At 62.4% G+C, this 96801-nt stretch carries 100 protein-coding genes, 2 tRNA genes and 1 pseudogene (1 of these 103 only partly in view); 61 read left to right on the forward strand and 42 right to left on the reverse strand.

All coding sequences use genetic code 11. The annotated features are described in order from the left end of the window. The 7 genes from JHD59_RS03140 to xerD form a co-directional block, all read left to right on the forward strand. Positions 1-2192, forward strand: partial view of a bifunctional acetate--CoA ligase family protein/GNAT family N-acetyltransferase gene (locus JHD59_RS03140; RefSeq protein ID WP_199153116.1) — the 3' portion only. The gene continues 484 nt to the left of window position 1, outside the view; the window shows 2192 of its 2676 coding nt (coding positions 485-2676); its start codon lies off the left edge, out of view; it ends in the stop codon at positions 2190-2192. A gap of 106 nt (positions 2193-2298) precedes the next feature. After that, positions 2299-2550 (forward strand): 30S ribosomal protein S16, encoded by a 252-nt coding sequence (gene rpsP, locus JHD59_RS03145; protein WP_011137222.1) that lies wholly within the window; start codon positions 2299-2301, stop codon positions 2548-2550. A 34-nt stretch (positions 2551-2584) separates the two neighbouring features. Next, positions 2585-3091, forward strand: coding sequence for a ribosome maturation factor RimM (gene rimM, locus JHD59_RS03150; RefSeq protein WP_199153117.1), 507 nt, complete (start codon positions 2585-2587; stop codon positions 3089-3091). Then, positions 3091-3858 (forward strand): tRNA (guanosine(37)-N1)-methyltransferase TrmD, encoded by a 768-nt coding sequence (gene trmD, locus JHD59_RS03155; protein WP_199153118.1) that lies wholly within the window; start codon positions 3091-3093, stop codon positions 3856-3858. Before rimM ends, trmD begins: the two co-directional genes overlap by 1 nt. A 3-nt stretch (positions 3859-3861) precedes the next feature. After that, positions 3862-4230: a 50S ribosomal protein L19 gene (gene rplS, locus JHD59_RS03160; protein ID WP_043624391.1), complete on the forward strand. Its 369-nt coding sequence runs from the start codon at positions 3862-3864 to the stop codon at positions 4228-4230. Positions 4231-4302: 72 nt separating this feature from the next. Then, positions 4303-4764 (forward strand): methylated-DNA--[protein]-cysteine S-methyltransferase, encoded by a 462-nt coding sequence (locus JHD59_RS03165; protein ID WP_199153119.1) that lies wholly within the window; start codon positions 4303-4305, stop codon positions 4762-4764. Next, the gene (xerD, locus tag JHD59_RS03170) at positions 4751-5638 is read left to right on the forward strand and encodes a site-specific tyrosine recombinase XerD (protein WP_199153120.1); all 888 of its coding nucleotides are present in this window, start codon (positions 4751-4753) and stop codon (positions 5636-5638) included. The genes JHD59_RS03165 and xerD overlap by 14 nt, the downstream gene beginning before the upstream one ends. 69 nt (positions 5639-5707) lie before the next feature. Here the strand turns inward: xerD and clpA are convergent, their stop codons facing one another. Both clpA and clpS read right to left on the reverse strand, forming a co-directional pair. Beyond that, the gene (gene clpA, locus JHD59_RS03175) at positions 5708-7990 is read right to left on the reverse strand and encodes an ATP-dependent Clp protease ATP-binding subunit ClpA (protein ID WP_103320879.1); all 2283 of its coding nucleotides are present in this window, start codon (positions 7988-7990) and stop codon (positions 5708-5710) included. Next, positions 7990-8298: an ATP-dependent Clp protease adapter ClpS gene (gene clpS, locus JHD59_RS03180; RefSeq protein ID WP_043624381.1), complete on the reverse strand. Its 309-nt coding sequence runs from the start codon at positions 8296-8298 to the stop codon at positions 7990-7992. The genes clpA and clpS overlap by 1 nt, the downstream gene beginning before the upstream one ends. Positions 8299-8523: 225 nt before the next feature. Here clpS and JHD59_RS03185 point away from each other — a divergent pair, with 225 nt between their 5' ends. After that, the gene (locus JHD59_RS03185; RefSeq protein WP_011137214.1) at positions 8524-8727 is read left to right on the forward strand and encodes a cold-shock protein; all 204 of its coding nucleotides are present in this window, start codon (positions 8524-8526) and stop codon (positions 8725-8727) included. A 75-nt stretch (positions 8728-8802) separates the two neighbouring features. On the opposite strand, the gene JHD59_RS03190 is transcribed toward JHD59_RS03185, so the two are convergent. Then, positions 8803-9345, reverse strand: a complete 543-nt coding sequence (locus JHD59_RS03190) for a GNAT family N-acetyltransferase (RefSeq protein ID WP_199153122.1) — start codon at positions 9343-9345, stop codon at positions 8803-8805. 93 nt (positions 9346-9438) lie between these two features. Between JHD59_RS03190 and JHD59_RS03195 the strand changes: the two genes are divergently transcribed. The 4 genes and pseudogenes from JHD59_RS03195 to JHD59_RS03210 form a co-directional block, all read left to right on the forward strand. Then, positions 9439-10332: a LysR family transcriptional regulator gene (locus JHD59_RS03195; protein ID WP_199153123.1), complete on the forward strand. Its 894-nt coding sequence runs from the start codon at positions 9439-9441 to the stop codon at positions 10330-10332. A gap of 98 nt (positions 10333-10430) precedes the next feature. After that, positions 10431-10520 (forward strand) — tRNA-Ser (locus JHD59_RS03200). Between the two features lie 454 nt (positions 10521-10974). After that, positions 10975-11178 (forward strand): cold-shock protein, encoded by a 204-nt coding sequence (locus JHD59_RS03205; protein ID WP_083338705.1) that lies wholly within the window; start codon positions 10975-10977, stop codon positions 11176-11178. 114 nt (positions 11179-11292) lie between these two features. Beyond that, positions 11293-11451, forward strand: a pseudogene (locus JHD59_RS03210) (IS256 family transposase); the annotation flags it as partial. Positions 11452-11559: 108 nt separating this feature from the next. On the opposite strand, the gene JHD59_RS03215 reads toward JHD59_RS03210, so the two are convergent. Next, positions 11560-12822, reverse strand: coding sequence for a glycerate kinase (locus JHD59_RS03215; RefSeq protein WP_199153124.1), 1263 nt, complete (start codon positions 12820-12822; stop codon positions 11560-11562). A 156-nt stretch (positions 12823-12978) separates the two neighbouring features. Here JHD59_RS03215 and mutS point away from each other — a divergent pair, with 156 nt between their 5' ends. Both mutS and JHD59_RS03225 read left to right on the forward strand, forming a co-directional pair. Continuing rightward, positions 12979-15519 (forward strand): DNA mismatch repair protein MutS, encoded by a 2541-nt coding sequence (gene mutS / locus JHD59_RS03220; RefSeq protein ID WP_199153125.1) that lies wholly within the window; start codon positions 12979-12981, stop codon positions 15517-15519. A gap of 65 nt (positions 15520-15584) precedes the next feature. Then, the gene (locus JHD59_RS03225) at positions 15585-16010 is read left to right on the forward strand and encodes a hypothetical protein (RefSeq protein WP_103320875.1); all 426 of its coding nucleotides are present in this window, start codon (positions 15585-15587) and stop codon (positions 16008-16010) included. A 168-nt stretch (positions 16011-16178) separates the two neighbouring features. On the opposite strand, the gene JHD59_RS03230 is transcribed toward JHD59_RS03225, so the two are convergent. Beyond that, positions 16179-16850: a pseudouridine synthase gene (locus JHD59_RS03230; protein ID WP_199153126.1), complete on the reverse strand. Its 672-nt coding sequence runs from the start codon at positions 16848-16850 to the stop codon at positions 16179-16181. Between the two features lie 346 nt (positions 16851-17196). On the opposite strand from JHD59_RS03230, the gene JHD59_RS03235 reads away from it, so the two are divergent. The 9 genes from JHD59_RS03235 to ugpQ all read left to right on the forward strand — a co-directional run bounded on the left by JHD59_RS03235 (position 17197) and on the right by ugpQ (position 27826). Then, positions 17197-19434 carry an NADP-dependent isocitrate dehydrogenase gene (locus JHD59_RS03235; RefSeq protein ID WP_199153127.1) on the forward strand — a complete coding sequence of 746 codons (2238 nt, stop codon included), beginning with the start codon at positions 17197-17199 and terminating at the stop codon, positions 19432-19434. A gap of 350 nt (positions 19435-19784) precedes the next feature. Continuing rightward, entirely contained in the window at positions 19785-20351 is a 567-nt protein-coding gene (locus JHD59_RS03240; protein WP_043624364.1) for a GbsR/MarR family transcriptional regulator, read from the forward strand. A gap of 3 nt (positions 20352-20354) precedes the next feature. Next, entirely contained in the window at positions 20355-21695 is a 1341-nt protein-coding gene (locus JHD59_RS03245; RefSeq protein ID WP_043624362.1) for a cytochrome ubiquinol oxidase subunit I, read from the forward strand. After that, the gene (locus tag JHD59_RS03250; protein ID WP_071109320.1) at positions 21692-22702 is read left to right on the forward strand and encodes a cytochrome d ubiquinol oxidase subunit II; all 1011 of its coding nucleotides are present in this window, start codon (positions 21692-21694) and stop codon (positions 22700-22702) included. Before JHD59_RS03245 ends, JHD59_RS03250 begins: the two co-directional genes overlap by 4 nt. Positions 22703-22888: 186 nt before the next feature. Beyond that, on the forward strand, positions 22889-24208 hold the full coding sequence (gene ugpB, locus JHD59_RS03255) for a sn-glycerol-3-phosphate ABC transporter substrate-binding protein UgpB (protein WP_199153128.1): 1320 nt from the start codon (positions 22889-22891) through the stop codon (positions 24206-24208). A 56-nt stretch (positions 24209-24264) separates the two neighbouring features. Next, on the forward strand, positions 24265-25146 hold the full coding sequence (ugpA, locus tag JHD59_RS03260) for a sn-glycerol-3-phosphate ABC transporter permease UgpA (protein ID WP_199153129.1): 882 nt from the start codon (positions 24265-24267) through the stop codon (positions 25144-25146). Further along, positions 25146-25985 (forward strand): sn-glycerol-3-phosphate ABC transporter permease UgpE, encoded by an 840-nt coding sequence (gene ugpE, locus JHD59_RS03265; protein WP_199153130.1) that lies wholly within the window; start codon positions 25146-25148, stop codon positions 25983-25985. The genes ugpA and ugpE overlap by 1 nt, the downstream gene beginning before the upstream one ends. A 13-nt stretch (positions 25986-25998) precedes the next feature. Next, complete coding sequence (locus tag JHD59_RS03270) at positions 25999-27111, forward strand: sn-glycerol-3-phosphate import ATP-binding protein UgpC (RefSeq protein WP_199153131.1); 1113 nt, start codon at positions 25999-26001, stop codon at positions 27109-27111. Next, a complete protein-coding gene (gene ugpQ / locus JHD59_RS03275; protein ID WP_199153132.1) occupies positions 27074-27826 on the forward strand; it encodes a glycerophosphodiester phosphodiesterase in 753 nt (250 codons plus the stop codon). The genes JHD59_RS03270 and ugpQ overlap by 38 nt, the downstream gene beginning before the upstream one ends. Positions 27827-27832: 6 nt before the next feature. Here ugpQ and JHD59_RS03280 read toward each other — a convergent pair whose 3' ends face one another. Continuing rightward, positions 27833-28561, reverse strand: a complete 729-nt coding sequence (locus tag JHD59_RS03280) for an ABC transporter substrate-binding protein (protein ID WP_199153133.1) — start codon at positions 28559-28561, stop codon at positions 27833-27835. A gap of 474 nt (positions 28562-29035) precedes the next feature. On the opposite strand from JHD59_RS03280, the gene JHD59_RS03285 reads away from it, so the two are divergent. Then, positions 29036-30451 carry a sodium:alanine symporter family protein gene (locus tag JHD59_RS03285; RefSeq protein WP_199153134.1) on the forward strand — a complete coding sequence of 472 codons (1416 nt, stop codon included), beginning with the start codon at positions 29036-29038 and terminating at the stop codon, positions 30449-30451. A gap of 33 nt (positions 30452-30484) precedes the next feature. On the opposite strand, the gene JHD59_RS03290 is transcribed toward JHD59_RS03285, so the two are convergent. Both JHD59_RS03290 and hemN read right to left on the reverse strand, forming a co-directional pair. Further along, on the reverse strand, positions 30485-32500 hold the full coding sequence (locus JHD59_RS03290) for a methyl-accepting chemotaxis protein (protein WP_199153135.1): 2016 nt from the start codon (positions 32498-32500) through the stop codon (positions 30485-30487). A 269-nt stretch (positions 32501-32769) separates the two neighbouring features. Further along, a complete protein-coding gene (gene hemN, locus JHD59_RS03295) occupies positions 32770-34176 on the reverse strand; it encodes an oxygen-independent coproporphyrinogen III oxidase (protein ID WP_199153136.1) in 1407 nt (468 codons plus the stop codon). Positions 34177-34282: 106 nt separating this feature from the next. On the opposite strand from hemN, the gene fnr reads away from it, so the two are divergent. Continuing rightward, a complete protein-coding gene (gene fnr, locus JHD59_RS03300; protein ID WP_103320862.1) occupies positions 34283-35029 on the forward strand; it encodes a fumarate/nitrate reduction transcriptional regulator Fnr in 747 nt (248 codons plus the stop codon). Positions 35030-35108: 79 nt separating this feature from the next. Here the strand turns inward: fnr and mnmA are convergent, their stop codons facing one another. The 3 genes from mnmA to JHD59_RS03315 are packed head-to-tail and all read right to left on the reverse strand — an operon-like array spanning position 35109 to position 37265. After that, a complete protein-coding gene (gene mnmA / locus JHD59_RS03305) occupies positions 35109-36185 on the reverse strand; it encodes a tRNA 2-thiouridine(34) synthase MnmA (RefSeq protein WP_199153137.1) in 1077 nt (358 codons plus the stop codon). Then, positions 36182-36778, reverse strand: a complete 597-nt coding sequence (locus JHD59_RS03310; protein WP_199153138.1) for a hypothetical protein — start codon at positions 36776-36778, stop codon at positions 36182-36184. The genes mnmA and JHD59_RS03310 overlap by 4 nt, the downstream gene beginning before the upstream one ends. Before the next feature lie 19 nt (positions 36779-36797). Then, entirely contained in the window at positions 36798-37265 is a 468-nt protein-coding gene (locus JHD59_RS03315) for an NUDIX hydrolase (RefSeq protein WP_199153139.1), read from the reverse strand. Positions 37266-37324: 59 nt separating this feature from the next. Between JHD59_RS03315 and JHD59_RS03320 the strand changes: the two genes are divergently transcribed. Together JHD59_RS03320 and bfr are read left to right on the forward strand one after the other, a co-directional pair. Further along, on the forward strand, positions 37325-37525 hold the full coding sequence (locus JHD59_RS03320; RefSeq protein ID WP_199153140.1) for a (2Fe-2S)-binding protein: 201 nt from the start codon (positions 37325-37327) through the stop codon (positions 37523-37525). A gap of 105 nt (positions 37526-37630) precedes the next feature. Further along, a complete protein-coding gene (bfr, locus tag JHD59_RS03325) occupies positions 37631-38107 on the forward strand; it encodes a bacterioferritin (protein WP_043624334.1) in 477 nt (158 codons plus the stop codon). A gap of 67 nt (positions 38108-38174) precedes the next feature. Here bfr and JHD59_RS03330 read toward each other — a convergent pair whose 3' ends face one another. Continuing rightward, the gene (locus JHD59_RS03330; protein WP_368671516.1) at positions 38175-39761 is read right to left on the reverse strand and encodes a YdgA family protein; all 1587 of its coding nucleotides are present in this window, start codon (positions 39759-39761) and stop codon (positions 38175-38177) included. 160 nt (positions 39762-39921) lie between these two features. Between JHD59_RS03330 and JHD59_RS03335 the strand changes: the two genes are divergently transcribed. From JHD59_RS03335 to JHD59_RS03355, 5 genes are all read left to right on the forward strand, one after another. Next, positions 39922-41103 (forward strand): fatty acid desaturase, encoded by a 1182-nt coding sequence (locus JHD59_RS03335; RefSeq protein ID WP_199153141.1) that lies wholly within the window; start codon positions 39922-39924, stop codon positions 41101-41103. A gap of 166 nt (positions 41104-41269) precedes the next feature. Then, complete coding sequence (locus JHD59_RS03340; RefSeq protein WP_103320855.1) at positions 41270-42106, forward strand: class I SAM-dependent methyltransferase; 837 nt, start codon at positions 41270-41272, stop codon at positions 42104-42106. Between the two features lie 108 nt (positions 42107-42214). Beyond that, positions 42215-43585: a cystathionine beta-synthase gene (locus JHD59_RS03345; RefSeq protein ID WP_199153142.1), complete on the forward strand. Its 1371-nt coding sequence runs from the start codon at positions 42215-42217 to the stop codon at positions 43583-43585. A gap of 70 nt (positions 43586-43655) precedes the next feature. Then, a complete protein-coding gene (locus tag JHD59_RS03350) occupies positions 43656-44798 on the forward strand; it encodes a PLP-dependent aspartate aminotransferase family protein (RefSeq protein ID WP_199153143.1) in 1143 nt (380 codons plus the stop codon). A gap of 52 nt (positions 44799-44850) precedes the next feature. Further along, positions 44851-45198, forward strand: coding sequence for a RidA family protein (locus JHD59_RS03355; RefSeq protein WP_103320852.1), 348 nt, complete (start codon positions 44851-44853; stop codon positions 45196-45198). 99 nt (positions 45199-45297) lie between these two features. Here JHD59_RS03355 and JHD59_RS03360 read toward each other — a convergent pair whose 3' ends face one another. Together JHD59_RS03360 and JHD59_RS03365 are read right to left on the reverse strand one after the other, a co-directional pair. Continuing rightward, a complete protein-coding gene (locus JHD59_RS03360; RefSeq protein WP_199153144.1) occupies positions 45298-46218 on the reverse strand; it encodes a DUF1853 family protein in 921 nt (306 codons plus the stop codon). Beyond that, positions 46208-46969, reverse strand: a complete 762-nt coding sequence (locus JHD59_RS03365) for an RNA methyltransferase (RefSeq protein ID WP_071109336.1) — start codon at positions 46967-46969, stop codon at positions 46208-46210. Before JHD59_RS03365 ends, JHD59_RS03360 begins: the two co-directional genes overlap by 11 nt. Before the next feature lie 145 nt (positions 46970-47114). On the opposite strand from JHD59_RS03365, the gene JHD59_RS03370 reads away from it, so the two are divergent. From JHD59_RS03370 to JHD59_RS03415, 10 genes are all read left to right on the forward strand, one after another. Then, positions 47115-47906, forward strand: a complete 792-nt coding sequence (locus tag JHD59_RS03370) for an inositol monophosphatase family protein (RefSeq protein WP_199153145.1) — start codon at positions 47115-47117, stop codon at positions 47904-47906. Positions 47907-48041: 135 nt separating this feature from the next. Next, entirely contained in the window at positions 48042-49520 is a 1479-nt protein-coding gene (locus JHD59_RS03375; RefSeq protein WP_233163871.1) for a multicopper oxidase family protein, read from the forward strand. Positions 49521-49575: 55 nt separating this feature from the next. Continuing rightward, complete coding sequence (locus JHD59_RS03380) at positions 49576-49902, forward strand: metal-sensitive transcriptional regulator (protein ID WP_103321006.1); 327 nt, start codon at positions 49576-49578, stop codon at positions 49900-49902. Between the two features lie 15 nt (positions 49903-49917). After that, positions 49918-50220 (forward strand): hypothetical protein, encoded by a 303-nt coding sequence (locus tag JHD59_RS03385; RefSeq protein ID WP_199153147.1) that lies wholly within the window; start codon positions 49918-49920, stop codon positions 50218-50220. A 156-nt stretch (positions 50221-50376) separates the two neighbouring features. Next, positions 50377-50751: a 30S ribosomal protein S6 gene (gene rpsF, locus JHD59_RS03390; RefSeq protein ID WP_071109338.1), complete on the forward strand. Its 375-nt coding sequence runs from the start codon at positions 50377-50379 to the stop codon at positions 50749-50751. Positions 50752-50769: 18 nt separating this feature from the next. Further along, positions 50770-51069: a primosomal replication protein N gene (gene priB, locus JHD59_RS03395; RefSeq protein ID WP_071109339.1), complete on the forward strand. Its 300-nt coding sequence runs from the start codon at positions 50770-50772 to the stop codon at positions 51067-51069. Between the two features lie 5 nt (positions 51070-51074). After that, complete coding sequence (gene rpsR / locus JHD59_RS03400; protein ID WP_011137185.1) at positions 51075-51302, forward strand: 30S ribosomal protein S18; 228 nt, start codon at positions 51075-51077, stop codon at positions 51300-51302. A gap of 22 nt (positions 51303-51324) precedes the next feature. Next, positions 51325-51774 (forward strand): 50S ribosomal protein L9, encoded by a 450-nt coding sequence (rplI, locus tag JHD59_RS03405; protein ID WP_043624291.1) that lies wholly within the window; start codon positions 51325-51327, stop codon positions 51772-51774. 126 nt (positions 51775-51900) lie between these two features. Beyond that, the gene (locus JHD59_RS03410; protein WP_199153148.1) at positions 51901-52809 is read left to right on the forward strand and encodes a GNAT family N-acetyltransferase; all 909 of its coding nucleotides are present in this window, start codon (positions 51901-51903) and stop codon (positions 52807-52809) included. A gap of 88 nt (positions 52810-52897) precedes the next feature. Then, on the forward strand, positions 52898-54208 hold the full coding sequence (locus JHD59_RS03415; RefSeq protein WP_199153149.1) for an anaerobic C4-dicarboxylate transporter family protein: 1311 nt from the start codon (positions 52898-52900) through the stop codon (positions 54206-54208). Position 54209: 1 nt separating this feature from the next. On the opposite strand, the gene JHD59_RS03420 is transcribed toward JHD59_RS03415, so the two are convergent. The 3 genes from JHD59_RS03420 to JHD59_RS03430 all read right to left on the reverse strand — a co-directional run bounded on the left by JHD59_RS03420 (position 54210) and on the right by JHD59_RS03430 (position 55862). Further along, a complete protein-coding gene (locus tag JHD59_RS03420; protein ID WP_103320845.1) occupies positions 54210-54539 on the reverse strand; it encodes a DUF2322 family protein in 330 nt (109 codons plus the stop codon). A 363-nt stretch (positions 54540-54902) separates the two neighbouring features. Beyond that, positions 54903-55454, reverse strand: a complete 552-nt coding sequence (locus JHD59_RS03425) for a hydrolase (protein WP_199153150.1) — start codon at positions 55452-55454, stop codon at positions 54903-54905. A gap of 78 nt (positions 55455-55532) precedes the next feature. Beyond that, entirely contained in the window at positions 55533-55862 is a 330-nt protein-coding gene (locus tag JHD59_RS03430; RefSeq protein ID WP_103320843.1) for a hypothetical protein, read from the reverse strand. Positions 55863-55957: 95 nt separating this feature from the next. Here JHD59_RS03430 and JHD59_RS03435 point away from each other — a divergent pair, with 95 nt between their 5' ends. The 5 genes from JHD59_RS03435 to JHD59_RS03455 all read left to right on the forward strand — a co-directional run bounded on the left by JHD59_RS03435 (position 55958) and on the right by JHD59_RS03455 (position 58848). Continuing rightward, positions 55958-56701 (forward strand): AraC family transcriptional regulator, encoded by a 744-nt coding sequence (locus tag JHD59_RS03435; RefSeq protein ID WP_199153151.1) that lies wholly within the window; start codon positions 55958-55960, stop codon positions 56699-56701. A gap of 93 nt (positions 56702-56794) precedes the next feature. Next, on the forward strand, positions 56795-57319 hold the full coding sequence (locus JHD59_RS03440; RefSeq protein ID WP_199153152.1) for a GNAT family N-acetyltransferase: 525 nt from the start codon (positions 56795-56797) through the stop codon (positions 57317-57319). After that, positions 57316-57822: a GNAT family N-acetyltransferase gene (locus JHD59_RS03445; protein ID WP_199153153.1), complete on the forward strand. Its 507-nt coding sequence runs from the start codon at positions 57316-57318 to the stop codon at positions 57820-57822. Before JHD59_RS03440 ends, JHD59_RS03445 begins: the two co-directional genes overlap by 4 nt. After that, positions 57819-58322: a GNAT family N-acetyltransferase gene (locus JHD59_RS03450; protein WP_199153154.1), complete on the forward strand. Its 504-nt coding sequence runs from the start codon at positions 57819-57821 to the stop codon at positions 58320-58322. The genes JHD59_RS03445 and JHD59_RS03450 overlap by 4 nt, the downstream gene beginning before the upstream one ends. Next, positions 58315-58848 carry a 2'-5' RNA ligase family protein gene (locus JHD59_RS03455; protein ID WP_199153155.1) on the forward strand — a complete coding sequence of 178 codons (534 nt, stop codon included), beginning with the start codon at positions 58315-58317 and terminating at the stop codon, positions 58846-58848. Before JHD59_RS03450 ends, JHD59_RS03455 begins: the two co-directional genes overlap by 8 nt. 67 nt (positions 58849-58915) lie before the next feature. Here JHD59_RS03455 and JHD59_RS03460 read toward each other — a convergent pair whose 3' ends face one another. After that, the gene (locus tag JHD59_RS03460; RefSeq protein WP_199153156.1) at positions 58916-59074 is read right to left on the reverse strand and encodes a hypothetical protein; all 159 of its coding nucleotides are present in this window, start codon (positions 59072-59074) and stop codon (positions 58916-58918) included. 175 nt (positions 59075-59249) lie between these two features. On the opposite strand from JHD59_RS03460, the gene JHD59_RS03465 reads away from it, so the two are divergent. After that, positions 59250-60149 carry a LysR family transcriptional regulator gene (locus JHD59_RS03465; RefSeq protein WP_199153157.1) on the forward strand — a complete coding sequence of 300 codons (900 nt, stop codon included), beginning with the start codon at positions 59250-59252 and terminating at the stop codon, positions 60147-60149. Positions 60150-60233: 84 nt separating this feature from the next. On the opposite strand, the gene JHD59_RS03470 is transcribed toward JHD59_RS03465, so the two are convergent. From JHD59_RS03470 to purM, 11 genes are all read right to left on the reverse strand, one after another. Continuing rightward, complete coding sequence (locus tag JHD59_RS03470; protein ID WP_199153158.1) at positions 60234-60410, reverse strand: hypothetical protein; 177 nt, start codon at positions 60408-60410, stop codon at positions 60234-60236. Between the two features lie 203 nt (positions 60411-60613). Next, on the reverse strand, positions 60614-61858 hold the full coding sequence (locus JHD59_RS03475; RefSeq protein WP_199153159.1) for a uracil-xanthine permease family protein: 1245 nt from the start codon (positions 61856-61858) through the stop codon (positions 60614-60616). A gap of 36 nt (positions 61859-61894) precedes the next feature. Next, positions 61895-62533: a hypothetical protein gene (locus JHD59_RS03480; protein ID WP_199153160.1), complete on the reverse strand. Its 639-nt coding sequence runs from the start codon at positions 62531-62533 to the stop codon at positions 61895-61897. A 76-nt stretch (positions 62534-62609) separates the two neighbouring features. After that, positions 62610-63242, reverse strand: coding sequence for a uracil phosphoribosyltransferase (gene upp / locus JHD59_RS03485; protein ID WP_103320837.1), 633 nt, complete (start codon positions 63240-63242; stop codon positions 62610-62612). A 118-nt stretch (positions 63243-63360) separates the two neighbouring features. Then, positions 63361-64146 (reverse strand): EAL domain-containing protein, encoded by a 786-nt coding sequence (locus JHD59_RS03490; RefSeq protein WP_199153161.1) that lies wholly within the window; start codon positions 64144-64146, stop codon positions 63361-63363. Between the two features lie 164 nt (positions 64147-64310). After that, positions 64311-64622, reverse strand: coding sequence for a Grx4 family monothiol glutaredoxin (gene grxD / locus JHD59_RS03495; RefSeq protein WP_103320835.1), 312 nt, complete (start codon positions 64620-64622; stop codon positions 64311-64313). A gap of 68 nt (positions 64623-64690) precedes the next feature. Continuing rightward, positions 64691-66019, reverse strand: coding sequence for a chloride channel protein (locus tag JHD59_RS03500; protein WP_199153162.1), 1329 nt, complete (start codon positions 66017-66019; stop codon positions 64691-64693). Between the two features lie 177 nt (positions 66020-66196). Next, positions 66197-67456 (reverse strand): SAM-dependent methyltransferase, encoded by a 1260-nt coding sequence (locus JHD59_RS03505; RefSeq protein WP_199153190.1) that lies wholly within the window; start codon positions 67454-67456, stop codon positions 66197-66199. Continuing rightward, positions 67452-68588, reverse strand: a complete 1137-nt coding sequence (locus JHD59_RS03510; protein WP_199153163.1) for a DUF3108 domain-containing protein — start codon at positions 68586-68588, stop codon at positions 67452-67454. The genes JHD59_RS03505 and JHD59_RS03510 overlap by 5 nt, the downstream gene beginning before the upstream one ends. Then, complete coding sequence (gene purN / locus JHD59_RS03515) at positions 68589-69230, reverse strand: phosphoribosylglycinamide formyltransferase (protein WP_199153164.1); 642 nt, start codon at positions 69228-69230, stop codon at positions 68589-68591. It abuts the gene before it with no gap. 96 nt (positions 69231-69326) lie between these two features. Next, positions 69327-70364, reverse strand: a complete 1038-nt coding sequence (gene purM, locus JHD59_RS03520; RefSeq protein WP_199153165.1) for a phosphoribosylformylglycinamidine cyclo-ligase — start codon at positions 70362-70364, stop codon at positions 69327-69329. Between the two features lie 238 nt (positions 70365-70602). Here purM and hda point away from each other — a divergent pair, with 238 nt between their 5' ends. The 6 genes from hda to JHD59_RS03550 all read left to right on the forward strand — a co-directional run bounded on the left by hda (position 70603) and on the right by JHD59_RS03550 (position 75318). Then, complete coding sequence (gene hda, locus JHD59_RS03525) at positions 70603-71277, forward strand: DnaA regulatory inactivator Hda (protein WP_199153166.1); 675 nt, start codon at positions 70603-70605, stop codon at positions 71275-71277. After that, on the forward strand, positions 71274-71963 hold the full coding sequence (locus JHD59_RS03530; protein ID WP_199153167.1) for an HAD family phosphatase: 690 nt from the start codon (positions 71274-71276) through the stop codon (positions 71961-71963). Before hda ends, JHD59_RS03530 begins: the two co-directional genes overlap by 4 nt. Positions 71964-72295: 332 nt before the next feature. After that, on the forward strand, positions 72296-73171 hold the full coding sequence (locus JHD59_RS03535; RefSeq protein ID WP_199153168.1) for an ATP-binding protein: 876 nt from the start codon (positions 72296-72298) through the stop codon (positions 73169-73171). Between the two features lie 16 nt (positions 73172-73187). After that, positions 73188-73886: a DUF6624 domain-containing protein gene (locus tag JHD59_RS03540; RefSeq protein ID WP_199153169.1), complete on the forward strand. Its 699-nt coding sequence runs from the start codon at positions 73188-73190 to the stop codon at positions 73884-73886. A gap of 68 nt (positions 73887-73954) precedes the next feature. Further along, positions 73955-74887 (forward strand): Nudix family hydrolase, encoded by a 933-nt coding sequence (locus JHD59_RS03545; RefSeq protein ID WP_199153170.1) that lies wholly within the window; start codon positions 73955-73957, stop codon positions 74885-74887. Next, a complete protein-coding gene (locus JHD59_RS03550; protein WP_199153171.1) occupies positions 74884-75318 on the forward strand; it encodes a hypothetical protein in 435 nt (144 codons plus the stop codon). Before JHD59_RS03545 ends, JHD59_RS03550 begins: the two co-directional genes overlap by 4 nt. A 122-nt stretch (positions 75319-75440) precedes the next feature. Here the strand turns inward: JHD59_RS03550 and JHD59_RS03555 are convergent, their stop codons facing one another. The 5 genes from JHD59_RS03555 to apbC all read right to left on the reverse strand — a co-directional run bounded on the left by JHD59_RS03555 (position 75441) and on the right by apbC (position 79800). Continuing rightward, on the reverse strand, positions 75441-76676 hold the full coding sequence (locus tag JHD59_RS03555; protein ID WP_199153172.1) for a dicarboxylate/amino acid:cation symporter: 1236 nt from the start codon (positions 76674-76676) through the stop codon (positions 75441-75443). 402 nt (positions 76677-77078) lie between these two features. Further along, the gene (locus tag JHD59_RS03560; protein ID WP_233163873.1) at positions 77079-77357 is read right to left on the reverse strand and encodes a barstar family protein; all 279 of its coding nucleotides are present in this window, start codon (positions 77355-77357) and stop codon (positions 77079-77081) included. Next, positions 77348-77791, reverse strand: coding sequence for a ribonuclease domain-containing protein (locus tag JHD59_RS03565; protein WP_199153173.1), 444 nt, complete (start codon positions 77789-77791; stop codon positions 77348-77350). The genes JHD59_RS03560 and JHD59_RS03565 overlap by 10 nt, the downstream gene beginning before the upstream one ends. Before the next feature lie 69 nt (positions 77792-77860). Then, entirely contained in the window at positions 77861-78640 is a 780-nt protein-coding gene (gene murI, locus JHD59_RS03570) for a glutamate racemase (protein WP_103320823.1), read from the reverse strand. An 8-nt stretch (positions 78641-78648) separates the two neighbouring features. Beyond that, positions 78649-79800: an iron-sulfur cluster carrier protein ApbC gene (gene apbC / locus JHD59_RS03575; RefSeq protein ID WP_199153174.1), complete on the reverse strand. Its 1152-nt coding sequence runs from the start codon at positions 79798-79800 to the stop codon at positions 78649-78651. A gap of 266 nt (positions 79801-80066) precedes the next feature. Here apbC and JHD59_RS03580 point away from each other — a divergent pair, with 266 nt between their 5' ends. From JHD59_RS03580 to JHD59_RS03600, 5 genes are all read left to right on the forward strand, one after another. After that, complete coding sequence (locus JHD59_RS03580; RefSeq protein ID WP_199153175.1) at positions 80067-81326, forward strand: MFS transporter; 1260 nt, start codon at positions 80067-80069, stop codon at positions 81324-81326. A gap of 142 nt (positions 81327-81468) precedes the next feature. Continuing rightward, positions 81469-83529, forward strand: coding sequence for a methionine--tRNA ligase (metG, locus tag JHD59_RS03585; RefSeq protein WP_103320820.1), 2061 nt, complete (start codon positions 81469-81471; stop codon positions 83527-83529). Between the two features lie 374 nt (positions 83530-83903). Continuing rightward, positions 83904-84089, forward strand: coding sequence for a hypothetical protein (locus JHD59_RS03590; protein WP_043624213.1), 186 nt, complete (start codon positions 83904-83906; stop codon positions 84087-84089). Between the two features lie 119 nt (positions 84090-84208). Further along, entirely contained in the window at positions 84209-84829 is a 621-nt protein-coding gene (locus tag JHD59_RS03595) for a VC0807 family protein (RefSeq protein ID WP_199153176.1), read from the forward strand. Positions 84830-85275: 446 nt separating this feature from the next. Beyond that, positions 85276-85352: transfer RNA gene (locus JHD59_RS03600), tRNA-Met, on the forward strand. A 51-nt stretch (positions 85353-85403) separates the two neighbouring features. On the opposite strand, the gene JHD59_RS03605 is transcribed toward JHD59_RS03600, so the two are convergent. The 3 genes from JHD59_RS03605 to yaaA all read right to left on the reverse strand — a co-directional run bounded on the left by JHD59_RS03605 (position 85404) and on the right by yaaA (position 88453). Next, positions 85404-86990 (reverse strand): PAS domain-containing methyl-accepting chemotaxis protein, encoded by a 1587-nt coding sequence (locus JHD59_RS03605; protein WP_199153177.1) that lies wholly within the window; start codon positions 86988-86990, stop codon positions 85404-85406. Positions 86991-87133: 143 nt separating this feature from the next. Then, positions 87134-87622: a GNAT family N-acetyltransferase gene (locus JHD59_RS03610; RefSeq protein ID WP_199153178.1), complete on the reverse strand. Its 489-nt coding sequence runs from the start codon at positions 87620-87622 to the stop codon at positions 87134-87136. 57 nt (positions 87623-87679) lie between these two features. Then, complete coding sequence (gene yaaA, locus JHD59_RS03615; RefSeq protein ID WP_199153179.1) at positions 87680-88453, reverse strand: peroxide stress protein YaaA; 774 nt, start codon at positions 88451-88453, stop codon at positions 87680-87682. Positions 88454-88567: 114 nt separating this feature from the next. Here yaaA and dtd point away from each other — a divergent pair, with 114 nt between their 5' ends. After that, positions 88568-89020: a D-aminoacyl-tRNA deacylase gene (dtd, locus tag JHD59_RS03620; protein WP_199153180.1), complete on the forward strand. Its 453-nt coding sequence runs from the start codon at positions 88568-88570 to the stop codon at positions 89018-89020. A 4-nt stretch (positions 89021-89024) separates the two neighbouring features. Further along, positions 89025-90080 (forward strand): FUSC family protein, encoded by a 1056-nt coding sequence (locus tag JHD59_RS03625; protein ID WP_103320814.1) that lies wholly within the window; start codon positions 89025-89027, stop codon positions 90078-90080. Between the two features lie 118 nt (positions 90081-90198). Here JHD59_RS03625 and JHD59_RS03630 read toward each other — a convergent pair whose 3' ends face one another. The 5 genes from JHD59_RS03630 to JHD59_RS03650 form a co-directional block, all read right to left on the reverse strand. Next, a complete protein-coding gene (locus JHD59_RS03630; RefSeq protein ID WP_368671518.1) occupies positions 90199-91977 on the reverse strand; it encodes a LysM peptidoglycan-binding domain-containing protein in 1779 nt (592 codons plus the stop codon). A 199-nt stretch (positions 91978-92176) separates the two neighbouring features. Next, positions 92177-92938, reverse strand: coding sequence for a hydroxyacylglutathione hydrolase (gene gloB / locus JHD59_RS03635; protein ID WP_199153182.1), 762 nt, complete (start codon positions 92936-92938; stop codon positions 92177-92179). Positions 92939-93053: 115 nt separating this feature from the next. Beyond that, positions 93054-93614, reverse strand: coding sequence for a recombinase family protein (locus JHD59_RS03640; RefSeq protein WP_199153183.1), 561 nt, complete (start codon positions 93612-93614; stop codon positions 93054-93056). A gap of 344 nt (positions 93615-93958) precedes the next feature. Continuing rightward, on the reverse strand, positions 93959-94882 hold the full coding sequence (locus JHD59_RS03645; RefSeq protein ID WP_199153184.1) for an antA/AntB antirepressor family protein: 924 nt from the start codon (positions 94880-94882) through the stop codon (positions 93959-93961). Between the two features lie 646 nt (positions 94883-95528). Further along, positions 95529-95975 (reverse strand): hypothetical protein, encoded by a 447-nt coding sequence (locus tag JHD59_RS03650; RefSeq protein WP_199153185.1) that lies wholly within the window; start codon positions 95973-95975, stop codon positions 95529-95531. Between the last annotated feature and the right edge of the window lie 826 nt (positions 95976-96801).

Consider the following 96801-nt stretch of genomic DNA (forward strand, 5'->3'; position numbering starts at 1 on the left):
AGTCATCCGCCCTGTGCGCGGCGATGCTGGACTGGGCGGACAGCAAGGAGATCGGTTTTTCCAGCGTGGTATCGCTGGGCGGGGCGCTGGATGTCGGATTCGGCGAAATCCTCGATTACCTAGTGGCCGACAACGCAACGCAGGGCATTCTGTTGCATGTTCACCACATCTACGATGCCCGCCGCTTCATGTCGGCGCTGCGCGCGGCCGCCCGCACCAAGCCGGTGGTGGTGATCAAGTCCGGCCGTTTCGAGAACGATGCCGACGGCCGCACCCACGCCAGCAATCTGGTGGCCAGCGGCGATGTGTTCGACGCCGCGCTGGCACGCGCCGGCGTGCTGCGCGTGTCGTCCATCGCCCAGCTGTTCACCGCCGCCAAGGTCTTGGCGGCCAATTACCGCGTCGGCGGCAAGCGGCTGGCCATCGTGACCAACGGTTTCGGGCCGGGCCTGCTGGCGGCCGACAGCGCTGTGGACTGCGGCGTGGAGCTGGCCAAGCTGAGCGAGGGCACCATGAAGCTGCTGGACAGCGTGCTGCCGCGCAATTGGTCGCACGGCAATCCGCTGGACATCATCGGCGACGCCAGCCCGATGCGCTTCCGCACCGCGGTGAAGGCCTGTGTCGATGATCCGGGCGTGGACGGCGTGATGGTGATCTTCACGCCGCAGGCCGGCACCGATCACCTGACCACCGCGCAACTGATGATAGGCCTGCAGCGCGAGACGACCAAACCCTTGTTCCTGTCGTGGCTGGGCGACGCCAAGGTGTCGGAAAGCCGAGAGCTGTTCTCCAAGGCCAAATGCGCGCACTTCAGCGCGCCGGAATACGGCATCGAGGTGTTCCGCCATCTGGCCGCCTATCAGCACAACCAGCAGCTGCTGCTGCAGACGCCGGGGCCGCTGGAGGGCCAGCGCGACGATCCCGACGTGGCGGCGGCGCGCAAGGTGATAGACGCGGCGCTGGCCGAAGGGCGGGAAATCCTGTCCGAGCGCGAGTCCAAGCAGGTGCTGGCGGCTTTCCACATCCCGGTCAATCCCACCACCTTGGCGCGCAAAGCCGACGAGGCGGTGCGCCAGGCCGAGGCGATAGGCTATCCGGTGGTGTTGAAGATCGATTCGCCGGACATCATCTATAAGAGCGATGTGGGCGGGGTGGAGCTGAACATCAGCAACGAGGCCACATTGCGCGCGGCCTTTGACGGCATCATCAGCCGCACCCGGCAGGCGCGGCCGGATGCGCGCATCGAAGGCGTATCGGTGCAGCCCATGCGCAAGCGTCGCTTTGCCCGCGAGGTGATGGTGGGGGTGGCGCACGACGCCGCCTTCGGCCCGGTGGTGGCATTCGGCGCCGGCGGCATCGCGGTGGAAGTCATGCACGACCTGGCGTTGGCGCTGCCGCCGCTGAACGATTATCTGGTGGACAGCATGATCAGCCAGACCCGCATCGGCCAGTTGTTGGGGCCGTTCAAGAACCTGCCGCCGGTGGATGTTGACGAGCTGCGCCATGTCTTGCTGCAAGTGTCGGAAATGGTGTGCGAGCTGCCGCAGATCCGCGAGCTGGACATCAATCCGCTGGTGGCGGACGAGAAGGGCGTGATCGCGCTGGATGCCCGCATTGTGGTGCAGCCGGCGGGCGCCGAACGCAAACGCTACGGCCACATGGCCATCATGCCTTACCCCACGCATATGGTGGTGTGCGCCAAGCTGCATGACGGCACGCCGGTGATGATTCGTCCGGTGCGGCCGGAAGACGCCGACATGCAGCAGGCTTTCGTCCGCAACCTGTCCGAGGAAAGCCGCTATAACCGCTACCTGTCCAGCATCAAGCAGCTGTCGCAGAGCATGCTGGTCCGCTTCACCCAGCTCGACTACGACCGCGAAATGGCGCTGGCGATGACGCGGGAAGGCGAGGCGGGGGAGGAGATGCTGGCGGTGGCCCGCTTCATCACCGACCCGGACAACGAGGCCTGCGAGTTCGCGCTGGAGGTGGCGGATGACTGGCAAGGGCGGGGCATAGGCAATCTATTGATGCAGGCCTTGTTCGACGCGGCGCGCGAGCAGGGGCTGAAGCTGATGCGCGGCGAAGTGCTGGCCGGCAACAAAGGCATGTTGAAACTGATGCATAAACTGGGGTTTAGCGTGGAGCCGCACCCTGAAGACAGGGCGCTGACACTGGTGTTGAAGCCGCTCTGAGCGGTCTATCCGACACAGTCTTGCATTAAGCGCTTGCAAGATAAGGGAAAACTGACCTAAAATCGTGGGCTTTTCTATATCCAGTTTTTTTCAAGGACAATCGACAATGGTAGTGATTCGTCTGGCACGCGGCGGCGCCAAGAACCGTCCGTTCTACAACATCGTGGTGACCGATTCCCGTAACCGTCGTGACGGTCGCTTCATCGAGCGCGTTGGCTTCTACAACCCGGTAGCCAACGAGAAGCAAGAACGCGTCCGCTTCACCATGGACCGTCTGAACTACTGGGTAGGCGTTGGCGCCCAGCTGTCCGACTCCGTTGCCAAGCTGCTGAAAGAGCAGAAGGTCGTAGCCGCTTAATCCGGCTATCCAACATCAAGACGGATTTGGGCGCATGCGCGACGAAGATCTCGTAGTAATGGGCTTTGTGCGCGGCGCCTTCGGTATTAAAGGCTGGGTGAAAATCCATGCCGATACCGAATACGCTGACAGCCTGTTTGATTACCCGACCTGGTGGTTGGGCAAAAACGGCAGCTGGAAGCCGTACGCATTCGAAAACGGCGCGGTTCAGCCCAAGGCCCTGGCGGCCAAGCTGGAAGGCGTCGACGAGCGCGACACAGCGGAAGCGTTGCGAGGCATGCAGATTGCCGTGCCGCGCAGCGAGCTCCCCGAAGCTGGCGAAGGCGAATACTACTGGAACGATTTGATCGGTCTGGCAGTCGTCAACCAGCAGGGCGAGGCGCTGGGCACGGTGGAGACGCTGCTGGAAACCGGCGCCAACGACGTATTGGTGGTGAAGGGTGAGCACGGCCAAAGGCTGATCCCCTTCGTGGATCAATATGTGCTGGAGGTGCTGCTGGCCGAAGGCCGCATCCTGGTGGACTGGGGTCTGGATTACTGATGCAGATCGACGCGGTAACGCTGTTCCCGGAGATGTTCGACTCGATCGCCCGCTTTGGCGTCAGCCAGCGGGCGCTTGACTTGGGCTTGTGGCAGTTCCATGCCTGGAACCCGCGCGATTTCACCCACGACAATTATCGTCGGGTGGATGACCGGCCGTATGGCGGCGGTCCCGGCATGGTGATGCAGATCGAACCGCTGGAGCAAGCCCTTGCCGCCGCGCGCGCGCGTCAGCGCGCAGCCGGCGCCGAGAGCAGCCATGTGGTGTATCTGTCGCCGCAGGGCGCGCGGCTCTCGCACGCCAAGGCGGTGGAGCTGTCGCAAAGGTCTGGCCTGATTCTGCTGTGCGGCCGCTACGAAGGCATAGACGAGCGGCTGATCGCCACGCAAGTCGACGAGGAGATTTCCATCGGCGACTACGTGCTATCGGGCGGCGAATTGCCGGCGATGGTACTGGCGGACGCTGTGGTGCGCTTGTTGCCGGGCGTGCTCAACGATGCGCAATCGGCGTACGAAGACTCATTTGTGGATGGTCTGCTAGACTGTCCGCACTATACCCGACCCGAAGAGTATCGAGGCATGCGGGTGCCGGATGTGCTGTTGTCCGGTAATCATGCCCTGATCGCCAAATGGCGGCTGAAGCAGTCGCTGGGACGCACGTGGCAACGTCGGCCCGAACTGCTGAAAGACCGTATTTTGACAAAACAGGAATCTCGGCTGCTGGCGGAGTACCAGCAGGAACAAGATGTCCAGAACAAATCGGAGTAAATCATGGATCTGATCCAAAAACTCGAGCAAGAAGAAATCGCACGCCTGGGCAAGACCCTGCCGGAATTCGCCCCGGGCGACACCGTAGTGGTTCAGGTGAAGGTAAAGGAAGGCAACCGCGAGCGTCTGCAGGCTTACGAAGGCGTGGTCATCGCCAAGCGTAACCGCGGTCTGAACAGCGCGTTCACCGTGCGCAAGATCTCCGCCGGCGAAGGCGTTGAGCGTACCTTCCAAACCTACTCCCCGCTGGTGGCTTCCGTTGAAGTGAAGCGTCGCGGTGACGTTCGTCGCGCCAAGCTGTACTACCTGCGCGGCCGCACCGGCAAGTCCGCTCGCATCAAGGAAAAGCTGCCGGCTCGCAAGCAGGGTTAATCCTGCCGGCGACCGCCGCTATCATCAAAGCGCAAGGCCTGGCCTTGCGCTTTTTTCGTTTCAGGGGATGAGATGGAATATGCCGTGATCGCCGCGCCGTTTGGCAGGCTGGGCGTGGCTTGCCGAGACGGGGAGCTGGTCGAACTGCGTTTCCTGCCGGCGGATGCGGCCTTGCAGACGCCGGCTGCGGGGAGTTTGGCGGCCGAAGTGGCGAGGCAGCTGGACGCCTATTACACCGATGCGCGCCACGCCTTCACTGTGCCTTACCGCTTGCACGGCACGCCCTATCAGTTGCGGGTATGGGAGCGGATTGCCGCCATTCCCTGCGGCGAGACCCGCCGTTACCTCGACCTCTCCCAAGCGCTGGCCTCGTCGCCGCGCGCCGTCGGCGGCGCTTGCGGCCGCAATCCCATCCCCATCATCGTGCCGTGCCACCGCGTGGTGGCCAGCGCGGGGCTTGGGGGCTTCAACCAATCCACCGGCGACGAAACGCTGGACATCAAGCGATGGCTGCTGCGGCATGAGCTCGGATAAGGACAGCATCGACGCCTTTCTCGACCAGCTATGGCTGGCCGACGGGTTATCCAACAACACCTTGGCGGCCTATCGCCGCGACCTGTCCAAGCTGGCCGCCCGGCTGGCCGAGCTGGGCGCGTCGCTGGAGCGGGCCGGGCGGGACGAACTGGAGCAGGCGATGCTGATCGGAGCGGGCAGCGAGAAGCCGGCCACCCGCGCCCGTCTGACTTCGGCCTTGCGCCGCTATTACCAATACCTGCTGCAAAGCGGCCAGCGACAAGATGATCCCAGCGCCAATCTGGCCTCGCCCAAGCAGGGCCAGCGCTTGCCCAAGTCCCTGTCCGAAGTCGATGTCGAGGCCTTGCTGGCCGCGCCGGATGTGGCGACGCCGCTGGGCCTGCGCGACCGCGCCATGCTGGAGGTGCTGTACGCCAGCGGCCTGCGGGTGTCCGAGCTGGTGGGCCTGACGCTGAACCAGCTGAATCTGCTGGACGGCGTGGTCAAAACCATGGGCAAGGGCAGCAAGGAACGGCTGGTGCCGTTGGGCGAGATCGCCCAGGACTGGCTGCTGCGTTACCTGAAAGAGGCGCGGCCGCTGCTGCTGGCCGGCCATCCCAGCGACGCGGTGTTCGTCACGCAGCGCAAGGCCGGGATGACGCGGCAGATGGCTTGGCATCTGATTTCGCAATACGCCGGCCGCCAGGGCCTGTCCAAGGTCAGCCCGCACGTGCTGCGGCACGCCTTCGCCACCCATCTGGTCAACCACGGCGCCGACCTGCGCGTGGTGCAGCTGCTGCTGGGGCACGCCGACATTTCCACCACCCAGATCTATACCCATGTGGCGCGGGAGCGGCTGAAGCAACTGCATGCGCGCCATCATCCGCGCGGTTGATGCCGGGGAGAGCGCGCCAAACAAAAACGCCCGCATGCGCGGGCGTTTGCTTGAGAGAACAGCCTAGGATCAGGCGGGTTCGGCCGTGGCCAAGGCATCCTGATCGAACTGCAGCTCCACCTTGCCGTCGATGACCGTCACCGTCACCTCGCCGCCGGCCACCAGGCGGCCGAACAGCAGCTCGTCCGCCAGCGCCTTGCGCAGGGTATCCTGAATCAGGCGGGCCATCGGCCGCGCGCCCATCAGCGGGTCGAAGCCGTTCTTCGCCAGGTATTGGCGCAGCTCGTCGGTGAAGTGGATATCGACATGCTTCTCCGACAGTTGCTGCTCCAGCTGCATCAGGAATTTGTCCACCACCTGCAGGATGATCTGCTCGTCCAGCATGCTGAACGGGATGATGGCATCCAGGCGGTTGCGGAACTCGGGGCTGAACATCTTCTTGATGTCGCCCATCTCGTCGCCCGCGGCCTTGGTCTGGGTGAAGCCCAGCGAAGGCTTGGACAGCGATTCCGCGCCCGCGTTGGTGGTCATGATCAGCACCACGTTGCGGAAGTCAGCCTTGCGGCCGTTGTTGTCGGTCAGCGTGCCGTGGTCCATCACCTGCAGCAGGACGTTGTAGATGTCCGGATGCGCCTTCTCGATCTCGTCCAGCAGCAGCACGGTGTACGGATGCTTGTTGATCGCTTCCGTCAGCTGGCCGCCCTGTTCGAAACCGACATAGCCCGGAGGCGCGCCGATCAGTCGGGACACCGCGTGGCGCTCCATGTACTCGGACATGTCGAAGCGGATCAGCTCGACGCCGAGGATGTAGGCCAGCTGGCGCGCCAGTTCGGTTTTACCGACGCCGGTGGGGCCGGAGAACAGGAACGATCCGATCGGCTTCTGCGGGTTGCCCAGGCCGGAACGCGTCATCTTGATCGCGCTGGCCAGCCCTTCGATGGCTTTCTCCTGGCCGAACACGACGTTCTTCAGGTCGCGCTCCAGATTCTTCAGCACGTTCTTGTCGTCGCTGGAGACGGTCTTCGGCGGAATGCGGGCGATCTTGGCGACGATCTCCTCGATTTCCGATTTGTTGATGACCTTCTTCTGCTTGGACTTCGGCAGAATCTTCTGCGCCGCGCCGGCTTCATCGATCACGTCGATCGCCTTGTCCGGCAGGTGGCGGTCGTTGATGTAGCGCGCCGACAGCTCCGCCGCGGTGGACAGGGCCGATTGCGTGTACTTGACGCCATGGTGGGCCTCGAAGCGGGATTTCAGCCCCTTCAGGATTTCCACCGTCTGCTGCACGGTAGGCTCGGTCACGTCGATCTTCTGGAAACGGCGCGACAGCGCGTTGTCCTTCTCGAAGATGCCGCGGTACTCGTTGTACGTGGTCGCGCCTATGCAACGCAGGCTGCCGTTGGACAGTGCCGGTTTCAGCAGGTTGGACGCGTCCAGCGTGCCGCCGGAGGCCGCGCCGGCGCCGATCAGCGTGTGGATCTCGTCGATGAACAGGATGGCGTTGGTGTCATCGGTCAGCTGCTTGATGACGGCCTTCAGCCGCTGTTCGAAATCGCCGCGGTACTTGGTGCCGGCCAGCAGGGCGCCCATGTCCAGCGCGTAAACGGTGGACTTGGACAAAATCTCCGGCACTTCGCCGTTGACGATGCGGCGCGCCAGGCCTTCGGCGATGGCGGTTTTGCCGACGCCGGCCTCGCCGACCAGCAGCGGATTGTTCTTGCGGCGGCGGCACAGGATCTGCACGGTCCGCTCCAGCTCCGGCTCGCGGCCGATCAAGGGATCGATCTTGCCGTCGCGCGCCATCTGGTTGAGGTTCTGGGTGTAGTTCTCCAGCGCCCCGCCCGGACCGGTGGCTTGTTCCTCGCTGTCCGCGTCGCTGTTGCTATTGTCGCGCGGCTCCTGCGGCTGCTGCTGCGACCGCTGCTTGGTGATGCCATGGGAGATGAAGTTGACGACATCCAGGCGCGAGATGCCCTGCTGGTGCAGGTAATACACCGCGTGCGAATCCTTTTCGCCAAAGATGGCGACCAGGATGTTGGCGCCGGACACTTCTTTCTTGCCCGACGACTGCACGTGCAGGATGGCGCGTTGAATCACCCGCTGGAAGCCGAGGGTGGGTTGCGTCTCGACCTCGGTTTCGCCGGGCACGGTGGGCGTGTGCTCGTCGATGAAGTCGGACAGTTGTTTTTTGAGTTGGTCGATATTCGCCCCGCAGGCTCGCAACACCTCTGCGGCCGACGGATTGTCGGTCATCGCGAGCAGCAGATGCTCCACGCTGATGAACTCGTGGCGCTTGCGCCGTGCGTCCATGAACGCCATGTGCAGGCTTACTTCAAGCTCCTGGGCAATCATCAGTTTTCCTCCATTACGCACTGAAGCGGATGCTGATGCGCTTTCGCATATTGCAACACCTGCTCGACCTTCGTTGCAGCCACGTCTTTGGTATAAACGCCACACACGCCGTGACCTTGCGTGTGGACTTGCAGCATGATTTGTGTGGCCTTCTCTCTGTTCATATGGAAGAACTGCTGGAGAACCTGCACCACGAAGTCCATCGGGGTAAAATCATCGTTCAATAACAACACCTTATACATCGGTGGAGGGTTTTCCCTAACCCGTGACGCCTCAAGCTGGGCATCGTCTTTGACCGAGGTGGACATGTCGACTTTCATGGAAACGGTGCCTTACTTCAATTTTGGTTCCCTCTGACTTTTTTTCAAGGGGGGCCGTAAGACCGCTATCACTTGACGTCGTCGCCTGGGTTGCGTAGAAATGCAGCTGGTGCTTGGCTTAACTGTTTGGCATTTTGCGATCCAGCAAGTTCTGTCACTCTATTAAGCTCTAAGTTGGTCGGCTTCACCAGCCTTTTTTTGCAAGGAAGTTAAATGGCATTTGGTACCGTAAAGTGGTTCAATGACGCAAAAGGCTTCGGCTTTATTACTCCGGATGAAGGCGGCGAAGATCTGTTCGCTCACTTCTCGGCCATCAACATGCAAGGCTTCAAGACTCTGAAAGAGGGTCAACGTGTAAGCTTTGAAGTGGTGTCCGGTCCGAAAGGTAAGCAAGCGTCTAATATCCAGAACGCCTAATTGGGTTCTGGGTCAGTCTCGCCGCGCGGCGAGCTGATAGTCGTATTCCAAAAAAGCCCGCCCCTGGCGGGTTTTTCATTTTCCGCATTCTCTGGCGTAGTCGTCTCGGCTCAGCATAAAGACCAGTGACGGCGGATTGCCGGGCACATCCGACAGTTGTCCAATCTGTCGAAAACCCTGCTTGGCCAACACGCGGATCGATTGCAGGTTGGCCGGCCGCACCATGCCGTAAATCGCCTCTCGCTCCCCCTCTCCGAAGGCAAACCCTATAGCCGCGCGGGCCGTTTCGCTGGCATAACCGCAGCCCCAGGCCGACGTGGCAAAACGGTAGCCCAGGTTCAGCCGCATTTCGCCGCCGTAGTCCTTATAGGATAGTCCACCAAAGCCGATCACATGGCCCGGCGCTTCTCTTTTTTCCACCGCCCACTGTCCGATCCCGTCCGCGGCCCAGCCGTCCAGCCAGCTGGCCATGCGTTGCCGGGCATAATCCAGGCTGGGGTAGGGGCCGTTGGGGTTGTAGAGATTGGTCGCCGGATCGCCGTAGATGTCGAACAAGGCCTGGGTGTCTTCTGCGGTCACGGCACGCAAAATCAGTCGCTCGGTTTCCTGGTAGCGCATGGAGTGGTCTCATTGAAAATGGAATGCCATTGTCGTGGCGGGTTGGATATTATGGAAGACGGTATCTAGTGATGTTTGATATGGGTTTTTGTTATGTCTATTGTCTTAAGCGATCTGCAATTGCTGCTGGACGCGGCGGAGCTAGGCAGCTTCAGCCAGGCCGCGGCAAAGCGCGGCTGGACGCAGCCGCAGGTCAGCCAGCGCATCGCACAGCTGGAGTCATCGCTGGGGGCCCGCCTGTTCAGCCGGCATCGCCGTGGCGCGGAACCGACAGCGGCTTGCCTGGCCTTTTTGCCTGCCGCCCGCACCGCGCTGGAGGCGTTGGCCGATGGGCGGGAGCAGTTAGGCGTGGGGCAGGGCTTGCCCAAATTGAAGCTGGCCTGCCTGCCTTCGCTGGCCGGAGTGATATTCGGCCCGCTATTGCGCAAACTGGCCGACGCGCCGTTGGAAATCCGTTGCGATACCGACCATTCGCCGCACATTCTGCAGCAGCTGTTGGCGGGAACGCTGGATGTCGGATTTGTGCTGCAACGGCCTGCGCTTTCCGGCATAGCGCAGGAAGCGCTGGGCGAGTCGCCGATTGTGGCCGTGGTCTGCGCCACGCATCCTTTGGCGGGCAAGCGTGGCCTCTCCTTGCGCGAGCTTGCCGCTCATCCCTTGGCGCCGCAGCGCTGGGGAGACGCGGCGGAGGACTTGGTCAGGCGCTTGCGGCCGCTGCGTCAGTCCGACAGTCCGATCCATCTGCTGCAGCCGGCGACGGCGGCGCGCGACCTGGCCTTGTGGCATGGCTACGTGGCGTTCGTGCCCAGGCTGGCGGTGCGGGAAGAGCTGGCGCAGGGGCTGCTCCACGAATTGGACCTGGCCGAACCGGAGCTGGGGCGCTGGCGCGTGGTGATGGCCTGGCGCGGCGGCAAGCGCCGGGATGTCGCCAAGGAGACGGCGCTGACTGCGGCGCGACAACTGGCGCAGGATTGGCGCGCCGCCTAGGCTAGCCAAGCAGGGGCGGGGTTTGCCCGCAATAAGCTGCAACCGGGTATTGACAGGAAAAGCGCTTCAAACCATAATGCGCACCTCGACTGACCGCCGGAGAGGTGGCAGAGTGGTCGAATGTACCTGACTCGAAATCAGGCGTACGTGCAAGCGTACCGAGGGTTCGAATCCCTCCCTCTCCGCCAGTAGAACGCATCAAAGCCCTGAGCAATCAGGGCTTTTTTGTTTTTATCCCTTCTTGTTGCATGCATATCCACTATGCCCCCAAGTTTTGCTACCCTACGGCAATTAAAAGGCATTTTCCATCGTCACGGCGTACAATAATTCGACTGATGATAGACATCACCAAAGCACTTTCCCAGTGCGCAAATAAGATAGAAACCTAGCCAGTTTCAATGAATTTTAAAATTATTCATGCAATTCGTCGTGGATGCGGTCAGCCTACATTTTTCAAGATGACAAATCTTGTTGACAATTGAAAAGTAACCTGTGCATTATATGAGATAGCAGGATCTTCAAGCGTCATATCTATCGACACCGCGTTGCCCACCCAGTTGGTCTTCATTGTTTCCTTATCTATTCCTTGATTATCATGCTTTTCGGCAATTTTATTGCCCTTACTGACACAAGGAGTAAATTATGGAAACTGGTATCGTTAAATTTTTCAACGACGCAAAAGGTTTTGGTTTTATCACCCCGGACAATGGCGGTGATGATCTGTTCGCTCATTTTTCTGAAATTCGCGCCGATGGATTCAAATCGCTGAATGAAGGCCAAAAAGTGAGCTTTACCAGAGCCATGGGCCAAAAGGGTCCGGCAGCATCCGGCATTCAGCCTCTCTAAATTATTGCTGCTATCAAAAAAGCCCCTAGCGGGCTTTTTTTTTTGGTTCATCCCCGATGACCGGGGAACGCGGCCTTGATCTTCAGAAAGAAGTAGCCGCTGTCTTCCTGCAGCAAGCTGACCAAGAGTCGCAGCTCATTTCCGAGCGACGAAGCTTTGTTGAAGTGGTTCTACCTAGCATTGAAAAATATCAGCCAGTAGTGGAGCATGTCGATCCGAGACCGGAAGGCGGCCCTAACTCGCTTTGCTATCCAGTTCGAGTCACGCTTACCTTACCTTACCTTACCTTACCTAAACCAAACCCCGGTTACACAAAAAATTCGGACACTCTCGGGCACCTTCACAAGCCGATATTGTTGTCCTTCGGGTTCAAGACTCGCGCTAGCCCAGCAAGATCGCTCTGAAATCATTGACATTGGTGTGCGTCGGCCCGGTGACTAGCAGATCGTTCAGCGCGGAGAAAAAACCATAGCTTTCATGATCCGCCAGGCAGTCTTCGGCCTTGAGGCCTAGCGCAAGGGCGCGTGCCAGCGTATCTGGCGTGATCAGCGCGCCGGCATTGTCCTCGCTGCCGTCTATGCCGTCGGTGTCCGCCGCCAAGGCATAGACGCCGGGCAGGCCGTTCAGCGCCACGGCGAGGGCGAGCAGGAACTCGCCGTTGCGGCCGCCGCGGCCCTGGCCTTTCAGAGTGACCGTGGTTTCTCCGCCGGACAGGATGAGGGCGGGCCGCGCCACCGGCAGGTCATGCGCCGCGATTTGACGGGCGATGCCGGCGTGGACTTTCGCCACCTCGCGCGCTTCGCCCTCTATGCTGTCGCCCAGCAACAACACGTCGTAACCGAGCCGCCTCGCCTCGGCCTCCGCCGCCCGCAGGGCGATTTGCGGCGCGGCGATCAGCCGGTACTCGGCATGGGCCAGCCTAGTGTCGCCCGGCTTGGGCGTCTCGTCGGGTTCCGCGTCCAACAGGGCTTGCGCCGCCGGCGGCAAGCTCAGGCCGTATTTGGCGACTACGGCGCGCGCGTCGGCATAAGTGCTGGGATCGGCCACTGTCGGTCCCGACGCGATCACGGCCGGATCGTCGCCCACCACATCGGAAATCGCCAAGGTCACCAGCCGCGCCGGCGCGCAGGCCAGCGCCAGCCGTCCGCCCTTGATGGCCGACAGGTGCTTGCGCACGGCGTTCATTTCGTCGATGCCCGCGCCGCAGGCCAGCAACTGCCGGTTGACCTGCTGTTTGTCTTTCAGGCTGATGCCCTCGGCCGGCAGCGACAGCAACGCCGAACCGCCGCCGGACAGCAGGCAGATCACCAGGTCGTCGGCGGTCAGCCCGCGCACCGCGTCCAGAACCCGCTGGGCGGCGATGCAAGCGGCCGCGTCAGGCACCGGATGGGACGCCTCCAGCACTGTGATCCGCGAAGTGGGCACCGCATGACCATAGCGTGTCACCACCACGCCGGACAACGGGCTCGGCCAGGCCTGTTCCAGCACGCGCGCCATCGCGGCGGCGGCCTTGCCGGCGCCGATCACCACCGTACGGCCCGTTGGCGGAGGCGGCAGATGATCCAGCAGCCGTTCCGGCTTGACGCTGGCGACGGCGACATCGAACAGGCGGCGCAAGACTTGCTGCGGCGATAGGCGGGACATGGCTTTTCTCCTTATGGTTGTCGGAACATTGTGCCGCAAGCCGCCCTGGCTGACACCCCCGCCGCCGCGCGCTAAAATGTCGCCAACTTCGACGCCCCGCCTTTCCGGGGCGTCGCGCATTTATCCAGACCGACCAAGAGCAGAGCCCGACACCCGATGAGCACGCCCCAGCACACCCCGATGATGCAGCAGTATCTAGCCCTGAAACGCGAGCACGCAGACAAGCTGCTGTTCTACCGCATGGGCGACTTCTACGAGCTGTTCTACGAGGATGCGGAAAAGGCGTCGCGGCTGTTGGACATCACGCTGACCGCGCGCGGCGCCAGCGCCGGCACGCCGATCAAGATGGCCGGCATTCCTTACCATGCCGCCGAGGGCTATCTGGCGCGGCTGGTGAAGATGGGCGAATCCGTGGCTATCGCCGAGCAGATCGGCGATCCCGCCCTGGCCAAAGGGCCAGTGGAACGCAAGGTGGTGCGCATCGTCACGCCGGGCACGCTGACCGACGCGGCGCTCTTGGACGACAAGCGCGACAACCTGGTGCTGGCGGTCAATATGGTCAAGGGCGTGCTGGGCCTGGCCTGGTTGTCGCTGGCCAGCGGCGAATTCAAGGTGATGCAGGCTAGCGTCGAGGACTTGGCCAGCGAGCTGGAACGCCTGAAACCGGCCGAGCTGGTGATTCCGGACGACACAGGCCTGGCGGCGTTCGAGCAGATCGCCATCCCCCGGAAGAAGCTGCCGCCGTGGCAGTTCGACATCGAATCGTCCAAGCTGGCGCTGACCCGCCATTTCGGCACCCGCGATCTGGCCGGCTTCGGCGCCGACACGTTGCCGGTGGCCGTCGGTGCCGCGGGGGCCTTGCTGGAATACGTGAAGTCCACTCAGGGCGTGAATCCGGCGCATATTTCCGCGCTGTCGGTAGAGGACGCCGGCGAGCTGATCCGCATGGACGCCGCCACCCGCCGCAATCTGGAATTGACTGAAACCATACGCGGCGAGGCGTCGCCGACGCTGGCATCCCTGCTCGACACCTGCGCCACCAGCATGGGCAGCCGACTGCTTGGCCATTGGCTGCATCATCCGATGCGCAATCACCAGAAGCTGGCGCGCCGCCACGGCGCGGTGCGCGCGCTGCTGGCGCGCCATCAGGACGTTCATGCCGAGCTGGACCAGGTATCGGACATCGAGCGCATCACCGCCCGCGTGGCGCTGCGCTCGGCGCGGCCGCGCGACTTGTCGGCATTGCGAGATTCGCTGAAGGCGCTGGCAGGCATCAAGGCGCTGGCCGCCAGCCTGGATGCGCCCTTGCTGCGCGAACTGGCCGCTGTGTTGCCGGACCACTCGCCAGTGGAAACCATGCTCTCCGCCGCCATCCTGCCGGAGCCGGCCACCTTTCTGCGCGACGGCGGCGTCATCAACAACGGTTTCAGCCCGGTGCTGGATGAGTTGCGGGCGATCCAGAACGACTGCGGCGACTTCCTGCTGCAGCTGGAAGCGCGCGAGAAGGAACGCACCGGCATCACCACGCTGAAAGTCGAATTCAACCGCGTGCACGGCTTCTATATCGAAGTATCCAAGGCGCAGTCGGACAAGGTGCCGGACGACTACCGCCGCCGCCAGACGCTGAAGAACGCCGAGCGCTACATCACGCCGGAGTTGAAGGAGTTCGAAGACAAGGCGCTGACCGCGCAAGACCGCTCGCTGGCGCTGGAAAAACAATTGTACGAGGCGCTGCTGGACGAGCTGGCGCCGCACATCGCCGAGTTGAAGCTGATCGCCCAGGCCGTGGCCGCGCTGGACGTGCTGGCTGCGTTCGCCCAGCGCGCCAGCATAGGCAATTACGCCGAGCCGCAGTTTGTCGCCGAACCGCGGCTGGAGATCGTCGCCGGCCGCCATCCGGTGGTGGAGGCGGAAGTCGAACGCTTCATCGCCAACGACACCAAGCTGTCGGCCGAGCGCAAGCTGTTGCTGATCACCGGCCCGAATATGGGCGGTAAGTCCACTTATATGCGGCAAAACGCGCTGATCACGCTGCTGGCCCATGTCGGCAGCTTCGTGCCGGCCGACTCAGCCATCATTGGCCCGATCGACCGCATCTTCACCCGCATCGGCGCGTCGGACGACTTGGCCGGCGGCCGCTCTACCTTCATGGTGGAAATGACCGAAACTGCCAACATCCTCAACAATGCCAGCGAGCACTCGCTGGTGCTGATGGACGAAGTGGGCCGCGGGACGTCCACCTTCGACGGCTTGGCCCTGGCCTGGGCCATCGCCCGCGCGCTGATCGAAAAGAACCGCGCCTATACGCTATTCGCCACCCACTATTTTGAGCTGACCACGCTGGCTGGGGAATACCCGGCCGTCGCCAACGTGCACCTGTCGGCGGTGGAGCACAAGGACCGCATCGTGTTCCTGCACCATGTGGAGGACGGCCCGGCCAGCCAGAGCTATGGCCTGGCGGTGGCGCAGCTGGCCGGCGTGCCGAGCAAGGTGATACGCGACGCGCGCCGCCACCTGGCGGAGCTGGAGAACCAGTCGGCGGCGCGGGTGCAGCCGGACCTGTTCGCCGCCCCTGCGCCTGCGGCGGAGCCCGAGCCGCATCCGGCGCTGGAGCGGCTGGCGGAGCTGGATCCGAATGAGTTCAGCCCCAGACAAGCGCTGGAAATATTGTTCGAACTGAAAAAACTGGCCTATTGACCAGCTACTGTCGGAATCTTTACCTATTATTACTAAATGGTAACGTCCAACAGAGGAGTAACATGATGTCGCTTGAGACCGCTTCCGCCGCACCCAGCATCAGCCAACTGCTTGGCAAGCTGGCTGACGACGGGTCCATCGCCCTCTCCGAAATCCGGGAAAAGGCGAATCACGAACTGTCCAGCTTCGCCGAGCTGGCGCAAAAGGAGCTGAACCAGTTCGACATCAGCATGCCGCCCGCCATCAGCCTGATCAGCGGCGATGGATTCCAGTTGAAGCTGGAAAACGCGCATCCGCATGAAGCCGAAATCCAAAACTGGTTGCAGGGCAATCTGATTCTGGCCCGTAAGTTCAAGGAAGTCGAGGTGCTGTTCGAGTTCGTGCGCGCCACGGAAAGCGCGGGCGAAGTCTTCCCGGAAAGCTCCCACTTCCACATCGGCCTGACCAGCGCTGGCCCGATCGCTTATTTCGAGGACAATCACAGCTATTAAGGCAGACCCTCCGTGACCCAAGATTGGCGCCGTCAAGCGCCTCCACCCCGCGGGGAAGCCAAGGCTTCCCCGCTTTGCTTTTCAGCGTCGCGCATTCAAACCGCGCAGCGAACTTTCATCAGGATAAGGCGGTGAGCGGGCGGGACTATGGTCGGGAGGGAGCTGGCGTTAGTCTTTCCGGTTGCGGGCAAAGCGGAAAGTAGGGCCCTTGCCGCCCTTGGCCGCCGGCGACTGCGAGCGGTCCGACGCTCGCGCTCCAGGCTTGCGGCCGGCAGCGCCTGACCGCGGCAAGTCTTGAAGGCTCACCTCCAGCTGGCGCATCTCGCCGGGCTGCAGGCCGTCCAGCCGCCACGGGCCGATCGCCACCCGCACCAAGCGCAGCGTGGGCAGGCCCGCCTTGGCCGTCATCCGCCGCACTTGGCGGTTCTTGCCCTCGCTGATGATGATTTCCAGCCAGCAGTCCGGCACCGTCTTGCGGAAACGCACCGGCGGATTGCGCGGCCACAGTTCCGGTGTCTCGATGCGGCGAACCTGGGCCGGCTGGGTGATGAAGTCGCCCAGATCGACGCCCTGGCGCAATTTTTCCAGCTGTTCTTCCTTGGGTTCGCCCTCCACCTGCACCCAATAGGTCTTGGGCAGCTTCCAGCGCGGGTCGGCGATGCGGTGCTGCAGCGTGCCATCGCCGGTCAGCAGCAGGAGGCCCTCGCTGTCGGTGTCCAGCCGGCCTGCTGGATAGACGCCGGGCAGCGGCACGCAGGACTTCAGCGTCGGATGCGTGGGATGGTCGGAAAACTGGCAGATCACGCCATACGGTTTGTTGAGCAGAATCAGCTGGGGCATGCGGAAAACACGGCGAAATAAAGTAGGCGAATGATAGCAAGGCCTGGTCGCCGCGTGAGCGATATCGTATGTCGCGGCTGGGGACAGGCGGCTAAGCTGGTGTTCGAACAAGCGTTTTATTCGCATCCGAACGTCATCTGGCCAATTATCAGGCATAAAAGTTTCAGTTGCGTCGCCAACCAAGACGATGAGAAGGGGTATAATTCGCTTTTGAAAATTGCCAAAGAGCGGCGTGACGCCCGCGTCCGCCCTGCCAAGATCTCCGGCCTTCCCCGGAATGCCGTCCGAGCCATGACCTCTTCGCGCAATCGTTCTGTCGTCACAAGATCAACATGGAGATAGAGTAATGCCAGCAGAACAATCGAAAATCATCTACACCCTGACTGACGAAGCGCCGGCGCTGGCCACCAGCGCCTTCCTGCCGGTGGTCCAGGCCTTTGCCGCTTCCGCCGGCATCCAGGTGGAAACCGCCGACATCTCCGTGGCCGCCCGCGTGCTGGCGGAGTTCCCCGAGCATCTGACCGACGAACAGAAAGTGCCGAACACCTTGGCCGAGCTGGGCAAGCTGACTCAGCACCCGGACACCAACATCATCAAGCTCCCCAATATCAGCGCCTCCGTGGCGCAGTTGATCGCCTGCGTCAAGGAGCTGCAGTCCAAGGGCTATAACATTCCCGACTACCCGGAAAACCCGACGACAGACGCAGAAAAGGCGATCCGCGACCGTTATGCCAAGTGCCTGGGCTCGGCCGTCAATCCAGTCCTGCGCGAAGGCAACTCCGACCGCCGCGCGCCGCTGGCGGTGAAGAACTACGCCAAGAAGCATCCGCATTCGATGGGCGAATGGAAGCAGTGGTCGCAGACTCACGTTTCCCACATGCACCACGGCGACTTCTACCACGGCGAGAAGTCGATGACGCTGGACAAGGCGCGCGACGTCAAGATGGAGCTGGTGACCAAGAGCGGCCAGTCCATCGTGCTGAAACCCAAGGTGGCGCTGCAGGCCGGCGAGATCATCGACTCGATGTTCATGAGCAAGAAGGCGCTGTGCGACTTCTACGAGCGCGAGATGGAAGACTGCCGCGAAGCCGGCATTCTGTTCTCCCTGCACGTGAAGGCCACCATGATGAAGGTGTCCCACCCCATCGTGTTCGGCCACTGCGTCAAGATTTACTACAAGGACGCGTTCGAGAAGCACGGCAAGTTGTTCGAGGAACTGGGCGTCAACGTCAACAACGGCATGGCTACCCTGTACGAGAAGATCGAGACCCTGCCGGCCTCCAAGCGCGAAGAAATCATCCGCGACCTGCACGCCTGCCAGGAGCACCGTCCGCGCCTGGCCATGGTGGACTCGGCCAAGGGCATCACCAACTTCCACTCGCCGAACGACATCATCGTCGACGCCTCGATGCCGGCGATGATCCGCGCCGGCGGCAAGATGTGGGGCGCCGACGGCAAGCCTTACGACTGCAAGGCCGTGATGCCGGAATCGACCTTCGCCCGCATCTATCAGGAGATGATCAACTTCTGCAAATGGCACGGCAACTTCGACCCGCGCACCATGGGCACCGTGCCCAACGTCGGCCTGATGGCGCAGAAGGCGGAAGAATACGGCTCGCACGACAAGACCTTTGAAATCCAGGAAGACGGCATCGCCAATATCGTCGATCTGGCCACCGGCGAAGTGCTGCTGTCGCAGAATGTCGAGCAGGGCGACATCTGGCGCATGTGCCAGGTCAAGGACGCGCCGATCCGCGACTGGGTCAAGCTGGCCGTCACCCGCGCCCGCAACTCCGGCATGCCGGCCGTGTTCTGGCTGGACCCGTACCGCCCGCATGAAAACGAGCTGATCAAGAAGGTGCAGACCTACCTGAAGGATTACGACACCACGGGCCTGGACATCCACATCATGTCGCAAGTGCGCGCGATGCGTTACACGCTGGAGCGCGTGGCGCGCGGCCTGGATACCATCTCGGTCACCGGCAACATCCTGCGCGACTACCTGACCGACCTGTTCCCCATCATGGAGCTGGGCACCTCGGCCAAGATGCTGTCCATCGTGCCGCTGATGGCCGGCGGCGGCATGTACGAAACCGGCGCCGGCGGCTCCGCGCCCAAGCACGTGCAGCAACTGCTGGAAGAGAACCACCTGCGCTGGGACAGCCTGGGCGAGTTCCTGGCGCTGGCGGTCAGCCTGGAAGAACTGGGCATCAAGACCGGCAATGAGAAAGCCAAGATCCTGGCCAAGACGCTGGACGCCGCCACCGGCAAGCTGCTGGACGAGAACAAGTCCCCGTCGCGCCGCACCGGCGAGCTGGACAACCGCGGCAGTCAGTTCTACCTGTCCATGTACTGGGCCCAGGCGCTGGCCGCGCAGTCCGACGACAAGGAACTGCAAGCCCGTTTCGCGCCCATCGCCAAGCAACTGGCCGACAGCGAGCAGAAGATCCTGGCCGAACTGAAGGCCGTGCAGGGCAAGCCTGCGGATATCGGCGGCTACTACCTGCCGGATGCCGCCAAGTGCGGCGCGGTGATGCGTCCAAGCGCCACCTTTAACGCGGCCATCGCCGCTGTGCTGGCCTAAGCGGGACGGACAAGCGGCTGATGCCGGGCGTGTAGCCTGGCCTCAGCCGTTTTATTGAACGCCAAGTCATCGCGGCCATCCAGGCCAAGCTCAACAGCCTCCGGGGTTTCCCGGAGGCTTTTTTCATGCCTTTGCCCGAATGTTCTGCCGGAGGAGGGCGTCGCGGCGAGAGGGCGATGACGGCTGGCGGCGGGGAGGCGGCAAGGCGCGTTTGGATTCGTCATGCCCGGTGAGTGCGGGAGGGCAGGGGCTTGGCCGATGGCAAAATCAGTCTGTGCCTTGACGCTATCCCACCAGACAACCTATGATCCATATCAAACTTTCAGAAATTACTGAAAATTGGAAAAATCATGAACCTCCCCCCTCTGGTGCAGTCCTTTGTGTTGCACTTTGGCGAGATGGGTAGCCGCTGGGGCATCAATCGCACCGTCGGCCAGATCTATGCCTTGCTGTACGTATCGGAAAAACCGCTTAACGCCGATGAGATCGGCGAGGCGATAGGCTGTTCCCGCTCCAATGTCAGCATGGGCTTGAAAGAGCTGCAGTCGTGGCGTTTGGTCAAGCTGCAGCACTTCCCCAGCGACCGCCGCGAGTATTTCTCCACGCCGGAAGACGTGTGGCAGATCTTCAAGACCCTGGCGGAGGAGCGCAAGAAGCGCGAGGTGGAGCCGACGCTGACCATGCTGCGCGGCGCCATCATGGACAGCCCGGCCAGCGAGGCGGAGCGGCACGCGCAGGAAAGAATGAAAGAGATGTACCAGCTGATCGAGCTGGTCACCACCTGGTTTTCCGATATCCAGCACATGGACGTGGAGACGCTGCAGCGATTGATGAAGCTGGGCTCCCAGGTGCAGAAAGTGCTGCAGTTCACGCAATCGCTGTCGCGGCTCGGCCACCGCGAAGAAGAAAAGGAGTAAGCCATGGAGCTCGATCCCGTCACGCTGGCGCGCATCCAGTTCGCCACCAATATCAGTTTTCACATCCTGTTTCCCACCATCAACATCGCGATGGCCTGGGTGTTGTTGTTCTTCAAGATGCGCTTCCGCCAGACCGGCGATCAGGGCTGGATGGACGCCTACGGCTTCTGGGTGAAGATCTTCGCGCTGTCCTTCGCGCTGGGCGTGGTGTCCGGCGTGACGATGAGTTTCCAGTTCGGCACCAACTGGCCGGGTTATATGCAGACGGTGGGCAATATCGCCGGCCCGCTGCTGGCCTATGAAATCCTGACGGCGTTTTTCCTGGAGGCGGGCTTCCTCGGCATCATGCTGTTCGGGCGCAGCAAGGTGTCCGAGGGCGTGCACACCTTGGCGACCTTCCTGGTGGCCTTCGGCAATACCGTGTCGGCGTTCTGGATTCTGGCGCTGAACTCCTGGATGCAGACGCCCACCGGCTTCGTGATGCGCGACGGCCGCGCCCATGTCGTCAGCTGGCTGGAAGTGATCTTCAACCCGACCTTGCCGTACCAGCTGACCCATATGCTGCTGGCTTCCGGCCTGACCGTGGCGTTCCTGATCGCCGGCCTGTCCGCCTACCGCTACCTGCGCGGCGAGCGCGGCCGCGGCGTCATGGTGGCCTTGAAGAGCGGCGTGTTCCTGGCGGCGTTGCTGATTCCCTTGCAAATGTTCGTGGGCGACATGTCCGGTTTGAACACGCTGAAGCACCAGCCGGCCAAGCTGGCGGCGATCGAAGGCATCTGGCACACCGAGAAGGATGTGCCGCTGCTCTTGTTTGCGCTGCCGAATGCCGAAACCCGCAGCAACGACTATGCGCTAGGCGTGCCGCAGCTGGGCAGTCTGATCCTGACCCACACCTGGGGCGGCGAGATCAAGGGCTTGAATGAGTTCGAGCATCATCCGCCGGTGGCCAAGGTGTTCTGGAGTTTCCGCGTGATGGTGGGCATGGGCATGCTGATGCTGCTGGTGTCCTGGCTGGCCGCCTGGCAGCTGAAGAAGCGGGGCGAGCTGCCGCAGGCATTGGCGCGGGTGTTGGTGGGCATGACGTTTGCCGGCTGGATCGCCACCCTGGCCGGATGGTTTGTCACCGAGATAGGGCGCCAGCCATGGCTGGTGACGGGCGTGCTGACCACCGCCCAGGCGGCCGGGCATGCGACGGCGCCGATGCTGTTCACGTCGCTGAGCACGTATCTGGCCTTGTACGCGCTGCTGCTGACCGCTTATATCTCGGTGCTTTTTTACCTGGCGCGCAAGGCCGGCGCGCATGAGCTGGCGCACGAACCGCAACTGAAGGAGAAACTGGCATGAGCGAGGCATTCTACCTGCCGGCGATCTTCGCCGGACTGATGGCGTTGGCGATGCTGGTGTACGTGATTCTGGACGGCTTCGACCTGGGCGTCGGCATTCTGTTGCCGCTGGCGACCGATGACGAGAAGGATGTGATGGTGGGCTCGATCGGCCCGTTCTGGGACGCCAACGAAACCTGGCTGGTGCTGGGGGCGGGCCTGTTGCTGGTGGCGTTTCCGGTAGCGCACGGCGTGGTGTTCGGCGCGCTGTATCTGCCGGTGCTGGCCATGCTGGTGGGGCTGATTCTGCGCGGCGTGGCCTTCGACTTCCGCGTCAAGGCGCAGGACCCGCACAAGCCGTGGTGGAACGCGGCCTTTGCCGGCGGCTCTCTGCTGGCCGCGCTGGCGCAGGGCGTGATGCTGGGCCGTTTCCTGACCGGCTTCGCCGAGGGCGCTACCGCCTGGCTGTTCGCGCTGGTGGTCGGCGCGGGGCTGGCGCTGGCCTACGCCTTGCTCGGCGCCTGCTGGCTGGTGATGAAGACGCACGGCAAGCTGCAGGCCAAGGCGATCGTCTGGGCGGAATACGCGCTGTACGGCGCCGGCTTGGCCGTGCTGGCGGTATCGGTGGTGACGCCGCTGGCCAATCCTGGCATCGCCGCCAAATGGTTCGCGCTGCCGCAGTTCCTGTTGCTGCTGCCTTTGCCGCTGGGCTCGCTGGCGCTGTTCATTCTGCTTTGGCTCAGCCTGCCCAGGCTGGCGCGGCGCCAAGCCGCCGGCAACGACAGCTTCTGCTGGCTGCCGTTTGCCGCCAGCGTCGGCATCGTGCTGTTGTCGTTCTGGGGCCTGGCTTATAGCGTGTTCCCGCAGATGGTGATCGGGCGGATGACAATCTGGCAAGCGGCGGCCGATCCGGAGGCGCTGTGGGTGATTCTGTGGGGTGCTGTGGTGGTGCTGCCATGCATCATCGGCTACACCGCTTTTGCTTACCGGGTGTTCTGGGGCAAGGCCGATAAGCTGAGTTACCAGTAAAAGCGCGCGGACGCGTTTGTAAAAGGGCACGCCTTGCGTGCCCTTTTTGCATGGATGGCATGAGCAAATTTGTAAATGGGCGCTTGTTGAAATTCTGATGACATATTAATGTAACGATATTGTCATTTTGTCCGGCCACAATCCGCCGCTTGACGACATGTCCGCCCACGACATCTGGAGATCACGATGAAGTTTGCTCTGTCCCGCCGCGCCGGCGCGCTGGCCCCCCTGCTGCTGACGCTGTCCCTTTCCGCCCAGGCCGCCACCGAAATCCAGTTCTGGCATTCCATGGATGGCGCGCTGGGCGACCGCGTCAACGCCATCGCCGCCCAGTTCAACGCCAGCCAAAAAGATTACAAGGTGGTGCCGGTGTACAAGGGGCAGTACGACGAATCGCTGGCCGCCGCCATCGCCGCTTATCGCAGCGGCAACGCGCCGGCCATCGTGCAGGTGTTCGAAGTGGGCACCGCCACCATGATCCAGGCCAAGAAAGCCATCAAGCCGGTTTACCAAGTGATGGCCGATGCCGGGGAAAAGCTGGACGAGAAAGCTTTCATTCCGGCCGTAGCAAGCTACTACTCCGACGCCAAGACCGGCCACCTGCTGTCCTTGCCGTTCAATAGCTCCACCCCGGTGCTGTACTACAACAAGGATGCGTTCAAGAAGGCTGGCCTGCCGGACGCGCCGCCCAAAACCTGGCCGGAGCTGGCCGCCGCCGCCGCCAAGTTGAAAGCCTCCGGCATGCGCTGCGGTTACAGCACCGGCTGGCAAGGCTGGGTGCAGCTGGAGAACTACAGCGCCTGGCACAATCTGCCGGTCGCCAGCCAGGACAATGGCTTTGGCGGCACCAACGCCGTGCTGCAGTTCAACGGCCCGACTCAGGTCAAGCACATCGAGATGCTGGCCAAGATGGCCAAGGATGGCAGCTTCAGCTATGCCGGCCGCAAGGACGAGGCCACGCTGAAGTTCTACAGTGGCGAGTGCGGCATCATGACAGGCAGTTCCGGCTCCCTGGCCAATATCCGCAAGAACGCCAAGTTCAATTTCGGCATGGGCATGATGCCTTATGACCCGGCGGTGAAGGGCGCGCCGCAGAACGCGCTGATCGGCGGCGCCAGCCTGTGGGTGATGGGCGGCAAGAGTCCTGCCGAATACAAGGGCGTGGCCAAATTCTTCAAGATGCTGACTTCGCCGACGGTGATGGCCAAATGGCACCAGGACACCGGCTATCTGCCGGTGGTGACCGCCGCCTATGAGCTGAGCCGCAAGGACGGCTACTACCAACAGAACCCCGGCGCCGACATCCCAACCCTGCAGATGCAGAACAAGCCGCCCAAGTCCTATACCCGCGGTCTGCGCCTGGGGTATATGCCGCAGATCCGCACCGTGGTGGATGAGGAGCTGGAGGAGGTGTGGACCGGCAAGAAGAGCGCCAAGGACGCGCTGGACAACGCGGTGCTGCGCGGCAATGAGCTATTGCGCCGCTTCGAGAAGACCGCCGGCTGATTTCACGTTCCATGAGCGGGTAGCCGGGCGGCTGTCCGCTTTGTCCTGGTGCCCGCATGCAAAACCGTACTTACTTCCCCAACCGCTGGCTGGGCTTGGCGCTCCTGGCACCGCAGCTGGCGATCACGCTGGTGTTTTTCCTGTGGCCGGCGTTGGAGGCGCTGTGGCAATCGGCGCATATGCAGGACCCGTTCGGGCTGGACAGCCAGTTCGTCGGCCTGGCCAATTTCAGCCAGCTGTTCCATGACCCGCTGTACCTCGGCACCATCCAGACCACGCTGCTGTTCAGCGCCTTGGTGACGCTGCTGGGCACCGGCAGCGCGCTGATCCTGGCGGTGATGGCCAATCAGATCGTCTGCGGCAAGCGCGTCTACCAGACGGTGTTGATCGCGCCTTACGCCATCGCGCCTTCCGTCGTGGCCGTGCTGTGGCTGTTCCTGTTCAATCCCAGCCTGGGGTGGATCAGCTATCTGCTGCGCGGCATGGGGTATGAGTGGAACCACGCGCTCAACGGCGGCCAGGCGCTGCTCTTGGTGGTGCTGGCTTCGGCCTGGAAGCAGATCAGCTACAACTTCCTGTTCTTCTACGCCGGCCTGCAGGCGATACCGGCGTCGCTGATAGAGGCCGCCGCGATAGACGGCGCCGGCCCCTTGCGCCGCTTCCGCGACCTGGTGTTCCCGCTGCTGTCGCCGACCAGCTTTTTCCTGCTGGTGGTCAACCTGGTGTACGCCTTCTTCGATACCTTCGCGGTGATCGACGCGGCCACCGGCGGCGGCCCGGGCAAGTCCACCGAGACCATGATCCTCAAGGTGTATCTGGAAGGCTTCAAGGGCCTGGACCTGGGCAGCTCGGCCGCGCAATCGGTGGTGCTGATGATCGTGGTCGGCATCCTGACGCTGATCCAGTTCCGTTACGTGGAAAGAAAGGTGCAGTACTGATGGTGGAAAACCGTAAAGGGCTGGACCTGTTCTGCCACGCGATGTTGATCGCAGGCGCGCTGGTCGTGGCCTTCCCCTTGTATCTGATGTTCGCCGCGGCCAGCCAGAGCGCCGATCAGGTGACGCGGGTGCCGCTGTCGCTGCTGCCCGGCGGCCAGCTGTGGACCAACCTCTCCACCGTGCTGTGGAGCGGCAGCGGCGGTCTGGCGGTGCCGCTGGCGCGCACGCTGTGGAACAGCCTGGTGATGGCGCTCTTGATCGCCATCGGCAAGATTTTCATCTCCTTCCTGTCGGCTTACGCCATCGTTTATTTCCGCTTTCCCTTCCGCAAGACCGGCTTCGCGCTGATCTTCGCCACGCTGATGCTGCCGGTGGAAGTGCGGATTTTCCCGACAGTGGAAGTGGTGACCCAGATGGGGCTGATCAACAGCTACACCGGCCTGACGCTGCCCTTGATCGCGTCCGCCACCGCCACCTTCCTGCTGCGCCAGTTCTTCATGACGCTGCCCAAGGAGCTGATGGAGGCGGCGCGGGTGGACGGCGCGGGGCCGATCCGCTTCCTGATCGACGTGGTGCTGCCCTTGTCGCGCACCAATATCGCGGCGCTGTTCGTCATCACCTTCATCTATGGCTGGAACCAGTACCTGTGGCCGCTCTTGGTCACGCATGATCCTGCCATGTCCACCGCGGTGATCGCGATCAAGGGCATGCTGGGCGAGGGCGCGGTGCAATGGCATCTGGTGATGGCGTCCGCGCTGTTGACGCTGCTGCCGCCGCTGGTCGTGGTGATTTTCATGCAGCGCTGGTTCGTCAAGGGCCTGGTAGACAACGAAAAATGAGAAGGCGCGCCATATGGCAAAACTGAGTCTGAAGAATATCGCCAAGCGCTATCCAGGCGCCGAGCGCAAGGTGCTGGAGGACATTTCGGTCGAGATCGGCGACGGCGAGTTCGTGGTCATCGTCGGTCCGTCCGGCTGCGGCAAGTCCACGCTGCTGCGCATGGTGGCAGGGCTGGAAAGCACCGAGGATGGCGAGATCCGCATCGGCGATCGCCTGGTCAACCCGCTGGAGCCCAAGGACCGCGACATCGCCATGGTGTTCCAGAACTACGCCCTGTATCCGCACATGACGGTGGCGCAGAACATGGGCTACGCGCTCAAGCTCAAGGGCATGGCCAAGACCGCCATCATGGAGCGGGTGCTGGCCGTGGCCAAGGTGCTGGAGCTGGAGGCGCTGCTCGAACGCAAGCCGCGCGAGCTGTCCGGTGGCCAGCGCCAGCGCGTGGCCATGGGCCGCGCCATCGTGCGCGAACCGGCGGTGTTCCTGTTCGACGAGCCGCTGTCCAATCTGGACGCCAAGCTGCGGGGCCAGATGCGGCTGGAGATCCAGCAACTGCACCGCCGTCTGTCCACCACCAGCCTGTATGTCACCCACGATCAGGTGGAGGCGATGACGCTGGCCGACCGCGTGATCGTGCTGAACAAGGGCCATATCGAGCAGATCGGCGCACCGGATGAGATCTACGACCGGCCGGCCTCCACTTTTGTCGCCAGCTTTATCGGCTCGCCGGGCATGAACCTGCTGGACGCCGAGGCCGACCCGCGCGGCGAGCGCCTGCTGCTGGGGGATGGCTCGGCATTGACCTTGCCGCAGGCCAGGAGTGAGCTGGCGGGACGCAAGTTGCGCGTCGGCATCCGGCCCGAACACCTGCGCCTGGGCGGCGAGCCGGGCTTGAGCTTTAGCCTACGGGTGGACAGCATCGAGATGCTGGGCGCCGATAATTACGTCTACGGCTTGATGGCCGGGCAAAACGCGGTGGCGCGGCTGGCCCACGGCCAGCGGCCTCAGCCGGGCAGCCGGCTGGAACTGACGGTGCGGCCGGAGGCGCTGCACCTGTTTGACGCCCAAACACAACGGAGAATCGAGTATGTCGCAGCACCTGAAGCAGTCCTGGCCGTATCCTGAGCTCGTCGCCCACCGCGGCGGCGGCACGCTGGCGCCGGAGAACACCCTGGCCGGCTTCCGCGAGGGCATCCGCTACGGCTACCGCGCGGCGGAGTGCGACGTGAAGCTGTCGGCCGACAACGTCTGCTTCCTGCTGCACGACGACATTGTGGACCGCACCAGCAACGGCCAGGGCGAGGCCAAGCTCAAAACCATGGCCGAACTGTCGATGCTGGACGCCGGCGGCTGGAAGGGCGCGGCGTTCGCCGGCGAGGCGCTGCCGACGCTGGCCAATGTGGCGGCTTACTGCCGCGCCCAGGACATGCTGCTGAACATCGAGATCAAGCCGTGTCCGGGCCGCTTCGAGGAAACCGGCCGCCTGGTGGCGCAAGAAGCCGCGCGGTTGTGGGCCGGCGCGGCGGTGCCGCCCTTGCTGTCTTCGTTCGAGATCGACGCCTTGCGCGCGGCCCAGGCGGCCGAACCGGCGCTGCCGCGCGCCTTTCTGTGCGAGGACATTCCCGCCAACTGGCGCGAGATTCTGCGGGAGTTGGACTGCGTGGCGCTGCACTGCGACCACCATGCGCTGACCGCCGAACTGGCGCGCGACATCAAGCAGGCCGGCTACCAGCTGCTGTGCTACACGGTGAACGATACGGCGGACGCCGAGCGGCTGCTGGCCTGGGGCGTGGACAGTTTGTGCACCGACCGGCTGGATCTGCTGCCGGCGCGCCGCTAGCGCCGTTCAGGGCGACCAGCGCTGCTGGATGGCTTGCAGCTGGCCGTTCTGCTGTAATTTCCTCAGCGCGGTCTCGAACTGCCGCGCGCGCGGGTCGCCCTTGGCGAAGGCCACATAGCGCGGCATTTCCACCAAGGGTTTGGACAGCACCCGCACCTGGTTTTCCGCCTGCAGCTGCTGGATGAAGTACAGCAGCTGCGTCTTGTCGCCGACGATCACATCCACCCGTCCCGCCAGCAGCATCGCCACCAGCTGGCGCGGCGTGGTGGCGTGCAGGTCGCGTTCGAGGTCCGCCTTGTCGAAGTCGGTTTCGTAGCTGTAACCGTGCACTTGGCCTATCAGGTAAGGCTTGAGATCGTCCAGGCTGCGCCAGTAGCGCAGGCGGTTCTGCGTCAGCGTGATGAACACGGTTTGTCCGGTGCGCAGCGGCCCCACCAGCTCATATTGGGCGCGGCGCTCAGCCGTGCCGGTGAAGACGAAGCCGGCGTCGGCTTCCTTCTGCGCCAGCTGCAGCTTCACTCTTTCCCAGGGCAACAGGCTGATGCGGAACGGCGTGCCGGTTTCCCGCATCACCGCGCTCACCAGCTCCACGTCCAGCCCCTGCGGGCTGCTGCCGTCCCGGCCCAGGTAGCTGTACGGTTCGAAGCTGGCGTCGGCGACCAATCGCCACGGCGGTTCGCCCGCCAGACAGGCGAGGCACCACAGCGCCAATACCCAGTTGCCTATCGCTTTCATGCTGCTTGCCGCTCCGATTGCCCGCCATGCGCGCATTTTCAGATTAGCATCTATCCACTTCAGGCTGAATAATTCATTTGCTTGAAAATGATTGGCAAAAAGTCCATCCGGGTCGGGCGCAGCCGACAGCTGTTGCAGGATGGCTTCACCTTGCCATCCGCATGCCGCGGCTGGGCCTTTCTAGGCTGGAATTATCTTATCGCGGCTTATATAGCGATTTCCCGCGGCAATGAATTCAGCGCATCTACGCTTGCGCAATTGTTTCATTGCCATTTGTTAAGGTCTTTTGCTAGATTCGGCCACTTTGCCGCCAGCGCTGCGGCAAGCCAATCGGCAGGGGCTGACGCCGAATCTGCTTTCTGTTCTCAAGGTGCTTATCCCGGCGCCAGATCGGGATTCATCCAACCTTCCATTCCCGCGGCGACGCATATTGCCGCTGCGGGAAGGTTTACGCTCAGAACGCCAAGGAGAACCATGGAGTTGTTTCATTCACTGATCAATGCCGTCAACGATGTGTTGTGGGGCAAGATACTGATCGCGCTGTTGATCGCGGTCGGCCTGTATTTCACATTGCGTTCCGGCCTGCTGCAGCTGCGCCTGTTCCGGCGCGGCTGGCAGGAAATGACCGGCGGCCGTGGCGGCCACCGCAGCAAGAACGATATTTCGCCGTTCCAGGCCTTCGCCACCGGGCTGGCCAGCCGCGTGGGCACCGGCAATATCGCCGGCGTGGCCATCGCCATCGCCGTCGGCGGGCCGGGCGCGGTGTTCTGGATGTGGCTGACCGCCTTGCTCGGCATGTCCAGCGCCTTCGTCGAATCGACGCTGGCGCAGCTGTTCAAGACCAATCACCATGACGAAACCTTCCGCGGCGGGCCGGCCTACTACATCCAGAGAGGCCTGGGCCAGCGCTGGCTGGGCGTGGTGTTCGCGCTCTGCCTGATCCTGGCCTTCGGCCTGGTGTTCAACGCGGTGCAGGCCAACTCCATCGTCGCCGCCACGGCCGGCGCCTGGGGCTGGCATCCGCTGTTCGTCGGCGTGGCGCTGACGGCGATGACCGCGCCTATCATCTTCGGCGGCATCCGCTCCGTGGCGCGGGTGGCCGAATGGCTGGTGCCGGTGATGGCGCTGATTTACCTGGCGATGGCCTTCTACGTGCTGGCCATCCATGCGGCGGAACTGCCCGGTCTGGTGGTGCTGATCGTCAAGAGCGCGCTGGGCCTGGAGCAGGCGGCCGGCGGCGCGGCCGGTTACGCGGTGAGCCAGGCGATGATGCTGGGCATCAAGCGCGGCTTGTTCTCCAATGAGGCGGGCATGGGCTCCGCGCCCAATGCCGCGGCCACGGCGGCGTCGCGCCACCCGGCCAGCCAGGGCGCGATCCAGATGTTCGGCGTGTTCATCGATACCATGGTGATCTGCACCGCCACCGCCGCCATCATTCTGCTGTCCGGCGTGCATGACCAGGGTTTGAGCGGCGTGGCGCTGACTCAAAAGGCCATCGAATCGCAATTCGGTCCGCTGGGCGTATCGTTCCTGGCGGTGGCGATGTTTTTGTTCGCCTTCACGTCCATTCTGGGGAATTACGCCTACGCCGAAGGCAATGTCGAGTTCATTCTCAACAGCAAGCGCGGTCTGCTGGCCTTTCGCTTGCTGGTGCTGGCGATGGTGCTGTTTGGCGCGCTGGCCAGCCTGCCGCTGGTGTGGGACATGGCCGATCTGGCGATGGGACTGATGGCGCTGATCAATCTGGCCGCCATCCTGCTGTTGTCGCGCTATTTCTTCATTGTGCTCGGCGATTACCAGCGCCAGCTGAAGGCCGGCGTGGTGGTGCCGGAATTCAAGGCGGACCGCTATCCCGAGTTGGCCGACAAGGTGGAGAAGGGCATCTGGTAAGCCAAAGCCCGCCGGCTTTTCGATTCGGCGCGGCTACACGGTGAAGCGGCCGGCCACGCCGAGCAGCCGCGCCGAAATCGTCTGCAGCTCGCCGGCGGTTTCGGCGCTGGCCTTGACCGCCATCGTGTTCTGCTCGGACATCTTTGAGACCTGCTCCACATTCTGCGCCAGCGTCTGGCTGGCGTGGCTCTGTTCGCGCAGCGAATCGGTGATCTGATGGATGCTGGCCAGCACGTCGGTGATGCGTTGGCGTATCTCATTCATGCTGTTGCCGGCCGCCCGCGCGCGCTGCTGGCCGTCCATGATGGCGCGCATGCCCACCTGCATGCTCTGCGTGCCGCGTTGCGCCGTGCTCTGGATCTGGCTGACGATGTTGCTGATTTCGGTGGTGGACAGCGCGGTGCGTTCCGCCAGCTTGCGCACCTCGTCCGCCACCACGGCAAAGCCGCGTCCCATTTCGCCGGCTCGCGCCGCCTCGATCGCCGCATTCAGCGCCAATAGATTGGTCTGCTCCGCCACGTCGCGGATCACATCGACGATGCCGGCGATGGATTCGGACTGTTTCCCCAGCTCGCCTATCGTGTCCGACACCGTGGACACGTCGCGCACGATGCCGTCCATGCTGCTGCTGGTGGCGGCGATCACCTTGTCTCCCTCGCCGGACTCGTGGACGGCGTCGGTGGAGAGCCGATCCGCTTGTTCCGATTGTTCCGCGCAAACCGACAGACTGGTGCTCAGCTGCTCTATCGCGGCGGCCATGCTGGCGGCGGCCTCGTTCTGCTGGCAGCTGCTGGAGGTGATGCTTTGCGCGCTCTGCGCCATCAGGGACGCCGCGCCGTTGACTTCGTTGGCGGTGGAGATCAATTGGGATACGGTTTCCCGCAGCTGATTGCGCATGCTGCGGATGGTGGCGAGCAAGCTGGATTCGTCGTTGTCGCGCAACTGGATGCGGGTATCCAGCCGGCCGGAGGCGATCTGCTCGACGACTTCCTGCACGTAGAAGGGCTCGCCGCCCAGTTGCAGCGTGATCGACAGATACAGTTGCTGGAACAGGAAGATGGCCAGCAGCATGGCGGCGAAGCTGATGCCGATATAGGTGTCGCGTTGCAGGGCGGTGCGGTCTATCCGGGCTTGCAATAGATCGTTCAACCTAGCCAGCCCGCTCGACATGTAGGCCGAGATGGCCTGGACGTTTTCGGCGGTATGGCCGGCGATCTTCAGCCCGCTGGCGCCGGTCTTGCCGGCGACGGCGTCGTCTATGCCCTGGCCCTGGTTTTTCAGGATGGCGGCCAGCTTGTCGCCCAAGGGCGCAAGATCGGCTTTCAATCCCGCGTTGTAGGCGAAGGCCTTGCCGACGTCGCTGACCAGGCCGTCGCTGGCTTCTCCGATCAGCGGGCGCAGTTCGACCAGCCTGTCTCGTTGTCCGGATTCCAGCGGATGATTGGCCTCTGCCAGCGCGGCGACGGCATGCGCTTCGCCCAGGTGGATCAGCAAGGTCGGCAGCTTGGAGGTTGAGGCATCCATCAGATAATAGGTATCGATGTCCGGGTCCAGCGTCAGGTTGGAATTGTCGCTGATGGCGCCGATCAGGTTGTTCAGCTTGTCGTTGAAGGCGGCGTAGGCGGCAATCTGCTGCGCAGGCGCAGCATTGCCGGCGGCCTGCAAAGCGTTCCAGCCGGCAAGCGTGTCTTTCCAGGCGCTGTCGCTGTTCAGCGTGCCGCCAATCTGATCGTTGACCGTTTTCAAGGCCTGCCATTTGGTCTGCAGTTGCCGAGTCGCATCGCTCAGGCCGCTGCGGGCCTGGCTGTCGCCCAGCGCCGCGCGCACCGCCAGCTCTTGCTGCAACTGCACGGCGGCAAGGCAGGCGGTCAGCGGCTGCATATAAACGACGCCGATTTTTTCCTTGTTGGTGAACTCGATGTTGTCCTGATTGGTTCGATACAGGGCGTAGACCAAGTAGAGCAGCGCGAAGGCGAACAACAGTCCGATGACGGCAAAACGCTTGGGATAGCTGAGGCGTTGCATCAGCCGGACGATGGGGGTGGTCATGGCGATACTCCTTCCGTATTGCCCGCGCAGGAACGCTGGAGGGCAAAACGTGGCGGAATGAAGTTCCCTATCCTTGAACTGTATAAGTGGAATTGCTTAATGCAAGTCTAAATGATAGTGATTTACAGACGGGCAGCTATCGCGTGGGAGACAGCATTGGATGGTGCAGGCCATGAAAGGACGGCGGCCGGCTGCGCGCGCCTTGCCGCTTGTGTTCCTGCAAGGCGCGCAGGCATGAAATCTCGCGCCGGAGGCGCGAGGGGGATCGATCAGATGGTTTTGGAATAACGGGCGTGAGTCTGCCGTTCGCGCAGATGCCGGTCAAAGATCATCGCGATATTGCGGATCAGGAAACGGCCCTTGGGCTCCACCATCAGGAAGTCGCCGTCGAAGGACAGCAGGCCCTGCTGCTGGAAAACCCGGATCTGCGGCATTTCTTCGGTGAAGTATTGGGCGAAATTGATGCCGTAGATTTCCTCGATGGCCTCCACCGACAGCGAGAAGCGGCACATCAGGCCCTGGATGATGGTGCGGCGCAGCACGTCGTCGTTGTCCAGCGTCAGGCCGCGCACCACCGGCAGCTTTTTCTGATCCAGCGCGGCGTAATAGCCTTCCAGCGTCTTGTCGTTCTGCGTGTAACAGGCGCCGATCTTGCCGATGGATGACACGCCGAAGCCCAGCATGTCGCAGTCGGCGTGGGTGGAATAGCCCTGGAAGTTGCGTTGTAGCCGGCCCTGGCGCAAGGCGACGGCCAGCTCGTCGTCCGGCTTGGCGAAATGATCCATGCCGATGAACACATAGCCGGCATTGGTCAGCATCTTCACCGCGTCCTGCAGGATGTCCAGCTTGACGCCGGCAGGCGGCAGGTCGGCCTCATGGATGCGGCGCTGCGGCATGAATACCGTCGGCAGGTGGGCGTAGTTGTACAAGGCCAACCGATCCGGATCGAGCGCCAGCGCGGTTTCCAGCGTGCGCAGCATCGATTCGCGCGTCTGCAGCGGCAGGCCGTAGATCAGGTCCAGGCTGACCGACTGGATGCCGGCCGCGCGCCCGGCCTCGATCACGGCGCGGGTTTCCTCTTCGCTCTGAACGCGGTTGACCGCCTTCTGCACGGCCGGCTCGAAGTCCTGCACGCCGACGCTGATGCGATTGAAGCCATATTCCGCCAGTTTTTGCATCGTTTCGCGCGAAACCTTGCGCGGATCGATCTCTATGGAATATTCTCCATCTGGCATGAATTCAAAATGGGTGGAGAGCATGCCCATCAATCGTTCAAGCTGGGCATCGGACAGGAAGGTGGGGGTGCCGCCGCCAAAGTGCAGCTGGATGACTTTTTCGCGGCAACCGAGCTGCTCGGCCACCAGGCGGATTTCCTTCTCCAGATAGTCCAGATAGATGTCGGCCTTGCTCTTGTCCTTGGTGATGATCTTGTTGCAAGCGCAGTAGAAACAGACCGTGTTGCAAAACGGTATGTGCACGTAAAGCGATAAGGGCTTGCGGTTGGCGCCGATGCGGCGCTGCTTCAAGCGAAGCAGATAGTCGCTTTCGGAAAAATTGGATGTAAAGCGATCCGCGGTCGGGTACGATGTGTACCGCGGCCCTGAGCCATCCAGTCGTTCGATCAGCTCGCGATCAAACTCAAAATGAGCGGGAGAATAGGGATGGGTGGTTTTCATGTCGTTTTCTGATGGAAAAACTTCTGGTGTACTGGTAAATTTGCGGAAAACCCGTGAACTCAGTATTGATAAGGGTCAACCTTTACCGGCTTGCAGCCCATACAGCATGTCAGAACACAATCACATACCCCTGCATAGTTTAAAAGTCTCTTGCTCCAGCTGTAGTTTGCGCGAGCTGTGTCTCCCGGTTGGCCTCAATCGCGAGGAGATGAGCCAGCTCGATACGGTGATTCGGCAGAGCCGCCGTCTGAAGCGAGGCGAGTACCTGTTCCATAGCGGCGAGTCTTTCAAGTCGCTGTTCGCCGTGCGCACCGGCTTCTTCAAAACCTGCGTCGCCAGCCAGGACGGCCGCGAACAAGTCACCGGTTTCCAGATGTCCGGCGAGCTGATGGGTCTGGACGGCATTTCCACCGGCAACCACAGCTGCGACGCCATCGCGCTGGAGGACAGCGAGGTGTGCGAGCTGCCGTTCAACCGCATGGAGACGCTGAGCCGCGACATCCCCAGCCTGCAGCACCATTTCTACCGGCTGATGAGCCGCGAAATCGTGCGCGACCAGAACGTCATGCTGCTGCTTGGCAATATGAAGGCCGAGGAGCGCATTGCCGCCTTCTTGCTGAACCTGTCGCAGCGCCTGTCCACCCGCGGCTTCGCCGCCAACGACTTCATCCTGCGCATGAGCCGCGAGGAGATCGGCAGCTTCCTCGGCCTGAAGCTGGAGACCGTCAGCCGCACGCTGTCCAAGTTCCAGCAGCAGGGCTGGATCGCCGTCGATCACAAGCATATCCAGCTGGTGAAAGTGGACGATCTGAAGAACCTGATCTCCGGCTGTTCCCACGCCAACGGCCACTGATTCCGGCTTGAAGGAAAAGCGAAAGGCAGGTCATTGACCTGCCTTTTTCATGTCCGCTGATGATGGCCGACGCCAGGGCTTACTGGATGATGCCGCCGCCCAGGCAGATGTCGCCGTGGTACAGCACAGCCGATTGGCCTGGGGTGACAGCCCATTGCTTCTCCTGGAAGCGCAGGCTGGCCTGGCCGTCGACAATGGAAGACAGCGAGCAGGCGGCATCGGCCATGCGATAGCGGTTCTTGGCGCTGTAGTCGCCTGGCGCCGGCGCGTCCGGCAGCGTCCAGCTCAGGTCGGCCATGGACAGCGTCGGCTTCAGCAGCAGCGGGTGGTCGTGGCCTTGCACCACAATCAGCTTGTTGCCCGGGATATCCTTGCCGGCGACGAACCACGGCTCGCCGTTGCCGTCCTTGCTGCCGCCGATCGTCAGGCCCTTGCGCTGGCCCAGCGTGTAGTACATCAGGCCGATGTGCTCGCCCACGACTTTGCCGTCCGGCGTCACCATCTGGCCGGGCGAAGTGGGCAGGTAGCGCTGCAGGAACTCGCGGAACGGCCGCTCGCCGATGAAGCAGATGCCGGTGGAGTCTTTCTTGGCGGCGGTGGGCAGGCCGGCTTGTTCCGCCAGCTGGCGCACTTCGGTCTTCTTGATGTCGCCCAGCGGGAAGATGGCCTTCGCCAACTGATGCTGCTGCAAGCGGTACAGGAAGTAGCTCTGGTCCTTGGTGTGGTCCACCGCCTTCATCAGGTAATGGACGCCGTCCTGTTCCATCTTGCGCGCGTAGTGGCCGGTGGCGATGCAGTCGGCGCCGAGTTCCATCGCGTAGTCGAGGAAGGCCTTGAACTTGATCTCGGCATTGCACAGCACGTCCGGATTCGGCGTGCGGCCGGCCGAGTATTCCTTCAGGAAGTACGAGAACACGCGGTCCTTGTATTCCTTGGCGAAATTGACGATTTCCATGTCGATGCCGACGATGTCGGCCACGCTCATCGCGTCCAGCGCGTCCTGCTTGATGGAGCAGTATTCGTCGTCGTTGTCGTCTTCCCAGTTTTGCATGAACACGCCGATCACTTCATGGCCCTGCTGCTTCAGCAGCCAGGCCGTTACCGACGAATCCACGCCGCCGGACATGCCGACGACGATGCGTTTCTTACCCGTCACGGGGTGCTTCCTTCCTTGCTGTTGCTTGCCTGTTTGACAGGCTCGGGTACGGCCGGCGGCTCGTAACCCGTCATCCAAACTGAAAGGGGAACCACCACGGGCGGTTCCCCGAAATCCTTGAACCAAGTGTCCACCGCCCAGTCCTGATTGGCGGCGGTATCGTGCAGCACGCCGGTGTAGTGCAAGTCCAGAATATGCGGCGCGCGCCATTCAGGTGGCGCCGCATGGTGGAATTTCAACCAGCCCTGGCTATCCAGGTAGCGCAGAAAGGTGGTGACATTGCTGCTGTGGTCCACGCAATCCATCCGGCCTTCGGCCGGGCCGTCATGGAAATTGCCGCCTTTGTCCTGCCAGATCGGCATATCGCGCGCGGCGATGAAGTACAAGGCCTGAACCGCGTCTGCTACCGCCTCGCGCTCGTTTTGCGCCGTATCGGCCTGGAATAGCCGCGCCGCCAGCCAATCACGCTCCTCTGCGGATAGTTCGAAGGAGGCGTGCCTGGAACATCGGTAATGATAACAGATGTTTAGCGCATCGGCGAAGGCCTGGGGCAGGGCGCAAAAGAGCAATAAGGCCAGCAGGGCTTTGATCATAGGCGGTATCCGGTGGGGCTCAGCGCAGGTCGCGTATCAGTTCCAGCGGATACAGTATGCCATTAAGATAGTCGTCGATGCATTGCATCACCACCGGGCTGCGCAGCCGCTGGGACTGGGCGGCGATCTCCTCGCGCGTCAGCCAGTGCACGGCGACGATGCCCTCATCCAGTGCGACGGCGCTTTCGGGCGCGGCGGCGTCGCCGGCGAAGGCGAAGCGCAGATAGGTGATGTCGCTGCCGGCGCGGTCCGCCAGGTAAATGCCGACCAAGCCGCGCGGGGTGAAATGCCAGCCGCTTTCCTCGCGCGTTTCGCGAATGACGGCCTGCGGCAGGGTTTCGCCGCGTTCCAGATGGCCGGCAGGCTGATTGAGCCGCAACCCGTCCGGCGTTTCCTCCTCAATCATCAGAAAACGGCCATCGCGCTCAATGATGGCGGCGACTGTGGCATTTGGCTTCCATACTCTATCGACGTTATTGACAATCATTCTTGTTTGTCTCTATGATGATGATAATTATTCTTGATTGTAAGCCAGAGGGGGCTTCCATGTACGTCTGCCTGTGCAACGCAGTGACCGACAGCCAGATCCGCCAAGCGGTGTATGGCGGCGCCACGCGCATGTGCGACCTGCGCCGCGAGCTCGGCATCGCTTCCGATTGCGGCAAGTGCGCCTGCATGGCCAATCAGATCCGCAAGGACGCCCAGATCGAACTGTCGTCCTGCTCGGTGGCCCGCAACGCCGCCTGACTTCTTCCCGCCGCCGGCATTTCTCGCCGGCCATGCCGCTATCGCGCCTTGAGATGAAGCCTTGCTGTGCCATAATGCCTGGATGATTTCCCAGGAGGATAGGACATGCAAGGCGACAAGAAGGTCATCAAATACCTGAACCAGATTCTCAAGAACGAACTCACCGCCATCAATCAATATTTTCTGCACGCCCGCATGTACAAGAACTGGGGCCTGAAGAAACTCAACGAGCACGAATACGAAGAATCCATCGACGAGATGAAGCACGCCGACAAGCTGATCGAGCGCGTGCTGTTTCTGGAAGGGCTGCCGAATCTGCAGGATCTGGGCAAGCTGCACATCGGCGAAAACCCGAAGGAAATGCTGGAGTGCGACCTGAAGCTGGAGATGGACGCGCTGCCGCTGCTGCGCGAAGCCATCGCCTACTGCGAGACTTCCCAGGATTACGTCAGCCGTGATCTGCTGGAGGACATCCTGGAGAGCGAGGAAGAGCATGTGGACTGGCTGGAGACCCAGCTCGGCCTGATCGAGAAGGTGGGCTTGCAGAACTACCTGCAAAGCCAGATGGAAGACGCGTCCTGACCGATTGCGCGTAGAGATGAAAAAAAGGGGCTGTCGAGAGACAGCCCCTTTTGCATGGATGGCGCCGTTAGTTTTTGACCTTGGTCTCGGCCGCCGGCGCCGAAGCGTCGGCAGGCTCATCCTGCCAGGGCAGCGGCACTTTCTTCTGATGGATGGTCAGGCCCTGCGCGTTGTAGTTCAGATCGGTGGAGATCTGCCCCTTGTCCTCAACCAGATAGCCGTCGTTCTTCCATTGCGACAATTGGCTGTCCAGCAGGCTGCGCGCCAGGTCTTCCACTTCCTTCATATTCGGCTGCTCTTCCGCCGTGTGGTCCACCGTGAACAGATTGCGGGCCTGGGTCAGCACCAGGTCTTCCAGGGTCTGGCGCGGCAGGCTCAGCTTGGCTTCCGCCTCGATGCGCTTGGCCAGCAGCGTGATGTCGTTCAGGTCCGCGGGGGTCAGCCCGTTGATGCCCAGGCTGCCTTGCAGCTTGGCTTCGCCGGTCGGCATCTTCAGGTAGAACTCGTTGATCAGCAGCTTGGGATTGTTTTCCAAGAGCGGCACCGCGTTCTTCTTGATGGTGTCGACGTATTGCTTGCGCAGCACCGCCGGGTCCACGCCTTCAAACGGAATCGCGCTGATCGCCTTGTCCAGCTTGACCAGCGTCGGGCCGTGCAGGTGGTTGGCCGACACGTCGAGGCGCATCGGGCCATAGCGATGGTCGCTGATGTTCAGCTCGGCAAAGTTGACCTTGCCGCGCGTATTGACGAAGTCGTCCTGCTCGCTGGTGACGATTTGGTAGCTGAAATTTTTCAACACCACCGACGACGGCTTGAATTCGCCGGACGGGTTGACGAACTCGCCGACGCGGACGCGCGTCATCAGGTAGATCAGCTCGTTGAGCTTGATGCTGTAGGGCACGCTCTCGTGCGAGGTCAGCTGCACATTGCCTATGGTCAGCTCGCTGGTGCCCAGCTTGACGCCGGTGCCGCCCAAGCGCATGTCGGAGGCGTAATGCACGCCGTCGAACGACACGCCGCCCTTGCTGGACGCTTCCAGCAGGAAGCCCGGCGACAGCGCCTCGGTCTTGTAGTCTTGGTAGTTATGCGAATAGTCGACCTTGAGGTCGAAGCCCTTCCACTTCATCTTAACGCCGGACAGCGCTTCTTCGTAGTCGAAGGCCGGCACGCTGACGTCAAGCAGGCCGCCGCCGCCAAAGCCGATGCGGTTGACGATGGTGATCGGCTCCTTGTCGCCGAAGAAGGTCTTCAGCGTCTTGCGGGTGGCGTCGCTCATCGCGAACTCGGTGCGCACCAGCGCGCGCCCCGGACGGAAGTCGAACGAACCCAAGCCTGGCAGCGGACCATGCTGGATATGGTTGGTGAACTTGATCGTGGCGTTCAGCAACGGCTTCATATTATCCGGCAGCATGTTTTCGTAAGGGCCGGACAGATGGCGGTTGAACACCAGTTCGGTGGTCTCGCTGGACGAGAACCAGCCGCGTTCGTAACTGTGCGATTTGACCTTGAACAGCGGCACACCGGCAAGCATCCGGTATTGCTCCTGCAAGGTGTCTTCGGCCTTGACGCCGGCCCAATAGCTGGAACCCGCGTACAGGACAAACAGGCCGCCGATGGCGGCGCCGGCAATGATCAGCTGACGTTTTGGCAACACTAGTATTTTTCTGAACTAGGGTGAAATGAGGCTCTATGGTACACCAACAGCGGTTTGGATGGTGTGTTCGGCGGCGAGGGCGGGAAAAACGCTCTGACAGCGGCGCCGGCTGTGCTATAGAATAGAGCTTTACATCTAAGTAATTGGATTGATTCAAGACATGAACTGGCTCAACGGTCTGATGGACCTTCCGTGGTGGGGCTATATCGTTGCCGCCCTGATCCTGACCCACATCACGATTGCCTCCGTCACCATTTTCCTGCATCGCCACCAGGCGCACCGCGCATTGGATCTGCATCCCATCGCCAGCCATTTTTTCCGTTTCTGGCTGTGGCTGACCACCGGCATGGTCACCAAGCAATGGGCCGCCATCCATCGCAAGCATCATGCCCGCTGCGAAACGCAGGAAGACCCGCATAGCCCGCAAGTGCTGGGCATCAAGAAAGTGCTGTGGGAAGGCGCCGAGCTGTACCGCGCCGCCTGCAAGGATCAGTCCATCATGGACAAGTTCGGCCACGGCACGCCGGACGACTGGCTGGAGCGCAACGTCTACAGCCGCCACAACGCCAAGGGCATCGTGCTGATGTTGATCATCGACCTGATCCTGTTCGGGCCGCTGGGGTTGACCATCTGGGCGGTGCAGATGGTGTGGATCCCGTTCTGGGCCGCCGGCGTCATCAATGGCCTGGGCCACTTCTGGGGCTATCGCAATTTCGAGAATGAAGACGCGTCCACCAACCTGGTGCCCTGGGGCATTTTGGTGGGCGGCGAAGAGCTGCATAACAACCACCACACCTTCGGCACCTCGGCCAAGCTGTCGTACAAGTGGTACGAGTTCGACATCGGCTGGATGTACATCCGCATCCTGGCGAGCCTGAAGCTGGCCACGGTGCGCAAGGTGGCGCCGCAACTGGCGCAGGATCCGTCGCGGCCGCAGCTGGATCTGGAGCATTTGCAGGCCATCATCGCCAACCGCTACGCCATCGCCTCCCGCTACGCGCGCGAGCTGAAGGCGGAATACCGCGCGGAGCTGGCCAAGCTGAGCCTGCCGGAGCTGCCGCAGGTCAACTTGAAGCGCAAGATGAAGGTATGGCTGAAGCAGGACGCGAAGGACATGCCGGAAGCCGAGCGCGCGCAACTGGCCAAGGTTCTGGAGCAAAGCCAGGTGTTGGCCACCATCTACACGATGCGACAGGAGCTGACGCGTCTGTGGGAGCGCTCCAGCATGAGCCGCGAGCAACTGCTGCAGGAGTTGCAGGACTGGTGCAGCCGCGCTGAGGCCTCCGGCATCGCCGCGCTGCAGCGCTTCTCGCAGAACCTGAGGCAGACCGCGCTGGCCTGATCCAGACGGTCGCCATGATCAAACCCGCATCGAGCCGATGCGGGTTTTTTCTTGCCTGCGCGCGGTTAGAGTTTTTCTCTATATTCAAATTTCTAATAAAATTTGTTTTCCAAATAGCTGTGAGAAATATAATGTGGGCCTGTTGCTTATCCGAGCGAGGTCATCGATGAGTGCATTGCAACTGGCGGAAGCGCCGCAGGATCAGCCGTACATCCATGGCTTTTCCGCCACTGAACAGGCGCGGCTGGTGCGCCAGGCCCGATTTTTCGAGGCCATGGTGTACCGCGACGTCGACTTTTCCGGCGGCGGCCGGCTGCTGGAGGTCGGTTGCGGCGTCGGCGCGCAAACTGAAATCCTGTTGCGCCGCTTTCCGGACCTGAACATAACCGGCATCGACTTCAGCCAACGCCAGCTGGCGGTGGCGCGGCAAAGGCTGCAGGGCAGCCCGTTCCAGGAGCGAGCCACGCTGCTGCACATGGACGCGGAGGACATGGATTTCGCGCCGGCCAGCTTCGACGGCGCCTTTCTGTGCTGGATTCTGGAACACGTGCATGCGCCGGAGCGGGTGCTGGCCGAAGCGCGGCGCGTGCTCAAGCCCGGCGCCCGCTTGTACGCGACCGAAGCGATGAACGCCACTTTCTTCATGGCGCCGTACTCGGCGCGGCTGCAGCAATACTGGCTGGCCTTCAATGACCATCAGCTGGCAGTCGGCGGCGATCCCTTCGTCGGCGCCAAGCTGGGCAATATGCTGCTGCGGCTGGGCTTCCGCGACGTGGAAACGCGGGTCAAGACCTGGCATCTGGACAGCCGCGAGCCGCACCGCCGCCAGTTGGTGCTGGACTATTGGACCGAGCTGCTGCTGTCGGCGGCGGATCAACTGATCGAATCTGGCCGAGTGGACGCGCAGCTGGTCGAGGAAATGACGCGCGAGCTGCGTCAACTGCGCAGCGATCCGGAGCTGGTGTTTTTCTACAGCTTCATGCAAGCCAGCGCGGTGGTGTAAAGCCTTGCTATACCTGGGTAGCAAGATGGCGAAGAAGTAGAAAATTTTTTGCTTTTTATATAACTAAAAATTACTAAAAGTAATTTTAAAATAGCCTGGAGTGTTGAGATGAAAGATATGTCGGTTTTGTCGCTGATCGGCAATACCCCGCTGGTGAAGGTAAGCCATCTGGACACCGGCCCCTGCGAGTTGTACCTGAAGCTGGAAAGCCAGAATCCGGGCGGCTCGATCAAGGACCGCATCGCGCTGACGATGATAGAGGCGGCCGAGCGCGACGGCCTGCTGCAGCCTGGCGGCGCCATCATCGAAGCCACCGCCGGCAACACCGGCTTGGGCCTGGCCCTGGTGGCGGCGCAGAAGGGTTATCCCTTGACGCTGGTGGTGCCGGACAAGATGAGCCGCGAGAAGATTCTGCACCTGCAGGCGTTGGGCGCCCGAGTGGTGCTGACCCGCTCCGACGTGGGCAAGGGCCATCCGGAGTATTACCAGGACCTGGCGGCGCGCATCGCAAGCGAAACCCCCGGCGCCTACTATATCGACCAATTCAACAATCCAGCCAACCCGCTGGCGCATGAGACCACTACCGGCCCGGAGATCTGGCGCCAGATGGACGGCAAGGTGGACGCGGTGGTGGTGGGCGTGGGCTCCAGCGGCACGCTGACCGGCCTGAGCCGCTTCTTCCGCGCCCGCTCTCCCGATACCGCCTTCGTGCTGGCCGATCCGGTGGGTTCGGTGCTGGCGGACTATGTCGAAACCGGCAGCTACGGCCAGGCCGGCAGCTGGTTGATCGAGGGCATAGGCGAAGACTTCATCCCGCCGCAGACCGACCTCTCCCAGGTGCGGCGCGCCTTCCGCATCAGCGATCAGGAAAGCTTCGATACCGCGCAGCAGCTGCTGCGCGCCGAGGGCATCCTGGCCGGCTCCTCGTCCGGCGCCTTGCTGGCGGCGGCCTTGCGCTATTGCCGCGAGCAGACGGTCCCCAAGCGGGTGGTGACGCTGGTGTGCGACAGCGGCAACAAGTACCTGTCCAAGATGTATAACCGCGACTGGCTGGTGGATCAGGGCATGCTGCGCCTGCCGCAGCTGGGCGGCCTGACCGATCTGATCGTCCGCCGCCATCAGGATGGCAGCACCGTATCATGCCATCCAGACGAGCCGCTGAACGTGGCTTACCAGCGCATGCGCCTGCACGATGTGTCGCAGATGCCGGTGCTGGAGGACGACCGCGTGGTCGGCGTGCTGGATGAGTGGGATTTGCTGCTGTCGGTGAACGGCGAGCCGGACAACTTCCGCCAGACCGTGCGCAGCGCGATGAGCGACCATGTGCAGACGCTGTCGCCGCATGCCTCGCTGCAGGATTTGCTGCAGGTGTTCAACGACGGCCATATCGCCTTGATCGTGGACAACGGCCGCTATCTGGGCCTGATCACCCAGGCCGATCTGCTGTCCTTCTGGCGGCGTCAGCCGCGCGCGGCCTGAGCGCCCCCCATGACACGGCCCGCCGACTGGGCCGGAACTATTGCCGTAAATAGCATCGAGAGGATCAACCATGACGGATTTCCACACCCTGGCCGTGACCGCCGGCGCCCATGAAGACGCATTCGGCGCGGTGATGCCGCCGATCTACGCCACGTCCACCTACCGCCAGAGCGCGCCGGGCGAGCATACCGGCTATGAATACTCGCGTTCGCAGAACCCGACGCGCGAGGCGCTGGAGCGCGCCGTGGCCGAGCTGGAAGGCGGCCTGCGCGGCTACGCTTTCGGCTCCGGCCTGGCCGCCATCTCCACCGTGCTGGAGCTGCTGCCGGCCGGCAGCCACCTGATCGCGGTCAACGATCTGTATGGCGGCACCTACCGCCTGTTCGAGAAAGTGCGCAAGCTCAGCGCCAATCTGGAGGTGACTTACGTCGCGTCCGCCGACAGCGCCGCGCTGCAGGCCGCCATCCGCCCGAATACCAAGATGATCTGGGTGGAAACGCCGTCCAATCCGCTGAACCAGCTGGTCGATTTGCAGGCAGTGGCCGCCATCGCCCGCAGTCACGGCCTGATCGGTGTGGTCGACAATACCTTCGCTTCGCCGGTCAACCAGCGGCCGCTGGATTTCGGCTTCGACATCGTGGTCCATTCCGCCACCAAATACCTGAACGGCCATTCCGACGTGGTGGCCGGCGTGGCGGTGGTCAGCCGCGACAAACCCGAGCTGGCCGAACAACTGGCCTTCCTGCACAACGCCGTCGGCGCCATTCTGGACGCCTTCCCCAGCTTCCTGGTGCTGCGCGGGCTGCGCACGCTGGCCTTGCGCGTGGAGCAGCACAACCGCAATGCGCTGGCCATCGCGCGCTGGCTGGAGGCGCAGCCGTGGGTGGAGCAGGTGCTGTACCCGGGGCTGGAGAGTCATCCGCAGCATGAGCTGGCGCGCGGGCAGATGCAGGGCTACGGCGGCATCGTGTCGTTCTATTTGAAGGGCGATGTGAAAGCCTTCCTGTCGCGGCTGAAACTGTTCACGCTGGCGGAGAGCCTGGGCGGGGTGGAAAGCCTGGTCTGCCTGCCGGCGGCGATGACGCACGCGTCGATTCCGGCCGAGCGCCGCGCAGCGCTGGGCATCCACGACAACCTGATCCGGCTGTCGGTGGGCGTGGAGGGCGAGGCGGCGCTGATCGCGGACCTGGCACAGGCCCAGCGGGACAGCTGAGCGCTTTGCCGCTAGAATCGACGGCGATAACCCACCGCATATGGAGAACGATATGAGCATCTACCGTCACAAGCAGGGCGCCCGCCTGGCCGAGGCCGTGGTCAGCAATGGCCTGATCTTCCTGGCTGGCCAAGTGCCGGAAAACACCGAGGCCGACGCCCGCGCCCAGACCGAGAACGTGCTGGCTCAGATCGACGCCCTGCTGGCGGAACTGGACTCCGACAAGACCAAGATCGTCGATGTCACCATTTTCCTGGCCAGCCTGGCCGATTACGAAGCGATGAACGCCGCCTGGGATGCCTGGGTGCCGGCCGGCCACGTGCCCGCCCGCGCCACGGTGGAGGCCAAGCTGGCCAATCCGGCCTGGAAGGTTGAGATCAAGCTGGTCGCCGCGCGCTGATCGCACCTGACTTGGACAAAGCCCGCCGCCGCAAGGCCGTGGGCTTTTTTGCGCGTGGGGGATGCAGATACGGGCATTGCGTGGAAAAACGGCGGCCTGTCATGGCGCGGACAAGGCGGCGATGCGTGCTTGCAATTCGGCCAGGCGGTCTGGATCGGGCCATGCGGCAGGCGTGACGAAGCCGCGCGCCACTTCGCGCCAGCTGCCATCCGCGGCCGCTTGCAGTTCCGCCACCAATTGCGGCGTAGGATGGGGCTGCAGCCGCGCGCGCAGGTCGCTTTCGTCGTGCGTGTCCGCCGCGTCCACTTTGGCCGGCGCCAGCCATGACAAGCGCGGCAGCCAGGCCCAGCGCGAGTCGGCATGGCGTCTCGGCCAAGGTAGCGCCAAGGGCGCGTGCCAGCCGCGCAACTGATCCGCGGCCAGCGGCGCCGATGGCCGCGGGTCCGCCGGGTAGAAGAACCAGCCAGTCAGGCGCGCGCCGACGCGGCAGCCGGCAAAGCCGTCCGGCAAGCGGGCGGCGGCGGCCGGGTGGCGGCTCAGTTCCAGTTGCGTTGCGAGCTTGTTCGATTTCAAACGCCAGGCGTCGAGCAGGCCGGGGCCGATCAGCCCATCCGGGCCCGCGCCCAGCTGCAGGTAGAACTTGCTGGTGGTTTCCAGATGCCAAGGCTCGCCATCCAGCCAAAGCAGGAAGTCGAACTCGCCCAGCGTGCGCCGTTCATTGTTGTGGACCGTCAGGTTTTCCGCGGCAAGGCGGATGTGCGGCGCGTGGCGGAACCAGAAGGAAAACAGTCTTTCGGCATAGTGGCCTAGCCGTTTGCTGGGGCGGGCCGCCAGCCAGGCCAGCAGCGGCGCCGGGTTTAGGTCCAGCGCGCGCAGCAGCGCCGCGCCGTCTGGTCCCAGCAAGCAGGATGGCGGCAGGTCGGCGCCGCAGCGCCACGGAGAAGGGGAGGTCAGCAGGAAGGCCAGGTCGCGCACCGCCGGGTGCGCGTAAGGCAGATCGAAGGCAGGCTCAGTCGCCATGGCCGGAGGCTTTGCCGGCGACGCGCTGCACTTGTTTGTAGAAGCCGCGCAGGATGTCGATTTCCTCGCGCAGCAGGCCGGCGCGATGGAACATGGTGCGCATCCGGCGCATCAGCCGTTCGCCGTTGCGGCGTTCGAAGTAGCCGATTTCGCCCATTGCCTGCTCCAGATGTCCGCACATGCCGTCCACCTCGCCCTGGGTGGCGGTTTCGCCGTCGGCGCGCAGGTATTCCACGTCCACGCCGGTGTGGCTGAACAGCTCGTAAGTCATCACCTGCACCGCCATCGCCAGGTTCAGCGAGAAATAGTCGGGGTTGCCGGGGATGGTGACCAGCCGGTTGCATTGCTCCACTTCCTCGATCGACAGGCCGAAGGTTTCGTTGCCGAACACCAGTGCCACCTGTTCGCCGTCGCGGGCGCGGGCGATCAGCTCCGGCGTGGTCTGGCGCGGCGTGGACAACGGGGTGGTCAGTTCGCGGCGGCGGCTGGTCAGCGCGCAGGCCACGGTGACGTCGGCCAGCGCTTCGGCCAGCGACGATACCACGGTGGCGCGCTCCAGCAGGTCGACCGCGCCGGAGGCCAGGGTGTTGGCCTCGTCGCTGGGAAATACCTTCGGCTCCACCAGGTAGAGCCGGCTCAAACCCATGGTTTTCATCGCGCGGGCGGCCGATCCGATATTGCCCGGATGGTTGGGCCTGGCCAGCACCACGCGGATGTTTTTCAGAAAATCAGGTACTTGGGGTTTATTCATTGGCGTTTTCACATTAAAATAGCGGGCAAATACCAAAAGCCCGCGCCCACGCGTCGGGTTTTTTTGTTCCTTAACCCAGATTGTTACCGGCGGGTGTCGCGTCATAGACGGGCATCCGCCCATTGTTCAAGTGTAGAGGCCGTCAATGCATCCGATGCTCAATGTCGCGGTTAAAGCCGCTCGTCGCGCAGGCAGTGTTATCCAGCGCGCGTCGCTTAATCTCGATACCATCCGCGTAGAGAAGAAAAAGCACAATGACTTTGTGACCGAGGTGGATCGCGCTGCCGAAGAAGCGATCATCCAAACCATTCTCGAAGCTTATCCGAAGCACGCGATTCTAGCAGAAGAGTCCGGCGCCAAAGGCGTGGGTTCTTCTGAATACGAATGGATCATCGACCCGATCGACGGCACCACCAACTTCCTGCACGGCCATCAGCAGTATTCGATCTCGATCGCGCTGGCGCACAAGGGCCAGATCCAGCAGGCCGTGGTCTACGACCCGAGCCGCAATGATCTGTTCACCGCCTCGCGCGGCGTCGGCGCCTTCCTCAACGACCGCCGCATCCGCGTGTCCAAGCGCTTCATGATGAACGAGTGCGTGATTTCCACCGGCTTCCCGGTGGCCGATCAGAGCTATCTCGACCAGTACCTGGGCATGCTGAAGGACGTGATAGCCAAAACCGCCGGCGTGCGCCGCGAAGGCGCTGCTTCGCTGGATCTGTGCAATGTGGCCTGCGGCCGCGTCGAGGGCTTCTTCGAGCTGAACCTGAAGCCATGGGACATCGCGGCCGGCAGCCTGATCGTGCAAGAGGCGGGCGGCATCGTCACCGACTTCACGGGCGAACAAGGTTGGCTGGAGTCCGGCGACATCGTGGCCGGCAGCCCGAAAGTCCTGGCCCAGTTGCTGCAGCTGCTGACCCCGCACGTCGCCAAGTAAGCAAACATCTTTCCCAAAACGGCAAGCTCAGGCTTGCCGTTTTTTTTATGCCTGCACGGTTGTGGCGCGGAACCGCTGGCATCGTTGGCGCTCTATGTGCAATATACCTATGTGGGGTATCAATGGGAGCGAATGATGCAACGACGTCGGTTGATGCAATGGGGCGCCGCGCTGGCGCTGTCGCCATGGATGATCCGCTCCGCGCGGGCCGATACGGCTCAGGCGGCGCATGGCGCGGAGTTGGCTGGGGCCAGCATGCCTGGAGCCCAGGCTCTGGGCATGCCGAGCGGCGGCGCGCTGCCGGAGGGGCTGCGTTTGCCGCTGGAGCGCAAGGACGGCGTCTGGCAGGGTTGTTTGACCGCGGCGCCGCTGAACCTGCCCCTGCTGCCGGGAGGGAAGCCAACGGCTTTCTGGGCCTATAACGACAGCGTGCCGGGGCCGGCTATCGAGTTGTTTGAAGGCGAGACGCTGGCGTTGCGCTTCGAAAACCGTCTGCCCCAGCCGACCACCGTGCATTGGCACGGCCTGCCGATTCCGGCCGACCAGGATGGCAATCCGCATGACGCGGTGCAACCGGGACAGGCGCGCGAATACCGTTTCACGCTGCCGCCAGGCAGTGCCGGCACGTATTGGTACCATCCGCATCCTCATGGACATACGGCGGAGCAGGTGTATCGCGGCCTGGCGGGTGTGTTCGTGGTGAAAAGCCGCAGTGATCCCTTGGCTCACCTGCCGGAGCGCTGGCTGGTGTTGTCCGATCTGAAGCTGGATGGCGATGGGCAGATCGCCGCCAATAGCGAAGCCGACCGGATGGATGGCCGCGAAGGGCAGTTCGTGCTGGTCAACGGCGTATGGCAGCCCAGAATGACGCTGGGCATGGGCGAGCGCCAGCGGTGGCGGGTGTGGAACGCCACCAGCGCGCGGGTGCTGAAGCTGGCGCTGCCGGCGCATGAAGTCTGGCTGGTCGGCATCGATGGCGGCCTGATCGAACGGCCGCGACGCATGGAATATGTATTGCTGCCGCCCGGCGCGCGGGTGGAGCTGGCGGTGACTGGCCGTTTCGCGCCGGGCAAACCATCCGGATTGCTGGCATTGCCGTACGCCCGCGGCAAGATGATGGGGCCGGAGCAGGACCAGGCCTTGCCGCTGCTGAGCATCGAGGCGGGCGCGGCCGTGGCCACCGCCGCGTTGCCGCGTCGCCTGGGCAGGGTGGCGGCTTTGCCCAAGCCTGCGGTCCGGCGGCGCGTGGCGTTCAGCGAGGATATGGCCAATCCGGCGGCCATGTTCCTGATCAATGGCCAGACCTTTGACATGGACCGCGTGGATTTCATCGGCAAGGTGGGCGAGGTGGAAGAATGGGAGATTGATAATCAGGCCGATATGGATCATCCCTTCCACCTGCATGGCACCCAGTTCCAGGTGACCGAGCGGCACGATGGCAAGGGCTGGAAGAAGGAGCCGTATCTGGCCTGGCGCGACGTCGTCAACGTGCCGCCGGAGCAGAAGGTGAGGCTGCGCTTCCGCCAGGAATTGCCTGGGCCGAGGATGTTTCACTGCCATATTCTGGAGCACGAAGACGCCGGCATGATGGGCGTGCTCGATGTGCGCGCCTGATGCCGGGCGGCATGAGAATCGGCGATAATGCCGCATTGACTGATCGGGACTGATGATGACCGACTCCACCCATACAAAAGATGATTGCTGCCACGAACACGCGCCTGCCGAACGCACGGTGGTGCAGCCGGGCAAGGCCGCCTTGTTGAAGCGGCTGGCTCGGATAGAGGGACAGGTGCGCGGCATCAGCGGCATGATCGAATCGGATCGCTACTGCGTGGACGTGCTGACCCAGGTGGCGGCGGTGAAGTCGGCGCTGGACGCGGTGGCGCTGCAGTTGCTGGAAAACCACATGAAGGGCTGCGTCTCCCGCGCCATGCAGCAGGGCGACGCCACCGGCATGGTGACCGAGCTGATCGACGTGGTGAAAAAAATCCGCTGAGGCGGGAGGAAACCAATGAAAACACTGTTATGGCTGGCCGTTCTGCTGGCCGGCGCCGCCCAAGCCGCGCCGATTCCGTTTGCGACTTATATCCGGCTGCACAATGGCATGCAGGAGGCCGAGCTGATTTCCAAGGCCGGCGCGCCGGATTACGCCAGCGACGGCCCGCAGACTAAAAGCTTGAGCGGCAATGGCACGGTGACGGTGGACAGCACGCGCGTCCTCACCTGGCTGGCTAACGACCAGTTGCCTTACACCACCACGGTCACCGTGAAAAACGGTGTGGTGACGGATATCAGCCGCAGCAAAAAGTTGTAAATCCGCATCGGCCACGGCGCCGGCCGAGCACGTATCCGCAAAATCTACCGACTGATGTTTGCCTAGCTGCGGCAAAGTGCGTAGAATGCTGCGGTTTACTACCTTGCCTTTTGCAACCGCATGGCAAAAGGCTACGAATAGCCAAAAGGAGTTCGCATGCGTCACTACGAAATCGTGTTCATCGTGCACCCGGACCAGTCCGAACAGGTTCCGGCCATGATCGAGCGCTACAAGGGCATGGTTCTGGCCGCTGAAGGCAAGATCCACCGTCTGGAAGACTGGGGCCGCCGTCAACTGGCTTACCCGATCCAAAAGCTGCACAAAGCTCACTACGTTCTGATGAACGTTGAGTGCCAGTCGGAAACCCTGGCCGAGATCGAGCACGCCTTCAAGTTCAACGACGCTGTTCTGCGTCACCTCAGCATCAAGCTGGATCGCGCCATCACCGACGCGTCCCCGATGATGAAGGACGAAAAGGCGAAGAACCTGCTGGACGCCCAGCCGGCCGCCGAGACTGAAGCTTCTGCCTAATAGGCAGAGGTAACGGTCTTGCAGAATCGTCTGCTACTGACCGTCACGGTTGAGCGCGAAGATGCGCTGAGATACACCCCCGCCGGCTTGCCGGTGCTGGAGATGTGGCTCAAGCATCAGTCCCGGCAAAGCGCCGGGGGCTTCGAGCGTGATGTGGCCTGCGATATACAGGCCGTATGGATAGGCGAAGACGCCCGGAAACATGCCGGGAAGCTGGCGGGGCAGGTGATGAATGTCACCGGATTCCTGGGCCAGCGCAGTCTGCGCAATCCGCGGTTGGTACTCAATATCGAATATGTTGAATTTGTAAAAGGTTAGTCAAAATGGCTCGTCAACTCTTCAAGCGCAAGAAGTTCTGCCGCTTCACGGCAGAAGGCATCAAGGAAATCGACTACAAGTCCGTTGATCTCCTGAAGGATTTCATCGCCGAAAACGGCAAAATCATCCCGGCTCGCATCACCGGCACCAAGGCCCGCTACCAGCGTCAGCTGACCACCGCTATCAAGCGTGCTCGCTTCCTGGCCTTCCTGCCGTACACCGACCAGCACTAAGACCGGGAAAGGAACTTAAGAGATGCAAATCATTCTGCTCGAAAAAGTTGCCAACCTGGGTCAACTGGGTGACGTGGTGAATGTGAAGAACGGCTTCGCCCGTAACTTCCTGATCCCGCAAGGCAAAGCCAAGCGCGCTACCGAATCGAACCTGAAAGAGTTCGAAGCTCGTCGCGCCGATCTGGAAGCCAAGCAAGCCGCCATCCTGGCCGACGCCAAGGTACGCGCCGAGAAGCTGAACGAAGCCGTGATCACCATCGCCCAGAAGGCGGGTGTGGACGGTCGTCTGTTCGGCTCCGTGACCAACGTTGACGTTGCTGAAGCGGTTACCGCTTTCGGCGTCGAAATCAAGCGTCACGAAGTTCGCCTGCCGAACGGCCCGTTCAAGGCCATCGGCGAATACGACATCGAGATCGCCCTGCACCACGACGTGGTTGCTCCGATCAAGGTGGTTGTGGTCGGCGAAGCTTAATTCCTGTTTCAGGAAGCTTAGCGAAAAGCCCGCTTCGGCGGGCTTTTTCACGCCCATGGAAAATTTGGTTGTGCAATGCAACCAAATGCCTTTATGGTTGCGTTATGCAACTATTAGGGGTGAGCCATGGATGAACGTGAACTGCGCGGCCTGTCGCGCGATATCGTCAGGGAGCTGGGCATGCTGGCCGGCCGTTGCGGCGACGTCGAGCTGAGTCCGGTGGAGGCGCATCTGTTGATCGAGCTGGAGGCCGGGCCGGCCAGCAATCAGCAGCTGGCGGACCGGCTGCGCGTGGACAAGTCCAATAGCAGCCGGCCGCTGCAGCGCTTGGCGGAGCGCGGCCTGATCGCCTGGCGCGATTGTCCGGCCGATGGCCGCAGCAAGCTGGCTGACTTGACCGGTGCCGGCCGCGACTGGCTGCGGCGGCTGCACGCGGCGATGGACGCAGACATGGCGCGGGTGCTGCTGCAGCTGGACGAGGCGGAGCGGGCAAGGCTGGAAGAGGGGCTGCGGCTGTACCGGCGCGCCCTGCAGCATGCCGGCAGGCAGCAGGGCTATGTCATCCGGCCGCTGGCGGCGGCGGACAATGGCGCGCTGGCGGCGCTGATTCGGCAGGTGTCGGCCGAATACGGGCTGGGCCAAGGGTGCGGCTTCATGGACCCGCAGCTGGACGCGCTGTTTTCCGTGTATAACCGCGTCGATTCGCGCTATCTGGTGATTGTCGGCCCGGATGGCCGGCTGCTGGGCGGCGGCGGCATCGCGCCGCTGGCCGGCGGAGAAAAAGGCGTGTGCGAACTGCAGAAAATGTACTTCGACGCCGCGCTGCGCGGGCGCGGCTTGGGCCGGCGCCTGCTGCGGCAGCTGTTGGCCAAGGCCAGGGCGCTGGGTTATCGCCAGTGCTATCTGGAAACTACGGCGGCGCTGGCCGAGGCTATTTGCCTGTATGAAGCCGAGGGCTTTGTCCGGCTGCCGGCGCATTGGGGCGCGACTGGCCATGATGCCGGTTGTGAGATCGCGATGGCGCGCGCCTTGTGAGCGGCATATAAGCCAGCCCTGATCCTGGACAAGCCGCCGTTCCGTTTATCTTGCGACAATCGGGTTCTGTGATAAGGGGAGCGGCATCATGGTTTACCTGCAACTTCTAGTCGTGCTTGGGTCGATTTTCCTTGGCGTGCGGATGGGCGGCATCGGCCTGGGGGTGACCGGCGGCGCCGGGCTGTTCATCCTGACTTTCGTCTTCGGCCTCAAGCCTGGGCACGCGCCGATAGACGTCATTCTGATCATCATCTCGGTCATCACCGCGTCGGCGGCGTTGCAGTCGGCCAAGGGGCTGGACTACATGGTGGAGGTGGCGGCGCGCTTCCTCAGGCGCAATCCGCGGCATATCGTGCTGCTGGCGCCGCTGGTGGGCTGGCTGTCCACCTTTCTCGCCGGCACCGGCTTTATCGCCTTGGCGCTGATGCCCATCGTGGTGGAAGTGGCGGAGAAGACTGGCATCCGCCCGGAACGGCCGCTGGCCGGGCTGACCGTGGCCTCGCAAAACGCCATCGTCGCCTGCCCGGTGTCGGCCGCCACCGTGGCGCTGGCCACGGTGCTGGCGCCGCATGGCGTTGCCCTGACCGACATCATCATGATCAGCATTCCGGCGACGCTGTTGGGTGCCTTGGCCGGCGGCCTGGTGATGCTGCGCTATGGTTGCGAGCTGGCCGATGATCCGGTGTACCGGCAACGGCTGGCAGCCGGCATGATCGCGCGGCCGCAAAGCGCCGATGCGGCCGACCTGCCGCGCGGCGCGGCCTGGTCGGTGTACGGCTTCCTGTTTACCGTCGCGCTGATCGTGTTGCTGGCGGCCATGCCGCAGCTGCGGCCGGCCTGGCCCGGCGCCAAGGGTATGGAGCCGGTGGCGATGGTGGATGTGATCCAGATGTGCATGCTGAGCTATTCCGCGCTGGCGGTGCTGCTGTGCAAGGCTGATTTGCAGGCCATGGTGTCCGGCAGCATGTTCCGTTCCGGCGCGGTGGCGGCGGTGACCATCCTGGGCGCGGCCTGGATGAGCGATACCTTCATCCAGGGCAATCTGCCGCTGTTCAAGCACAATATCGTCAGCATCATCGAAGCCGCCCCCTGGCTGTTCGCCTTCGCGGTGTTCACCATGGCGGTGATCCTGTTCAGCCAGGGCGCCACCACCAAGGTGATGATGCCGCTGGGCGTGTCGCTGGGCATCGCCGCGCCGGTGTTGATCGCTATCTATCCGGCAGTGGTGGGGGTGTATGTGCTGCCCAGTTATCCCAGCCTGATCGCGGCGGTGGAGATGGATTACACCGGCACCACGCGCATTGGCCGTTGGGTATTCAACCACAGCTTCATCGTGCCGGGGCTGGTCAGCACCACGGTGTCAATTGCCGCGGGTTTTGCGCTGATGGCGCTGCGTTGATTCAGTCTTCCGCTTTCAGCACCACGCGGGCGCGCAGGCCCGGCGCGCCGTGTTCGGCAATGGCCAGCAGGCGGTCGATATTGGGATGGCTGCCGGGCTGGCTGCGCGCGGCGGCGGTATGCTCGGCAAACAATTCCAGCCCTTCGCGCGCCGCCTTGCGGTCGATATGGCCATGGCGCTTCACCAGCGCATGGTAGACGCGCAGCGAGCCCGCGGTGCCCGGGCGGTTTTCCAGCCGGTGCAGCGCCTCGCCTTCAGGGCTGAGCAGCACGATGGCGTCGATGCCGTCGGTGGCGGGGAGGGTTTGCAGCAGATCCTGGAACGAAGTCATGGGCATTCTCCTTGTTATGTGTGCTTTGCTTTTCCTGTTTAGGATAAGGGCGAAAGATGACAGTTCCAGTGCAGACGTGTCAGTTATCTGACAGGAAATATTAATTTCTGTTTCATTTTGGTGCCATGTCATGAATCTTTGCACCATTCAGGTGCTTGCTGGCTGTGAGATGGCGTAATGCGCCCGTCAAAACCGCGATTTTGAGCATGCAAAAGCTGGCACGCTGTTTGCTAAGTATTGGGCAAGCTAGTGAGCAGGACCGCAAGGTCCGCGCGCCGGTCTGCAAAGGGGAGGATGAGAGCGGCAAAGCCGCCATTGGACGGGGTTGTCGAAGAGGTAAGCTTCGACAACCCCGATTCATTTTCAGGGCTGCTCGCCCACCAGATAGCGCTGGCTCATCTGCTTGAAATGCTCGCTGCCGGATTGTTCCAGCAGTTCGAACAGCACCATTTCCCGGCTGACGATCACTGCGCCGGCCGCGCGCATCCGGCCAACCGCCAGCTCGATGTCGGACGGTTTGCGGCTGGAGATGGCATCGGCCGCCACAAACACTTGCTTGCCGATAACCAGCAACTGCAGCACCGTCTGCAGCACGCAAACATGGGCCTCCATGCCGCATACGATGATCTGCTGCCTTTCCATCAGCGCCGGCGGCAGACACTCTGCCGCCACGCAGGAAAAGTGCAGCTTATCCACTACCTGAGCTTGCGGCGCGGCTTCGCGCAGCACCGCCAGCGTGCCGCCCAGGCCGCGCGGGTATTGCTCGGAAAACACGATGGGCAGGCCGTGGTCGCGCGCCACGGCAATCAGCCAGCGGCTGCGCGCCAATAATCCGTCCGCATCGTGCACCGCCGGCAGCAGCTTGTCCTGGATGTCCACCACCAGCAGGCCGGCGTTCTGTTTTTGCATCAGCATGATCCACTCCAGTCGATTTGAAGCTACAGCTTAACGCCAAATACCTCAGGAGTGGGCCGGGATGGCCTGCGAGTAGGCTTATGTATTGGCGGCCTGTTCGTTCAGCCAGTCGCGCGCCAGCTCTCCGACCAGGCGGCGCCCGGGATTGTCGCCGCGCATCCATTCCTCAGGCGGGAACAGATCGAACAGGCCCACCTTGAACAAGGTCGGCACCGCCAGCGCCAATTGTCGTTCCACTTCGCCGCGCTCGCCCTGGTTGTAGGCGGCAAGGTTGACCAGCATGGTTGCTACGGTGCCGGTTTGCACCAGGCTGCCGTCGCGCAGTTTCACTGCGGGCAGCGTTTCGCCATCGGCGACGATTTTGTGGTTGATCGAGGAAAGTTCTTCGGTGTGTGCGATGTGGTTCATGTCGAGCTCCTTGGGTGGAATGAGCCCTCAGTATCGCGCTGGCGCGAATGGCCTGCTTTAAATATAGTGCCAATATATATCCAAAAAGAGCCAATATGGAGCAAGCCATTCTGTCCGGATTGACCATGACCGAGTTGCGGCATGGCGTCGGCGATCACACCGAGCGCCATGCCCACGCCGCGGGACAGCTGACCTGGGTGCGCGAGGGCGCGCTGGAATTGGAGGCGGAAACGGAACGCATCCTGCTGGCTGCGGACTGCGTCGGCTGGCTTCCTCCAGGGATGCCGCATGGCGCGCATTACCATGGGGCCTTGCGTGGCTGGAGCCTGCAATTGGATGCGGCGTGGCTGCCATCTGCTCCATCCGGTTTGCGGGTATGGCAGGCGACGCCGTTGTTGCAAGGGCTTTTCCTGCGCTTGGGAGACTGGCCGCGGCTGGCTGGCGATGAGGCGGCCCGCCGCGTGCTTGGCGTGCTGGCTGACGAGCTGGCCTGGGCCGAGCCATACCCGGCGGCGTTGGCCTGGCCAAGCCATCCGGCGCTGCGCAAATTGGCGCAGGCTTTGCAGAGCGAGCCGGCGCTGGATTGGGATTTGCAGCGCTGGGCCGAGCATATCGGCATGTCGCGCCGCAGCCTGATCCGCCACTTTCGCGCCGAAACCGGCATGGGCGTGGCCGAGTGGCGCGAGCGGCTGCGCATGTTGCGGGCGCAGGCGCTGCTGGCGGAAGGGCGATCAGTCAGTTACTGCGCGATGGAACTGGGTTATGCCGGCAGCAGCGCCTTCATCGTCGCCTTTCGCCGCTGTTTCGGCCAGACGCCGGGTAGGTTCTTGTCCGCATAAAAATTATATTGCAATGCACAATAATTATTTGGCATGATGATCTGCCGGGCCTGGCGGCGATCCCGCCGGCGCCCATCAACTCAGGAGACCACCATGTCCCAAGCCCATTCCTATTCCATCCGCGCCAGCGAGCCTTCCGACGCGGCGGCCCTCCACCGCATCAAGACCCAGCCCGGCGTCTACCCTGGCACCTTGCAGCTGCCTTACCAGCCGCTATCCGCCACGGAAAAACAGCTATTGGAACAGCCTGCGCATGTCCATGCGCTGGTCGCTTGCAACGAGGCGGGCGACGTGGTGGGCTGGGGTGGCTTGGTCGGCAACGACAGGGCGCGCACCCATCACGCCGCGAGCCTGTTCATGCTGGTGGACCAGGACTGGCAGGGTAGGGGCGTGGGCTCGGCCCTCATGCGGGCGGTGGTCGATCTGGCCGACAACTGGCTGGGCCTGATCCGCATCGAGCTGAAAGTCGTGCACGACAACGCGCCCGCCATCGCGCTGTACGAAAAATTCGGCTTCGAGTACGAAGGGCGGCTCAAGCGCGAAACGCTGCGGGCCGGCAAACTTGAGGACGTGCTGGTGATGTCGCGGCTGCACTGGCCGAGGAGGGCGGAATCATGAATGGCATCACCATACGTCATGCTGAAGTTGAAGATGCCGAGGCCATCCATGGGATGATGAGCGATGTTCGCACCTTCGGCACCATGCTGGGTTTGCCCTATCCCTGTTTGCACACTCGGCGACAGCGCATGGCCAAGCGCGATGCGAGCCGCGTCGAATTGCTGGCGGTATCGCCGACGGGCGAATTGGCTGGCTCCGTCATGCTGTTGCCCCATGACAAGCCCAGGCTGGCCGGCGCGGCGGAGTTGGGCATAGGCGTGGCGGCAGACTGGCAGGGACAAGGCGTAGGCACGCTGCTGATGCAAGAGGCGATGGCGCTGGCGGACAACTGGCTGGGTTTGCGCCGCATCGAGCTGACGGTGTTCGCCGACAACGCCCGCGCGCAGGCATTGTACCGCCGCTTCGGTTTTGAGCGCGAAGCCAGGCTGCGCGCCTACGCGCTGCGTGACGGGGCATATCACGACGTGCTGGCGATGGCGCGGCTGAGGGAGGGCGGTTTATGAGCGACTATCGAATTCGCCATGCCGAGCTGAATGACGCGGCCGCCTTGCGCGAGCTGATGGCGGACGCGAGCGTGGTGCGCAACACGCTGCAGATGCCGCACCCCTCGCTGAGCCATTGGCAGAAGAACATTCAGCGCTTGCTGGGCGAGGGGCGTTATCAGTTGGTATGCGTGGATGCGGCCGGCAGGCTGTTGGGCCATGGCGGCTTGTGGCGCTTGGGGGGAGAGCGGCAAAGGCATGGCGCTGGCTTGGGCATTGCGGTGCGCCGGGAATGGCAAGGCAAGGGCGTAGGCAGCGCCCTGATGGCGGCGATGATGGATTTGGCGGACAACTGGCTGGGCCTGCAGCGCATCGAGCTGGGCGTGTATCCGGACAACGCCGCCGCCATCGCGCTGTATCGCAAATTCGGCTTCGAAACCGAGGCCAGGCTGCGCGCCCATTCGCTGCGCGAAGGCGAGTATTGGGACACGTTGCTGATGGCGAGAGTGAGCCATGCTTGAATCTCGGGCGATTTATCTGGTGCTGGATGTGCCAACGCCCTTGAAAGAGCAAGTGCAGGCCCTGCGTGATACGGTTTGTCCGCGCAGCGCGCGGCTGCCGGTGGAAATCACGCTGGCGGGTTCGTCCGGCCTGGGGCCTATGCCGGCCGATACGTCGCTGGAGAGCATTGCGCAAGTGGTGGACGCGCTATGCGCTTGGCACCGTCCCTTCGACTTGCGCCTGGGGCCTGTCCATCGCTTCGCGGGGACTGGCATATACTATCTGCCGCCCTGGGATAGGCAGCCTTTTGATCGTTTGCACCAGGCTTTGGCGGTATCTGGTCTGCCTTGGCGGACTTCCGCTTTTACCTACGAGCCGCACTGCACCGTGCGCAATGGCCCGCCTTTGGGCGAGGTGGAGCACGGCTTGTTGATGGGGGCGGAAGCGCCTGCATCAAGTGCAAGGGTTGAGAGCTTGTCGGTGTATCGCTTGGACCGAAATAGTTTGGCGTGCGAGTGCCTGTACCGGAGCACGCTGTCAGCTTAAGCGGGGTGAAACAATAAAAAGCCGCGCGTTCCTCATGGAGCGCGCGGCTTTTGTTGGCTTGGGGCGCTTACTTTTGCGCCGGAGCCTGGACTTGGCTGGTCTGCGCAGTTTGGCCGTTCATGCGGTCGCGCATGGCTTTCATATTGTCGTAGCCGTCGCTGCCGGCTACGGCGGCGCCGGACAGCAGGATCAGGGACAGGGCGGCGATGGCGGTTTGCTTCAGCATGGTGGTTTCCTTTTTGATGTGTGTCCAGCAAACGGTTATGCATCAAAATTACTGATGCTGATTCTGTGGTTTTGCTGGTTTGCTCTTGACGGAATTCATTCTATGGTCAAGTTGTCTGCGATAAAATCGGAAAGAATCGAAGCAGGTTGTCAAAATTATTGAATGAAGTGGGTAGATGAAACTGACATTGGAAGCGTTGCAGGTGCTGGATGCGATCGAACAGCACGGCAGTTTCGCCGCGGCTGCGGAGGCCTTGTTCAAGGTGCCGTCGGCCTTGACCTATACCGTGCAGAAGCTGGAGCAGGGCCTGGGCGTGGCCATCTACGACCGCAGCGGGCATCGCGCCAGGCTGACGCCGGCCGGCGAGCGGCTGCTGAAAGACGGCCGCCACCTGCTGGACGCGGCGCGGCAACTGGAGTTGCGCGTCAGCAAGCAGGCGCAGGGCTGGGAGGATACCTTGCGCATCGTGGTGGGCGATCTGGTCGATTTCTCGAACTTGCTGCCGGCCATCGCGGACTTCGACAAGTTGGAATCGGCTACCCGCTTGTATTTCATCCGCGAGAGCTTTGGCGGCATCTGGGACGCGCTGTACGACGACCGCGCCGATCTGGTGATAGGCGCGCCGAATCAGCCGCCGCCGGGCGATTACTTCACCCGCAATATTGGCGACTACGACTTTGTCCTGGTGGTGGCGAAGGATCATCCCCTGGCCCGGGCGCCGGAGCCGGTGCCGCCGCATGTGCTGCGACGCCACCGCGCGGTGGCCGTTGGCGACACCTCTCGTCGCTTGCCGGCCCGCACCGGCGGTTTGCTGGAAGGACAGCCGGTATTGACGGTGCATGGCAGCCAGGCCAAGCTGCAGGCCATTTTGGCCGGCCTCGGCAGCGGCCATTTGCCGCGCTCGCATGTGCAGGCTTATCTGGAAAGCGGCCAACTGGTGGAGAAGGCGGAGGAGGAGAGCGGCAGTTTCCCGCCGATGTGCTTCGCCTGGAAACTGGAACAACCGGGGCGCGCCTTGCAGTGGTTCATCCAGCGGCTGGAGCGGGCAGTGACGAAGGGCGAACTGCGCGTTTAGGGCTGCTGACGTTTGCTTTGGCGCTTGGCCGTGCCGAGTGGAAATTGACGCCCGCCATGGATGGGGCGGGCGTCCAGGCATGGCTCAGCTGTTGGAAGCCATGGAGTTGACTTGCGGGATCATTGGCGCCGGTTGGCCGTGCAACTGGGCGTTCATCCTGCCGCGCATCGCCCACATATTGGAGAGCCCTTCGCTACCGGCCATGGCGGAGCCGGAAAGAAGAAGCAGGGTGAGCGCGCTGATGAAGATGGTTTTCAACATGGCTTTTTCCTTATTGCTTGAGTGGAATCCGGCCGTGTCAAGCCGCTGTGGGCAGGTGATGCTTGGTTGGGCAGCAGTTTGGCTCCGGTCAACTGCGCCGCGGCCACTTTGTAGCTGCGGCGCTGATTGACAGTGTAGATCGCGTCATGTCGTTTGACATGAGGATAGTTGTAAATGATTTTTAAAATCATGCGCTTGGGGCGCTAGATGTCCTGCCCTTCGACTATCCCATCATGCGCAGCGGCTTGGCGCGGCAGAATCAGGTTCAGAATGATGGCCAGCAAGGAGCACAGGCCCACGCCGGCCAGGGCGAAGTCGCCCAGCTTCAGCGTCAGTCCGCCGATGCCGGCGGTCAGCACCACCGAGATGATCACCAGATTGCGCGGCTCCATCAGGTCCACCTTGGCTTCGATCAGCGTCTTCAGGCCGATGGAGGCGATGGTGCCGAACAGCAGCACCATGATGCCGCCCATCACCGGCATCGGGATGGACTGCAACAGCGCGTTGAACTTGCCGAAGAAGGCCATGCAGATGGCGAACACCGCCGCCCAGGTCATGGTCACCGGGTTGAAGTTGCGAGTGATCATCACCGCGCCGGTCACTTCGGCATAGGTGGTGACCGGCGGGCCGCCGATCAGGCCGGCCACGCATACGCCCAGGCCGTCGCCGGCCAGCGTGCGGTGCAGGCCCGGCGTCTTGGTGTAGTCCTTGCCAGTCACGCCGCCGATGGCCATCACGCCGCCGATGTGCTCGATGGCCGGGGCGATGGCCACCGGCAGCATGAAGGCGGCCGCCGCCCAGTTGACTTCCGGGCTGTGGAAGGTGGGCATGGCGAACCATGGCGCGGCGGCCAGCTTGGCGAAGTCCACCGCGCCCATGAAGCCCGCGGCGATGTAGCCGACGGTGACGCCGGCAAGGATCGGCACCAGCTTGAACATGCCGCGCGCGTAGATGGAGACGACGATGGTGGTGGCCAGCGAAATGGCCGCCAGCAGCAGCGAAGTCTCATACGGCAGCACCTGCTTGCCGCCAGCCTGGCCCATGGCCATGCCGGAAGCGGCGGTGGCGACCGACAGGCCGATGATCATGATCACCGGGCCGATCACCACCGGCGGCAGCAGCTTGTTCACCAGCGCCATGCCGCGCCAGCGCACGATGGCGGCGAACACGAAGTACATGAAGCCGGCGGCGAACAGGCCGAACATGGTCGCGCCTGGTCCCCAGGTGTGCATGGAGTAAATGATGGGGCCGATGAAGGCGAAAGAGGAGCCGAGGAAGATCGGCACCTGGCGCCCGGTGCAGGCCTGGAACAGCAGGGTGCCGATGCCGGCGCCGAGCAGGGCCATGGCCGGATTCAGGCCGGTGAGCAGCGGCACCAGCACCAGCGCGCCGAAGGCGACGAACAGGATCTGGGCGCCGGACACCGCCAGCTTCAATTGTTGAATCATCATTCTTCCTTGTTTTCGTTTTGTAATCTTGTCGATTTAAACCGCGCAGTACATCACGGCCTGCGCCAGGGTGTTGTCCACGTCGGCGGCCACCGCGCTGTGGCGGCGGAAGTCCAGCACCATGTCCTGCACCGCGCGGTAGCATTCAAAGTTGGGGCGGGACTGGTAATGCAGGTCCACGCCCAGCCGCGCCGCCACTTTCTTGATGGTGGTCGGCTTGATGCAGACGTGGCGCTGCGGATCGAAGCAGGCCAGGAAGCAGGTCACGATGGGCCATTTGGCGGCGTTGGCTTTCGGGTCGTTGCGCGCAAGGGATAGCGTATCGATGTAGGCGGCGAAACTGTCCGGGCCGAAGTCGTGCAGCACGTCGCGCAAGGCTTGGATGAAGGGCTGGTTCAGATCGCGAAAATCCATGTAGTTGCGGAAGGCGATCTTCTCGAAGGTGCTGACCGTGGTGGCCAGCGAGATGATCTGGCGGCAGGCCTGGGTGGTGTCGGCCAGCTTGCCGCAGGCCAGCGCGGCGTCCAGCTTGCCGCGGGTCAGCTCGCGCTGGCACAGCGCCTCGGCCTTGGCGTAGCTTTTGTGCTTGCGCGCCAGCGCCTGCCAATCCGGGTCCTGGAAACCGCCGGGAAAGCGGATGAGGAAGTCGGCGTCTATCGCGGCGTAGCGGTCCATGGTCTTCATCCTTGCGGGCTTGTAAAAAAGCCGCCGGCTGCATAGGCAACGGGCGGCTTGGTAAATGGCATGGCGATCAGGCTTGCTTGGTGCCGAAGATCTTGTCGCCGGCGTCGCCCAGGCCCGGAATGATGTAGCCGTGCTCGTTCAGATGGCTGTCGAGCGAGGCGGCGTAGATCTGCACGTCGGGATGCGCGTCGTTGACGGTCTTGACGCCTTCCGGCGCGGCCACCATCACCACGGCCTTGATGTGCTTGCAGCCATTGCGCTTCAGGAGATCGATGGTGGCGACCAGCGAACCGCCGGTGGCCAGCATCGGGTCGATGATCAGGGCGATGCGTTCGTCCAGGTTGCCGACGAATTTTTCAAAGTAAGACACCGGTTCCAGCGTTTCTTCATTGCGGGCCAGGCCCACCACGCTGATCTTGGCCGACGGCACCAGGTCCAGCACGCCGTCCAGCATGCCGATGCCGGCGCGCAGAATCGGCACCACGGTGACCTTCTTGCCCTTGATCTGCTTGACGTCGATCTTGCCGCACCAGCCGTCTATGGTGACGCTTTCCAGCTCGAAATCGCGGGTGGCTTCATAGGCGAGCAGCCGCGCCAGTTCCTGGGTCAGCTGGCGGAACTTCATGGTGCTGGTGTCGGCTTCGCGCAGCAGGCCCAGCTTGTGCTGAACCAGCGGATGATCAACGATGGTGATATTCAATTTCGGCTCCCTACCTTGGCAAAAAGCTGCTTGCCGCTAACGGCAAACAGCTTTCGGAATATATGACAGCGGCAGCCGCAGGGCTGCCGTGGGGGTATGGGTGCGTATTGTAGCGCGCTTAGCCGCTCGAAATCCACTCGGAAAATTCGGAAGGCGACATCGGCGGGGCAAACAGATAGCCCTGCGCCGCGTCGCAACCGAGTGCCGCCAGCGCCGCGCACTCGCTCTCGTTCTCCACGCCTATGGCGACCACGGCGGCGTCGCGGCGGCGGGCCTGGCTCAGGATGGAGGACAGCGCCGCGCGCGGTTGGTGATGGCTCGCCAGGTTTTGCGCGCAGCCGCGTGCCAGTTTCAGCACGCTGGCTGCGGGCGGCAGCCAGCCGTCGTCGGCGCTGAAATCATCGGCGGCCACGCCGAAGCCGGCCGCGCGCAGCGACGGCAGCATGAATTCCGCCGCAGCCTGGTGGCTGCGCAGCATGCGGCAGTTGAACTCCAGAATCAGGCAGGAGGCCGGCAAGTTCAGGATGCGCAGTTGTTGCAGCAGGCGCGATGGGAGATCCGGATCGAGCAGCGATTCCACGCCCAGATTGACCGAGACGGGCAGGTCGAATCCCTGGCGGCGCCAGTCCAGGCAGGAATACAGCGATTTTTCCAGCATCAGCTCCGTCAGCTGGCGCAGCATGCCGCGCGCTTCCAGCGCGGGGACGAAGCTGGCCGGCGGCAGGATGCCGAGCGCCGGGTGGCGCCAGCGGGCCAGCGCTTCTGCCGCCACGATACGGCGGCTGGGCAGTTCGACTATCGCTTGGAACCAGGGCAGTAGTTGATCGTTGGCCAGCGCGCGCCAGATGTCTTCTAGCGACGGGGTTTGCGCGGGCCGCCGCTCCAGGGCTGGCGTGCAATTCATGGTGGGGTGGTCGCGGTGGGCCGCGTTGTCATGTGTTGGTAAATATCGGGATATTCTAAGATAGCCGTCTTCTGACGGAAATGGCCATTCAGCCAGGGCAAAAAACTTGCCATAAATAGAAAAACCCGGCAGGCGCCGGGTTGTCTTCTGGATCGAAAAGCGAATTACAGGTCTTTCAGCAGTTCCTGCAGCTCGCCGTTCTGGTACATCTCGTACATGATGTCCGAACCGCCGATGAATTCGCCCTTGACGTACAGCTGCGGGATGGTCGGCCAGTTGGAGTAGTCCTTGATGCCCTGGCGGATGTCCGGGTCGCGCAGCACGTCCACGGTCAGGAAGTTGTCCACGCCACAGGCTTTCAGGATCTGCACCGCGCGCGAGGAGAAGCCGCACTGCGGAAACTGGGCGGAGCCCTTCATGAACAGGACCACCTGATTGTCGGTGACGGTCTGCTGGATATCTTGTTGAATCGACATGTTTTGCAATCCTTGCTTGGGGGCGGTCAGGGGCCGCCGGAAATACCCGATCTTTTCAATCAGTTATTCTACGTGCGGGCCGGTGGCTGGTCAATTTGCCCGGCCTTGGCATGCCACTGCGGCAGGAACAACCGCACCTGGCCTTCGTATAGCGCGCGCCGCGTCAGCAGCCGCGACACCGACGCCGCCAGCAGCGCGGTGGCCATCAACGGAATCAGCATGTCGGAGCTGTCGGTCATTTCCATCACGATGACGAAGCCGGTCATCGGCGCCCGCGTCATGCCGGCGAAGAAGCCCACCATGCCCAGCAGCACCACCATGGCCTGCGGCAAGAAGGGCAGCAGTTGGGACATATTCAGGCCGAAACCGGCGCCGACGGCCAGCGACGGCGCGAACATGCCGCCGGGCACCGCGCTGATATGGCTGATGAACATGGAGATCAGCTTCAGGATGCCATAGTCCTGCAGCCCGGCGCCGTGGCCTTCGATGATGTCGCGGGCGCGGAAGTAGCCGGTGCCGAAGGTGCTGCCGTGGCTGGCGATGCCGATGACGGCCAGCGCCAGGCCGCAGCCGGCGGCGAACAGGATGGGTTGCTTGGCGCGCCAGCCATGCAACGGCCCGGGCAGACGCTGCGACAGCGCCAGCAGCACGCGACAGGCCAGGCCGCCGATGATGCCGCCCAGCACGCCGCATAAGGGCACCGCCAGCCAGGCCTGCTTGCTCTCCATCGCCACATGAACGATGCCGAAATAACTGTAATTGCCGTTGATGGCGAAGGTGGTGAGACCGGCGACGATGACCGACAGCAGGATGGTGGAGCCGGCGCGCATGTCGAAAATGCGGCCCATCTCTTCGATGGCGAACATGATGCCGGCCAGCGGCGCGTTGAAGGCGGCCGCCACGCCGGCGGCGGCGCCGGCCAGGATGAAGCTGCGCGCGGCGCCTTCATGGCGCTGCGCCGCCTTGCGGTTCAAGGAGTATTTGATCGCTGCGCCCACCTGGACGATGGGGCCTTCGTAGCCGAATGTCGCGCCGGAGCTGATGCCCAGCAAGGTCAGCACCACTTTGCCGAAGGCCGCGCGCAGCGTGAAGCAGTATTCGCGCAATTTTTCCATGCCCGGCTCCAGCGCCGCGATGGACTGCGGGATGCCGCCGCCGGCCGAACCGGGAAAGAAGCGGTGCATGATCCAGATCGCCAGCGCCAGCCCGGCCGGGGTGATCAGCAGGCTCCAATACGGCGAGGCGTCGTAGGCTTTGAAGAACAGATCGTGGGACAGGTGGCTGCCGAGGGCGAACACATAGGCCACCAGGCCGATCAGGATGGCCGCGATCCACACCGGGACCTGGCGCCGCCATTGCGCGGCGGACAGGTAGAGATAGCGCAGACGACGCTGCATCTGCTGTCGTTTGGTGCGGCGTGGAAGATAATCCTGCATTGGATGGCGGCTCCAGGCATAAAACAAACCCGGCGGCTGCCGGGTTTTAATCATAAACCGCTAATATACTCCTAAGCGGTCGCGCTTGCGAGCTTGTTTTCTCGCGCCAAAGCCGAGCCAACTACCCGCATGGCGGCGTCAAGCCTGGGCCGGAACGCGCTGCAGCACGGCGGCGAAGAAGCCGTCGGTATTATGCAAATGCGGTTTCAGTTCCAGATAGTCGCCGCATTGCAGCGGGATTTTCTGTTCCGCCAGCACTTCATCCATCTTCACCAGGCTGAAGTCCGGATGCTCGGCCAGGAAGGCTTCGACGATGCGCTGGTTTTCCTGCGGCAGCAGGCTGCAGGTGGCGTAGACCAGACGGCCGCCTTCCTTCACCAGCCGCGAGGCGGAAGCGAGGATGGAGGTCTGCTTGGCGTTCAGTTCGGCCACGCTGTCCGGGCTTTGGCGGAATTTCAGGTCCGGATTGCGGCGCAGCGTGCCCAGGCCGGAGCAGGGCGCGTCCACCAGCACGCGGTCGGCCTTGCCGGCCAGCCGCTTCACCTTGGCGTCGTTTTCGTGCGCCAGCAGTTGCGGATGCACGTTGGACAGGCCGGAGCGGGCCTGGCGCGGCTTGAAGTTGGCAAGGCGCTTCTCTGATACATCAAACGCATACAGGCGGCCGCTGGATGACATCTGCGCGCCAAGAAGCAGCGTCTTGCCGCCGGCGCCGGCGCAGAAGTCCACCACCATTTCGCCGCGGCGCGCGCCGGTGATCAGGCCCAGGAGCTGGCTGCCTTCGTCCTGCACTTCAAATGCGCCGGATTTGAACAGCTCGTGCTTGGACAGCGCCGGCTTGTCCTTGAGGCGGATGCCGATGGGCGAGTATGGCGTGGCTTCGCAGTGGATGCCTTCGGCGTTGAGGCGGTCGAGCAGCTCTTCGCGCTTCATCTTCAGCGTGTTGACGCGCAGGTCCAGCGGGGCCATCGACATCAGGCCCTGGCCCAAGGCTTCCACGGCCGTCGGTTCCTGCTCGCCCAGGCGTTCGATCACCCATTGCGGCAGCTCGGCGCGGATTTCCAGGCTGTCTTCCAGCGCCTTGCCCTTGACCGTGCCCAGCCATTCGCGCTCGCCGGCGCTGGTGGCTTCGGACAACTCCTTGACGTTCAGTTTGTTGAACTTCATCAGGGCGACCAGCGCCAGCCGGCGCGGCGTGGCTTTTTCCGGTGCGATCAGTGCGCGCAGCTGGATCAGTCGGCGCAAGGCACCGAAAGCCGTTTCGGCGATCAGATGGCGGTCGGCGCTGCCGAGTTTGTTGTGCTCGCGGAAGTACGCGGACAGCACGGCGTCCGCCGGGCGGTCGAAGCGGGTCATCTGGCCGATGACGGTTTCCAGGTGTTTCAGTTGACTATGACTAATGTGCATTCTTGTTCCGTATCGTCGGTTGCGGCGGCAGTTCCCACTGCCGCTTGCCGTTCACTTCTATGCGGATCGCTTTAAGCTCGATCCGTTTGTCTTTGTCGGCGCGCAGGATGCGCACCGGCAGATTGGCGAAATCCGGCGCCAGCCAGAACTCGGTGACGTCGCCGTCACCCTCCGCCCTGAACACGATGACGCGCATCTTGCCGTCGCCAGTGTCGTAATCGAAGGCGCCGGCAGGCGCCATCGGATATTCGTAAACCTTTTTGGCCGTGGTGATCTGGATGGGCGCGCGGCCCAGATCGCCGCCCTTCAGCGCTAGCTGGAAGGCCAGGCTGAACGCGTCCTGCGCGCCGTTTTTCAGCGCCAGCTGCTTGCCCGCGCTGTCGCCGTAGTGCAGCAGCCCAGCGTCGTAGTCAAAGCGCGCGCTGTCTTTCAGCTGGCCGCCGCGGAAAGCCTGCAGGGTGTCCGGCCGCAGGCCGTGGCTGTCTATCTGTCCCTGTGAAAGATAGCGCAGCTTGGGGCCGATGAAAGGATTGACTGAGATGTCCAGCTGGTAGCGGCCATCTCCCTGCAGCCATTCCAGGTCGCCAAAGCCCACCATCGCCTGGCCCCAGAAGCCCTGGTAGCGAATCCGCGCCGCCACCGGGAATTTGCGCATCGCGGTATCGGGATGGATGAAGCCGGCGCTGGGCGAGGCGTCGGACTGTGCCACGCGCGCCGGCTCGCTCGCCGCCTGGTGGCGGGCGGGATGCTCGGCGGGCGGCAGTTCGGCAACCGGCTCCGAGCTGGCTTGCGCAACCAAGGTTTCCTGGGCCGGCGCGGAGGCATCCGCGGTTTCCTCGGCCGCTTGCGAGGCCTGGGTTTTCTTGCGCCGTTTCGGCGCGGGCTTCTCTGCCGGCTTGGGCGGCGTCTTGGCCGCCGCAGGACGCAGTTGGACGCCGGCATGGCTCGGTTTCAGCGGCGCCGGCGTGTCCAGCTGCATCGCCTGCATCTTGATGTCAATTTTTTCCAGCTTCGGCGTTTCTTCCGGCTGCAGGCTGAGCGCGGGCAGCAAGTCCGAGCCTAGCAGCATCAAATGCAGCAGCAGGGACAGAACCAGGGCGATCAGCAGCAGGCGGAAACGAGTCATTTAGACCTTGGCATTGGGTGCGGGCGATAACAGGCTGGCGGCGGCGCTCGGGCCGCTGGCCACCTTGCCGCCTTCGATGGCGATGTCGCCGGCGACGAAGCGGCGCACCGCTTCCGGGTACAGCTGGTGTTCCAGCTTCAGCACGCGGGCGGCCAGGCTGTCCGGGGTGTCGTCGTCCAGCACGTTGACGACGCCCTGCGACACGATTGGACCGTGGTCCAGCTCGGCAGTGACGAAGTGTACCGTGCATCCGGCCAGTTTGCAGCCCATTTCCAGCGCGCGCTCATGGGTGTGCAGGCCGGGAAAGGCCGGCAGCAGCGAGGGATGGATGTTCAGCATGCGGCCTTCGTAGCGGTGGGTGAAGCCTGCGGTCAGGATGCGCATGAAGCCGGCCAGCACCACCAGATCGGGCGCGTGGGCGTCGATGGCTTCGGCCAGCGCGGCGTCGAAGGCTTCGCGGCTGGGGTAGGCCTTGTGGTCCAGCGCCACGGCGGCGATGCCGCGTTCGGCGGCCCAGGCCAGGCCGGCCGCGTCGGGGCGGTTGGCGATCACCGCCGCCACGCGGGCGCCGGGAATGGCGGCGTTGACGATGGCCTGCATATTGGAGCCGCGGCCGGAAATCAGGATGACGATGTTTTTCATATGCCGTTGGGTATCGGTATTCGGTTGGGCATCCGCCAAATGACAAGCGCCGCCGGCGGGGCCAGCGGCGCGCAAAAGGCTGCTTGTGGCTAAGCCTTAGGCGATCTGGGTCTGGTGCTCGTCGCCGACGCGGGTGCGCACCTGGCCGATGCGGTACACGGTTTCGCCGGCCTCGCGCAGCAGCGCGGCGGCCTGTTCGGCGTGCTGCTGCGCCACCACCACCACCATGCCGATGCCGCAGTTGAAGGTGCGGTACATTTCCTGGATGTCCACATTGCCTTCGCGCTGCAGCCACTGGAACAGCTTGGGCAGCGGCCAGTTGGCGGCGTCGATCTGCGCCACAGTGTTTTCCGGCAGCACGCGCGGGGTGTTCTCGGTGATGCCGCCGCCGGTGATGTGGGCCATGCCCTTGACCGGCAGCGCTTCCATCAGCTTGAGCAGCGGCTTGACGTAGATGCGGGTCGGGGCGATCACGGCGTCGCGCAGCGTCTTGCCGTCTTCGAACGGCGCGTCGAGATCCGGCTGCGCGCGGTCGATGATCTTGCGCACCAGGCTGTAGCCGTTGGAGTGCGCGCCGTTGGAGGCCAGGCCCAGCACGACGTCGCCGGGCGCGATGTCGCGGCCGGAAATCACCTTGCTCTTTTCCACCACGCCGACGGCGAAGCCGGCCAGGTCGTATTCGCCGGCCGGGTACATGCCCGGCATTTCGGCGGTTTCGCCGCCGGTCAGCGCGCAGCCGGCTTGTTCGCAACCGGCGGCGATGCCTTTGATCACCTCGGTGGCCTGCGCCACGTCCAGCTTGCCGCAGGCGAAATAGTCCAGGAAGAACAGCGGTTCGGCGCCCTGCACCAGGATGTCGTTGACGCTCATCGCCACCAGGTCGATGCCCACGGTGTCATGGCGGTTCCAGTCGAAAGCCAGCTTGAGCTTGGTGCCGACGCCGTCGGTGCCGGAAACCAGCACCGGCTCTTTATACTTCTTGGAGATTTCCACCAGTGCGCCGAAACCGCCGATGCCGCCGAGTACCTCCGGGCGCATGGTGCGCTTGGCAAAAGGCTTGATGTTTTCGACCAGCGCGTCGCCTGCGTCGATGTCAACGCCGGCATCACGGTAACTGAGGGACGTGGTATTCAAGATAATCTCGCTTTCTGCAAACTTGAAATATTTTTACATCAAGCTTTCGCCGGTGCGAAAGCACTGTATTTTAACTGAAAATTGGCAAAAAGGCTGGCAAACAGACAGTAATGTGGACGGATTCGCCCGATTTGAATTTGTCATGAATTTTGCCGGATAAAATGGCGGTTCCACCGATGGGCCGTATCGTCGTAAAATCGTACTTATTGATGTCAGCACGCAACGCCGCACCGTAAACTTGGACCAGCTCGTACTCGATCTCACGCCTACGCCGCTGCCGGCCTTCGACAATTTCCTGGCCGAGCGCAACCGCGAGGCGATCACCGCCCTGACCGCCACCGAAGGCGAACGCTTCATCTATCTATGGGGCGAGCCCGGTTGCGGCAAAACGCATCTGTTGCAGGCCTGGATTGCCCACGCCGAGCGGCTGGGCCGCGCCGCCATCTACCTGGATGGCAAGGGCGACCATCTGCCGGATTTCGCGCGAGAGGCCAGCTTCATCGCCGTGGACCATGTGGAGGATCTAGCGCCGGACGACCAGATCATGCTGTTCTCCTTCTACAACTCCTTAAAGGAGGGCGGCGAGGGCCGCCTGCTGATGGCCGGGCGCAAGCCGCCGCTGGCGCTGTCGGTGCGCGACGATCTGCGCACCCGCCTCGGCTGGGGCCTGGTGCTGGAAGTGAAGGCCTTGTCCGACGACGACAAGCTGGCGGCCCTGCGCAGCCACGCCGCCAACCGGCAGCTGTCGATTCCGGACGACGTCTACCGTTATCTGCTTACCCATTGGCGGCGCGACTTGACCAGCCTGATCGCGATGATAGACATGCTGGACCGCTACTCGCTGGCGCTGCGGCGCCCGATCACCGTGCCGCTGGTGAAAAACGTTTTGCAAACCGCTACCCCGGAATCATGACCACTTCCACCGCCAAACGCAGGCTTGCCCTGTTCGACCTCGACCATACCCTGATCGCCGGAGACTCCGACTTCGAATGGCCGCGCTTCCTGATCAAGCGCGGCATTCTGGACGCCGCCGAGTACGACGAGCGCAACAGCTACTTCTATCGCCAATACCAGAACGGCACGCTGGACATGAACGAGTATCTTGCGTTCATCCTGGCGCCGCTGACCCGCTTTTCGCGGCCGCAGCTGGACGAGCTGCACGCCGACTATCTGGAAAACCACATCAAACCGCTGATCCCGAACAAGGCCCGCGAGCGCCTGGCCGCCCACCGCGCCGAGGGCGACCAGATCGTGATCATCACCGCCACCAACCGCTTCATCACCGGCCCGATCGCGCGCGAGTTGGGCGTGGAGCACCTGATCGCCATCGAGCTGGAAGAAGACGCGGCAGGCAACTTCACCGGCCGCCCGACCGGCGTGCTGAGCTTCAAGGAAGGCAAGATCACCCGCATCGAGCAGTGGCTGGCCGAGCGCGGTGAGGGCTGGGACAGCTATGGCGAAAGCTTCTTCTACAGCGACTCGCACAATGACCTGCCGCTGATGAAGCTGGTGGACCACCCGGTGGCGGTGGACGCCGACGACAAGCTGCGCGCCTATGCCGAGGAGCATGGCTGGCCGGTGATCTCGCTGCGCGATTGACTTTTCTGGCTGTTTGTAAAGCGTAGGGCGGGCAGGCCATAGGCCTTGCCCGCGCTTTTGCTTTGATGGCCAGGCGAGTGGCTATGGCGTCGCGCCGCCGCCATCATGGACGACGCGGGCAAGGCCCAAAGGCCTGCCCGCCCTGCGGGGTTGGTGAGGCGCAGGATGGGCAAGTCGTGATTTGCCCACGCGATGCGTAGGGCGGGCAGGCTGCAGGCCTTGCCCGCGCTTTTGCTTTGATGGCCAGGCGAGTGGCTATGGCGTCGTGCCGCCGCAATCATGGACGACGCGGGCAAGGCCCAAAGGCCTGCCCGCCCTACGGGGATGTCGAAATGGATGCTTTTCAGGATTTCTTGCGCCGCGCCGAGGCGGTGCTGGCCAGGCTAGAGCCGATGCTGCCGCCGCCGCGGCGCGAGCCGGACTGGAGCGCCTGGGCCTTCCGCTGGCACCGCCAGGGGCTGGCCGGCTGGCTGGAGGCGGTGCATGAGCCGCATACGGTGGCGGTGGACCAGTTGGCCAACGTCGACGCGCAGCGCGAGCAGCTGCTGGCCAATACTCGCCAGTTCGTCGCCGGTTTGCCGGCCAATAATGCGTTGTTGACCGGCGCGCGCGGCACCGGCAAGTCGTCGCTGGTGAAGTGCTTGTTGCCGCTGTTCGGCAAGCAGGGCTTGCGGCTGATCGAAATCGACCGCGAGCATCTGGCCGATCTGCCGCAGCTGGTGGAGCTGCTGGCTGGGCGGCCGGAACGCTTCATCCTGTATTGCGACGACCTGTCCTTCGAGCACGGCGATGCCGGCTACAAGGCCTTGAAGAGCGCGCTGGACGGCGGCCTGGCGCGGCGTTGCGACAATCTGCTGGTTTACGCCACTTCCAATCGCCGCCATCTGCTGCCGGAGGCGATGAGCGAAAACCGCGAGGGCTGGCTCAAGGATGGCGAGATCCATCCCGGCGAGGTGATAGAGGAGAAAGTCTCGTTGTCCGACCGCTTCGGCCTGTGGCTGTCTTTTTATCCGTTTGACCAGGATGCGTATCTGGCGGCGGTCAAGTCGTGGCTGGGGCATTTTGGCCTGAAATACGGCAACAAGGCCGAACGCGCGGCCTTGCAGTGGAGCCTGACGCGAGGCAGCCGCTCCGGCCGCGTGGCCTGGCAGTTCGCTTGCCATTGGGCGGGCAGTGAGGGGCTGGCGAAGCGCGCGGGAAAGAAATAGTCTGAAAAATAATTAAATGTCATTATTCGTGTTTTGGAGAGAGAGCATGAAAATGATGAAAGGACTTTTGCTGGTTGCGGCTGTATGCAGCCCGCTGGCGGCCTGGGGTGGATGCGATTGGCCGCGTATCAATGAAGACTTCCACCAGGTTATGGCGCGCGACCAAGCCGGGCGGAATGAGCTGGAACGACAGACAACCGAGGCGATGGCCGGGGGGCATCCCCTGGATGCTGCGCGCGCGGCGGCCATCTGGGAGCGGCAAAATCGCGACGATGCCGCCAATCGGCGCTGGCTGGATGAGTTGGTGGCCCGTTGCGGATGGCCCCAAACGCCGAATGTGGAGAAACCGGTGCTAGAGGTGGTCTGGCTTGTGTTGCAGCATGCGGATCAGGAGTCCATTGAATATCGGCTGAAATACTTGCCTTATCTGCAACAGTCGGTTGCGCGTGGCGATCTGCCTGCCAAGCGCCTGGCCATGTACGAGGACAGAGTGCAATTACAGCAGGGCAAGCCGCAGCGCTATGGCAGCCAGGCGATACAAGTCGACGGCGGCGTTTCCCTGCAAATGCCGGTCGAAGACCCTGAGCATCTGGACGAACGGCGCAAGGCTCTGGGCTTGCAGCCGATTTGCGAGTATCTGCAGCACTTTGTGCCCATGATGGGACCGGTGCGTTATCCGCCCTGCGTCACGTCACCGCAGCCGCAGAGGTCTTGACCCTTATGCTGGCCGCCAGTTCTTCAAGCTGCTAAGGTGGCGGCCTGCGCAATCAGGGCAAAAATCGCATGAGCAATAAGATAATCGACGTGGTGGCCGGCGCGCTGATGCGGCCGGACGGCAGTTTCATGCTGGGCAGCCGCCCGGAAGGCAAACCCTACGCCGGCTACTGGGAGTTTCCCGGCGGCAAGGTGGAACCGGGCGAGGGGCATTTCCAGGCGTTGCGGCGGGAATTCGCCGAGGAAATGGGCATCGATGTGACGTCCGCCACGCCATGGCTGACCAAGATCCACCATTACGAACACGCCTCGGTCTATCTGCGTTTCTTCCGCATTTGGCGCTGGATGGGCGAGCCGCAACCGCACGAGGGCCAGGCCTTCGCCTGGCAGACGCCGGGACAACTGACGGTGGCGCCGATGCTGCCTGCCAATGGGCCTATCCTGAAATCGCTGGAGCTGCCGGACGCTTACGCCATCACCTGCGCGCATGAGATGGGCGTGGAGGCGCAACTGGCCGCGCTGGCGGAAAAGCGCTGGGGCTTGGTGCAGGTGCGCGAGCCGCAGATGAGCCGCGATGAGCTGGCTGACTTCGTCGCCCGCGCCGCCGCTATTGTCCATGGTTATGACGGCCGGCTGGTGGTCAATGCCGATCCGGCTTGGTGCGCGGATTGGCCGGTGGACGGCGTGCATCTGAACGGCGCGCGCTTGCATGGCCTGCGCGCAAGGCCGGATTTCAGCTGGGTGGGGGCGTCGCTGCATAATCGCGACGATCTGGCCAAGGCCGGCGAGCTGGGCCTCGACTACGCTCTGCTGGGCCATGTGGCCGCCACCGCCAGCCATCCGGGCGAGACGCCGCTGGGTTGGGATGGCTTCGCCGCCTGTCTGGCCGGCGAAGTGCCGGTGCCGGTGTATGCCTTGGGCGGCCTGTCGCTGGGCGATCTGGATGCGGCGCGAAAACAGGGCGCGCATGGCGTGGCCTTGATGCGGGGGGCGTGGCGATGACGGCCAGGCAGCGCAAGCTGCTGATCCTGGGTGTGGCGCTGATTGCGTTCGGCGCCATCAAGGCCAGCCTGATTTTCTGGTATTTGAACCACAAGCCGGCGGCGCAGGCGGCGCAGCGTTTAACTTGCGATCCCTCGCGCGGCAGCTGCGCCTTGCCGGGCGGCGGCGGTTTGCGTTTCGACAGCGCGCCCGAACATGGCAAGCCGTTTGTGGTTAGGCTGCAGGGCACGGCGGCGGCCGCGCCGCCGACGGCGGACTTCACCATGCCGGACATGGACATGGGATTCAACCGTTATACCTTCGTCCGCGATGGCGCCGACTGGAAGGCGACGGTGACGCTGCCGATGTGCGTCAGCGGCAGCCGCGCCTGGCTGGTGGAAGTCCGCCACGGCAAGGATGCTTATCAACTGCCCTTCCAGGTGGTGCGTTAGGCTTCTGCCTATGCCGGCAAGCGCCGGCGCAATCCATCTTTCAGCCATAAAAAATGCCGTTCACTCCAGGAAGTGAACGGCATGGCTGCCTTGGCAGCGGCGTCGCTAAGCGCAAAGCGCGCTTAGTGGCGCTTCAACTCGCCTTCCCACTTGGCGACCACGGCGGTGGCGATGGAGTTGCCCACCACGTTGGTGGCGGAGCGGCCCATGTCTAGGAAGTGGTCGATGCCCAACAACAACAGGAGGCCGGCTTCCGGGATGTTGAACTGTGCCAGCGTGGCGGCGATCACCACCAGCGAGGCGCGCGGCACGCCGGCCATGCCCTTGGACGTCAGCATCAGGATCAGCAGCATGGAGATTTCCTGCGCCAGCGTCAGGTCGATGCCGTAAGCCTGTGCGATGAAGATGACCGCGAAGGTGCAGTACATCATGGAGCCGTCCAGGTTGAACGAGTAGCCCATCGGCAGCACGAAGCTGGCGATCTTGTTGGATACGCCGAAGCGTTCCAGCTGTTCCAGGGTCTTCGGGTAGGCGGCTTCGGAGCTGGCGGTGGTGAACGACAGCAGCAGCGGCTCCTTGATCATGCCCATCAGGTGCAAGAGGCGCGGGCCGACGATCAGCACGCCGACGGCGATCAACAGCGCCCACAGGATGCCGATGGACATGTAGAACTGGGCCATGAACTTGCCGTAGGTGCCGAGGATGGACAGGCCTTCCTTGGCCACGGTGGCGGCAATGGCGCCGAACACCGCCAGCGGGGCGAAGTTCATCACATAGCTGGTGACCTTCAGCATGACGTGGGCGACGACGTCGATGACGTCGATCAGCGCCTTGGCGCGATCGCCCAGCGCGGCCATCGCGCTGCCGAAGAAGACCGAGAAGATCACGATTTGCAGGATTTCGTTGTTGGCCATCGCCTCGAACACGCTCTTGGGAATGGCGTGGGTGACGAAGTCCTTCAGCGAAAGGGCGCCGGCCTTGATGCCGGAGTCGGCGTGCAGGTCAGGCAGCGGCAGATTCAGCGCCACGCCCGGCTTCAGGATGTTGACCATGATCAGGCCCAGGGTCAGCGAGACCAGCGAGGCGCCGATGAACCAGCCCATGGTTTTGCCGCCGATGCGGCCCACCGATTTGGCGTCGCCCATTTTGGCGATGCCGACCACCAGGGTGGAGATTACCAGCGGGGCGATGATCATCTTGATCAGCCGCAGGAAGATATCGGTGAGGATGGACATGCCGTCGACGAAGGATTTGATCGCGGCGGCGTCGTCACCAGCGTGTTGACGGAAGAGATAGCCCACCAGGATGCCCAGCAGCATCCCGACCAGGATCAAGGCCGTGAGTTTTTTTGACTTCATTGAGTTGTTCCTGCCTTTTGAGACGATTCAAAACGAGCGTAGCGTTTTCGTAACATGACATTCGTGTGGCGGGGTAGTTACGAATGCGCGCCGGAGGGTAGGCTTGCTGCGCCATATTCGGCCGGAGGCATTATTGTTTTTAGCCCGCGATTGCGGGATTGGCGCCTGTTTTGTCAGACAGGCGGGGCCGGCCGAAGGGAAGCGATTATAGTGCGTTAGTCGAAACTTGTCTTGGCAGGATTTCAGTAATTGCTTTTCACATTCGAATGTGCTTTGCGTTTTTTCATGCTTTCGGATTTTTATGGCTTTCCGAAAAATGATTTTTGGGTTTTTGGCGTCTTTTGCGCAATAAAAAGGGCAGCGCGAGCTGCCCGTGTAGTGTGTCGACAACATCGCCGACGCTCAGTGGTGGATGTCCAGCGTAATGTCCCCACGCTCTTCCGCCACGGTTTCCAGGATTTCCAGAATGGTGGCGTAGGTGTCGGCGCCTAAAGCCTTTTGCGCCTCGGCCGTATCGCGCCAAACCAGCTCGAACGGACCAGCCACGTCGTTGGCCAGGCTGTCATACAGGGCGTCCAGATTGCGGCCGAAATGGCCAGGCAGCTTCAGCTGCCGGCTGAGTTCGTCGAACAATTGATCCAGGCTGCGGATGTGATGCAGTTCGCACACGGTTAGCGGCATGGCGCCACCTCGATGAAGTTGTTGTAGTGATCGACGCTGACATAGCGCAGGCCTTGCTTGCTGAATACCAGCCGGTAGGCGCCGCGCTTGCCTCCTTTATAGTTCAGGTCGGCTTCCTGCCACTTGCCGGCCGGCAGCCGTTTTTCGTAATTGCCGAAGCGGTCGCCGCCGATGGACTTGCCCTTCAGCGCCGGCACGCTCCACAGGCTGCGGCCAGGCTTCCAGCCGGCGTCCTGCGCCTGGCGCTTGGTGACGAACTTGTCCGGCAGGCGGCCGTCGCGGTTCAGGCTGAGCAGAGCGTCGCTGAGCTCCGCCGTGTCGAGCTTGTTGCCGCTTTGGCGATTGGCCTGGGCGGCGACGTCGGTACAGGACGGCTGGGCCAGCGCCGGCAGGCTGAAGGCCGCCAGCAAGAGCAGTAGAGATGTGGTTTTCACGATTTTGTCCGGTGGCGAAGGGAAACGGCATGATTCTAGCCTGCTGCCTGTAGCTTGGGCAGAGCCCAGTCAGGCCAGCGGCACGGATTCCACCGGGAAGGGCTGGCCTATCAGTTGCGGCAGGCGCAAGGCCATTTCGCCGGCGTCTTCCGCCGTGGTGATGAAGCGGCAGTAGCCATCGGCCTGGCTGTCGAAGCCGTGCTGGCGGATCAATTCGCCGACGCGGCGGGCAATGGCCTCGGCTGGATCGTACAGCCTGATCGCATCGCCGGTGACTTCGCGGATCAGCGGCTCCAGGAAAGGATAGTGGGTGCAGCCCAAGGCGATGTGGTCGATGTTTTCGCCCATCAGCGGCTCCACCACGCGGCGAACCAGCGCGCGGGTGCGTTCGCCGGACAGCTCGCCGGCTTCGACTTGCTCCACCCAGCCGTGGCCGGCGCGGCGCAGCACGTCCACGTCGCCGGCATGCGCGTCCAGCAGCGTTTTGACGCGGTCGCTGGCCAGCGTGTATTCGGTGGCCAGCACGGCGATGCGGCCGGTGCGGCTCATCGCCGCCGCCGGTTTGATCGCCGGTTCGATGCCGACGATGGGCAGCGTGAATTCCTCGCGCATCGCGGTGATGGCGGCGGTGGTGGCGGTATTGCAGGCCACCACCAGGATGGTGGCGCCCTGGCTGATCAGGTAGCGGCCCACGGTCAGCGCGCGGTCTATGATTTCCTCGCGGCTGCGCGGGCCGTACGGGCAATAGGCCTGATCTGCCAGATAGGTGATCGGCCAGCCGGGCAGGGCGGCGCGCACCGCGCGCCATACCGACAGCCCGCCCAGGCCGGAGTCGTACATCGCAATCATGTTGCCGCTCAGTTGTTTTGGATGACGATCTTGGGGAACTTGCCGGAAAAGTCCTGGGCCTTTTCGCCCACCTTGACCGCCACGCGGCGGGCGATGGCGCGATACAGCTCGGCCGGCTTGCCGGCAGGGTCGGCCGCCACGCTGGGCTTGCCTTCGTCCACCGCCAGGCGGATGGCCAGGTCCAGCGGCAAGGAACCCAGCAGCTCCACGCCGAAGTCCTGCGCCATCTTGGCCGCGCCGCCTTCGCCGAAGATGTGCTCGGCGTGGCCGCAGTGGGAGCAGATGTGGATGGCCATGTTTTCCACCAGGCCCAGAATCGGCACGCCCACCTTCTGGAACATGGTGACGCCCTTGCGCGCGTCCAGCAGGGCGATGTCCTGCGGCGTGGTGACGATCAGCGCGCCGGTGACCGGCACTTTTTGCGACAGCGTCAGCTGGATGTCGCCGGTGCCCGGCGGCATGTCGATGACCAGATAGTCCAGATCGTCCCAGCGGGTGTCGTTGAGCAGCTGCTGCAGCGCCTGGCTGACCATCGGGCCGCGCCATACCATGGCTTGGTCCGGGTCAACCAGATAGCCGATGGACATGGTCTGCACGCCGTGATTGGACAGCGGGATCAGCTTGCCGTCCACCGCTTCCGGCTTTTGGCCTTGCAGGCCCATCATCAAGGGCTGCGACGGGCCGTAGATGTCGGCGTCCAGCAGGCCGACGCGCGCGCCCTCGGCGGACAGCGCCAAAGCCAGGTTGGCCGCGGTGGTGGATTTGCCGACGCCGCCCTTGCCGGAGGCGACGGCGATCACGTTTTTCACGCCCGGCAACAGCGGCACGCCGCGCTGGGCGGAGTGGCTGACAATCTGGCTGGAGACCTTGACTGTGACGGCGCGGCCCGCCGCCAGCGGTGCCAGAGCCTGTTCAAACTGCTGGCGGATCAGGTCGAACTGGCTCTTGGCCGGATAGCCCAGCACCACGTCCAGGCTGATTTCGGCGTCGCCGCATTGCAGGTTTTTGACATTCTTGGCCGCGATATAGCTCTTGCCGGTGTTGGCGTCGAGCAGCGGCTTCAGGGTATCCAGGATCTGAGTTTCGAGCTGTGCCATAATTTCGTTCTGCTTGGCCGCGTCGGCTTGGCCGCCGAATAGCCGGGTGAGTTTGGAGAACATGCTGGGTACGCGATGGATGTTTGCGCGTATTTTACGCCGGATTGCGGCGTCGTGCGCGGGGTATCGCGCCTGAGCGCCTCGTTTGTCAGAGGGCGAAACGGAAGGATGCCGCTCGGAAGCGGCTGATGTCTATCAGTTTTTTTTGATATAAACCGGCTGCTGGCGTAAAATGGCCGGTTTTCCCGGCGCGGTGCTAGCGCCCCCAAGGCTCGGCCCCGTCAGGCCGCGGGCCCTGTTCTTTGTCAAAGAAAGGCATTTCCCGCTTTATGCAGTCCAAACACGCCAAACTCACCTGGTCCAACCTGCTGTTCCCGCTGGCCCTGGTCCTGTTCGAATTCGCCGTCTACATCTGCAACGATATGGTGCAGCCGGCCATGCTCTCCGTCACCCGCGAATTTCTGGTGGACGCTTCCTGGGCGCCGGCCTCGATGACCGCCTTTCTGGCCGGCGGCGCGCTGCTGGCCTGGCTGACCGGCCCGCTATCCGACCGCATCGGCCGCCGTCCGGTGCTGCTGTTCGGCGTGGCTTACTTCACCGTGATGTGCCTGGCCACTTATCTGGTCAGCTCCATCGAAGCCTTCATCGCGCTGCGCCTGCTGCAGGGCATAGGCCTGTGCTTCATCAATGCCGTCGGCTATGCCTCGCTGCAGGAGTCGTTCGAGGAAACCGCCGCCGTGCGTGTGACGGCGCTGATGGCCAATGTGGCGCTGATCGCGCCGCTGGTCGGCCCGCTGGCCGGCGCGGCCCTGATCGAGCTGGCGCCGTGGCGCAGCGGCTTCCTGTTCATCGCGGCGTTGTCGCTGCTGGCTTTGCTTGGCCTATTTTTCCGCATGCCGGAAACCGTTCAGCCCAGCCATGAAAAGCTGCCGCTGTCCCGCATGGGCCGCGACTATATGAAAGTGTTCGGCCATCGCCGCTTTGTGCTTTCCGCGCTGTGCATTCCGTTGTTGGCGCTGCCGCTGATGGGCTGGATCGCGCTGTCGCCGGTGCTGCTGGTGCGCGATCTGGGCATGAGCACGGTGGAGTACGGCCTGATGCAGATCCCGGTGTTCGGCGGCCTGATCGCCGGCAACCTGGCTTTGGCCGTGATCGCCGACCGCTGGCCGCTGGGCCGCTCCGCGCTGGTGGGCATGTGGCCCATCGTTGGCGGTCTGGCGCTGATGGCTGCCGGCGTGGCGTTCTCGTCCGTGCCGCAATACTGGATGGTGGCCGGCATGAGCCTGATGGCCTTCGGCGAGGGCATGGCCTTCGGCGTGCTGTACCGCTTTGCGCTGATGTCGTGCGACGCGGCCGGCCGCGGCACGATTTCCGCCAGCATGAGCATGCTGTCGATGGCCGGCTACGCGGTGGGCATCGAGCTGTTCCGCCAGGTTTACCAGGCGACAGGCTTGGGCGGCTATACCGTGCTGGCGCTGTGCTTCTCGCTGCTTTATGTGATGCTGGGCCGCAAGATGGTCGGCATCGCCATGGCCGAGCGCGCCGCGCCGGCCGAGCCGCAGGGCGTGCTGGCCAGCCAAGGCGCCTGATCTTTATCATCGCCATGTTCACAAGCCCGGCCGCCCAGCGTTCCGGGCTTGTGCTTTTGATAGGGCGTAGTCGGCGTTGGCCGCCCGCCCGTTCTGTCTCTATAATCGATCGCTTGAAATTGCCAATCAGGGAATGATCCGAATGACCAAACGCAAGATTCTGGTGACCAGCGCGCTGCCTTACGCCAACGCGGGGCTGCACCTGGGCCACATGCTGGAGCAGATTCAGACCGACATCTGGGTGCGCTTCCAGAAGATGCGCGGACACGAATGCTACTATGTGTGCGCCGACGACACCCACGGCGCGCCCATCATGCTGGCCGCCGAGAAGCGCGGCATCACTCCCGAGCAGCTGGTGAACGAGGTGCGCGAGCTGCACCTTGCCGATTCGCAGGGCTTCCTGATCGGCCACGACAACTACTACAGCACCAACAGCCCGGAAAACAAGGCGCTGGCGGAGCAGGTCTACCTGGCGCTGAAGGCCGACGACAAGATCGCCTGCCGCACCATCGAACAGCTGTTCGATCCGGAAAAGCAGATGTTCCTGCCGGACCGTTTCGTCAAGGGCGAGTGCCCGAAATGTTCCGCCAAGGATCAATACGGCGACAACTGTGAAGTGTGCGGTGCCACCTATGCGCCGACCGAGCTGAAGAATCCGTACTCGGCAGTGTCCGGCGCCAAGCCGGTGCTGAAGACTTCCGAGCACTACTTCTTCCGTCTGGGCGAGTGCGCCGACTTCCTCAAGCAGTGGACCAGCGGCAGCAGCAAGCGCAGCGACGGCGTGGAGCAGCCGCATCTGCAGCCGGAATCGCTGAACAAGATGAACGAGTGGATAGGCGGCGGCCTGCAGGATTGGGACATCAGCCGCGACGCGCCGTACTTCGGCTTCGAGATTCCGGGCGCGCCGGGCAAGTATTTCTACGTCTGGCTGGACGCGCCCATCGGCTACATGGCCAGCTTCAAGAATCTGTGCGAGCGTCTGAACCTGAACTTCGACGAGTGGTTCGCCAAGGACAGCCAGACCGAGATGTATCACTTCATCGGCAAGGACATCCTGTACTTCCACGCGCTGTTCTGGCCGGCGATGCTGAACTACTCCGGCCTGCGCGCGCCGACCGGCGTGTTCGCCCACGGCTTCCTGACCGTGGACGGCCAGAAGATGTCCAAGTCGCGCGGCACCTTCATCCAGGCCAAGAGCTATCTGGACTGTGGCCTGAACCCGGAATGGATGCGCTACTACATCGCCGCCAAGCTGAACGGCCGCATCGAGGACATCGACCTCAACCTGAACGACTTCGTGGCGCGGGTGAACTCCGACCTGGTGGGCAAGTTCGTCAATATCGCCAGCCGCTCCGCCGGTTTCATCGCCAAGCGCTTTGATGGCCAGCTGGCCGCCAGCGTGGCGGACATGGACATCCTGGCCAAGCTGCAAGCCGCCGCCGACGAGCTGGCCGCCGCCTTCGAGGCGCGCGAATACGCCAAGGCGCTGCGCGACGTGATGGCGCTGGCCGATGTGGTCAACGGCTACGTGGACGCCAACAAGCCGTGGGAGCTGGCCAAGCAGGAAGGCCAGGACGCGCGCCTGCAGGAAGTCTGCACCGTGCTGATCAACGCCTTCCGCCTGCTGACCATCTACCTGAAGCCGGTGCTGCCCAAGCTGGCCGAAGGCGTGGAAGCCTTCCTCGACGTGGCGCCGCTATCCTGGAGCGACGCGCAAACCCTGCTGCTGGGCAAGAAGATCCAAGCCTACCAGCACCTGATGCAGCGCATCGACCCGGCGCTGATCGACAAACTGATAGAAGCGAACAAACAGAATATGCAAGCTACCCAAGATACCCCGGCAGCAGCCGCCCACGAACCGCTGGCCGAAACCATCAAGATCGACGACTTCGCCAAGCTGGACCTGCGCGTCGGCAAGGTGTTGGAATGCAATTTCGTCGAAGGCTCGGACAAGCTGCTGCAGTTCACCGTCGACCTGGGCTTTGAAAAGCGCAACATCTTCTCCGGCATCCGCAAGGCGTATCAGGAGCCGGAAAAGCTGGTGGGCCGCCACGTGATCGTGGTCGCCAATCTGGCAGAACGCAAAATGCGCTTCGGCGTGTCGCAAGGCATGATCGTCTGCGCTTCCGGCGTGGACGACAGCGAAGGCCTGTTCCTGCTGGACGTGGATGCCGGCGTGAAGCCTGGCATGCGCGTCGGCTGACCAATCTCAGCTAGCGCTTTTGATCTAGATCATGGTAAATAAGTAGCATTACCAGTTAAGTTAATCCAGCTTGGCTAACGCGGCCCCAGCGACCATATTGGTAGCTGGGGTTTTGCTTTCTGATAAGCAGCGCTCCCGCGCTGCTTGAGACTGTCCATGTCTGCCTCCCACTGCGCCTGAATCCAGGCGCGCGGCAATTCAAGGCATGCGGGATCAAGATGCGGAGGGCAGGGCCTTAACGGTGCTGTCATCGTGGCCTGCTACTGTCGGTCTGTGCCGGCAAGCTGTCGGTACGGGAACTTTCCTCAGCCGATAGTGACTAAAAAACCTAAATATGCGCTTGTTTTGTTTAAAAAAAGAATAAGGAAACCATAATGAAGATTTCGCAACTGAAACCCGGCTACAAGGTGTTCGAATACAAAGACAGCGGTGGCGTTGTCCACTACGAAGTGGTCAGCATCCGCCAGGTCGGCAAGATGTTCGAAGTGACGTTCCGGTCCGCGCTGGGCATGGCCAGCGCGATGTATCCCGCCAATGGGTTCATCCAGGCCGCAGCCTGATATCGTGTTCGGCCCCGCGTGGGCAAAAGGAAAACCAGCCCCGCTCTCGCGGGGCTTCGCTTTTGTTGACGCCGGCATGGAAAAACGGCAATTTGACGGTTTTAGCCTAAGGGGTTGCCATGGCGCGCCGAAGCCGATTGCTGCTGGAGTTGATCGTCAATTTCCTGCTGCCCTGGTTGTGTTATCGCTGGGGCAAGCCGCACTGGGGCGAAATGGGCGGCTTATTGCTGTCCGCCGTTCCGCCCTTGTTGTGGAGCGGCTGGGAGCTGTGGCGCGATCGTCGGGTCGATGCGCTGAGCATGATGGTCTTGCTGGGCATCGCATTGTCTCTGGCGGCCATGGCGCTGGGCGGGAGCGAGAAAATGCTGCTGCTGCGGGAGTCGCTGCTGTCCGGCTTGTTCGGCGTGGCTTTTCTGTTGTCGCTGCTATTGCCCAGGCCGCTGGTGTTTTACCTGGCGCGCGCTACGATTGAACGTCAGCATGAGGAGGGCCGGGCGCACTGCGAACGGTTGTGGCAACAGGCGCAGTTCCGGCGCGGCATGCGCGCGATGACGGTTTTGTGGGGATGCGGCCTGGTATTGGAGATGCTGCTGCGCAGCTGGCTGGCCTGGCATTGGCCGGTGGAGCGTTCGATTCTGGTGTTGCCGTGGATCAGTTATGCCGTGTATGGCGGCCTGATGGCGGTGACGTGGTTGCTGCGCCGCCGCATGGGGGATCGCCAAGCGGCATGGGCGGCATAGCGGGCAGGCTTGGCACTGCTTATCCAATACGGGTATACTGGCTGCCTTCTCTTAAGTGACTAGACAAAAAAAGAGGGCCGCATAAAGCGGCCCGAAGTTCCGTGATGAACACTTAGGAGAACAGGCATCGCCGTTCTGCCCACGCTGGCAGTCGCGAACAGATTGCAACACCCGTCAAAATGCACAAGGTCGTTTCGCACGCTCGGTCAAATGGCAGTTCAACCAAGAGGCAGAGCAGAGTCGCTTTCGCTACGCTGCCGACCACGATGTCAATGTAGCGCGCTTTTGTTGATGGCTTATGTGTTTGGGGTTGGCATCTGTTAAAGAGTATGAATGGGCCGTGGAGCGGTCGTTTAAAATTCTTTAGTTGAAAGTATTGACGCGCCGGATGGATTGGCTTATAGTTCACTCCTCTGCACGAAACACAGCGCAGAACAGATTTCAGACGCGGGGTGGAGCAGTCTGGTAGCTCGTCGGGCTCATAACCCGAAGGTCGTAGGTTCGAATCCTGCCCCCGCAACCAAAAACAAAAAACCGAAGCTTAGGCTTCGGTTTTTTGCATTTCTGCCGCGCTTCACGCGTCCTGGCCATCCAGCTGAAAATGCGCAGCCATGCGGCTGAGGCGCTGCGCCCGGCGATTGAAGTCGGACACGGTGCCATGCGCGTTGTCGATGTGGCGATGCGTGGCTTCCAGCTGTTGGACGATGTCCTGCATCTGTCCCGTCAACTGGTTGGCGGTAGCCGACTGCTGGCTATTGGTGGCGGCGATATCCTGCATCATGGCGCTGACGCGATGGACCGCTGCCAGAATGTCTTCCAGCCGGGCATGGGTTTCCTGCTGCGCCGTGCTGCCAGCGTGGGTCTCATTGCACACCCTGTGCATCGCTTCCACGCTGGCGTCGGATGCCTGGCGCACCCTCGCCACCAGTTGCTTGATTTCTCCTGTGCTGATGCTGGTGCGTTCCGCCAGTTTGCGCACCTCGTCCGCCACCACGGCGAAGCCGCGGCCCGTTTCGCCGGCGCGGGCGGCTTCGATGGCGGCATTCAATGCCAGCAGGTTGGTTTGCTCCGCGATCTCGTGAATGGCCTGCGCTACCTGGTTGATGCTGCCTATCGATCCGGTCAGCGACTGGATCGAGTCCTGCGCGCGGTTGACGGTGTCGACGGTGGCGGCGCTGAGTTCGCTGGCCAAGGCCATTTGGCCAGCGCTGTGGCTCAGCGTGGTGCTGGATGACTGGCTCAGCTTGGCAGTGTCGCCGGCATGGCTGGCCACTTGCTCGATGGAGCTGGACAGTTGTTCGATGGCCGCGCACATGCTGTCCACATTGCCTGCGCCGGCTGCCACGCGCTCAACCACGCCATGCAAGGTGCCATTCAGGTGCTTCGCATCCTGTTCCAAGTCGCGGGCCGTCATCTGCAGTTCGTCTATCACCACCTTCAAATGCACTTGCATGCAGGCCAGCGCGCTTTCCAGCCTGCCGCTTTCGCCACGCCCGTTGATGGACAAGGGCTGGTCGAGGCGGCCTTCCGCGATGTTTTCACATGCCTGCAGCAGTTGGCGCTGGCGCTGGCCGCGCCATAGCTCGAAACCCTGCCACAGCGCGACCATCAGCGCGCCCAGGCCGCCCGCCAGCCAGGCGGCGGCATTGCCGGCGAGCGCGGCCTGGCTGAGCAAGGCGAGGAATAAGGCGGCGGCGAAGAGGCGGCGCATCATGTTTTCTTCCACGCCATGACGTTGGCGCCGCGGCAGGCTGGCGCCTTGCAGCAATTGGGGGTAGAGGCGCTCCGCTTGGGCGACGGCCTCGCGCCGGGCCGGCGAGCGGACCGACATATAGCCGGTCAATTGTCCTTCCTCCCTGACCGGCACCACCAGCGCGTCCACCCAGTAGTGGTCGCCGTTTTTGCAGCGGTTCTTGACCAGGCCCCGCCAGGGCGATTGCCGCTGCAAGGTGCGCCAGAGGTCTTCAAACAGGATGGGCGGCATGTCAGGATGGCGGACGATGTTGTGGCTGCTGCCCAAGAGCTCTTCCCGGCTGAAACCGGAGATTTCGACAAAGGCGTCGTTGACGTGGGTGACGATGCCTTTGAGGTCGGTTTTGGAGACGATCAGCCCGCTTTCAAAACGCCGCTCCATTCCCGTGACCGGGAAATTCTTTTTCATTCAACGACTCCCGCCTATCGCTTGCAATCGGAACAATCGATTGTAGGGAGGGTGAAATTCGTTTGGCATGCGTTTAGTCAAAGTTAGGCATGCTGTAACCGATTTTCATCGCACGGAAGTGTGAACAAATGTAGCGTGGCGGATCAAAGGCTTGCTTCGGCGAAAGCGCGCAGCACTGCGCCGTCAATCCGGTAGTAAATTTTGTCCTCGACGATGCGTGCGCCGATGTGATGATAAAAGTCCACAGCGGCCTGGTTGCCCCGTTCTGCGGTCCAATCCAGCCGCAGGCAGCCGTGGTGGACGGCCGTCTGGGCCAGCGCGCGCAGCAGCGCCTTGCCGGCGCCGCTGCCACGGGCTTCCTCAAGCGTGAACAGGTCTTTCATATACAGCTGGCCGCTGTATTCCGGCGCCGGATAAAGCAGGGAGAAAGTGGCGAGGCCGATGGCTTGGCCATCTCGCTCCGCCAGCATGACCTGTACCCCGCAGTGAGGTTGGAACAGGTTGCGCGCCACATAGCGGAGCGCAGCTTCGCGATTGGCCCGCTTGGGGCCGAAATAGTGCAGGTCTATCCGGTAGAACAACTCGGCCAGCGCCGCAGTGTCGGCCGGATTGGCAAGGCGGGTGGCGATCATGCTTTTGTCTTTTCGAATAAAAGCATGATCATAATGATGATGTTTGGATTGGGCTAATCAGGCATGATCGCGGCGGAATACCCAGGTGAGTTCGCCTGAGGCCGCGGCATCAAAGGCATAGCCCTCGCTGTCGAAGCCGCGCAGCTGCTCCGGATTGGTCACGCCGCGTTCCGCCGCCCAGCGCGCCATCAGCCCGCGCGCGCGTTTGGCGTAGAAGCTGATGATCTTGTACTGGCCATTTTTCTTGTCCTGGAACACCGGCGTGATGATGGCGGCGTTCAAGGCCTTGGGTTTGACCGACTTGAAGTACTCGTCGGAGGCCAGGTTGACCAGGGTGCGCTGGCCCAGGGTTTCCAGCTGCTCGTTGAGCTTGCCGGTGACGATTTCGCCCCAGAACTCATACAGATTCTTGCCGCGGCTGTTGGCCAGCCGGGTGCCCATTTCCAGCCGATAAGCCTGCATCAGGTCCAGCGGACGCAATACGCCGTATAGGCCGGACAGGATGCGCAGATGGGCTTGCAGATAATCGATGGCGCGCTCGCTCAGCGAGGCGGCGTCCAACCCCTCGTAGACATCGCCCATGAAGGCGTAGACCGCCTGCTTGGCGTTGGCCGGTGTGAATGAGGGCTGCCAGTCGGCATAACGGCCGACATTCAAGGTGGCCAGCGTGTCGCTGATGTCCATCAGCTTGGCGATATCCAGCGGGCTTTTCTGCCGCAACACCCGGATCAGCTCGGCGCTGTGGTCGAGCAGATCCGGCTGGCTGTAGCGGTTCACGGCGGGGGGCGTTTGGTAGTCCAGCGTTTTGGCCGGAGAAATCACCATCAACATGCAGCTCATCCTTGGCGAGTGGGACGGCTATTGTACCGGAAGCCGGGCGGGTAGCGTCCGCCGCGGCGGATTTGGATAGAATGGAAGCGATCAATCAATCATGGAAAAGTTGGCATGCGGGTATTGGTGCAGAGAGTGAGCCGCGCCGCGGTGACGGTGGACGGCAGAACCACGGGCGAGATCGGCGGCGGTTTGCTGCTCCTGGTGGGGGTGGAGGAGGCCGATGGCGCCGCCGATATCGAGTGGCTGGTGCGCAAGATCAGCCAATTGCGCGTGTTCAACGACGAAGCGGGCGTGATGAACCGCAGCCTGCAGGATTGCGGCGGCGAGGCTTTGGCGGTTAGTCAGTTCACCTTGTATGCCAGCGTGAAAAAGGGTAATCGCCCATCGTATTCGCGCGCGGCGCGCGGCGAAATTTCACAGCCGATGTTCGAGCGCTTCGTCGCGGAGTTGTCGGCCGCGCTCGGCAAACCGGTGCCGACGGGCGTGTTCGGCGCGGACATGCAAGTCAGCCTGGTCAATGATGGCCCGGTGACGATCTGGCTGGACAGCCGCAATCCGGAGTAGCGCGATGAACCGATGGCAACATCCTTGGCGGGTGCTGGTGGTGCCGTACTACCTGAACCGTTACGCGCGCCAGGTGCATGTGCTGCGCGTGTTGCTGGCTTTCCTGCTGGGTTTGGCGCTGGTGGTATTCAGCGGCATTCCGCACGGCGGCTGGATGCTGGTGACGATATTGATCGTGCTGGGCGGCGTGCCGCATTGGGGTGGGGTGCGGCGCAAGGCGCTGGAGCGGATGGGTGGCTCCCTGCTGGGCGCGCTGGCAGGCCTGATCGCCATCCTGCTGCATGGCGTCTCGCCTTGGCTGTGTTATGGCTGGATGTTGCTGGTGATTGCCCTGAGCAGTTGGCATGCCCAAGGCAAAGGCGGCTATCTGGCGCTGCTGACCGGCATCACGCTGGTGATCGTCGGCGGTTTGGGTGACGAATCGATCAACGAGGCGCTATGGCGCAGCTGCAATGTGCTGATTGGTTCGCTGATCGGCATGGCTGCCGCCGCCACGCTGCCGCTGCGCGCGATAGACAGCTGGCGTTTCCTGCTGGCCGATAATCTGCGTGAGGCGGCCTTGCTGTACAACCGCATCGCGCGCCGTTTGCCGGTAGAGGGCGATGCGGCGCTGGATCAGTTCAACTCGCGCTTGATCCGCATGCGCGGCTTGTTGGCCGCGGTGACGCAGGAGGCGGCCTTGACGCATCGCCAGCTGGATCAAGTGCAGCGCTGTCAGCGCGGCATCTGGACGCTGCTGGACCGGATGGACGAGGTGGCCGCCACCACCCCGGCGCTGGCCGAGGATCGCTCGCCGCGACGGGCGATTGTCCGCACGCTGTTGCGCGCCGCGCATGCCTTGCGATTCAATCAGCCGCAGCTGCTGGCCGATCCGCTGCCAGAGGCGGACAATCCGGCGCGCATGCGCCAGCCCACGCATTGCCACTGGCTGGTGGCGGAGCTGTCGTTGACGGTGGAGGCGTTGCGATACCAGTTGCAGGAGATTCTGCCGCGGCTGATCGAGGCGCCGCCGCCTGCGCGCAGTTTGGTGCGGCGGCTGAGCGGATCGCGCCGGCGTTAAGAGCCGATCGCTGGTGTACTGTCTTTGCAGAGCGGCGCAGCGAGGCGCGGTTGGCGACGCTAAGTGTAAAAAGCAAATGGCCCGGAGTCTCCGGGCCATTTTTTTTGCACTGTCGCGGTTACAGGCCGACGATCTTGACCTTTTGCCCCGGCTGCAGATGGCTAGTCTGGCGGCTGCCGTTCAGGCGGTGGATGTCATAGTGGCTGACGCCGAAGCGGCGGGCGATGCTGTACAGGGTATCGCCGCGCTGGACCACGTATTCGGTGCTGTGCGCAGACGCTTGCGAGCGATTGTCGCTGACCTTGATCAGCGCCGGATCGGAACCTGCGCTGCTGGCATTGCTCGCCAGTTGGAAGTCCGTGGCGGCAGGGGTTTTCAGGCGCAATTGCTGGCCCACCTGCACCAGATTGCCATCCAGCTGGTTCAAGGCTTTCAGCTCGTCCACGCTCAGGTTGCTGCGGCGGGCGATGCTGTACAGCGTGTCGCCGCTGGCGACGGTGTAGCTGTCCAGGCTGCGGGTGGTCAGCGAGCGGGCCGGGGCGGCATCATCGTTTGTCGCGCTGGCGATCACGACTGTCTGGCGAGCAGCTTTGCTGGCGTCGATCTCGACAGCAGGGGCGACGGCCGGTTCAGCGGGCTGGGCAGCTTGTGCGATCAAGGTATTCTGTTGTGCCGGCGCCGCAGCGGCGACTTGGATAGGCGTGGCGGAAAGGTCATCTGCCTTGGCCAGCATCGTTTGGCCTGCCGATGTGTCCGGCAGCGGCGTATCCACCGACTCCAGCGACTGGCCGTCATTCAAGCGCGGGTTCATCGCCACTAAGACCGGCTGCCCGGCCTTCAGCGTGTTGCCGCCGATGCGGTTGGCCGCCAGCAGCTGGCTGGTGCTCATGCCGTGCTGGCTGGCGATGGCCGTCGGGCTTTCGTCGCCCTTGGGCAGATACACTTCCCAGGTCAGCAGGGGTTTGTCCCATTTATCCAGATTGGCCTGGAATTTGTCGACCTTGGTGGCCGGCAGCAGCATCTGGCGGCCGGCTTTGTACGCGAACACCGGCAGGTTGAAGGCCGGATTCAGTTCTTTGAACTCTGCCACGGAAATCCCCGCCAGCTTGGCGGCGATGTCGATGTTCATGTGCTTGCCGGTGGAAACGGCGACGAAGTAGGGCTTGTTGGGGAATTTATCCAGATGGACGCCGTACTTTTCCGGGTTGGCCAGAATATTGCGCACCGCCAGCAGCTTGGGCACGTAGTTGCGCGTCTCGTTCGGCATGCGGACGTTTTCGTAGGTCGGAGTCTGGCCCGTGGCCTGCACCCTGGCGATGGAGCGGGCCAGATTGCCTTCGCCCCAGTTGTAGGCAGCCAGCGCCATGTTCCAGTCGCCAAACTGGGCGTACAGGTTCTGCAGATAGTCCAGCGCGGCGCGGGTGGCGTCCATCACGTCACGGCGGCCGTCATACCACCAGGTTTGTTCCAGTCCGTAGTGGCGGCCCGTAGCCGGCATGAACTGCCACAGGCCGGCGGCGCCGACGCGTGAGCTGGCCGTGGGCACAAAGGCGCTTTCCACCATGGGCAGCAGCGCGATTTCGGTCGGCATGCCGCGGCGCTCCACCTCGTTCATGATGTGGAACAGGTATTTGCGGCTGCGATCCAGCGTGCGTTTGAAATACTCCGGGCGGCTGGCGTAGAAGCGTTCCTGGCGGCGTATCACGTCGGCGTTGACTTCATCCAGCTGGAAGCCTTCGCGCACGCGTTTCCATACGTCGTCGCCATTGCGCAGCAGGCTGGAGTTCATCAGCATCATGTCCAGGCCGGCCGCCTGCGCTTCGTCCACTGGCGAAGCCGGTGGCTGATCGACCGCGGCGGCCTTGGCCGGCGATGCGAACAGCAATGCGAGAGACACGCTAAGTGCCAATGGAGTGAAGCGTTTCATGCAGACGAGCCCGTAATTCAGATTTCGGCTGATGCTAAACATGCGCATGGGGGGTGTCAATTCAAAAAACCAAATAATTTCATGCGCTTTCATTGTTAATAGACTATCCGGTCCGTCTGTAAAGGAAGTCGTGGCCAGGCCTAGTGAAGTTACTTATTTCGCATGCGATTCATGGGCGAAAAACATCCTTCCAGGCGCGCAGCCGGGCGAAAGCGGCCGTCTCGTCGTCGCCGGCCTGCGCGCCTTGTGCCAGCAGGCTTTGGCGGATGCCTGCGGTGTTGCAGCGCAAAAAAGGGTTGCTGGCCGTTTCCAGCGCGATGGTGCTCGGCAGGGTCGGCTGCCCGCGATCGCGCAGCGCCTGATCGCGGCTCAGACGCATGGCCAGCACGGGATTGGCAGGGTCCGCAGCCAGCGCGAAGCGCAAATTCGACAAGGTATATTCGTGCGCTGGATAAACTTTGGTTTGCGGCGGCAGCTCGGCCAGTTTTTTCAGCGAAGACAGCATCTGCGCAGCCGTGCCTTCAAACAGCCTGCCGCAGCCAGCCGCGAACAGCGTGTCGCCGCAAAACAGCGCATCGTCAAACCGATATGCCAGGTGGTCCAGTGTGTGGCCGGGCACCGCCAACACACTGGCCTCCCCCATGCTCAGCGACACGGTGTCGCCTTCCATCAGCGGGATGTCGACGCCGGCGATGCCGGGTGGGCCATAGACAATCGCATCCGGCCATGCCTGCTTCAGCTCCGCCAGCCCGCCGCAATGATCGGCGTGGTGGTGGGTGACCAGGATGGCTTCGAGCTGCAGGCCGTGCGACTGCAGATGGCTGAGCAGCGGCGCGGCTTCGCCGGGGTCCACCGCGACGGCGCGCGCGCCTTGCTGCAAAAGCCAGATATAGTTATCTGAAAATGCTTTTATCGGTTTAATATCAATCACTTGTGGTTGCCTTTCGATTGCTTTGTGTCACTTCCGGTACTGCGGGAAGTACCTGTTGTAAGTCTAGCTTTGGTGCATTGCGGCGTGGTGCTACAGATCATAAGCTGCCTATTTATTAATCAGCAGCACAAGCCCGCTTCACGCTGGCCGTAGAGATTCCAAAGCGATCAGCAGTGGCCTTGATGCTGGCTCCGTTCTCCATGCGCCATGCTTTAACCTCAGCATCCTTGATGGTCTTGGTCCTGCCTAGCGCCTTCCCTTCAGCCTTGGCGCGTTCTATGCCTGCCATCTGTCTAGCCTTGATGTTGCCCCGTTCAAGCTCTGCAACAGCCGCCAGCATCGCTAGCATGGCCTTTCCGATGGGTGTAGACAGGTCGAAGCCTTCCCGCATGGATACCACGGTTACGCCTTTGGCTTGTAGGGCTTCCACCGTGGACAGAACATCAATGGTATCCCGTCCCAAGCGGTCTATAGCGGCCACGACAAGCGTATCGCCTTCCCGCACATAGTCGAAGCAAGCCTTGAACTCAGGTCGCTGCATGGCCTTTACAGCGCCAGAAACGCCATCATCGGAATAGAAGCGCTCGATCTTGTAGCGGTCCTCGATGGTCTTGCGCTGGGCTGCTGTGTCTTGTTCATCCGTGCTGACGCGAAGGTAAGCGATGGTCTGGCTCATGGTTGCTGCTCCAAATGGCTCATAAACTATGGCTCACATTCTAGCTATGGCTCAAAATGAAATCAACAGTTTTGATCCATTCAAGTGATGGGTGCTAGACTATGGCTCATAGAGTGTACCTTTTGAGCTAGTGCTTGAGCGGGCGTGTAAGGCTGCAAGGTCGGGCGCGAGGGCCTGCGACGTCAAGCCAAAGAGCAGGGGCGGCCTTTGAAGCTGTTTGGCATAACGTGGTGGGCCGTGGGGGGATTTTCACGCGCGCTCCATGTCAGATGGGCATTCGCGGATGCCGCATATTTTTGAGATTCCCCCCACGGCCTACAAGTCTCTTGGGACGCCTGATGCGCTTACCAGTCCTCTTCTACGGCCTCCTCTTCCATTTTCGCCGCTGTTCTGGCTTGGTGGGCCTTCTCGATCTCCGCTAACTGTTCAGCCTCCAAATACTGCCAGGGATCAACACGGCGTTTGCATGCCTTGGATAACACCTCCTTTATCTGGTCAAGGTCTTGGCCTGCCGCATAGATCGCTTCCGCAACATTGTATAGCCGGGCGTATTCGTCCAAGTCGTCAGCGCTCAGGATGTCTCGAATGCCTTTCCCGGTCACTTCACGCCATGCACCCGCCCGAAAGCCTGACAGCACTTCAGCGATCATGGAAGCAATGTCTTGTACATCGACATTGGCGAGATACTGGACTGCCGATCTACCAATTTCGCCAGCTTTAGCCCGTTCACCGTGTCGGACCATTGCAGCATGCGTCAGCGCTTTGTCAGCCTCAGCAATCAAGTTCACCCGTTGGTATCGGTTAACCATCAGTTTGGTGGCTAGGTCTTCCATATCTAGAAAATACTGGCGGATGTTCTCGCCTTCATTGGTATTGGCTTGCATGGCTAGGTGCATCGCTACGTCACGAGAGAGTCGGTAGTCTTGCCGTGGCTTCGTTTTGGTCGGGGTTAGAATCGCACAAATTTGTGCCTTTCTCCTTTCGCACTGTTGCAACGGTTTGATGTACTGTTCCGCCCACTTACGGAATCGACCATAAGGCTTCCCAATTCTCTCCCATATTTTTCGAGCGTCATAGTTTGGTTCTGTCCGGCTTTCAATATCCAGCGGGAAGACTCGGCGTAAATTCATCATGCGCTCTGCTTGCTCTGTGGTGATTCCGAGTTGATCCATTACGGAACCAGGGCAATTGTTGACGGTATGAATCAGGCTCTTGCCAGTGCGTTTAGTCTTGGTGGCTTTCTTGATGGTAGTGGTTTGGGTATTCATTGGCTTATTTCCTTTTAAGTTTGTCGCCTCAAGAGTCCCATCGCTTCAATGCCCTCACGTGCCCTAAACCAGTAGGCAGCATGAAGCGCACTCGAAGCGACAAGCTTGAATGGACGTGAGTTTTAGATTGGAAGGGCGAAGCTGTGGGAGATGGCTTCTTTATGTGGAGTGGTGCTAGAGCATCTAGCGGTGCTAGTATCAGCCTAGCGGTGAAACACAAGGGATATGGATGAATAATCCCTATAAAGGCATTGACGGGATGATGCTGAAGTGATCTATCCGGTTGATGTTCAACACTACTATATGGTGAAACACAAGGGATATACACGGGTGTCAGCTATAAAGCTGTTTCAGATTCCTGTCAGGTTTCTTTAAAGTCTCTCAGGGACGGTCTATAAAGAAAGTCATTGGGATTGATTTTAATGATGTTGTTATCCACCTCCTTTCCGGTGTTTTCAGAACCGTCTAGACGGCCTGTAAAATATATCTAATGAAGATATTGACAAAGATGTTTTCTTGATGCTGCTTTCAGGCTCTCTATATGGGAGCGCTGGTATCTTCAAAACCTTTCAAAGCCTTTTAAATAGTCGCTCTCACTACGCTCATGCTCCTTATATGATTGGACTTTATTCATAAGTCATTGTATTTAAACCAGATATTTCTCTTCCTCCATCGGGGTTAGAACTAAAGGCGTGCAGAGCCGGTAATTCAGGAAGCCTTCTACAAGCCTTTTCTGAAGCCGTGGTATCAGCCGCATTAACTGAAGCGCTGTCGTTTTCGATACTCCGACCACGTTCATGACTTCGGTTGTCATCATGATTGGCTGGTTCTTCAAGGCTAGCAGTGTTTTCAGCACGGTCTTCCGGCGTGGCTTCACGGCATGGGTTGAAACCTTTCTCTCGATATCGTCAAACCGGATGCTCTTTCGCTCGATGGCATCTCGATTCATTTCGATTCCGATCCGTTTGCATTCAGCAGCGATCATTCTGCCTAAGCCACGCCAAACTGTTTTGGTCATGCTGGATACGGGTTGCTCAAATGCGATCCGATGGGCTGCAGGGTGGTACTCGATTGTGTTGGCTGGTCTTGCCATATTGGTATGGTCTCCTTTTTATTGTTGTTGGCAGGGCTGGCATTGCCAATGTCATGAATTTGGATGGTCGTGCGCTCTTATGCCTCATGCAGCAAGACACAGTCGAATGGACGGCGCATAAAGGATTTTTGAGCGTCTTGGGGCAGATCAAGCCAGGGTGGCAGGAGGTAAGGGAGAAAGGCCGTCAGAGGCCATTTATGCGGGTAAAGAGTGTAAAGAGGAGTGGAGAGGCCGCTGCGAGTAGTGGTTCTCTGCTACTGTGTGCTAATTGGAAATGGGTGCTTGTTAATTTAATGGTATATTTATTAATAGCATGAAATGCCTTTTGTGTATGCTGGAGGCTGTCGGCATAAAACGTCGAGACATCCCCCCATAATCAACCTGACATCCTCCATTGGAGGGAGTGTGAGACTTCCTCAATTTGAGAGAGTGTGGCAAGGCTATCGGCATAAAACGCCGAGACATCCCTGAAACTTAGTGATGTCTTCATTGCCTTCAAAGTGTGCGACTCCGAACACTTTTCTGACTTCCCCCAATGGGGAGTGTGGCAAGGCTAGGGACTTTTCCACCATTGGCGTAAAAGTGACATCCTGCAATGCAGGGAGTGAGACACACATAGGCATATCCACAGTTTGTGGACGTGCTAGCTCCCTCCGAAAAGCGAAGGGACATCCTCCAACGGGGGGGGGTTATACACATCTGACGCTGCCGACGACAGCACGGAGGTGTGGGTGGGGGGGGGGGGGGGGGGAGGTGGAGGGGGGGGGGGGGGGGGGGGGGGGGGGGGGGGGGGGGGGGGGGGGGGGGGGGGGGGGGGGGGGGGGGG

The sequence above is a fragment of the Chromobacterium sp. ASV23 genome, from assembly GCF_016428945.1.
Classification (GTDB): domain Bacteria; phylum Pseudomonadota; class Gammaproteobacteria; order Burkholderiales; family Chromobacteriaceae; genus Chromobacterium; species Chromobacterium sinusclupearum.

Coding starts and splice junctions, on each gene's coding strand:
- rpsP (WP_011137222.1), top strand. CDS start 2,299: ATGGTAGTGATTCGTCTGGCACGCGGCGGCGCCAAGAACCGTCCGTTC.
- rimM (WP_199153117.1), top strand. CDS start 2,585: ATGCGCGACGAAGATCTCGTAGTAATGGGCTTTGTGCGCGGCGCCTTC.
- trmD (WP_199153118.1), top strand. CDS start 3,091: ATGCAGATCGACGCGGTAACGCTGTTCCCGGAGATGTTCGACTCGATC.
- rplS (WP_043624391.1), top strand. CDS start 3,862: ATGGATCTGATCCAAAAACTCGAGCAAGAAGAAATCGCACGCCTGGGC.
- JHD59_RS03165 (WP_199153119.1), top strand. CDS start 4,303: ATGGAATATGCCGTGATCGCCGCGCCGTTTGGCAGGCTGGGCGTGGCT.
- xerD (WP_199153120.1), top strand. CDS start 4,751: ATGAGCTCGGATAAGGACAGCATCGACGCCTTTCTCGACCAGCTATGG.
- clpA (WP_103320879.1), bottom strand. CDS start 7,990: ATGATTGCCCAGGAGCTTGAAGTAAGCCTGCACATGGCGTTCATGGAC.
- clpS (WP_043624381.1), bottom strand. CDS start 8,298: ATGTCCACCTCGGTCAAAGACGATGCCCAGCTTGAGGCGTCACGGGTT.
- JHD59_RS03185 (WP_011137214.1), top strand. CDS start 8,524: ATGGCATTTGGTACCGTAAAGTGGTTCAATGACGCAAAAGGCTTCGGC.
- JHD59_RS03190 (WP_199153122.1), bottom strand. CDS start 9,345: ATGCGCTACCAGGAAACCGAGCGACTGATTTTGCGTGCCGTGACCGCA.
- JHD59_RS03195 (WP_199153123.1), top strand. CDS start 9,439: ATGTCTATTGTCTTAAGCGATCTGCAATTGCTGCTGGACGCGGCGGAG.
- JHD59_RS03205 (WP_083338705.1), top strand. CDS start 10,975: ATGGAAACTGGTATCGTTAAATTTTTCAACGACGCAAAAGGTTTTGGT.
- JHD59_RS03215 (WP_199153124.1), bottom strand. CDS start 12,822: ATGTCCCGCCTATCGCCGCAGCAAGTCTTGCGCCGCCTGTTCGATGTC.
- mutS (WP_199153125.1), top strand. CDS start 12,979: ATGAGCACGCCCCAGCACACCCCGATGATGCAGCAGTATCTAGCCCTG.
- JHD59_RS03225 (WP_103320875.1), top strand. CDS start 15,585: ATGTCGCTTGAGACCGCTTCCGCCGCACCCAGCATCAGCCAACTGCTT.
- JHD59_RS03230 (WP_199153126.1), bottom strand. CDS start 16,850: ATGCCCCAGCTGATTCTGCTCAACAAACCGTATGGCGTGATCTGCCAG.
- JHD59_RS03235 (WP_199153127.1), top strand. CDS start 17,197: ATGCCAGCAGAACAATCGAAAATCATCTACACCCTGACTGACGAAGCG.
- JHD59_RS03240 (WP_043624364.1), top strand. CDS start 19,785: ATGAACCTCCCCCCTCTGGTGCAGTCCTTTGTGTTGCACTTTGGCGAG.
- JHD59_RS03245 (WP_043624362.1), top strand. CDS start 20,355: ATGGAGCTCGATCCCGTCACGCTGGCGCGCATCCAGTTCGCCACCAAT.
- JHD59_RS03250 (WP_071109320.1), top strand. CDS start 21,692: ATGAGCGAGGCATTCTACCTGCCGGCGATCTTCGCCGGACTGATGGCG.
- ugpB (WP_199153128.1), top strand. CDS start 22,889: ATGAAGTTTGCTCTGTCCCGCCGCGCCGGCGCGCTGGCCCCCCTGCTG.
- ugpA (WP_199153129.1), top strand. CDS start 24,265: ATGCAAAACCGTACTTACTTCCCCAACCGCTGGCTGGGCTTGGCGCTC.
- ugpE (WP_199153130.1), top strand. CDS start 25,146: ATGGTGGAAAACCGTAAAGGGCTGGACCTGTTCTGCCACGCGATGTTG.
- JHD59_RS03270 (WP_199153131.1), top strand. CDS start 25,999: ATGGCAAAACTGAGTCTGAAGAATATCGCCAAGCGCTATCCAGGCGCC.
- ugpQ (WP_199153132.1), top strand. CDS start 27,074: ATGTCGCAGCACCTGAAGCAGTCCTGGCCGTATCCTGAGCTCGTCGCC.
- JHD59_RS03280 (WP_199153133.1), bottom strand. CDS start 28,561: ATGAAAGCGATAGGCAACTGGGTATTGGCGCTGTGGTGCCTCGCCTGT.
- JHD59_RS03285 (WP_199153134.1), top strand. CDS start 29,036: ATGGAGTTGTTTCATTCACTGATCAATGCCGTCAACGATGTGTTGTGG.
- JHD59_RS03290 (WP_199153135.1), bottom strand. CDS start 32,500: ATGACCACCCCCATCGTCCGGCTGATGCAACGCCTCAGCTATCCCAAG.
- hemN (WP_199153136.1), bottom strand. CDS start 34,176: ATGAAAACCACCCATCCCTATTCTCCCGCTCATTTTGAGTTTGATCGC.
- fnr (WP_103320862.1), top strand. CDS start 34,283: ATGTCAGAACACAATCACATACCCCTGCATAGTTTAAAAGTCTCTTGC.
- JHD59_RS03310 (WP_199153138.1), bottom strand. CDS start 36,778: ATGATCAAAGCCCTGCTGGCCTTATTGCTCTTTTGCGCCCTGCCCCAG.
- JHD59_RS03315 (WP_199153139.1), bottom strand. CDS start 37,265: ATGATTGTCAATAACGTCGATAGAGTATGGAAGCCAAATGCCACAGTC.
- JHD59_RS03320 (WP_199153140.1), top strand. CDS start 37,325: ATGTACGTCTGCCTGTGCAACGCAGTGACCGACAGCCAGATCCGCCAA.
- bfr (WP_043624334.1), top strand. CDS start 37,631: ATGCAAGGCGACAAGAAGGTCATCAAATACCTGAACCAGATTCTCAAG.
- JHD59_RS03335 (WP_199153141.1), top strand. CDS start 39,922: ATGAACTGGCTCAACGGTCTGATGGACCTTCCGTGGTGGGGCTATATC.
- JHD59_RS03340 (WP_103320855.1), top strand. CDS start 41,270: ATGAGTGCATTGCAACTGGCGGAAGCGCCGCAGGATCAGCCGTACATC.
- JHD59_RS03345 (WP_199153142.1), top strand. CDS start 42,215: ATGAAAGATATGTCGGTTTTGTCGCTGATCGGCAATACCCCGCTGGTG.
- JHD59_RS03350 (WP_199153143.1), top strand. CDS start 43,656: ATGACGGATTTCCACACCCTGGCCGTGACCGCCGGCGCCCATGAAGAC.
- JHD59_RS03355 (WP_103320852.1), top strand. CDS start 44,851: ATGAGCATCTACCGTCACAAGCAGGGCGCCCGCCTGGCCGAGGCCGTG.
- JHD59_RS03360 (WP_199153144.1), bottom strand. CDS start 46,218: ATGGCGACTGAGCCTGCCTTCGATCTGCCTTACGCGCACCCGGCGGTG.
- JHD59_RS03365 (WP_071109336.1), bottom strand. CDS start 46,969: ATGAATAAACCCCAAGTACCTGATTTTCTGAAAAACATCCGCGTGGTG.
- JHD59_RS03370 (WP_199153145.1), top strand. CDS start 47,115: ATGCATCCGATGCTCAATGTCGCGGTTAAAGCCGCTCGTCGCGCAGGC.
- JHD59_RS03375 (WP_233163871.1), top strand. CDS start 48,042: ATGCAACGACGTCGGTTGATGCAATGGGGCGCCGCGCTGGCGCTGTCG.
- JHD59_RS03380 (WP_103321006.1), top strand. CDS start 49,576: ATGACCGACTCCACCCATACAAAAGATGATTGCTGCCACGAACACGCG.
- JHD59_RS03385 (WP_199153147.1), top strand. CDS start 49,918: ATGAAAACACTGTTATGGCTGGCCGTTCTGCTGGCCGGCGCCGCCCAA.
- rpsF (WP_071109338.1), top strand. CDS start 50,377: ATGCGTCACTACGAAATCGTGTTCATCGTGCACCCGGACCAGTCCGAA.
- rpsR (WP_011137185.1), top strand. CDS start 51,075: ATGGCTCGTCAACTCTTCAAGCGCAAGAAGTTCTGCCGCTTCACGGCA.
- rplI (WP_043624291.1), top strand. CDS start 51,325: ATGCAAATCATTCTGCTCGAAAAAGTTGCCAACCTGGGTCAACTGGGT.
- JHD59_RS03410 (WP_199153148.1), top strand. CDS start 51,901: ATGGATGAACGTGAACTGCGCGGCCTGTCGCGCGATATCGTCAGGGAG.
- JHD59_RS03415 (WP_199153149.1), top strand. CDS start 52,898: ATGGTTTACCTGCAACTTCTAGTCGTGCTTGGGTCGATTTTCCTTGGC.
- JHD59_RS03420 (WP_103320845.1), bottom strand. CDS start 54,539: ATGACTTCGTTCCAGGATCTGCTGCAAACCCTCCCCGCCACCGACGGC.
- JHD59_RS03425 (WP_199153150.1), bottom strand. CDS start 55,454: ATGCTGATGCAAAAACAGAACGCCGGCCTGCTGGTGGTGGACATCCAG.
- JHD59_RS03430 (WP_103320843.1), bottom strand. CDS start 55,862: ATGAACCACATCGCACACACCGAAGAACTTTCCTCGATCAACCACAAA.
- JHD59_RS03435 (WP_199153151.1), top strand. CDS start 55,958: ATGGAGCAAGCCATTCTGTCCGGATTGACCATGACCGAGTTGCGGCAT.
- JHD59_RS03440 (WP_199153152.1), top strand. CDS start 56,795: ATGTCCCAAGCCCATTCCTATTCCATCCGCGCCAGCGAGCCTTCCGAC.
- JHD59_RS03445 (WP_199153153.1), top strand. CDS start 57,316: ATGAATGGCATCACCATACGTCATGCTGAAGTTGAAGATGCCGAGGCC.
- JHD59_RS03450 (WP_199153154.1), top strand. CDS start 57,819: ATGAGCGACTATCGAATTCGCCATGCCGAGCTGAATGACGCGGCCGCC.
- JHD59_RS03455 (WP_199153155.1), top strand. CDS start 58,315: ATGCTTGAATCTCGGGCGATTTATCTGGTGCTGGATGTGCCAACGCCC.
- JHD59_RS03460 (WP_199153156.1), bottom strand. CDS start 59,074: ATGCTGAAGCAAACCGCCATCGCCGCCCTGTCCCTGATCCTGCTGTCC.
- JHD59_RS03465 (WP_199153157.1), top strand. CDS start 59,250: ATGAAACTGACATTGGAAGCGTTGCAGGTGCTGGATGCGATCGAACAG.
- JHD59_RS03470 (WP_199153158.1), bottom strand. CDS start 60,410: ATGTTGAAAACCATCTTCATCAGCGCGCTCACCCTGCTTCTTCTTTCC.
- JHD59_RS03475 (WP_199153159.1), bottom strand. CDS start 61,858: ATGATTCAACAATTGAAGCTGGCGGTGTCCGGCGCCCAGATCCTGTTC.
- JHD59_RS03480 (WP_199153160.1), bottom strand. CDS start 62,533: ATGGACCGCTACGCCGCGATAGACGCCGACTTCCTCATCCGCTTTCCC.
- JHD59_RS03490 (WP_199153161.1), bottom strand. CDS start 64,146: ATGAATTGCACGCCAGCCCTGGAGCGGCGGCCCGCGCAAACCCCGTCG.
- grxD (WP_103320835.1), bottom strand. CDS start 64,622: ATGTCGATTCAACAAGATATCCAGCAGACCGTCACCGACAATCAGGTG.
- JHD59_RS03500 (WP_199153162.1), bottom strand. CDS start 66,019: ATGCAGCGTCGTCTGCGCTATCTCTACCTGTCCGCCGCGCAATGGCGG.
- JHD59_RS03510 (WP_199153163.1), bottom strand. CDS start 68,588: ATGACTCGTTTCCGCCTGCTGCTGATCGCCCTGGTTCTGTCCCTGCTG.
- purN (WP_199153164.1), bottom strand. CDS start 69,230: ATGAAAAACATCGTCATCCTGATTTCCGGCCGCGGCTCCAATATGCAG.
- JHD59_RS03530 (WP_199153167.1), top strand. CDS start 71,274: ATGACCACTTCCACCGCCAAACGCAGGCTTGCCCTGTTCGACCTCGAC.
- JHD59_RS03535 (WP_199153168.1), top strand. CDS start 72,296: ATGGATGCTTTTCAGGATTTCTTGCGCCGCGCCGAGGCGGTGCTGGCC.
- JHD59_RS03540 (WP_199153169.1), top strand. CDS start 73,188: ATGTCATTATTCGTGTTTTGGAGAGAGAGCATGAAAATGATGAAAGGA.
- JHD59_RS03545 (WP_199153170.1), top strand. CDS start 73,955: ATGAGCAATAAGATAATCGACGTGGTGGCCGGCGCGCTGATGCGGCCG.
- JHD59_RS03550 (WP_199153171.1), top strand. CDS start 74,884: ATGACGGCCAGGCAGCGCAAGCTGCTGATCCTGGGTGTGGCGCTGATT.
- JHD59_RS03555 (WP_199153172.1), bottom strand. CDS start 76,676: ATGAAGTCAAAAAAACTCACGGCCTTGATCCTGGTCGGGATGCTGCTG.
- JHD59_RS03560 (WP_233163873.1), bottom strand. CDS start 77,357: ATGCCGCTAACCGTGTGCGAACTGCATCACATCCGCAGCCTGGATCAA.
- murI (WP_103320823.1), bottom strand. CDS start 78,640: ATGATTGCGATGTACGACTCCGGCCTGGGCGGGCTGTCGGTATGGCGC.
- apbC (WP_199153174.1), bottom strand. CDS start 79,800: ATGTTCTCCAAACTCACCCGGCTATTCGGCGGCCAAGCCGACGCGGCC.
- JHD59_RS03580 (WP_199153175.1), top strand. CDS start 80,067: ATGCAGTCCAAACACGCCAAACTCACCTGGTCCAACCTGCTGTTCCCG.
- metG (WP_103320820.1), top strand. CDS start 81,469: ATGACCAAACGCAAGATTCTGGTGACCAGCGCGCTGCCTTACGCCAAC.
- JHD59_RS03590 (WP_043624213.1), top strand. CDS start 83,904: ATGAAGATTTCGCAACTGAAACCCGGCTACAAGGTGTTCGAATACAAA.
- JHD59_RS03595 (WP_199153176.1), top strand. CDS start 84,209: ATGGCGCGCCGAAGCCGATTGCTGCTGGAGTTGATCGTCAATTTCCTG.
- JHD59_RS03605 (WP_199153177.1), bottom strand. CDS start 86,990: ATGAAAAAGAATTTCCCGGTCACGGGAATGGAGCGGCGTTTTGAAAGC.
- JHD59_RS03610 (WP_199153178.1), bottom strand. CDS start 87,622: ATGATCGCCACCCGCCTTGCCAATCCGGCCGACACTGCGGCGCTGGCC.
- yaaA (WP_199153179.1), bottom strand. CDS start 88,453: ATGTTGATGGTGATTTCTCCGGCCAAAACGCTGGACTACCAAACGCCC.
- dtd (WP_199153180.1), top strand. CDS start 88,568: ATGCGGGTATTGGTGCAGAGAGTGAGCCGCGCCGCGGTGACGGTGGAC.
- JHD59_RS03625 (WP_103320814.1), top strand. CDS start 89,025: ATGAACCGATGGCAACATCCTTGGCGGGTGCTGGTGGTGCCGTACTAC.
- JHD59_RS03640 (WP_199153183.1), bottom strand. CDS start 93,614: ATGAGCCAGACCATCGCTTACCTTCGCGTCAGCACGGATGAACAAGAC.
- JHD59_RS03645 (WP_199153184.1), bottom strand. CDS start 94,882: ATGAATACCCAAACCACTACCATCAAGAAAGCCACCAAGACTAAACGC.
- JHD59_RS03650 (WP_199153185.1), bottom strand. CDS start 95,975: ATGGCAAGACCAGCCAACACAATCGAGTACCACCCTGCAGCCCATCGG.